76 protein-coding genes and 5 riboswitches are annotated in these 85,271 nt (G+C 51.6%); of the genes, 49 read left to right on the top strand and 27 right to left on the bottom strand.

What is annotated here, in order from left to right:
- Positions 1-282 precede the first annotated feature (282 nt).
- From tsaE to tsaD, 4 genes are read left to right on the top strand one after another with little or no spacing between them, the layout of a single operon-like run.
- Positions 283-735, top strand: coding sequence for a tRNA (adenosine(37)-N6)-threonylcarbamoyltransferase complex ATPase subunit type 1 TsaE (tsaE, locus tag AC6CHQ_RS11715; RefSeq protein WP_251239966.1), 453 nt, complete (start codon positions 283-285; stop codon positions 733-735).
- On the top strand, positions 732-1,436 hold the full coding sequence (gene tsaB, locus AC6CHQ_RS11710; RefSeq protein WP_251239965.1) for a tRNA (adenosine(37)-N6)-threonylcarbamoyltransferase complex dimerization subunit type 1 TsaB: 705 nt from the start codon (positions 732-734) through the stop codon (positions 1,434-1,436). Before tsaE ends, tsaB begins: the two co-directional genes overlap by 4 nt.
- A complete protein-coding gene (rimI, locus tag AC6CHQ_RS11705) occupies positions 1,436-1,909 on the top strand; it encodes a ribosomal protein S18-alanine N-acetyltransferase (protein WP_092056129.1) in 474 nt (157 codons plus the stop codon). Before tsaB ends, rimI begins: the two co-directional genes overlap by 1 nt.
- Complete coding sequence (tsaD, locus tag AC6CHQ_RS11700) at positions 1,902-2,930, top strand: tRNA (adenosine(37)-N6)-threonylcarbamoyltransferase complex transferase subunit TsaD (RefSeq protein ID WP_092056139.1); 1,029 nt, start codon at positions 1,902-1,904, stop codon at positions 2,928-2,930. Before rimI ends, tsaD begins: the two co-directional genes overlap by 8 nt.
- Before the next feature lie 322 nt (positions 2,931-3,252).
- Here tsaD and AC6CHQ_RS11695 read toward each other — a convergent pair whose 3' ends face one another.
- Positions 3,253-5,187, bottom strand: coding sequence for an ABC-F family ATP-binding cassette domain-containing protein (locus AC6CHQ_RS11695; protein ID WP_251239964.1), 1,935 nt, complete (start codon positions 5,185-5,187; stop codon positions 3,253-3,255).
- Positions 5,188-5,317: 130 nt separating this feature from the next.
- On the opposite strand from AC6CHQ_RS11695, the gene AC6CHQ_RS11690 reads away from it, so the two are divergent.
- From AC6CHQ_RS11690 to tatC, 3 genes are read left to right on the top strand one after another with little or no spacing between them, the layout of a single operon-like run.
- Positions 5,318-5,977 (top strand): redox-sensing transcriptional repressor Rex, encoded by a 660-nt coding sequence (locus tag AC6CHQ_RS11690; protein WP_251239963.1) that lies wholly within the window; start codon positions 5,318-5,320, stop codon positions 5,975-5,977.
- A 58-nt stretch (positions 5,978-6,035) separates the two neighbouring features.
- A complete protein-coding gene (gene tatA / locus AC6CHQ_RS11685; protein ID WP_251239962.1) occupies positions 6,036-6,245 on the top strand; it encodes a twin-arginine translocase TatA/TatE family subunit in 210 nt (69 codons plus the stop codon).
- A gap of 26 nt (positions 6,246-6,271) precedes the next feature.
- Positions 6,272-7,075, top strand: coding sequence for a twin-arginine translocase subunit TatC (tatC, locus tag AC6CHQ_RS11680; RefSeq protein ID WP_092056120.1), 804 nt, complete (start codon positions 6,272-6,274; stop codon positions 7,073-7,075).
- Between the two features lie 310 nt (positions 7,076-7,385).
- Here the strand turns inward: tatC and AC6CHQ_RS11675 are convergent, their stop codons facing one another.
- Positions 7,386-8,111, bottom strand: coding sequence for a CPBP family intramembrane glutamic endopeptidase (locus AC6CHQ_RS11675; RefSeq protein WP_092056119.1), 726 nt, complete (start codon positions 8,109-8,111; stop codon positions 7,386-7,388).
- Between the two features lie 200 nt (positions 8,112-8,311).
- On the opposite strand from AC6CHQ_RS11675, the gene groES reads away from it, so the two are divergent.
- Together groES and groL are read left to right on the top strand one after the other, a co-directional pair.
- Positions 8,312-8,596, top strand: coding sequence for a co-chaperone GroES (gene groES, locus AC6CHQ_RS11670; protein ID WP_092056117.1), 285 nt, complete (start codon positions 8,312-8,314; stop codon positions 8,594-8,596).
- Between the two features lie 59 nt (positions 8,597-8,655).
- On the top strand, positions 8,656-10,287 hold the full coding sequence (gene groL, locus AC6CHQ_RS11665) for a chaperonin GroEL (protein ID WP_092056114.1): 1,632 nt from the start codon (positions 8,656-8,658) through the stop codon (positions 10,285-10,287).
- 69 nt (positions 10,288-10,356) lie between these two features.
- Here groL and AC6CHQ_RS11660 read toward each other — a convergent pair whose 3' ends face one another.
- Positions 10,357-11,067 (bottom strand): FadR/GntR family transcriptional regulator, encoded by a 711-nt coding sequence (locus AC6CHQ_RS11660; RefSeq protein ID WP_092056113.1) that lies wholly within the window; start codon positions 11,065-11,067, stop codon positions 10,357-10,359.
- 199 nt (positions 11,068-11,266) lie between these two features.
- Here AC6CHQ_RS11660 and AC6CHQ_RS11655 point away from each other — a divergent pair, with 199 nt between their 5' ends.
- The 6 genes from AC6CHQ_RS11655 (at position 11,267) to AC6CHQ_RS11630 (ending at position 17,565) form a co-directional block, all read left to right on the top strand.
- Complete coding sequence (locus AC6CHQ_RS11655) at positions 11,267-12,016, top strand: SDR family NAD(P)-dependent oxidoreductase (RefSeq protein WP_251239961.1); 750 nt, start codon at positions 11,267-11,269, stop codon at positions 12,014-12,016.
- 12 nt (positions 12,017-12,028) lie between these two features.
- Complete coding sequence (locus tag AC6CHQ_RS11650) at positions 12,029-13,471, top strand: aldehyde dehydrogenase family protein (RefSeq protein ID WP_092056104.1); 1,443 nt, start codon at positions 12,029-12,031, stop codon at positions 13,469-13,471.
- Between the two features lie 21 nt (positions 13,472-13,492).
- On the top strand, positions 13,493-14,497 hold the full coding sequence (locus AC6CHQ_RS11645; RefSeq protein WP_251239959.1) for a bile acid:sodium symporter family protein: 1,005 nt from the start codon (positions 13,493-13,495) through the stop codon (positions 14,495-14,497).
- Positions 14,498-14,501: 4 nt separating this feature from the next.
- On the top strand, positions 14,502-15,590 hold the full coding sequence (locus tag AC6CHQ_RS11640; protein ID WP_251239958.1) for a tartrate dehydrogenase: 1,089 nt from the start codon (positions 14,502-14,504) through the stop codon (positions 15,588-15,590).
- 176 nt (positions 15,591-15,766) lie between these two features.
- Positions 15,767-16,927, top strand: a complete 1,161-nt coding sequence (locus AC6CHQ_RS11635) for a pyridoxal-phosphate-dependent aminotransferase family protein (RefSeq protein ID WP_498081598.1) — start codon at positions 15,767-15,769, stop codon at positions 16,925-16,927.
- Between the two features lie 383 nt (positions 16,928-17,310).
- Positions 17,311-17,565 carry an SRPBCC domain-containing protein gene (locus tag AC6CHQ_RS11630; RefSeq protein WP_432803573.1) on the top strand — a complete coding sequence of 85 codons (255 nt, stop codon included), beginning with the start codon at positions 17,311-17,313 and terminating at the stop codon, positions 17,563-17,565.
- Between the two features lie 235 nt (positions 17,566-17,800).
- On the opposite strand, the gene AC6CHQ_RS11625 is transcribed toward AC6CHQ_RS11630, so the two are convergent.
- Positions 17,801-18,556: a SurA N-terminal domain-containing protein gene (locus tag AC6CHQ_RS11625; protein ID WP_251239956.1), complete on the bottom strand. Its 756-nt coding sequence runs from the start codon at positions 18,554-18,556 to the stop codon at positions 17,801-17,803.
- A gap of 165 nt (positions 18,557-18,721) precedes the next feature.
- On the opposite strand from AC6CHQ_RS11625, the gene AC6CHQ_RS11620 reads away from it, so the two are divergent.
- On the top strand, positions 18,722-19,210 hold the full coding sequence (locus AC6CHQ_RS11620) for a peptide-methionine (S)-S-oxide reductase (RefSeq protein ID WP_251239955.1): 489 nt from the start codon (positions 18,722-18,724) through the stop codon (positions 19,208-19,210).
- Between the two features lie 156 nt (positions 19,211-19,366).
- The gene (locus AC6CHQ_RS11615; RefSeq protein ID WP_251239954.1) at positions 19,367-19,789 is read left to right on the top strand and encodes an organic hydroperoxide resistance protein; all 423 of its coding nucleotides are present in this window, start codon (positions 19,367-19,369) and stop codon (positions 19,787-19,789) included.
- 67 nt (positions 19,790-19,856) lie between these two features.
- Here the strand turns inward: AC6CHQ_RS11615 and AC6CHQ_RS11610 are convergent, their stop codons facing one another.
- Positions 19,857-20,573, bottom strand: coding sequence for a dihydropteridine reductase (locus AC6CHQ_RS11610; RefSeq protein ID WP_251239953.1), 717 nt, complete (start codon positions 20,571-20,573; stop codon positions 19,857-19,859).
- 120 nt (positions 20,574-20,693) lie between these two features.
- Positions 20,694-21,185, bottom strand: coding sequence for a hypothetical protein (locus AC6CHQ_RS11605; protein WP_251239952.1), 492 nt, complete (start codon positions 21,183-21,185; stop codon positions 20,694-20,696).
- A 207-nt stretch (positions 21,186-21,392) separates the two neighbouring features.
- Here AC6CHQ_RS11605 and AC6CHQ_RS11600 point away from each other — a divergent pair, with 207 nt between their 5' ends.
- Entirely contained in the window at positions 21,393-22,445 is a 1,053-nt protein-coding gene (locus AC6CHQ_RS11600; RefSeq protein ID WP_424237802.1) for a YkvI family membrane protein, read from the top strand.
- 50 nt (positions 22,446-22,495) lie between these two features.
- Here AC6CHQ_RS11600 and AC6CHQ_RS11595 read toward each other — a convergent pair whose 3' ends face one another.
- Positions 22,496-22,873: a DUF2871 family protein gene (locus AC6CHQ_RS11595; RefSeq protein ID WP_251239950.1), complete on the bottom strand. Its 378-nt coding sequence runs from the start codon at positions 22,871-22,873 to the stop codon at positions 22,496-22,498.
- Positions 22,874-23,075: 202 nt separating this feature from the next.
- Between AC6CHQ_RS11595 and AC6CHQ_RS11590 the strand changes: the two genes are divergently transcribed.
- Entirely contained in the window at positions 23,076-23,768 is a 693-nt protein-coding gene (locus AC6CHQ_RS11590) for an SDR family oxidoreductase (RefSeq protein WP_251239949.1), read from the top strand.
- A gap of 315 nt (positions 23,769-24,083) precedes the next feature.
- On the opposite strand, the gene AC6CHQ_RS11585 is transcribed toward AC6CHQ_RS11590, so the two are convergent.
- Both AC6CHQ_RS11585 and AC6CHQ_RS11580 read right to left on the bottom strand, forming a co-directional pair.
- Positions 24,084-24,800 carry a 3-ketoacyl-ACP reductase gene (locus tag AC6CHQ_RS11585; RefSeq protein ID WP_251239948.1) on the bottom strand — a complete coding sequence of 239 codons (717 nt, stop codon included), beginning with the start codon at positions 24,798-24,800 and terminating at the stop codon, positions 24,084-24,086.
- Between the two features lie 88 nt (positions 24,801-24,888).
- Positions 24,889-25,512: a LysE family translocator gene (locus AC6CHQ_RS11580; RefSeq protein WP_251239947.1), complete on the bottom strand. Its 624-nt coding sequence runs from the start codon at positions 25,510-25,512 to the stop codon at positions 24,889-24,891.
- Positions 25,513-25,668: 156 nt separating this feature from the next.
- On the opposite strand from AC6CHQ_RS11580, the gene AC6CHQ_RS11575 reads away from it, so the two are divergent.
- The 3 genes from AC6CHQ_RS11575 (at position 25,669) to AC6CHQ_RS11565 (ending at position 29,037) form a co-directional block, all read left to right on the top strand.
- Positions 25,669-27,108: an aldehyde dehydrogenase family protein gene (locus tag AC6CHQ_RS11575; RefSeq protein WP_498081597.1), complete on the top strand. Its 1,440-nt coding sequence runs from the start codon at positions 25,669-25,671 to the stop codon at positions 27,106-27,108.
- A gap of 108 nt (positions 27,109-27,216) precedes the next feature.
- Complete coding sequence (locus AC6CHQ_RS11570; protein WP_251239945.1) at positions 27,217-28,419, top strand: NAD(P)-dependent alcohol dehydrogenase; 1,203 nt, start codon at positions 27,217-27,219, stop codon at positions 28,417-28,419.
- Between the two features lie 162 nt (positions 28,420-28,581).
- Positions 28,582-29,037: a cupin domain-containing protein gene (locus AC6CHQ_RS11565; RefSeq protein ID WP_285859052.1), complete on the top strand. Its 456-nt coding sequence runs from the start codon at positions 28,582-28,584 to the stop codon at positions 29,035-29,037.
- 81 nt (positions 29,038-29,118) lie between these two features.
- On the opposite strand, the gene AC6CHQ_RS11560 is transcribed toward AC6CHQ_RS11565, so the two are convergent.
- Positions 29,119-30,153, bottom strand: coding sequence for a multicopper oxidase domain-containing protein (locus AC6CHQ_RS11560; protein ID WP_251239944.1), 1,035 nt, complete (start codon positions 30,151-30,153; stop codon positions 29,119-29,121).
- A gap of 583 nt (positions 30,154-30,736) precedes the next feature.
- Here AC6CHQ_RS11560 and ahpC point away from each other — a divergent pair.
- The 11 genes from ahpC (at position 30,737) to gltS (ending at position 46,324) form a co-directional block, all read left to right on the top strand.
- Positions 30,737-31,306 carry an alkyl hydroperoxide reductase subunit C gene (gene ahpC / locus AC6CHQ_RS11555; RefSeq protein ID WP_092056068.1) on the top strand — a complete coding sequence of 190 codons (570 nt, stop codon included), beginning with the start codon at positions 30,737-30,739 and terminating at the stop codon, positions 31,304-31,306.
- Between the two features lie 11 nt (positions 31,307-31,317).
- On the top strand, positions 31,318-32,868 hold the full coding sequence (gene ahpF, locus AC6CHQ_RS11550; RefSeq protein ID WP_092056065.1) for an alkyl hydroperoxide reductase subunit F: 1,551 nt from the start codon (positions 31,318-31,320) through the stop codon (positions 32,866-32,868).
- 301 nt (positions 32,869-33,169) lie between these two features.
- Entirely contained in the window at positions 33,170-35,623 is a 2,454-nt protein-coding gene (locus tag AC6CHQ_RS11545) for a DUF2339 domain-containing protein (protein WP_498081596.1), read from the top strand.
- 298 nt (positions 35,624-35,921) lie between these two features.
- Positions 35,922-36,623, top strand: a complete 702-nt coding sequence (locus AC6CHQ_RS11540; RefSeq protein WP_498081595.1) for an SDR family oxidoreductase — start codon at positions 35,922-35,924, stop codon at positions 36,621-36,623.
- A 138-nt stretch (positions 36,624-36,761) separates the two neighbouring features.
- Positions 36,762-37,277, top strand: a complete 516-nt coding sequence (locus tag AC6CHQ_RS11535; protein ID WP_251239941.1) for a hypothetical protein — start codon at positions 36,762-36,764, stop codon at positions 37,275-37,277.
- 23 nt (positions 37,278-37,300) lie between these two features.
- Entirely contained in the window at positions 37,301-38,281 is a 981-nt protein-coding gene (locus AC6CHQ_RS11530; protein ID WP_424237797.1) for an MBL fold metallo-hydrolase, read from the top strand.
- A gap of 295 nt (positions 38,282-38,576) precedes the next feature.
- Entirely contained in the window at positions 38,577-40,229 is a 1,653-nt protein-coding gene (locus AC6CHQ_RS11525) for a catalase (RefSeq protein WP_092055095.1), read from the top strand.
- Between the two features lie 171 nt (positions 40,230-40,400).
- Positions 40,401-40,505: riboswitch (SAM riboswitch) on the top strand.
- A 164-nt stretch (positions 40,506-40,669) separates the two neighbouring features.
- Positions 40,670-42,046, top strand: coding sequence for an LLM class flavin-dependent oxidoreductase (locus AC6CHQ_RS11520; RefSeq protein WP_424237796.1), 1,377 nt, complete (start codon positions 40,670-40,672; stop codon positions 42,044-42,046).
- Positions 42,047-42,067: 21 nt separating this feature from the next.
- On the top strand, positions 42,068-43,570 hold the full coding sequence (locus AC6CHQ_RS11515) for a sodium:solute symporter family protein (protein ID WP_498081594.1): 1,503 nt from the start codon (positions 42,068-42,070) through the stop codon (positions 43,568-43,570).
- Between the two features lie 209 nt (positions 43,571-43,779).
- Positions 43,780-43,884: riboswitch (SAM riboswitch) on the top strand.
- 133 nt (positions 43,885-44,017) lie between these two features.
- The gene (locus tag AC6CHQ_RS11510) at positions 44,018-44,686 is read left to right on the top strand and encodes a carboxymuconolactone decarboxylase family protein (RefSeq protein WP_251239937.1); all 669 of its coding nucleotides are present in this window, start codon (positions 44,018-44,020) and stop codon (positions 44,684-44,686) included.
- 450 nt (positions 44,687-45,136) lie between these two features.
- Positions 45,137-46,324 (top strand): sodium/glutamate symporter, encoded by a 1,188-nt coding sequence (gene gltS / locus AC6CHQ_RS11505; protein ID WP_251239936.1) that lies wholly within the window; start codon positions 45,137-45,139, stop codon positions 46,322-46,324.
- Positions 46,325-46,389: 65 nt separating this feature from the next.
- On the opposite strand, the gene AC6CHQ_RS11500 is transcribed toward gltS, so the two are convergent.
- Positions 46,390-47,457 carry an LLM class flavin-dependent oxidoreductase gene (locus tag AC6CHQ_RS11500; protein ID WP_498081593.1) on the bottom strand — a complete coding sequence of 356 codons (1,068 nt, stop codon included), beginning with the start codon at positions 47,455-47,457 and terminating at the stop codon, positions 46,390-46,392.
- A gap of 283 nt (positions 47,458-47,740) precedes the next feature.
- On the opposite strand from AC6CHQ_RS11500, the gene AC6CHQ_RS11495 reads away from it, so the two are divergent.
- On the top strand, positions 47,741-48,364 hold the full coding sequence (locus AC6CHQ_RS11495; RefSeq protein ID WP_498081592.1) for a hypothetical protein: 624 nt from the start codon (positions 47,741-47,743) through the stop codon (positions 48,362-48,364).
- Between the two features lie 2 nt (positions 48,365-48,366).
- Here AC6CHQ_RS11495 and AC6CHQ_RS11490 read toward each other — a convergent pair whose 3' ends face one another.
- The 5 genes from AC6CHQ_RS11490 to AC6CHQ_RS11470 all read right to left on the bottom strand — a co-directional run bounded on the left by AC6CHQ_RS11490 (position 48,367) and on the right by AC6CHQ_RS11470 (position 54,779).
- Entirely contained in the window at positions 48,367-50,295 is a 1,929-nt protein-coding gene (locus AC6CHQ_RS11490) for a GTP-binding protein (RefSeq protein ID WP_251239932.1), read from the bottom strand.
- 52 nt (positions 50,296-50,347) lie between these two features.
- On the bottom strand, positions 50,348-51,427 hold the full coding sequence (locus tag AC6CHQ_RS11485; protein WP_251239931.1) for a DUF871 domain-containing protein: 1,080 nt from the start codon (positions 51,425-51,427) through the stop codon (positions 50,348-50,350).
- 92 nt (positions 51,428-51,519) lie between these two features.
- The gene (locus AC6CHQ_RS11480; RefSeq protein WP_498081591.1) at positions 51,520-52,884 is read right to left on the bottom strand and encodes a PTS transporter subunit EIIC; all 1,365 of its coding nucleotides are present in this window, start codon (positions 52,882-52,884) and stop codon (positions 51,520-51,522) included.
- 15 nt (positions 52,885-52,899) lie between these two features.
- Positions 52,900-53,787 carry an N-acetylmuramic acid 6-phosphate etherase gene (gene murQ, locus AC6CHQ_RS11475; protein WP_251239929.1) on the bottom strand — a complete coding sequence of 296 codons (888 nt, stop codon included), beginning with the start codon at positions 53,785-53,787 and terminating at the stop codon, positions 52,900-52,902.
- Positions 53,788-53,930: 143 nt separating this feature from the next.
- Positions 53,931-54,779 carry a MurR/RpiR family transcriptional regulator gene (locus tag AC6CHQ_RS11470; protein WP_251239928.1) on the bottom strand — a complete coding sequence of 283 codons (849 nt, stop codon included), beginning with the start codon at positions 54,777-54,779 and terminating at the stop codon, positions 53,931-53,933.
- A gap of 252 nt (positions 54,780-55,031) precedes the next feature.
- Between AC6CHQ_RS11470 and AC6CHQ_RS11465 the strand changes: the two genes are divergently transcribed.
- From AC6CHQ_RS11465 to AC6CHQ_RS11455, 3 genes are all read left to right on the top strand, one after another.
- Entirely contained in the window at positions 55,032-55,709 is a 678-nt protein-coding gene (locus tag AC6CHQ_RS11465) for an RluA family pseudouridine synthase (protein WP_498081590.1), read from the top strand.
- 108 nt (positions 55,710-55,817) lie between these two features.
- Positions 55,818-56,993 (top strand): multidrug efflux MFS transporter NorA, encoded by a 1,176-nt coding sequence (norA, locus tag AC6CHQ_RS11460; RefSeq protein WP_251239969.1) that lies wholly within the window; start codon positions 55,818-55,820, stop codon positions 56,991-56,993.
- Positions 56,994-57,115: 122 nt separating this feature from the next.
- Entirely contained in the window at positions 57,116-58,369 is a 1,254-nt protein-coding gene (locus AC6CHQ_RS11455; RefSeq protein WP_251239926.1) for a dicarboxylate/amino acid:cation symporter, read from the top strand.
- A 50-nt stretch (positions 58,370-58,419) separates the two neighbouring features.
- Here AC6CHQ_RS11455 and AC6CHQ_RS11450 read toward each other — a convergent pair whose 3' ends face one another.
- Together AC6CHQ_RS11450 and AC6CHQ_RS11445 are read right to left on the bottom strand one after the other, a co-directional pair.
- The gene (locus AC6CHQ_RS11450; RefSeq protein WP_498081599.1) at positions 58,420-59,463 is read right to left on the bottom strand and encodes a S1C family serine protease; all 1,044 of its coding nucleotides are present in this window, start codon (positions 59,461-59,463) and stop codon (positions 58,420-58,422) included.
- Positions 59,464-59,590: 127 nt separating this feature from the next.
- Positions 59,591-59,824, bottom strand: coding sequence for a hypothetical protein (locus tag AC6CHQ_RS11445; protein WP_251239925.1), 234 nt, complete (start codon positions 59,822-59,824; stop codon positions 59,591-59,593).
- 131 nt (positions 59,825-59,955) lie between these two features.
- Between AC6CHQ_RS11445 and AC6CHQ_RS11440 the strand changes: the two genes are divergently transcribed.
- A complete protein-coding gene (locus AC6CHQ_RS11440; RefSeq protein ID WP_251239924.1) occupies positions 59,956-60,468 on the top strand; it encodes a DinB family protein in 513 nt (170 codons plus the stop codon).
- 39 nt (positions 60,469-60,507) lie between these two features.
- Here AC6CHQ_RS11440 and AC6CHQ_RS11435 read toward each other — a convergent pair whose 3' ends face one another.
- From AC6CHQ_RS11435 to AC6CHQ_RS11410, 6 genes are all read right to left on the bottom strand, one after another.
- Complete coding sequence (locus AC6CHQ_RS11435; protein WP_251239923.1) at positions 60,508-62,553, bottom strand: catalase; 2,046 nt, start codon at positions 62,551-62,553, stop codon at positions 60,508-60,510.
- Positions 62,554-62,660: 107 nt separating this feature from the next.
- Positions 62,661-63,836 (bottom strand): acyl-CoA dehydrogenase family protein, encoded by a 1,176-nt coding sequence (locus AC6CHQ_RS11430; protein WP_498081589.1) that lies wholly within the window; start codon positions 63,834-63,836, stop codon positions 62,661-62,663.
- A gap of 198 nt (positions 63,837-64,034) precedes the next feature.
- Entirely contained in the window at positions 64,035-65,489 is a 1,455-nt protein-coding gene (locus AC6CHQ_RS11425) for an MFS transporter (RefSeq protein WP_251239921.1), read from the bottom strand.
- 76 nt (positions 65,490-65,565) lie between these two features.
- Positions 65,566-65,677: riboswitch (SAM riboswitch) on the bottom strand.
- Positions 65,678-65,716: 39 nt separating this feature from the next.
- Entirely contained in the window at positions 65,717-66,847 is a 1,131-nt protein-coding gene (locus tag AC6CHQ_RS11420) for a 5-methyltetrahydropteroyltriglutamate--homocysteine S-methyltransferase (RefSeq protein ID WP_498081588.1), read from the bottom strand.
- A 51-nt stretch (positions 66,848-66,898) separates the two neighbouring features.
- Positions 66,899-68,032, bottom strand: a complete 1,134-nt coding sequence (locus AC6CHQ_RS11415; RefSeq protein ID WP_498081587.1) for a 5-methyltetrahydropteroyltriglutamate--homocysteine S-methyltransferase — start codon at positions 68,030-68,032, stop codon at positions 66,899-66,901.
- A 27-nt stretch (positions 68,033-68,059) separates the two neighbouring features.
- Entirely contained in the window at positions 68,060-69,187 is a 1,128-nt protein-coding gene (locus AC6CHQ_RS11410) for a methionine biosynthesis PLP-dependent protein (RefSeq protein ID WP_498081586.1), read from the bottom strand.
- 91 nt (positions 69,188-69,278) lie between these two features.
- Positions 69,279-69,384, bottom strand: a riboswitch (SAM riboswitch).
- A 215-nt stretch (positions 69,385-69,599) separates the two neighbouring features.
- Between AC6CHQ_RS11410 and AC6CHQ_RS11405 the strand changes: the two genes are divergently transcribed.
- From AC6CHQ_RS11405 to AC6CHQ_RS11360, 10 genes are all read left to right on the top strand, one after another.
- Positions 69,600-70,166 carry an NADPH-dependent FMN reductase gene (locus AC6CHQ_RS11405; protein ID WP_424237783.1) on the top strand — a complete coding sequence of 189 codons (567 nt, stop codon included), beginning with the start codon at positions 69,600-69,602 and terminating at the stop codon, positions 70,164-70,166.
- 110 nt (positions 70,167-70,276) lie between these two features.
- A complete protein-coding gene (locus tag AC6CHQ_RS11400; protein ID WP_424237782.1) occupies positions 70,277-70,456 on the top strand; it encodes a hypothetical protein in 180 nt (59 codons plus the stop codon).
- 204 nt (positions 70,457-70,660) lie between these two features.
- Entirely contained in the window at positions 70,661-71,359 is a 699-nt protein-coding gene (locus AC6CHQ_RS11395) for a hypothetical protein (RefSeq protein ID WP_251239915.1), read from the top strand.
- A gap of 178 nt (positions 71,360-71,537) precedes the next feature.
- Positions 71,538-73,019 (top strand): nicotinate phosphoribosyltransferase, encoded by a 1,482-nt coding sequence (locus tag AC6CHQ_RS11390; RefSeq protein WP_092055046.1) that lies wholly within the window; start codon positions 71,538-71,540, stop codon positions 73,017-73,019.
- A gap of 30 nt (positions 73,020-73,049) precedes the next feature.
- Positions 73,050-73,877, top strand: a complete 828-nt coding sequence (gene nadE, locus AC6CHQ_RS11385) for an NAD(+) synthase (protein ID WP_251239913.1) — start codon at positions 73,050-73,052, stop codon at positions 73,875-73,877.
- A 339-nt stretch (positions 73,878-74,216) separates the two neighbouring features.
- Positions 74,217-75,116, top strand: coding sequence for an AAA family ATPase (locus tag AC6CHQ_RS11380; protein ID WP_251239967.1), 900 nt, complete (start codon positions 74,217-74,219; stop codon positions 75,114-75,116).
- Positions 75,113-76,309, top strand: a complete 1,197-nt coding sequence (locus tag AC6CHQ_RS11375; RefSeq protein ID WP_498081585.1) for a DUF58 domain-containing protein — start codon at positions 75,113-75,115, stop codon at positions 76,307-76,309. The genes AC6CHQ_RS11380 and AC6CHQ_RS11375 overlap by 4 nt, the downstream gene beginning before the upstream one ends.
- Positions 76,309-78,486, top strand: a complete 2,178-nt coding sequence (locus AC6CHQ_RS11370; RefSeq protein WP_251239911.1) for a DUF4129 domain-containing transglutaminase family protein — start codon at positions 76,309-76,311, stop codon at positions 78,484-78,486. The genes AC6CHQ_RS11375 and AC6CHQ_RS11370 overlap by 1 nt, the downstream gene beginning before the upstream one ends.
- A gap of 34 nt (positions 78,487-78,520) precedes the next feature.
- A riboswitch (purine riboswitch) is annotated at positions 78,521-78,622 on the top strand.
- A gap of 104 nt (positions 78,623-78,726) precedes the next feature.
- A complete protein-coding gene (gene guaA / locus AC6CHQ_RS11365) occupies positions 78,727-80,280 on the top strand; it encodes a glutamine-hydrolyzing GMP synthase (RefSeq protein WP_498081584.1) in 1,554 nt (517 codons plus the stop codon).
- Between the two features lie 519 nt (positions 80,281-80,799).
- On the top strand, positions 80,800-81,327 hold the full coding sequence (locus AC6CHQ_RS11360) for a GrpB family protein (protein ID WP_251239909.1): 528 nt from the start codon (positions 80,800-80,802) through the stop codon (positions 81,325-81,327).
- A gap of 179 nt (positions 81,328-81,506) precedes the next feature.
- Here AC6CHQ_RS11360 and AC6CHQ_RS11355 read toward each other — a convergent pair whose 3' ends face one another.
- Positions 81,507-82,424: a class I SAM-dependent methyltransferase gene (locus AC6CHQ_RS11355; protein WP_251239908.1), complete on the bottom strand. Its 918-nt coding sequence runs from the start codon at positions 82,422-82,424 to the stop codon at positions 81,507-81,509.
- A gap of 282 nt (positions 82,425-82,706) precedes the next feature.
- On the opposite strand from AC6CHQ_RS11355, the gene AC6CHQ_RS11350 reads away from it, so the two are divergent.
- Entirely contained in the window at positions 82,707-83,063 is a 357-nt protein-coding gene (locus tag AC6CHQ_RS11350) for a cupin domain-containing protein (protein ID WP_251239907.1), read from the top strand.
- 451 nt (positions 83,064-83,514) lie between these two features.
- Here AC6CHQ_RS11350 and AC6CHQ_RS11345 read toward each other — a convergent pair whose 3' ends face one another.
- Positions 83,515-84,540 (bottom strand): sensor histidine kinase, encoded by a 1,026-nt coding sequence (locus tag AC6CHQ_RS11345; RefSeq protein WP_095312434.1) that lies wholly within the window; start codon positions 84,538-84,540, stop codon positions 83,515-83,517.
- Positions 84,537-85,208 carry a response regulator transcription factor gene (locus AC6CHQ_RS11340; RefSeq protein ID WP_095239542.1) on the bottom strand — a complete coding sequence of 224 codons (672 nt, stop codon included), beginning with the start codon at positions 85,206-85,208 and terminating at the stop codon, positions 84,537-84,539. The genes AC6CHQ_RS11345 and AC6CHQ_RS11340 overlap by 4 nt, the downstream gene beginning before the upstream one ends.
- Positions 85,209-85,271: the final 63 nt, after the last annotated feature.

Below are 85,271 nucleotides of genomic sequence, written 5' to 3'. Positions count from 1 at the left end.
AATTGTCATTTAAGAGGGATTCCAGGCGGCATTTCATGGAACAGGTGACTGACGGGCATTTCAGTGAGTTCGTCACTTTCAATGGGCGATTCGTCACTTTCAATGGGTGATTCGTCACTTTCAAACGACGGATCGTCACTTTCATGAAAGGCACGTGCCTTCTCCGGCCTTAATGTAATGAATCCCTTCCTTGCTGTCCTGGCTTTGCAAAACACTACAATTTGCCGGCTTTATCCTTTAAACTTGGGAAAGCAAAGGCTATAGAAGATGGAGTGACAAAGCATGAATGAAACAATCGATGTCCAGTCACCGGAAGAGACCGCACGGCTGGCCGAAAAACTTGCTTCTTTGCTTGAAGGCGGAGAGGTGATCACGCTGGAGGGAGACCTCGGAGCCGGAAAGACAACATTCACCCAGGCGCTTGCAAAAGGGCTCGGCGTCCGTCGTACTGTCAGCAGTCCGACATTCACGATCCTGAAACAATATGAAGGCCGTCTGCCGCTTAACCACCTCGATGTGTACCGGCTTGCAGACAGCGAAGAGGATCTCGGCTGGGAAGAGCTGTTTTATGGAGACGCCGTGAGCGTCGTGGAATGGGCACAATATATAGAAGAAGAATTGCCAAAAGAGCGGCTGGACATCGAGATCCGCCGTCTTGGCGGTGACGGCCGCCGTTTCACGCTGAAACCTGCCGGAAGCCGATACGAATCGATGACGAAGGAGTTAATGCGATGATCTGGCTCGGACTGGACACGGCGAATGCGCCGCTGTCGGCAGCACTGGTAAAAGACGGGGAGCTGCTTGTTGAACTAAATTCCGCGATGGGGCTGAACCACTCTGCTGGTGCCATGCCGGCAGTTGAGGAGCTGTTCAAAAGAGCCGGCATCCGTCCGGCCGAGCTTGACGCGATTGCCGTTTCGGAAGGACCGGGTTCTTACACTGGCGTCCGTATCGGTGTGACGATTGCCAAAACGCTCGCGTGGACGCTGGACAAGCCGCTGACAGGCGTATCCAGCCTCCGGGTGCTCGCCTCGAACATCTTCACCTACGGAGTCACCATCTGCCCACTGATTGATGCCAGAAGGGGCAACGTTTATGCAGGGCTTTACCGAAGGGGAGAGGATGGAAAGCTGGAATGCCTCATGGAAGATCGTCATATGGGACTTTCCGATCTTCTGGTGCAATTAAAGCAACAACGCAATCCTGTTGTTTTTGTCGGTGAAGGCGCCCGGAAGCATGAAGAACTTCTAAAAGAGATGCTTGGGGAACTTGGCCGGCGCGCACACTTCACCCAGGATCTGCCGAGGGCGTCTCTCCTCATCACTGAAGCGATGCAGGCGGAAACTTCGGCTGTCCACTCATTCGTACCTGAATACCGCAGGATCACCGAAGCGGAAGCCAATTGGCAAAAGGCGAACGGGAAGGAAGCGGAGTAATGAATAAAGAAGCGACCCCCTCAATTACCTTCCGCACCATGAACATTGGTGATGTGCCTGCAGTTCACCGGGTGGAGACGGATGCATTCACTTCCCCGTGGACGATGGGCGCGCTTGAGCAGGAGATGCTCGCGAATGAATATGCCTACTATCTGGTGGCAGAGGACCCGGAGAAGATCATCGGGTACTGCGGTGCATGGCTCGTTCTGGACGAGTGCCATATTACGAACGTTGCGGTGCTGTCGGCTTACCGGGGCCATGGAATCGGCGAGGCACTCATGCGCCAGATGATGCAGCGCACCGCAAGAAAAGGCGCACGCACGATGACGCTTGAGGCAAGGCTCTCGAATGAACCTGCTCTTGGGCTTTACCGCAAGCTGGGATTTAAAGAAGGCGGCATCCGCCGCGGTTACTATACCGACAACGGCGAAGATGCCCTTGTCATGTGGACGGAGCTGAATGAAGATGAATGACATCCATATTCTTGGCATCGAGACGAGTTGCGACGAAACAGCGGCATCGGTCGTGAAAAACGGCTGCGAGATCCTGTCCAATGTCGTCGCCTCACAAATCGATAATCAGAAGAAGTTCGGAGGCGTGGTGCCGGAAGTGGCTTCCCGGCTGCATGTCGAGCAGATCACGCTCGTCATCGAGGAAGCGCTGGAACAGGCAGGCCTCAGCCCGGATGCTCTGGATGCAGTGGCCGTGACGGAAGGTCCCGGTCTTGTAGGAGCGCTGCTGATCGGTGTCAACGCAGCCAAAGCTTTTGCTTTTGCAAACGGGTTGCCGATCATCGGTGTCCATCATATCGCCGGGCATGTCTATGCCAACCGGCTGGACAGCGGGATGGAGTTCCCTCTCGTCGCGCTCATCATTTCCGGAGGCCATACCGAGCTTGTCTACATGGAGCAGGACGGTTCCTTCGAACTGATCGGTGAAACGAGGGATGATGCTGCGGGTGAGGCATACGACAAAGTGGCACGCGTGCTGGGCCTGCCGTACCCCGGAGGCCCCCATATCGACCGCCTTGCCCATGAGTCGGAGGGCGCGGTCGAGTTTCCGCGGGCACGCCTTGAAGAAGGGTCGTTCGACTTCAGCTTCAGCGGACTGAAATCCGCGGTTATCAACCATGTCCACAATGTCCGGCAAAAGGGACAGGAGATCGACACGGCCAGTGTGGCCGCCGGATTCCAGGAAAGTGTCATCGATGTAGTCGTTGAAAAGACGGTCCGGGCGGCAAAAGAAAAGGGCGTCCGACAGGTGATCGCAGCGGGCGGGGTCTCGGCAAACAAGGGCTTACGCGCTGCACTCGGCAAAGCAATGGAAAGGGAAGGCATCCGATTTTCAGTGCCTCCGCTTAATCTGTGCACCGACAATGCCGCAATGATCGCAGCGGCCGGCACCTCCATGTTCAAGGCCGGTGTCCGCAGCGACATGGCGCTGAACGGACGTCCAGGTATGGAATTGCAATCGTGGGCGAAAAAAAGCATATAGAAAAAGAAGAATCCGGCCGACCGGATTCTTCTTTTTTCGCCAAGGTCCGACTCGTTCTGTCAAGAGGGAACATCTGTACTTATGCACATTTGTTGATAACGTGTTGATAAGTGGTTGATTTCTCAAGGACTTATCCCCTTGTTTTCAGGAGACAGTGTGTAAAACTTTGGTTTTGACTGTGGACAAAGTGGATAACTCTGTGAATATCCCGGAATACGGGGATTCCTGCTGTGAATAAATCTGTGGAAATAAGGAGCAGTTTGTTGAAAATAATAAACTGCCGCTGATCATTCAGCGGCAGTACCTGTCATCTTTTTCAACTTCATGCTTTCTCAAGTTCTGTCTGCAGTTCCATCCATCGTTCCATGCACGCTTCATGCCGGGCGGATGTTTCATCATGCTGCTCCTGGATTTCCTGGAGCTTTACATGGTCGTCTGCGTGTTCCGGGAGGTTCAGTTCTTCTTCGAGGCGACGGAGGTCAGTCTCGAGCACAGCCATCTCTTCTTCTGCTTCAGCAAGTGCGCGGCGAATGCGCCGCTCTTCGCGCTGGGTCTCCTTGTCGAGCGGTGCATTGGCTGTTTTAGGCGCGGCAGGGCGGCCTGCCTGCTGTTCTGCCGCCAGCTCCGCCATGATCTCTTCCTGTTCCCGCTTTTTCTCGACATAGTAGTCATAGTCGCCGAGAAATTCTTCGGCCCCGTCCGGGGAAAGCTCGATCACTTTTGTCGCGATGCGGTTGATGAAATACCGGTCGTGGGAGACGAAGAGGAGCGTGCCGGGAAAATCGAGAAGGGCATTTTCAAGCACTTCTTTGCTATCCAGGTCCAGGTGGTTCGTCGGTTCATCGAGGACGAGCGTGTTCGACTTTTCAAGGACCAGCTTGGCCAGTGCCAGACGCGCTTTTTCTCCTCCGGAAAGCGTGTTGACAGGTTTTGTCACGTCGTCTCCTGTAAAGAGGAACCGTCCCAGCAGCGTACGGATATCCTTTTCGTTCATCGTCGGCCATTCGTTCCAGATTTCTTCAAGGACGGTACCGTTCCCGGTGAGTTCGGCCTGTTCCTGATCGTAGAAGCCGAATTCGACATTGGTTCCGAGATTGATCGAGCCCTCCGCTTTCGGCAGACGGCCGGTCAGCGTCTTCAGGAGTGTCGACTTGCCGACACCGTTCGGGCCGATGAAAGCAATCCGGTCTTCGCGGTATACACGGAAATCCAGCCCGCTGGATACGGGGGCGGCGCCATAGCCGATTCCAAGGTCACGCACCGCCATGACATCGTTGCCGCTTTTCCTGCCGATGCCGAACGTGAACGCGGCTGATTTTTCGTTACCGTCAGGCGCTTCCATCCAGTCTGTTTTCTCAAGCACTTTCCTGCGGCTTTGAGCCATCTTCGTCGTCGAAGCCCGGGCGATGTTTTTCTGGATGAACACTTCGAGTTTTGCCTTTTCGTCCATTTGCTTTTCGTACATTTTCCGGTCCCGCTCATAGTTTTTCGCCTTCTGGTCGAGATAGGCGCTGTAGTTTCCGGTGTACTTTGTCACTTTCCGGCGTGAGACTTCATAGACGATTGTCACGACCTGGTCGAGGAAGTAGCGGTCATGGGAGACGATCAGGATGGCCCCCTCGTAGCCCTGCAGATACTTCTCCAGCCAGCTGAGTGTCTCGATGTCCAGATGGTTTGTCGGCTCATCCAGGATCAGGAGGCCCGGTTTGGACAGCAGGAGCCGAGCGAGCGCCAGGCGCGTACGCTGGCCCCCGGACAGGACGCGTACCGGCTTGCCGTAGTCTTCCGGATAAAACCGCATGCCGTGAAGGACGGAGCGGGTTTCGGATTCATACTGGTAACCGCCGGCCTCGGCAAAACGGTGCTGGAGCGAGTCGTAGGCGTCCATCACTTTCTTGTATTCAGCCTCATTGCCGTATACGGATGGGTCGGCCATGCGCTGTTCCAGCTGACGGAGTTCCTTCTCCATCGCGAACAGCGGTTCGAAGACGGTCATCATCTCTTCCCAGATCGTACGGTCTGTATCAAGGCCCGTATGTTGGTCAAGATAGCCGATCCGCACGTCTTTAGGGACGATGATGTCACCTTCATCCCGGCCCATCTCGCCGGTGATAATCTTGAGGAGCGTCGATTTTCCGGCGCCGTTGCGGCCGACGAGGGCCACCCGGTCACGATGCTGCACTTCCAGTTTGACGCCTGAGAGGATTTCCTCCCCGGCAAATGATTTCGTCACGTTGTTCACTTGAAGGACGATCATGATTCCCACCCCTATTCTTCTACAGTTTAATGGTAAAGGCGGGGCGGCGCAACGGCGCGACTTTACAGGAATGGCGGGCTCATGTAAGATGATAACGGCTCACGCACGGACGGTTTTGATGGAGGCTATTATGAAAGAAGAAACACAACGTGTTCCGCAGGCGACGTCAAAGCGTCTCCCGCTTTATTACCGCTTTATCCAGAAGCTTGCCAATGAGGGAAAGGAGCGGGTCTCTTCCCAGGAGCTGAGCGAGACGATGAAAATCGACTCCGCGACGATCCGGAGGGACTTCTCCTATTTCGGCGCGCTCGGAAAGAAAGGCTATGGCTATGATGTACGCCGGCTTCTTGAATTTTTCCGCAAGACGCTCGACCAGGACGAAGCGGTCAATCTCGCGCTTGTCGGGGTTGGGAGTCTCGGCAACGCGTTTCTAAAATATAATTTTGAGAAAAACCACAATACCCGCATCGTTGTCGCATTCGATACCAATGCGAGCGAAGAAGGCACGATGTCGAACGGAATTCCGATCTTTCCGCCGGAGCGGCTGGAAGAAAAGCTTCCGGATTTCGGTGTGCAGATGGCCGTCCTCACAGTTCCTGCACGCGCGGCACAGGACATGGCCGACCGTTTGGCGGCTCTCGGCGTCAAGGGCATTCTGAACTTCGCACCGGTCCGGCTGAACGTGCCAGAAGGTGTACGCGTCCATTCGATTGACCTATCCGTCGAGATGCAGGCACTGATTTATGCCATTCGCAATGACGAAAAGAATTCACAAACACCCCGCCGATAAAATGGAGTTTCCTCATTTTTTGGTGTAGAATTAATGTATTAACAAGGGAGGTGCCGTCATGTCACCAGGTCCAATGAGTCTGATCATCATCGCCATCGTCGCACTCATCATCTTCGGGCCAAAGAAGCTTCCTGAATTCGGCAAAGCAGTCGGTTCATCGCTGCGCGAATTCAAGAACGCGACAAAAGGCCTTGTGGACGACGACGACGACAGCACGAAAAAAGCTGCCGAGCAGAAAGACGCTGTCGAACAGAAAGACGCCAAGTGATGGCGCCCCGTTAGGACGTTATCGTTATGAATGATAAGCAACTTTCGATTATTGAGCATATAGAAGAATTGAGAAAACGGCTGATGATCATCGTCGTTTTCTTCATTTTTGCCGTAGCGGCAGGATTCTTCCTGGCCCCTCCGGTCATCCAGTTTCTGCAGAACAGCGATGAGGCCGAACAGTTCACACTGAACGCCTTTAACGTGGCCGACCCGATGATCATTTATCTGAAAGTCATCGTGTTCGTCGGAGTGGTACTGATCTCGCCCGTCATCCTTTACCAGCTTTGGGCATTTATCGCCCCTGGGCTGTCGGAGACGGAGCGGCGGGTGACACTCAGTTATATCCCGTTCGCCTTTGTACTGTTCCTGGCCGGAATCAGCTTTTCATATTTCGTTCTTTTCCCGTATGTCATTTCATTTATGACAAGTCTGTCGGATACATTGGACATCCAGCAGACGATCGGGATCAACGAATACTTCAACTTCCTGTTCCAGATCACAGTGCCGTTCGGGATCATCTTCCAGTTGCCGGTCGTGCTGCTGTTTTTATCACGTCTCGGCATTCTGAATCCGGCGACACTCGTGAAGTTCCGGAAGTACAGTTATTTCGTGCTGTTTGTGATTGCAGCATTTATCACACCGCCCGACCTGTTCTCGCACCTCTTCACAACGTTGCCGCTCATCGTCCTGTATGAAGTCAGCGTCGGCATCTCGCGAGTGGGCTATCGGAAGTATCTGAAAGGCGAGGAAAAGCGCCTGGAAGAAGAACGGGAAGCGGAACGTGAACGCATCCTTCGGGAACAGCAAGAACGCCTCAATGCGGATTGACCGCATGAGGCGTTTTTTTGTTTTGGAAAGCTTAGGGGGATTTCGATTGGGAATATGACCGGAAGAAATAGCGGAAAATTGCTGGCATTCAGCCCCTGTCCGAATCTTCCGCATAACAAGCGGGGCTGTCCGAAAAGTCGGATTCAGCACATGAGATAGCAAACGGCACGGACGCCGGGAGACACCTGCGGGAAAAGCCGGGCTGTCGAGACCCGCTTCACGCGGGGCTCGGCGCCGGCCCGTGGTAAGCGACCAGAGTCCGTGCCGTTTGCTGTTTTTATTAATGACTTATTGGACAACCCCTTAATGATTATTGCATATTCGAAATGCGTTCCATCTGATCGATGAACTCCTGGATCTTATCCATATTCAGCTGGACAGCCATGACAAATCCGTTCAGCAACATATGTGCGATGATCGATGTGATCAGCCGCTTTGTCACATGGTAGAGGAACGCGAAGATAAAGCCGGATGCTGCATACAGCAGGATATGGGTGAAGTCCATATGCACGGCCGCAAACACAAGTGAGCTGACCGCCGCGGCGACAAAGAAGTTCGTCCGATCGACAAGCCCGCCGAAGATGATCCGGCGGAAGATGAACTCTTCCAGGATCGGTGCGAACAGCACGACCGCGATGATGGCGACCGGCGCCATATCGGCCACGGATACGAGCGCCGCCGTATTATCAGACCCCGGTTCGATGCCCAGCTGCTGCTCAATATAACCGGCAGCCCCCTGGCCGAACAGCACCATGAAGAATCCTGCGATTCCGAGGACGATGGCTGCCAAGACGGGGGAGCGTTTGCCTTTCGGTGTCTTGAAGTACTGCTTGTCCTTACTTGAGAGATACAGTGCCGCAAAGGTGGTGATGCCGAATGCAATGAACATCCACCAGCCGGAAGCGGCAAGATAGGCCTCCTGAGGGGTCCGGCCGTCTGATACGAACGGCATCACGATTGGCAATCCGACGATTGCGGACAGTTGGGCAATGATATAGATGATGAAAATCCAGAGGGAAGTGTTTGATTTTTTCACATGAAGATTCCTTTCCTGAAGCGTAAGCCTTCTCCCTCGATTGTAGAGGGAATGAAGCCAAAGTTCAAAGCGGAAACTTTTCGGCTTTCTGCTTGCAAAATGGAAGGGGATTCATTATGATAATAACTGTGTTAGCACTCCCTAACGATGAGTGCTAACAAACGACAAATAACGACATCAGATTGAGGAGGGTGTTTCACGTGTTGAAACCACTGGGCGATCGAATCATCATCGAATTGATCGAAGCTGAAGAAACGACTTCGAGCGGAATTGTACTTCCGGACTCCGCGAAAGAAAAGCCTCAGGAAGGCAAAGTCATCGCAGTCGGCACCGGCCGTTATCTCGATAACGGTACGAAAGTCGAACTCGAAGTAAAAGAAGGCGACCGGATCATCTTCTCAAAATATGCCGGCACTGAAGTGAAATATGGCGGGGAAGAATACCTGATTCTCCGTGAAAACGACGTACTGGCCATCCTCGGCTGATTGCCGGGCTTGATGACACTCTTTAATAAACAAGAACGATTTCAGGAGGGACTTATCTGATGGCAAAGGAAATCAAATTCAACGAAGATGCGCGCAGCCTGATGCTCAAAGGCGTCGACAAGCTGGCTGACGCAGTGAAAGTTACACTCGGGCCTAAAGGCCGCAACGTAGTACTCGAAAAGAAATTCGGCTCGCCGCTCATCACAAACGACGGCGTGACGATTGCTAAAGAGATCGAACTCGAAGATCCGTATGAAAACATGGGCGCGAAGCTCGTCTCTGAAGTTGCTTCAAAGACAAACGACATCGCAGGTGACGGTACGACAACAGCTACGGTTCTTGCTCAGGCAATGATCCGTGAAGGCCTCAAGAACGTTACAGCTGGTGCAAACCCTGTCGGCATCCGCAAGGGTATCGAAAAAGCGGTTGAGTCGGCTGTCGTGGAACTGAAGAACATTTCCACTGAGATCGAAGGCAAGGAATCGATCGCACAGGTTGCAGCGATTTCTTCCGGTGACGATGAAGTCGGCGAACTGATTGCAGAAGCGATGGAGCGTGTCGGCAACGACGGCGTCATCACAATCGAAGAGTCCAAAGGCTTCTCGACGGAACTCGATGTCGTGGAAGGAATGCAGTTTGACCGCGGTTATGCGTCCCCTTACATGATCTCTGATTCCGACAAGATGGAAGCGGTTCTTGAGAACCCGTACATCCTGATCACGGACAAGAAAATCTCCAACATCCAGGAAGTCCTGCCTGTGCTTGAGCAGGTTGTCCAGCAGGGCAAGCCGCTCCTCATCATTTCAGAAGACGTGGAAGGCGAAGCACTTGCGACACTCGTCGTCAACAAGCTGCGCGGCACGTTCAACGCAGTTGCAGTCAAGGCACCTGGCTTCGGCGACCGCCGCAAGGCCATGCTTGAAGACATCGCGATCCTCACAGGCGGCCAGGTGATCACAGAAGACCTCGGCCTCGACCTGAAGTCGGCTGACGTAACACAACTCGGCCGCGCTGCGAAAGTCGTCGTCACAAAAGACAACACGACTGTCGTCGAAGGTGCAGGGGACGCATCGGACATCGAAGCACGCGTCAACCAGATCCGTGCACAGCTCGAAGAGACGACTTCCGAGTTCGACAAGGAAAAGCTCCAGGAGCGCCTTGCGAAACTCGCAGGCGGCGTAGCCGTCATCAAGGTCGGCGCAGCTACGGAAACCGAGCTGAAAGAGCGCAAGCTCCGCATCGAAGACGCCCTGAACGCGACACGCGCAGCGGTCGAAGAAGGCATCGTCTCCGGCGGCGGTACGGCACTCGTCAACGTCTACAACAAAGTGGCTGAGCTCCAGGAAGGCGCTGAAGGCGACGTGGCAACAGGCGTCAAGATCGTCCTCCGCGCGCTTGAAGAGCCGGTCCGCCAGATTGCGAACAACGCAGGCCTCGAAGGCTCCATCGTCGTTGACCGCCTGAAGCGCGAAGAAGTCGGAACAGGCTTCAACGCTGCAGACGGCACATGGGTCAACATGACCGAAGCCGGCATCGTCGACCCGACGAAGGTGACGCGTTCCGCACTCCAGAACGCAGCATCCGTCGCAGCACTCTTCCTTACAACGGAAGCAGTCGTGGCAGACATCCCGGAACCTGCAGCAGCAGGCGGCGGCATGCCTGACATGGGCGGCATGGGCGGCATGATGTAAGCTCGCTCTATTAGAAAAGGTCTCTCATCAGTTTTTGATGAGAGGCCTTTTTTTCATTGATAATAGGGGTTAATCATTTCCTTTTAATTCTTCCAGCCACGTCCGGTTATTGAAAATCATCTTGTTGATCTGCTCTTCATTGACGACTGCGTCTTTTCGAAGGAGGAGATCAAGGTAGGCACGATGCGTCTGAAGCGTCCACTTAATCGCATCGGCTTGTTTGGATTGGATCATTTTGGGCTTATATAATTCATAGATGGTTTTCCCGATTTCAATAACGAAATCATTTTCCGTTGCTTCAAGCACGGCATAATGGAACTCCAAGTCGATGTCGGCAAGCTCCTCTGAGCTTAAATCCGGTTTCATGCGCCAGACCTGACCTTGGTAGACTTCTTCAATCTTTTTTATTTTTTCGGCTGACCCGTTTGTTCGGATCATATTGATCAACAGGATTTCAAAATGCTGCCTGAATTCAATTAGTTTTTCCGTTCGGTTGCTATGCATGATTAAACTGAAAATCAGCGGGTTCAACGAAAAATGAGAAGGGTTGTTGGTGATAAACATGCCCTCTCCGCGCCTGATCTGGATCACTCCGATGGATTCCAGAATTTTAATCGCTTCACGTACCGGTGTTCTGCTGACCCCCAGCTGCTCAACCAATTCGGTTTCTGTAGGCAGCTTATCCCCATTCTTTAAAGTGCCGTCCAACAGTTTATCTTTGATCATGGCAACAATTTCTGCTGATTTTTTTCTCGATGATCTTAATTTCTCAAATTGCATCAGAAAGTCCCCCAATTAAGTAGTTCCATTCAAGTATAGACGATAGCACTATTTATTTTGACTAGTTGAATGATTTAATATTTACAAAGTTTTAGCAAGATGTTACGATTCAGCTTAATACATACTATGTATGATGTACTACTTTATTTTATATTTTATTGTCAAAATCTTTGTTCTTTTATTATGGGAGGGTATTAATTTGAGTCAACTTACCTCAAAAGTGATTGCAGTTACCGGAGCGGGCGGAGGAATGGGACAGCAGGTGGTTAAGGATTTGCTCAGAAATGGTGCCACTGTCGTGGGATTGGATATCAACACTGAAGCTTTATCTTCAATAGAAGATGAAAATCTCCGAACGAAAAACATCGACCTATTGGATGAAGCGAGTATCGTCAATGTATTTAAAGAGATCTATGGAGAATTTGAGCGTCTGGATGGTCTGGTGAATATTGCCGGAATTGCGCAGGCAGCCAAATCCATTACAAGCGTTGAAGTCTCCGAGTGGCATAAGCTCATGGATATCAATGCTACAGCTGTTTTTCTGACGAGCAGAGAGGCTGTCAGATACATGAAGGAAAAAAATCACGGTTCGATTGTCAATGTAGGGTCTGTTTCCGTGACAAGGCCACGCCCGGGGCTGCAAAGTTATGTAGCGTCCAAAGGTGCGGTCGAAGCATTTACGAAAGCACTCGCTCTTGAAACAGCTCCATTTAATATCAGGGCGAACGTCGTCCACCCCGGTCCGGCGGATACGACCATGCTGGGTAAGTTCTCGGCACAGGAAAATGAAAAAATCGAAATGAATAAAGGTGTTTTCGCGAAGAGTGTTCCACTCGGCAGATTGATCGAGCCAAGTGATATCAGCCCTACGGTCACGCATTTGTTAACAGATGGTGCCCAGATGATTACAGGCTCCGTTATTCATGTGGACGGCGGAAGAAGCATTTAAGGAGCGATAAATATGAAGAAAATCAAGATGTTGATTAATGGAGAATGGACAGGCAATGAGGCTGACAATTGGATCGATATTATCAACCCTGCAGCAGGAGAGGTATCAGCCCAAATTGTAAGAGGAGATCAGTCACATGCGGATATGGCGGTGACCGCTGCAAAAAATGCATTGGAAAGCCAGGAGTGGAAGGCCTTCAAGCCTTACGTTCGAGGTCAATTCCTGACAGAAACAGCAAGACACATCAGGGAACATGCACAAGAATTGGCAGCACTGGAATCCGAAGATACAGGAAAGCCGATCAAGCAGGCGGAAGCGGATATAGAGGCCGCAGCACGTTACTTCGAATTTTATGGAGGCATAGCGGACAAGGTGTTCGGCGATACGATTCCGATTGAGGAAGACCTCCTTAACATGACAGTGATTGAACCGATCGGTGTAACCCTGCACATTGTTCCGTGGAATTATCCGATACAGATTACTTCCCGGAGTGTGGCGGCAGCGATTGCGACCGGTAATGTGGTCATCGTAAAGAGCTCGGAAGATACGCCGCTCACGACCCACTTCTTGGCAGAGTGGTTCCACGAAAAACTGCCGAGAGGTGTCTTCCAGCATGTGACAGGATACGGTCATGAGATTGGTGCCGCACTAAGTTCGCACCCAGGAGTCAATCAGATTACGTTTACCGGTTCGGTACCGACAGGAATCTCTGTGATGAAGTCAGCGGCAGAAAATGTCGTGCCGGTTACATTGGAGCTGGGCGGAAAGTCGCCGAACGTCGTATTCAAGGATGCTGACCTGAAGCGGGCAGTCCCGGCGATTGTCAATTCCATTGTCCAAAATGCCGGACAGACCTGTTCCGCGGGATCCCGATTGTTGGTAGAGGAGAGCATTGCCGATGAATTACTGGGCCTGCTTCAGGATGCATTCAAGAAACTGACTGTAGGACCGCCAGAAAACGGAGCGGATGTTGGTCCGATTATCAATAAAAAGCAATTTGAACGGATCTCTTCGATTCTGGAACAGGTAAAGAAAGAAGCGAATGTTCTCATTGGCGGGGAAGCGGCACAGGTAGAAGGGTACGAGAATGGATACTACATCCAGCCGACCATTGTGGAGACTGCCGATCACGATGCTTTCTTCGTCCAGGAAGAAATCTTTGGGCCGGTCCTGAGCGTCGTCCGTTTCCGTGATATTCATGAAGCAATTGAACTGGCCAATGCAACAGAGTATGGGTTGGTCGCCGGCGTATGGACAAAGGATATTGATGTTGCGAATTATGTGGGCTCGCGGATCAAGAGCGGGCAAGTATTCATCAACAGTTACGGAGCTGCAGGAGGCGTGCAGATGCCATTTGGCGGCTACAAGAAAAGCGGAATCGGCAGGGAGAAAAGTCATCTGGCAGTCCAGAATTATGTTCAAATTAAAAATATCGCAACCAAAATCCAGCTATAAGTTCGGCAACGGAGGATCTGAATGGAGATATTAGGTAGAATCAGCAGTTGGGCCGGAAAATACTTTGCATTGATCATTGTTGTTTTTTCAATTATTGCTTTTATGATGCCTGATACTTTTATTGGGTTCGGATCATACGTCACGATTTTGCTTGGCGTCGTGATGTTCGGGATGGGCCTGACTCTCAAGGCAGCTGATTTTAAACTTGTCCTCACCAAGCCAATCCCGGTCTTAATCGGATTGGGCGCACAGTTTATCATTATGCCGACAGCCGCATTCTTGATTGCGTATCTGTTAAAACTTCCGGCAGAAATAGCGGCAGGACTGGTTTTATTGGGAAGTGTTCCCGGCGGCACCGCATCGAATGTCATGGTGTACCTGGCAAAAGGGAATGTGCCGCTTTCGATCACGATGACAAGTGTTTCCACCTTGCTGGCACCTGTCATGACCCCATTGCTTCTGCTTATTTTTGCCGGTGAATGGATGCCGATTGATCCGGTGTCGATGTTTATGTCGATCTTCCAGGTAATCATCATTCCTATTTTGCTTGGGCTATTGGTGAATAAATACCTGCCACGTGTAACTGAAAAAGGTGTAACGCTATTGCCGTTAATATCAATTGTGGCAATTACGATAATTGTGATGGCCGTCGTCGCCGGAAATAGAGACAACATTGCTACTGCAGGTGTTCTTGTCTTTGTCTCTGTCATGCTTCATAACGCATTCGGCTTGTTGCTGGGCTATTATGCAGCGAAGTTGTTCAAGTTGCCTGTCCAGGATCAGCGCGCAGTTTCTATTGAGACAGGCATGCAGAATTCCGGACTCGGTGTTGCTTTAGCTTCCGTGCACTTTACACCCTTGGTGGCACTGCCGAGTGCATTTGCATCGGCGTGGCAGCTGATCACCGGAACTGTTCTTGCCTCCAGGTGGGGAAAGAAAAACGCCCGAAGTGATGAGGGTCAAGACATTGAAGGACAGCAAATCGACTCAAGAGAAGATAAACTATCAAGCGCTAGCAGGGGGTAAATAAATGAGAACTTATTCTGTTGCGGTCATTCCAGGAGATGGAATAGGACCGGAAGTGATTCGGGAATCATTGAAAGTGATGAAAACCGTTGAAGAAATCCATGGCGGAATCCGCTTTACTTTTGACGAGTTTGATTGGAACTGCGCGTATTATTTGAAGCATGGACGAATGATGCCCGAAAATGGCCTGGAGATTCTGAAAGACTATGATGTGATTTTATTTGGAGCGGTTGGAGACCCTTCTGTTCCGGACCATATCTCAGTATGGGAACTGATCCTGCCAATCAGACGGGAGTTCCAGCAATACGTCAACCTGCGTCCAATCAAGTTGCTGCGCGGGCTGGAAAGTCATTTGCGTTATAAAAACCATGAGGACCTGGACTTTATTGTTGTCCGTGAAAACACGGAAGGCGAATACTCAAGCATGGGCGGGCGGATGCACAGCAATACCCCTCACGAAATGGCGGTACAGAACAATGTCATTACCCGGTTCGGCAGTGAGCGGATTCTACATTATGCCTATAAGCTGGCAGAACAACGGTCAAAGCAACGGCTCACTGTTGCAACGAAATCAAATGCGATCAATCACACGATGACGTTTTGGGATGAGATTGTAAAAGAAGTAGGAGCCGATTACCCGCAAATTGATACGGAACTTTATCATATTGATGCATTGGCTGCTTACTTTATCTTAAAACCTGAAACGTTCGACGTTGTTGTAGGCGGCAATCTGTTCGGTGATATTTTGACTGATCTGGGAGCGGCCATGGTAGGCGGCCTGGGTCTGGCTCCATCAGGAAACATCAACCCGGAGAAAAATTATCCATCGATGTTTGAGGCCATTCATGGGTCTGCCCCGGATATTGCAGGAAAAGGCATTGCCAATCCGATCGCCCAGATTTGGAGCGTCAGTCTGATGATGGATCACCTGGGGCATCCGGAACTTGGCAAACTCATTCTGGACGGTATCGAAGAAGTTGTAGCCGAAGGGGAAGTACGGACACCTGATCTGGGAGGAAACGCGGGAACCGAAAGCATGGGGGACGCGATTGTTTCGAAAATCAAAGAGTTGGCTAAAAAAACGGTTCAATAAAACGATAAAGGCTTCCCATAAGTTTAGTAAACTTGTGGGAAGCTTTTTTGGTGGGCGGTTTTTTAAATCATTTGAACCTGAAAAGTCGCAATCCATCTGTTTTTTACTTTTTAGATTAGGATTATGCTAGGGTTAAAGGGTGAAAAGTGAAGCTATTCTAAAAAGGAGAGAAAAACATGTATCCAAACATACTGAGACATCCCGGACCTACACCAATACCTAAGAAAGTAGAACTGGCAATGGCACAAAACATGATCAGCCATCGTTCAGAGGAATTTGTGAAGCTTTACCGGGAAACGACAGAACGCGTAAAGCCGGTTTTCGGAACAAAGCAGGATATTCTGCTTTTGCCTTCAGGCGGGACAGCAGCAATGGAAGCCGCTGTGGTCAATATTGCTTCTCAGGGTGATGAAGTGGTTGTCGTCACGGTTGGCGCTTTTGGCGATTACTTCGTTTCAATTTGTGAAAAGTATGGACTAAACGTACATAAGCTTCAAAAAGAGTGGGGGGACGCCTGTACGAAAGAAGAGTTGGCTGACTTTTTAAAGCCGTTATCCGATATTAAGGCAGTCTTTGCTACGTACAATGAAACGTCAACAGGAGTGTTGAATCCTGTCGGGCAATTAGGAGAAGCAGTACGCGAACATTCGGATGCTCTCTTTATCGTCGATGGTGTAAGCGCAATCGGAGGGGCCCCTGCTGAAATGGACGAATGGGGCATCGATATTTTAGTGACCGGTTCACAAAAAGCGATGATGCTTCCGCCAGGGCTTGCTCTTTTGTCATTGAGCGACAAAGCCTGGAAAGTGATCGAGTCGAATGATGCTTCGGCGTATTATTTAAGTCTTTTAAGTTACCGGGAGTGGAATGAAAAAGGGATGACCCCGAATACTCCTGCAGTCTCTCTTATTATGGGGCTTTCAGCTGTATGCGATCTGATTGAAGATGAAGGCGGATTCTCGAAAACCGTTGAGCGACATGAAGTGATGAAAAATATGGTTAGAAAATCGATGAATGCACTGTCAATCGATTTATTGACAGCTGATAATAATGCATCACCGACCATCACGGCAATCCGTAATCCTGAGGGTCTTGATCTCGCAAGCTACTTAGGGCATTTAAAGAAAAAGTATCACCTCGATTTTGCCGGAGGTCTTGGTCCTCTTCAAGGGAAAATCTTCAGATTTGGGCATATGGGGTATTGTTTCCCAAGTGACATCCTCGAAGCCGTATCACTGATGGAAGCCGGCTTACAAGACTTTTCATACCAATTTGAGCCTGGGGCCGGAGTGAAAGCAGCACAAGAGGTTTATTTGTCTTCGTTAAGAAAGTCATAAGTGCTGGCGAACCACCTCAGCTAAAGCTGGGGTGGTTTCAGACTGTAGACAACGTGAGGGGATGACTTCTTTGTCTATAGTTTTTTCTTTTATGAAAATCCTCCGGATTTCCACTGCGGACCCTCGCTTACCGCGGGCGTTGCCTTAGCCTCCTCGAGCTACGCTCTGTGGGGTCTTCGGCTAACGCTTTTCCCGCAGGTGTCTCGGGCCCTCCGCTTCAATCCTTCAAATCCATTGAGTCTAAACTTGGTCAAGAAGCTTGAGAAGGCGATCGACTCTTCGTTCATTTATTACCTTAAAGTAATAGGCTTTCTTCTCTGTCTTGCCGGAGACAATCGCTATAATTTAGAATAGGACAACATGTATCATGGAGGTGGGATCTGATGTTCAACATAACAAAAATGAAAATTGATAAACCGGTAAGTGAAGTGTTTGAAGCCTTTGTCGACCCTTCAAGAATAGGAGGCTTTTGGTTCTCTTCAAGTTCTGAACGGTGGGAGGAAGGAAAAGTCATCACACTCAGATATGACGAATATGAAGCACAAGGTGAAATCTATATAACGAAAATTGATCTAAATAAGAAAATCGTATTTCACTGGGTGCAAATGAAGAAGGAAATAAGGTCACGATCATCCTGAATGAACAGGGTGCTTCCAAAAGCATCATTGAAATCTCAGAAGAAGGCTTTAATGAAAATGATGAAAATATCATAAGTGTGATGTTGGATAACAAAGAGGGTTGGGTCTACATGTTGACTTGCCTGAAGGGGTATTTGGAGTATGGCGTGAATTTGCGGGCTTCATTGATTCATTAAACATCAATATAAAAGAGGTCAACCAGTCGGAAATGGTTGACCTCTTAATGAGTAGAGTCTTATATTTTGATATCGATTTTTGCATTTTCCTTCAGCTTTTCAACCTGCTGAGCGAGTTGTTCCTGCTGTTTTTGCTGTTGAAGGGACTGCTCGATTTGTGGCTTCATTTCTTCTAGCTTAGGAACTTCCTGATCGGCACTTTTTCCTTGTTCCGTGAACTGATCATAGGCTGTCTGGATTTCTTCGTCGGTGACTTCGCCTGCCGGCAATTCTTTCTCAACATACTGCTGAAGCTGGATGTCTTCGGCTATTTGAGTTTCAAGTGTTTTCATATCCATGCCCGATTGTTCCAGAGCTGCATCGAATTCTTTTTCAGTTTTAAATTGGCCTTTTACTTCGTCCAGTTTCTTATTGATATCTGACTCCGAAGCCTGATAGCCTTTTTGATCTGCCTCTTGCAGAAGAAGCGTCTGACCGACCAGGCTGTCAATGGTCTGAGTTTTTATTTGCTCTGCCGCTTCTTTAGAAGTGGGATCTTGTCCCATTTGCTGCATTTGTCCCTGCAAAGCTGCGATCGTGTTATTATATTGGCTTCCGAGAATTTCCTGATCGTTCACTACGGCAACGGTTTCCTTTTCATCGACATGCTGTTCTTCTAACTTCTTTTGCATGTCCTCCATTTGTTTCTGCTGATCGGTTTCTGCTGTTGCTGCTTTATTTTCCTGATCGGCTTCTTTGGTTTCTTCATTTCCTCCGCATGCCGCTAAAACAACAGCCAAAAAGCTGGTCATTAATATAGACATCATTTTCTTCATGAATAACGATCCCCTTCCTCAGACAAAAAGTCTATCCTGGCATTATAAAGCATCGTTTAATGGAAAAGGACGTTATGAGCGATACTTAATTAAAATGTAAAAGGATTGAAACTCCCCATAATATCTGTAATCATCTGTATCACAGCAGTTAAGGGGGAGAGTCATATGGAAATCGTGTATTTCGCAGGCGGTTGTTTGTGGGGAGTACAGGCTTTTATCAAAACTTTACCCGGGGTTACGTTTACAGAAGCGGGAAGGGCCAATGGAACAACGGACACACTGGATGGCGACTATGACGGCTATGCCGAATGTGTCAAAACAGGATTTGATCCGGCAGTTGTATCCATCAGGGAATTAATGGGGTATTTCTTCGAAATCATTGATCCGTACAGTTTGAACAAACAAGGACAGGATGTCGGTGAGAAATACAGAACAGGCATCTACAGCGAAACGGAACAACATCTGGAAGAAGCGAGGGTATTCCTTACTGAAAGAGATGATTGTGAACGCATCGTTGTGGAAGTATTGCCCCTGACAAACTATGTGAGAAGCGCTGATGAACATCAGGACAGGCTGGCCAGATGTCCGGACGATTATTGTCATATCCCCATAGAGATCTTAAATAAATACAAAGGCCTCTCAACCATTCGCTGAAGGGTGGAAGGCCTTTTCTGTGTTTTTCGCAACAGACGGCATGAAGGAATGATCGACTGCACATAAGAATTCGTTTCCCGTACTGAAGGAGCGGGTAGTTAAAAGTCATGCAGGAAGTAAAATGCATGGAAACTATCAAAGGAACGGGGTTATTTGATGTCTGCATTATATACAGCTAGTGCTACAGCGGTGGGCGGAAGACACGGACGGGTGGTTTCGTCCGATAACGTATTGGATCTGGATCTGAAAACACCGAAAGAACTCGGGGGCGAGGGCGGTCATGGCACAAACCCGGAACAGTTATTTGCTGCAGGATATTCAGCCTGCTTTGACTCCGCCTTAAATGTGGTCATCCGCACCAAAAAGCTGAAAGAGGTCACTTCTACTGCTGTAACGGCAGATGTGTCGATTCATAAAAATGAAGACAAAGGATTCAAGCTATCGGTCGTGCTGAAAGTGGAAGTGGAAGGTGTGGACAAAGCCACAGCCGAGGAGCTCGTGGAAGCAGCCCACCAGGTGTGCCCATATTCCAATGCAACAAGAGGGAATATCGAAGTCACTTTAGAAGTTGTAGAATAAATGAACAGATGACAAAGAGGGCCTCTCAACCATTCGCTGAATGATGAGAGGCCCGTTCTTTATTCGTTTAAACCGACAATTCAGCCGGGAAAAACAGAGCGCGTCCTTTTTCCCGCTTATCCAGCATGATCTGTTCCGGCTTAATTCCTTGGGCATTCAGGACTTCGATGTTCTGCGAAATGAACTCGTCACTGCCGACAATGTAGAAAATCCCGTCATGGTCGGAAGCCAGCTTGCTCGCTTCTTCGTAGTAGTCTTCGCGGCGGCTGACGAACTGTGCCGTGAAGTTTTTGTCAGGAGCGGATTCAAAGACATCCGTGAATAGAAAGTTTTTCGATGTATCGATGTTGAGGGAATGGATTTGGTTGACGTTGTCCGCCCGATCCAGGTAATCAAGCACCAGCGGCCTGAAAGTGGCCAGACCGACACCAGCCGAAAGCAGGTAAATGTTTTTGTTTTCCCGTTTAAGCGGTACGTTGGAATGCGTCTTAAACAGGGCCACTTCATCACCGGCTTTGAGATTTCTCAGAATCGATTTGTACTCGGAGCAAAGTTCGCGGATACGTGTCGTAATTCCGATCGTTCCTTCGCTTGGCAAAGTCGAGATGGACATATGGCGAACGAGGCCTTTGTTCGGTTTTTCACCGGCATTGAATCCTTTAAGGGCGAGGTGGGTGTGGGAGCCTTCTTCCCATGTAAAGCCTTCCGGGCAGTCAAGCATATAAGTTTTGACTTCAGGTGTTTCATCGATGATCTGATTGATCTTTGTCCAGTATATTTTCACGGTCTTATCCCCTTTAATCGTAATCAATATGCTGCTTCTATTATATAACAAATGATAATGTTTCTCAATTATTTGCACCTTCAAGAACCCCTTAGTACCGAAGCAGAGGGGTTCTTCCAATTATGTGTTTAGACACAGGACAACGACCCGGTATGGAGAGGTCTGAGCTGGAATGCTCCGAGTTGTAGGGCCATACTCTACAATCAGGTCCCGGTTTCCCGGATATCTCGAGAAGAGTTGACCGTTCTGTAAAATAATATGGGTATAAGGGGACAGATTCAGCTTCAACTCACCATCGCTGCTCACCAGCTGGTTGTCAAAATGATCCACTTTAATGAACTGATCAGGCTGATCCTTGACCATCACGAGCGCATGATATTGAGGAGGATAGATTAAAATGGCAGGTAAATCCCCATCATAATAACCTGTTAAACGGTCCCCCACATGGATGATTTCATGATCTGTGAAGTATGTGGAGGGGGTCACCACGAAATTCACGATGGATCCCAATTCATTTTCAAGCGTAAATAATTGGCTGCACCCTTGGCTGTAGCCGGGACTAAAATCACTGATCGCTGTGACCGTTCCATGAAACGAATAAAAATTAGTCATCCAATACCTCCAAGTCAATGGCAAGAGAACATCCGGCCGGCTGTTCAAATGATATGCAACCAGGCTCAAGGATGACCATGGCTGATAAGGAACGGTCAGATTAAGAAATTCGGACTATTTGAATGTTGGTGTAAATTGTTACACTTAAGATAGGAAATCCGCAGCGCGGAAGTGACATAAAACATCTAGATAAATGGGGATTTCACCATGTTAAGGATTTTAAAAATCGCCGGTGCTTTTGTCGGTGTTATCGTGGGTGCGGGTTTTGCATCCGGACAAGAAGTACTGCAATACTTCACCAGCTTCGGGCTTGATGGAATCTTTGGAGCTGTTTTGGCAACAGCGCTTTTTGCCTACCTCGGAATGGTCTTGGCGAATATCGGGAGCCGGCTAAAGGCAACATCCCATAAAAAAGCCATCTATGAAATCAGCGGGCGTTACCTTGGCATCATCGTGGACGCCATCATCATCTTCACCCTGTTCGGAGTCGGAGTGGTGATGATTGCGGGAGCGGGCTCTACGGTCAATCAGCAATTCGGCCTGCCTGTATTTGCCGGCAGCCTGATCATGGCCATTCTCGTTACGCTGGCCATGATGCTCAAAGTGGATAAAGTGATCGGAGTGATCGCTAGTATCACGCCGTTTCTCCTGATTTTCATCGGCATCATATCGGTATATAGCCTTGCCACGATGGACACTTCGTTTGCCGACCTTAACCCGATTGCGGAAAGCCAGGAAAAGTCGTTTCCGAACTGGTTCATCTCTGCAGTCAACTATGTGTCCTTTAACATTGCGGTAGGGGCGGGGATGGCACTCTTAACAGGCGGGTCTGAAAAAAATCCTCGTATTGCAGGCATTGGCGGTCTGCTTGGAGGACTCGCGATCGGGATCATGATTGTCGTTTCCCATCTGGCAATCTTCGCCCAGATCGATACAGTGGCGTCCTATGATCTTCCGTTATTGAAAATAGTGGAGGGCATCTCACCGATCCTGGCAGTCTTTATGGCTGTCGTCCTGTTCGGGATGATCTTCAACACAGCGCTTGGCATGTTCTACGGGTTTGTCGCCAGATTTTTCGAGATGGAGACGAAAAAAGCCCGTACAGCGACAGTCATCACTCTCGCCATCGGGTTTATCTTAAGCTTCGTCGGCTTTACGACTTTGGTGTCCAAGTTTTATTCCCTGATCGGCTACTTGGGACTGTTCCTGATCTTCGCTCTTATCTATGCACCGTTCAAGCTGAAGCGGGAAGGGAAGTAGTAGTCCATACAAAAGAACCTCCTCAATGCTGAGGAGGTTCTTTTGACTGTTTACGCCTGCCGTTTTGGCGTATTGAGAAGAACATTGAATCCGAAGCAGAAAATTCCGATCAGTGTTGCCAGGCCGCCAAATGTGGCAATCGGGAAAAAGATTGGATGGGCGCCTTGGATGGCAAGGGCAATTGCGATCATCATCACCGGCAAGCCGATGTTATGGAGCCAGAAGTGGCTCTTGGCAAGAACATTCGTTTCAAGGTTCGGATAGAGGTGATAGATGATGCCGACAAGTGCAAGTGACATCCAGCCCAATAAGTTAACATGAACATGGACCGACGTCAGGTCGAACAGATGGGTGAATGACATATAAAGTCCGATGGAAATGCCGATCATAAAGTAGACAACTGAGATTCTCAGGAAGGTCCTACCCACTGATAACCTCCTTTCCCGCAGACTTTTTGTGGACAAGGAGACGCTAGCTCCGTCTTTTGTCTTAATCCACTTTATGTGAATCTGAGACGAAATATGTCGCATTCCGGCTGAGTGCATCGGGATGCCTCCTCATTTGACGGATTAATTCCACCCCTTCTAGTAGAATAGAGAGGGAAGAAACACACTAAAGGACGTGAATCATATGAATGAATCGGTTGTGGTAATCACAGGTGCCGGGAGCGGACTCGGGGCATCTCTTGCCAAGAAGTATTCGGATGCCGGAAGCCATGTGTGCCTGCTTGGCCGTACAAGAGCAAAGCTGGAGCGGACGGCTGGTGATTTAACAGGCAACTATACAATCCATGAAGTGGACGTATCTTCAAAAAAAGAGGTCGACCGGGTATTCCGTGACATCGCAGAAACCTGCGGCCCTGTCGATATGCTGATCAACAATGCCGGTATTGGCGTTTTCGACCTTGCGGAGAACCTGGATGAATCGGCTGTCCATCAGATGATCGATATCAATCTGAAAGGGACGATCTTCTGTTCCCAGGCGGTTTTGCCGGAGATGAAAAATAGGGATCGGGGCATGATCGCCAATATCGTATCGACTGCCGGCCTTGACGGGAAAGTGACTGAATCCGTTTATTCTGCGAGCAAGTTCGGTGTGCGTGGCTTTACGGAAAGCCTTCATCTGGAATTGGCCGAAAGCCGCGTACGGATTTTTGCAGCCTATATGGGCGGGATGAAATCGGAGTTTTGGGATGGCATCTATACTCAGGAGCAAATTGCAAACCTGATGGAACCTGATGATGTCGCAGACATCATCATCGGGAATATCAAGGCCCGCAGGAATCTGAATGTGAAGGAAGTCGTAATCAAGAACAGTCTCTAGGGCTGGATGAAACAAGAGTCTGTCCTCCTTCCAATGGGCAAGTATAAGACCCCCTCACAACTGTTCTCAGTTGTCGAGGGGGTCTTGCTGTTGTTGGATTTTTGATGCCAATTCCTGCAACTATGGTACGAATAAGAGAGAATTGTGTAAAAAGTAGATTGAATCGTTTGAATATTTGTTCACGCGTGATAATCTGAAAACAGCGATGTCCGGCGACCGGTCATCAGCACACCAATTAGGGGGCGTTCGTTTGAAAGCAGTTACGGAAGCAGTCAACAGTACCGTTTGATGAGAGAGTCCAGCTGCATTTCGGTTTTATGGGTTTGTCGACCAGAGGCCGGCGTGTTTCAGGACGACACGAGGATGCAGTTTCAGCTGGGCCACCATCAGTTCTGCCAGATCTTCAGGCTGCATGACTTTCTCCGGATTGCCGTCGGTCAGGTTCAACTCGACCGCCATGTCCGTGGCGACCGTGCTCGGTGTAAGAGTCGTCACACGGATGTTTTTCTTGCGGACTTCGAGCATCAGTGACTCGCTCATGCCGATGACTGCTGCTTTGGAAGCAGAATAGGCGCCCGTTACCGGCGCGCCTTTCTGGCCGGCGGTGGAGGAGATGTTGATGATGTCGCCGGTGTTCCGCTCCAGCATTTCAGGGAGCACGGCGCGTGTGGTGTAGTAGACGCCTTTCACGTTGACGTCGATGATCTTGGTCCATTCCTCGGGGGTCAGGTCCATGAAGCCGCCGAACTTCGAAATGCCGGCGTTGTTGACGAGGATATCGATCGGGCCGAGTTCACCCCGGATCGATTCGACTGCAGCTGTAACGGATTCAAGGTCCGAAATGTCTGCCGCGGCAATTGCGACCTTTACATCGTATGCTTTCAATTCTTCAGCCACATTCTGAAGGTTTTCCGATGTGCGGCCGACCAGGCCGATATGGATGCCTTCCTTTGCGAAAGCAATGGCAGTTGCACGGCCGATTCCGCGACCGGCACCGGTGATCAGTGCCACTTTACCTGAGATGGTTTGCATAGGTGTTGCTCCTCTCCAAATGTGATGAGAACAAATTAAAGTGTACGATACCGAGCTTTTGTGTGGTTAGTTAAATGCCTGTCGGCCGTCATTTCTCGCCAAACGCCAGCCGTAGCCCAATTAGCGTGAACAGGCCGCCCTGAATGAGGTTCAACCTTCTTGAAAGCGATGGATTCCTGCGGATCAGCACACCGACTTTGCCGGCAAAAAGGCTGATCAGTGAAAAGATGACAAACGCCTGAATCAGGAATACAAGGCCGAGTATCAGCATCTGCAGCTGGATATTGCCTGTCCCGTTTGTGATGAACTGGGGCAGCAGAGCCAGGAAGAACAGGGAGACTTTTGGATTCAGCAGGTTCATGATCAGCCCTTTTTTGTACAGCGAGCGGTAATCCAGTGCCGTACCGCTTTCAAGAGTCAGGGCTGTGTCCTTTGCTTTAAATGACTGATAGGCCAGGTACAGCAAGTAAGCGGCTCCCGCGTACTTCACGACAGAAAAGGCGAAGGCGGACTGATAGATCAAAGCAGACAGGCCGATCACGGCTGCCGCGATATGTACGAGCAGGCCCGTGCAAAGACCAAGCGTTGTCCAGATGCCTGCCAGTTTCCCGCCGGCGATGCTCTGGGCCAAGGTGAACAGGTTATCTGGCCCCGGCATGATGGTCAGTACAACTGCGGCACCCAGAAATGGAAGAATTAATACCAGGTCCATTGCATTTCCTCCGTTTCTTACAAGCTTAGTCTCTTACTCAATCCTATGGTATATAACGACATTTTGAGTTTATAGGTTGGATGACAACAATTCTACAATATGATTTGTGGACAAGCACCAAATGATTATTAATTGAAATGGGAAGGGGAATGGAATATGCGTACAAACTTAAAGCATTTTATTAATGGGGAATGGGTGGACTCAACCGGTTCAGAAACGATTGATGTCCTCAACCCGGCAACTGAAGAAGTGATCGGGCAAATCAGTAACGGAACAACAGAAGATCTGGACAAAGCAGTCGCGGCAGCCCGTGCAGCATTCCCGGCATTTTCGAGAACAACAAAAGAAGAACGCATCGACCTGCTGAACCGGATTGCAGATGAATATGAGAAGCGGAAAGACGATATTGTTGAAGTGATCACCGAAGAATTGGGCGCACCTCTTTCGATCAGTGAAAAAGTCCATTACACGCTGGGCCTGGCGCACTATCGCCAGGCAGCAAAAGAGCTGGAAACCTTTGAGTTCACCGAGACGCGCGGCGGTAAGGTGATCCGCAAAGAGGCGATTGGTGTATCCGGCCTGATCACACCCTGGAATTTCCCGACAAACCAGGCTTCTACCAAGATCGCCAGTGCTCTTGCGGCAGGATCGGCCGTCGTTTTGAAGCCGTCTGAACTTACACCGTTTGCGGCCATCATTCTGGCTGAGATCTTCCAGGCGGCAGGTGTTCCAAAAGGTGTATTCAATCTTGTAAACGGTAACGGGGAAGTTGTCGGTAATGGCATCAGTTCACACCCTGATATCGACTTTGTATCCTTTACGGGATCCGGGCCGGTCGGCCAGAAGATCACCGAGAATGCTGCGAAACATATTAAGAAGGTCGCACTGGAATTAGGCGGAAAATCCCCGATGGTCATCCTTGATGACTATGACACGAAGAAAGCAGCGAAAATTGCCGTTTCCGCCCTTGTGCTGAATTCCGGCCAAGTCTGCTCCGCAGCCACAAGGACGCTTGTCCCGAAATCGAAGCTCGACGAATTCACCGAAGCAGTAAAAGAGGTATTGCCGAACTTCCCGGTTGGCGACCCGCAAAACGAAACCAGCTTTATGGGTCCGCTCGTGTCCGAGAAACAGTATAACCGGGTCCAGGGTTATATTGAGAAAGGCCTGGAAGAAGGCGCGACTCTTGTGGTCGGAGGGACCGGAAAACCGGAAGGGCTTGATCAGGGCTACTATGTAAAGCCGACCGTGTTTACGAACGTGAAAAACGATATGGTGATCGCCCAGGAAGAGATTTTCGGGCCGGTGATGTCGATCATCACTTATGACGATCTGGACGAAGCAATCGAAATCGCGAACGATACGGTTTATGGATTGGCCGGATATGTGGTCGGTGAAGACGAAGAGAAGGTGGAGAAAGTCGCCTCATCCATCCGTGCCGGCCTGATCACCGTTAACGATGCCCCATTTGATTTCTCTGCTTCATTCGGCGGATATAAACAATCCGGAATCGGCCGCGAATGGGGAGTCTTCGGTATCGAGGAATACCTGGAGATCAAGTCTGTAGTCGGTGTCCGGGTAGGAGTTCCTTCCTAACAATATCTAAGGGCTGCCACTGTAGTGGGTAACTGCTGTGGCAGGCTCTTTTTGTGCTTGTTGCACGGCCAGATCAAACAAATAGTTTTTGGGAATGGGGGAGTTTCTGTGGAAACAAAAACAGCAGTAATCAACAATCCAACCGGTGATGGTCAATTTGAGTCATTGAACGTGGAAACCAAGGTGGCAATAATCAATGATCCAAGCGGTGATTATGAATTTGAGATCATCAATTTGGGGGAACTGCATCCTGATGAAGTCGTGGTAAAGGTGGTGGCGAGCGGAATCTGCCAATCTGATGAGGGGGTAAGAGATGGCAGTATGGCTCCGTTGCCGGCGGTCCTGGGCCATGAAGGAGCAGGGATTATCGAGAAAGTCGGAAGTGGCGTGAAAGGATTTAAAGTGGGCGATCAGGTTGTCATGTCATTCGGTTATTGTACGGTATGCGAAAGCTGCCGAACCGGACAGCCATCCACTTGTGATCATTATAGTGAGCTGAATATCACCGGCGGAGAGCATCAGGACGGCACTCACCGATTCTACAAAAAGGACGGAACACCTGTAAGCAATTTTCTTAACCAAGGGTCATTTTCCACTTATACAATCACAAGCGAGGCAAGCCTGATAAAAGTAGATCCGAATGCTGATCTGCGTAAACTGGCGCCGCTCGGCTGCGGACTGATGACTGGTTTTGGTACGGTGACGAGTGCGATGAAGCCGGAGACAGGAAGTTCCATTGCCGTTTTTGGAACAGGTGCCGTAGGGCTCGGAGCAATGATGACCGCCAAGATTGAAGGCTGCTCCACAATCATTGCTGTCGATATTGTTGATTCCCGTTTGGAATTGGCCCGGGAACTTGGTGCGACACACACCATCAACAGCAAAACTGAAAACCTGCAGGAACGCATTGCGGAGATTACCAATGGAAAAGGTGTGAACTATTCGGTTGATACCACAGGGGTCTCACAGGTCATGCTCGCGTCGGTACAGGCTTTATCAAAGAATGGCGTGGCTGTCCCGCTTGCTGTAACCAAAAACAACATAGATTTTAACCCATTATTGGAATTGGTGCTGGGCACCCGAAAACTGCTTGGGGTGAATCTTGGGAACGTCGTGCCCCAACTGGCTGTTCCAAAGCTTGTTGAATACTACAATCAAGGCAAATTTCCGTTTGACAAGCTGATCAAATATTATAGGTTCGAGGATATCAACAAGGCGGCTTCGGATGCTGTAAACGGAATTACCATTAAACCGGTTATGATCATTGATGAGGAATACCGGAAAGACGATCCCGTTGAATATGTTGGTTGAAGATATCTGCAATACTGATTTTCATTAAAAAGCCGGTCCGGAAGTTATTTTTCCGGACCGGATTTCCGTTTGGTTTTTGGGCATGAGGAAAAGTTATTCCAATCGATGGCAATCCAAACATTAGTATTGGTCTGTTTCAGTTGATGTAAAGAAGTGAATACTATGGGTGTAGAAGTAGACAAGGAGGAGAAGCGGATGACCATCGATTTCAAAGACCATGGAAACGAACCGTATGTATTCAATATCGAAGACGCGACGATGAAAAATGAGAATTTCCGTACGACGATCTGGACAGGGGAAAAGCTCCAGGTGACTCTGATGACGATACCGCCTGGCGACGATATCGGATTGGAAGTCCACAAGGGGATCGATCAGTTCCTCCGCGTCGAGAGCGGCAAGGGGCTCTGCCAGATGGGACCTTCAGAGGATAACCTGAACTTCGAGAAGGAAGTCAATGCGGAAGATGTCATCCTTGTTCCGGCTGATACCTGGCATAATGTGAGGACCCTTGGAGAAGAGCCGCTGAAGATTTATTCCATTTATGCAGGTCCTGACCACAAGCCCGGCACTGTTCACAAAACACATGAAGACGCGGAAAATGACCCCGATGAGCAATAAAGGAAAAGCGCCAACATTGAAAGTCGGCACGCTTAAAGCGGCAGTGTCCTTTTGGGACAGCAGCCGCTTTTTAGTTTGAAGTTATTCGGTCACTTCGATGTAGCCGACAGCCCCCATCGTTGCATGGTCAAATTGATGGGTGACCATCGAGTAGGTGCCTGCCTCGGTCACAGTAAACTCAACAACTGCACCGCCGCTTGCCGGCAGCATGACAGTCTGCATGCCGTCCAGAACATTTTTCGGGTTGCCGTCCAGATAGACTGTATCAAAAAGTGTACCGGTTACATGGAAGGAACTGATTTCATTCGGCCCGACATTGTTAAGATAAAACCTGATCTTTTCACCGACTTTTGCCTGCAGCGGCGAGTCTTTTAGGCTGTAGGTGGTTCCGTTCGTGTTGATGTCGCCTTCGTTCAGGGCTTTGGCGGAGAAGACCACCTGGTTCGGCTCTCCAAAAGTCATGTCATCCAAGTCGTTGTAGTTGTACCATTCGTTCTGGATGATGACGAATTCCCGGTCTACCTCCTGATCTGTCGGATAACCGTCCTTGGGCTTCACGATGATCGTCCCGTGCATCCCGTTGGCGATATGGGACAGGACAGGAGGGGTGCCGCAATGATACATGAAAACTCCCGGGTTGTTCGCCGGATAAGTGAACGTTCCTTCTTCATTGGGCAGGACGTCGGTGAACTTTTCCGAAGGAGCGGCGTGCACAGCGTGGAAGTCCATGCTGTGCGGTACTGCCGGATCCATGTTCTTCAGGGTGAAATTGATAACGTCGCCTTCGTTGACCACGACGACCGGCCCCGGTGCTTCGCCGTTGAAATTCCAGGTTTTGTACATCAGACCTTTATCGATTTCAATGTCGGTCACCTGGGCCGTCATTTCCACGTGAACTTCGCTTGGTCCGGTACGTTCTACCCGGAGCGGAATCGGTTCTTGATTTACTTGGGCATGGGGCGCAAAAACGTCAGTTCCTTTAATCGTTTCAACCGTTGCCTGGCTATTTTCGGATGCGGCTTCTGTGTTTTTTCCTTCGGCAAGATCGGACTGTGCACAGGCACTGAGCAACAACAGGGCGGCCAAACTGATAGGAAATAGCTTTTTCAGGTTCATGTTTGACACCTCTTTGGTTGTTTAGGGAAGCTGACAACTTAAGCGCCGCTCCTTCAACTCCTCCTTTCTGATGGTGATCACCGATTTATATATAGGAAGAAGATCTGGTTAAGTTATTGGCTTCCGTTTATGTTACATCTTGATTATACAATCTGTATCATAGAAATGGAGACGCCTGTATCTATCTATTTTAAACTGACAACTCTTTTAGGTCTTTGTGTGAACATTCTCTTTTAAACATTCTTGATTCCAAATATTGTTTTATAATGAAGAGGTATGCTGATCTTCTGTTGAAAAAATATTGTGTATATTGAGAATATTAAGCGGTTAAATCACACTTCAGAGATGATAATTGCCGCACACGCGAGAGGCAAGAATTCCTGTATTTAAAGAATACCCCGGTGATCCCCGACATTTCGAACAATTCGTGTCAATCTGAACAACGGCCGCTTATCGGTTGACTATAGGCGAGATTCATATAATAATGAGTATGTGATTAGAATTATTATAGTTAAGTAGATAGAGATGGTTTTCCGCCACTGTCGAACAACTATAAAATACATACAAACAGGAGGAATTTTTAATGTCTCTTATCGGTAAAACAATCGAACCATTCAAAGCGAACGCGTACAACGCAGGCACAGGCGAATTCATCGAGGTGACTGACGAAAGCATGAAAGGCAAATGGGGCATCGTCTGCTTCTACCCAGCCGACTTCACATTCGTCTGCCCGACTGAGCTCAGCGACCTGCAGAAAGAATACGCGACACTGAAAGACCTCGGCGTAGAAGTTTACTCTGTGTCGACAGACACTCACTTCACGCACAAGGCATGGCACGACCACTCCGAAGCGATCAGCACACTGGAATATGTCATGATCGGTGACCCTTCCCAGAAAATCACACGCAGCTTCGACGTTCTCGACGAAGAAGAGGGCCTTGCACAGCGCGGCACATTCATCATCGACCCGGATGGTGTTGTACAGGCAGCTGAAATCAACGCTGACGGCATCGGCCGTGACGCAAGCACGCTCGTGAACAAGATCAAAGCGGCTCAGTACGTCCGCAACAACCCAGGCGAAGTCTGCCCTGCAAAATGGCAGGAAGGCGAAGAAACATTGAAGCCAAGCCTTGACCTCGTAGGCAAAATTTAAGGAGAGATCACATGGCACTCGATGCACAGATCAAGCAGCAACTTGCACAGTATCTCGAACTGATGGAGGGCGATGTTGTCCTTAAGGTCAGTGCGGGATCTGATAAAGCATCCCAGGAAATGACGGCTCTGACCGATGAACTGGCAGCCATGTCGTCCCGCATCAAAGTGGAACAGGCTGAGCTGGAAAGAACGCCAAGCTTCAGTGTGAGCCGCCCGGGCGAAGAAACCGGCATCGTCTTTGCCGGCACGCCGCTCGGCCACGAATTCACTTCTCTCGTCCTTGCACTTCTTCAGGTAAGCGGACGTGCACCGAAAGTGGATGAGAAAGTGATCAAGCAAGTGAAGAACATCAAAGATGAACTTCATTTTGTTTCCTACATCAGCCTGACTTGCCAGAACTGCCCTGAAGTGGTGCAGGCACTCAACACGATGAGTGTCCTGAACCCGAACATCACACACTCGATGGTTGACGGTGCGGTGTTCAAGGAAGAAGTTGAAAGCAAGAACATCATGGCTGTACCGACCGTTTACCTGAACGGCGAGCCGTTCACGAACGGACGCAAGACAATCGAAGAAATCCTCGCAGAACTCGGAAGCACCGCAGACGCTTCCGAATTCGAAGACAAAGAGCCGTTTGACGTTCTCGTTGTCGGCGGGGGCCCGGCTGGCGCGAGCGCGGCAATTTATGCCGCGCGCAAGGGAATTCGTACAGGAGTTGTCGCCGAGCGTTTCGGCGGACAGATTCTGGATACGGCAGCGATCGAAAACTTCATCAGCGTAAAGCACACTGAAGGGCCGAAGCTCGCAGCGAGCCTCGAAGAGCACGTTAAAGAGTACAACGTAGACGTGATGAACCTTCAGCGCGCGAAGCGCCTTGAGAAAAAGGACTTTGTCGAGATCGAGCTGGAAAACGGCGCGGTACTCAAGAGCAAGTCTGTGATCATCGCGACAGGCGCCCGCTGGCGCAACATCGGTGTCCCGGGCGAAGCGGAATTCCGCAACAAGGGCGTGGCTTACTGCCCGCACTGTGACGGTCCGCTGTTTGCAGGCAAGGACGTTGCGGTTGTCGGCGGCGGCAACTCCGGTATCGAGGCGGCGATCGATCTCGCGGGCATCACGAACCATGTGACGGTCCTCGAATTCGGTTCCGAGCTGAAGGCAGATTCCGTTCTTCAGGAGCGCCTGTACAGCTTGCCGAACGTTACTGTTGTGAAAAACGCCCAGACGACGGAAATCACCGGTACTGACAAAGTAAACGGCATTTCTTATATCGACCGTGAATCCGGCGAGGAAAAGCATGTTGAACTGTCGGGCGTCTTCGTCCAGATCGGCCTCGTGCCGAACACGGACTGGCTCGGCGACTCGGTGGAACGCAATAAGTTCGGCGAAATCGTGGTCGACAAGCGCGGCGCGACGAATGTGCCTGGCGTGTTCGCAGCGGGAGACTGCTCGGACAGCGCGTATAAGCAGATCATCATCTCGATGGGTGCGGGTGCGACGGCATCGTTGAGCGCATTCGACTATCTGGTCCGCAGCCAGGTTGAAACAGTAAACGCATAATCACTGGGAGCAGGTTCATTGTGAACCTGCTCTTTTTTTGTCTGCAGAAACGGTTGTTACCTGTATTCTCGTTGTCTCTGCCTGTACTCTCAGGGACGTTGCTTGTACATTCGTTATCTCTACTTGTACCTCGTGATCGTCGCCTGTACTCTCGCTGACCGCATTGCACCCTGTTCTTCGATTTCCCCCTACCGGAGCGGCAGGAAATTCGATAGAGTGAGAGAAGATGGCCGGCGGTGAAACCATTTCACTGCCGATGCGTATTAGTTAGAACACCACAGTTGAAAAGGGGGTGTCCCTCGTGAGTGAAGAAATGAAAGAGCTGCTGAAGCGCCTCGCCGCTATGGAAGAGGAGATGCGGGCGATGCGGCAGGATCTCATATCGCTGAAATCCGGGGAGAAACGGGTAGAACAGCCGGACCGCCATGAACCGGGAGAACCTGAGACGATGGAGCCGGAAGAACTGTCCGCTCCTAAACCGGAGAATGTGCCGGAAAGTCCGTCTGAGCCGGATTTCCTACGAGAGAAATCAGCCCTGTCAGAGGAGCCATCGTCGGAGGATGAACAGGCGGTCATGGAATCCGAAGAGCAGCGTGAGGAAACCGGTGAAGCCCGGACGCCGTCCCTGTCTGAAATGATGGCGAGTATTGGGCTGGGCGGTCCAAAAGAATCAGGAGAGGAACCGCCGGAGCCTAAGCAAAAAGAAGAAGAACGGGAACTGCCCGAAGAGGCCGGCCAGCCCGGAATGGCGGAACCGGATGGAACGCCGGATGACCAGAGAAGCATGCAGCCGCCCGGCTCATATGGCTGGCTGCGCCAGCCCGGCGAAGAAAAGCGGGTACAGCCAGGGAAAAAAGATACTCCTCCTCCGGCTCCGAAGCCGGTTTTCAAGGAACAGAAACCGTTCGACTTCGAGCAGCAGTTTGCGGTCTGGTTGCCGAGGGTGTTCATGGTCATCCTGCTGCTTGGCGTACTGTGGGGTCTTAAGGTCAGCTTTGACATGGGTTGGATCACCGAAGGGGTCAGGGTGGTTCTCGGCTACCTCGGATCCGTCCTGCTCGGGTATCTGGGCTACCGGTCCGTCCGGAATGCCCGGCGCGGATTCGGCCTTACACTCTGGGGCGGGACGATCGTCCTCGGGATCCTGACGACGTTTGCTGCAAATCAGCTTTACGGCTATCTGCCGCTTGTCCCGGCATTTTTGATCGGCATTGCCTATATTGCCGCGGGTATCTATGCATCGGTACGGACAAAGTCGGAGACGCTCACCGTGTTTACGGCGATTGCAGGCTTCCTTCTGCCGTTCCTTCTGGAAGGGGAAGGGGCGTCCGCGCTCATGTTCTGCGCGTATGTCCTGATTTTGTTCCTGTCGCTGTTCTACGTGTCGATCAGAAGCCGTCACCGCGTGACGTTCTATGCGCTGTTCCTTCTGTTTAACGTGACACTGTTCCTGTATCTTGTGCTGGACGGAATACGGGGCGGGCATGAGAATCTCATTGCGGCTACCGCACTTATCCAGCATCTGGCGCTTCTTTTCTTTTACCTGAAAGGCAGTATTCCGAGATTCATCTTCACGGAAGTGCTGCTGTATGTGAACTTCGTGTTCGGCATCATGTGGATCCAACTGTTCGACGAGCCTACACTGCAGGCCGCATACGGTGTGCTGGCAGTTCTGTATGCTGCACTGGCTGTGTATGCCTCCATGTTGAAAGATCCGCCTCTGCAGGACATCTTGTCGACGTTGGCAGTGGCGGCAACCGCCGCCTTCATCCTCAGCTTCCGCATGGATGAGCCGGCGATGAAGCTGATGCTGCTGTTCGTTGTCGGAGCGGCCGGCATTTGGGCCGGGCTCCGTTCGGGTGCGATGCGGACGCTTGCCGTGTCGGGCGGGCTTTATGCACTTGGTGCATTGTCCACGGTGTCGTTTGGCTGGTTCCAAGAGATTTTCTCCGCAGAACACGCCGTATGGCTCATGTTCATCGGCACACTTGCGCTTGTCTATGCTGCGTTTTATCAATACCGGCCCGCATGGATCAAGACTTCACAGGTCGATGCCGCGCTGATTGCCGGTCAGATTGTTGTCCTGATCTACCTGTTCCGTCTGTCTGGTGTTCTCCTTCGGGATGTGGATCTGCCAATAGGACCGGAGTGGCATCTGAGGATTGGCCTCATCGGCCTCTTGGCATTCGGCAGCTTCTTCCTTCAACGGTCGGCTCATGGCCGGTATGTGGCCGAAGCCGGGGTGATTGAGTTTCTTGTACTCGGTGCCGTCCTCATGTTTATGCCGATGACCGGCTGGCGGGGCGGCGGCTACTGGCTCAGCTTCGTGGTCAGCCTGCTGTTCGCGGCCGGGATGACTTACCTGTTCGTAAAAGTGATACGGGGACAGCTTGCCTCAAAATTCCGGATGGGTGTTCCGGTGATTGCGTTCCTGCTTCAGTTCTACTATTTCTTCCTGTTGAACAAGTTGCTCTTCTCGGGCGTCAGAGAGTTTGGCTGGCAACAAGAGACGGTTCTTTTCGTCCACACCTTCCTTCTTTTCCTGTTCGCGTTCGTGTCAATCACGGCCGGCAGGAAGATGGGCTGGAAAGCGGTGCGGAACGCCGGCTTCATTATTCTCGTTGTCAGCTTCCTGAAGCTGTTCATCATCGACCTGGCCTCGGTCTCTGTCGTCATCCGCGCGATTCTCTTTACAGCGGTCGGTGCAGCCGGCCTCATCTATTCGAGGACGCTGCAGAAAGAAGACGGGGAATAAGGGAAAGCCTCAGCTTCCGGTTAACGCCGGAAGCTTTTTTTATTTTCAGAAGTGGTTTCGTCATTCACTCCTATAATCTCGTCATTCGACCGCCCGGTTTCGTCATTCAACAGGATAATCTCGTCATTCGACCGTCTCGCCTGGGCGAATGACGGAATTAAGGCCACGAATGACGAAATTGGAGCCCGGAATGACGAAATCAGGGCCATGAATGACGAAACCGGCCAAATCTCAATTTCCTTCCCCTGTCTAATAACAGCGTCCCCGGGTATAGGATGGAAGAACAGGAGGCGGTAGAATGGAAAACCTGCAAGGCAAAACAGCGATCGTGACAGGCGCGAGCAGTGGCATCGGAAAGGCCATAGCCCGGCGGCTCGCCAAAGAGGGGATGAATGTAGTCCTTGCGGCAAGGAGCACAGAAAAGCTGACGGACGTGGAAGAGGTGATCAACAGCAGCGGGAGCGGCGAGGCCATCGCAGTACCGACCGACATGGCGGACAAGACGAGTGTCGGAGAACTTGTCCGAAAGGCGCAAGAGGCATACGGTTCCGTCGATATCCTTGTCAACAATGCCGGGCAGATGCTCGCCGGAACGGTGCGCTCGGGAAAGACAGAGGAATGGGACAGCATGATCGATGTGAACATCAAGGGTGTGCTATATGGCGCAAACGCAGTTTTGCCGGGAATGATCAGCCGGGGAGCCGGCCACATTCTGAACATCGACTCCGTCTCGGGCCACGAAGTGACCAAGACAAGCACCGTCTATAGTGCGACGAAGTTCGCCGTACGGGCGGTTTCGATGGGTCTTGAGAAGGAACTGGCCCGCACCGGTGTCCGTGTGACCAATATTTCACCGGGGATGGTCGACACTCCGCTGATGGGCTCTAGAAGCGTCGACAGAAAAATTCTTGATCCGGAAAACATTGCGGATGCCATCGTCTACGCCCTCACCCAACCTGCCCATGTCAATGTAAACGAAATCACGATCAGGCCGGTCTGACCAGTATATCCGGTACCCGTATGGCTCTCTTTAAGCTGATGCCAAGCGGGTCCTTTCTTTTCATAGAAAAGAAGGTTCAGAATTATTGAACTGTTGGAAGACTTTACGTAAGATTGATGATAAAAGGAGGCGGCCTGAATGTCAGACCCTACAATTTTTGAAAACCTCAAGGTCGCGTTTGAAAATCACCTATATAACTTGGACAACCTGGAAAAAAGGATTCTGATTACGGGTCGTTCTGATGTTATGAATCTGGCCGATCTGTCCCGCACGCTCATCATCCGTTTTGTGCGTACTGATCGTCCGGATATCCCAGTCGAAGTGGAGCTGTCGGCATCCGCCAGGGACCTGGCAGGCGAGATACTGGAAGTTTCGGGAGAAGAGCCCGGTGTGACACTAAGTGTCCGGTTCTATAAACCGATCACGGACGCCGCTAAACAGTGCGAAAGCATCGGAGCCTTGCTTGCGGATCTGTGGGAGCGTGACATCCGGCTTACGCAGACTCTGAGCTTCGACTATCCCAAGGGGGATGCGGGATGGACGAACCGGGTGGAGGCTGTGTTCAATACCCGCCTGGATGAGGATCACATGGGGGCCATCGGCGGATTTGCCGAATCGGTGATCGAGGCGGCGGGAAGGATCGCCGCTATTTAGTGAGAGGGGAAGGAAGTGGGGATATGGCAGAAGCCATCAGACAACAGACATATACCATTTATCCGGTTATTCAGCCGGCGGACTATCCGACGCTGAAGACCATCAATTTCTTCCTTATCCGAAGGGAAGACGGGCTTGTCCTGATTGATGCGGGTGTGGATACAGATGACTGCATGGACAGGCTTCGGGACACTCTAAAACAGGCGGGCGCAGAAATCGGTGACCTGGATGCCATTCTCCTGACGCACCACCATGAGGACCATGCCGGGCTCGTGCCGAGAATCCTTGAGGAAAAAGATATCCCGGTCTATGCGCATCGTGACGCGGTTCCGAGGCTGAGGCTCGATAAGGAGTTCCTTGAAATGCGCCTTGCTTTTTTCCGGCGGCTCTACCGTGAGATGGGCGGCGGTGAGATGGGGACAGGGCGCTTCGCCCGTCTTGAGCAAACGATACGGGAAGCTCCGAAGTATGCACTTAAGGCTGAAATCGTTGAAATCGGAGAAGGGGATCGTGTTTTCGGTTTTGAGGTGATTGAGACGCCGGGCCACTCTCCTGACAGCATCACATTCCTGGATGCGGAGGGCCGGGCGGCATTTACGGGGGATGTGCTGATTGACGGCTCTTCCGTCAATGCCATCATCGACCCGGCAGCGAACGGAAGCCGGCTCCCGTCGGTCAGCCAGCAGCGCCGTTCTCTCGAAAGACTGGCCCGGCTGGATGCCGATGTCCTTTATACAGGACATCACGGTTCTATCCGCAATCACAGGGAACTTGTACGGGACCGCATTTCCAGAATGGATAAGAAGTGTGAGAAGCTGATCAGTCTCATCGGAAGCGGCATCTCGGTCCCTGCGCAAATCACAGAAGCCTATTACGGCAAGCTGTACAACACACAGTTCCCGCTTGTCATGTCTGAGATTATCGGACATCTCGACTATCTCGAAGAACAGGGGAAAGTGGAGAAGGCGATGGAAGACGGAGTGTGGCACTATCATCCTGCTTGACAAATATGGAAAAATCACTCTCATTTAGATTGGATGATTCTCATTCTTGAATTCGAGATTGAACTTCATTAATAAATATGAGATGAGATGAATAAGACTGTCCTCATAGGGGAAAATAAAAAATTGATACTCAAATCATTTGCAAGTCGGCTGCGGCTTGATTATACTTGATTTGAAGTTGTTTAGAATAATTCTATTTAGAAAGTGATTCTAAACAAACCAGCCCTTCCTACTTTAAAAACATTCTGAAAACAGGTAGTATAAGGGTATAGACGATCTCAAGGAGGTTTTCATGTTGGCGGAAGACAAAAAGATGAATGGTTCAAACGAGCAGGTCGATCGCGAGGCGCTGACGACTCGCCAGGGACATCCCGTAATCGACAACCAGAACATCAAAACACTCGGCAACCGCGGTCCTGCGATGATGGAGAACTATCACTTCATCGAGAAGATGTCGCACTTTGACCGGGAAGAGGTACCGGAGCGTGTCGTGCACGCACGCGGTACGGGTGCATTCGGTTACTTTGAGACATACGGCAAAGTCGGTGACGAGCCGGCCGAGAAGTACACACGCGCAAAGGTATTCCAGGATGCCGGCAAGAAGACACCGGTACTTGTCCGCTTCTCCACGGTTGCCGGATCGAAGGATGCTCCTGAAACTGACCGTGACCCGCGCGGCTTCGCGGTGAAGTTCTACACAGAAGACGGCAACTGGGACCTTGTCGGTAACAACCTGAAAATCTTCTTTATCCGTGACGCGATGAAATTCCCTGACATGATCCACGCCTTCAAGGCGGACCCTGCGTCGAACGTTCCGGACCCGCGCCGCATGTTCGACTTCGTCTCCCGTTCGCCTGAAGCGACACATATGATCACATTCCTGTTCTCCCCATGGGGCCGTCCTGCAACCTACCGCCACATGCAGGGATCGGGCGTCAACACATACAAGTGGGTCAACGACAAGGGCGAAGCGGTCCTCGTCAAATACCACTGGGAGCCGAAACAGGGCATCCGCAACCTGACGACAAAAGACGCAATGGAGATCCAGGGCAAGAACGTCGCCCACATGACTCAGGATCTCTACGAAGCGATCGAGCGCGGCGAGTATCCGGAGTGGGAACTCTATGTCCAGATCATGGAGGACGGCTATCATCCGGAACTCGATTTCGATCCGCTGGATGATACGAAACTGTGGCCGGAGGATAAGTTCCCTTGGCTGCCGGTCGGCAAGATGGTCCTCAATGAGAACCCGACGGACTTCCATTCACAGATTGAGCAGGCGGCATTCGGTACGGGAGTGCTCGTCGACGGAATGGACTTTTCCGACGACAAGATGCTCCAAGGCCGGACATTCTCCTACTCCGATACACAGCGTTACCGTGTCGGCGCGAACTACCTCCAACTACCGGTCAACGCGCCAAAAGCGAAAGTCCGCACGAACCAGCACCGCGGCCAGATGAGCATGCGCACACCGGAAGAAGCAGGAGGCAATCCGCACATCAACTACGAGCCGTCCATGGTCGGCGGCCTGCAGGAAGCGGACAAATCCGAGCGCACGCCTCACAACCCTGAATACAGCGGCAAGGTCATGAGTGAGCAGATCGACCGTCCGAACAACTACGGACAGGCCGGCGAAACTTACCGCGCATTCGAAGAGTGGGAGCGCGAAGAACTCATCTCCAACCTGTCTGATGTGCTATCGATCTGTGACAAGCGCATCCAGGATGCAATGGTCCATCACTTCACACAGGCTGATGAAGACTATGGCCGCCGCGTGAAGGAAGGCATCGAGGCGAAGATGAAGGAAATTGAAGCAAAAGGCGATGATGACCGCCTTCCTGGCCAGGAAGCAGGCGTCAAGTCGAAATACGGCGAAGGCGGCACAAACGCCCAAAACGAAGCTGTTGACGAAGCCGTTGAAAAAGGCCGCGAAACAGACGGTTACTAATTACTAAAACTCCGGTCATCATAGGCTGTCCAACTTCTGATGACTCTTGATGGGAACGATGCATGCCACGTCGCATGCATCGTTCTTTTTTACCATTTTGAGTATTCAGTGTTGACTGACTTATTCAATATCTATATCATGGAGTCAACCTTACTAACTGAATAGAAGTTTTCCTTATCTAGAGACGGGGGAGGAATCTGGTCCTACGATCCCGCAGCAACCGTTACGATGTAACAAGGTGCTCATTCCAGCAAGCGTATGCTTGAAAGATGAGGGTGGAATAGATGAATTTGCCTCTTCCCCCTCCGGGAAGAGGTTTTTTTGCTTGTCCGGGATGTGCTTTGGGGCTTGCGGTATGAGAGCTAAGGCAACCCGACAACCATTATTCCGACTTTTTATATGGAGATAGTTAGTTAAGGACCTGAAAGGGGAGACGATTCATGGGGAAGAAAAAGCAGATTCATTTAAATGGTTTTGTACAAAATTCACCGTCACCGCACTCGACCGGCCTTTGGAAGCATGAAAAAGACGAAGGGATTAACCATAACGGGCTGGATTTCTGGACAGAAACCGCAAAAGTATTGGAGCGGGGGAAATTCGATGCTGTCTTTATCGCGGATGTGCTTGGAACCTATTCGGTTTATGGCAGCAGCCATGAAGCGGCCGTCCGCCATGCTGTACAGTTGCCTGCGCACGACCCGTTATTGATCATCTCCGCCATGGCACAGGTGACAGAACATATCGGATTTGCACCGACTGTCTCTACGACTTATGCCCAGCCTTATGCATTGGCGCGCCAGCTCTCGACATTGGATCATGTGACAGAAGGCCGGCTCGGATGGAATGTAGTCACTTCCTATCTGGAAAGTGAAGCGGTCAATCTCGGGTTGTCCGGACGACTCCCGAAAAGTCAGCGCTACGACCGTGCGGACGAATTCCTCGAAGTGGTGTATAAGCTTTGGGAACACAGCTGGGAAGACGACGCAGTAGTTTATGACAAAGAAGGGGATACATTTGCAGACCCGTCAAAAGTCCATCCAATCCGGCACCATGGGGAATTCTTTGATGTTCCGGGTATCCATTTGACCGAGCCGTCTCCTCAGCGGACACCGGTTCTGTTCCAGGCAGGGGCCTCACCGCGGGGACGCGATTTTGCGGCCAAGCATGCGGAAGCAGTATTCACAAAGGGCCATTCCCTGCAGGCGCAGCAGGCCTATTCCGCTGATTTGCGTAAACGCGCCGCTGCACACGGCAGAAGTCCCGAAGACATCCGGATCTTCCCGATGATCCTTCCGATTGTAGGCTCCACGGAGGAAGAGGCGCTCTCCAAATACGAGGACCTGAAAAATCATGTGAGCTATGAAGGGACAGCGGCACTTCTTTCCGGCCATACAGGAATCGATTTCTCGAAATATGATCCCGATCAGTACATCGAGGACATCGAAACGGATGCCGTGCAGGGAAATCTGGACATGTATACGAAAGACCCGAACAAGAAATGGACTTTGCGGGAAGCCGTGCTCAACCATGGACTTGGCAACGGGACAGCGAAATTCATTGGGACCCCAGAGCAGATAGCGGACCATATCGAGGAATGGGCAACAGTAGGTGATGTGGACGGCTTCAATATCGCACAAAGTTATTCACTCGAGACATTCCGTGAGTTTGTGGATCATGTCGTTCCGGAGCTGCAGAAGCGGGGAATCTACCGGACTGAATATGAGGGAAAGACATTGCGGGAAAACCTATTCGGCACAGGCTCTGCGCGTCTGCCTGAAAGCCACCCGGCAAAACAACTTTCGTCATTGGTGAAGTAAAACGGAAAAGAAGGGAATGCCATGAACACTGTCACACTATTTACCTGGATCGGGTTTGCCGCTTTTCTGGCAATCATGCTCGTTCTTGGCTATATCGGCACAAAGAAAACAAAGAACATCCGGGACTTCGCAATAGGCGGGGGACGCCTGGGGCCCGTTGTGCTGGGTCTCTCTTTCGCTGCCACTTACCTCAGCGCTGCGACTTTCCTCGGTTATCCGGGCTGGTCACATGAGTGGGGGCTCACGAATCTCTGGCTCATGCTTGCGATGATTGGAGGGGGAGCTATAGGAGTTCTGATGGTCGCGAAGAAAATCCGTAAACTGAATGAAGAGCAGAAGTCTCTCTCATTGCCGGATTGGCTTGGGGACTATTATAATAGCGACCTTTTGCGTGTGGGAACCGGCCTCATTCTGCTTTTTAACATCTTTTATATTGCCGCCCAGTTTGTAGCCGGAGCAAGGATTTTTGAGTATTTATTGGGGATGGACTATCGTACCGGCCTGATCCTCATCACCGTCATCGTGGTGGTGTATGTTTTCGGCGGCGGAGCGTTTGCGGATATCTATACAGATGCCGTTCAAGTGATTCTGATGGCGATTGCAGGAATTGTGATCTTCATATCCGGAATCGTAATCTTCTGGAGGGACGGCATCGCGGCCACATTTTCCGGGATCACCGACAACCTGGCGGCACAGGATCCCAATCTCGTGACTGTTTTTAACCCTGATTCGGCTCACTTCTATTCGATCGGTGCAGTGATCGGCGCAATCTGCATCCAGTGGGCCTTTGCGTCCGCACCTCACTTATTCAATAAAGTTTTGGGCATCAAGAGCGAAAAAGACCTGGGTAAAATGATTCTGACCTATGTCATCGTGGCTTCGCTTAGCGTATTGGTTCTCTTTGGAGGACTCTATAGCAGGGTGGCGCTGGGATCCGGGGACGTCGTTGCGGATCTGGCTTTGATGGAATATGTGGCCTGGGCATTCCCAGCTGCTGTTGTTGCATTATTCGGTGTCGTGATTCTGGCTGCGGCCATGTCAACAACGGACGGGCTGTTCGTCTCGATTTCCACTGTTTTTGCCAATGACATTTTCCTGAAATTCCTGGTCAGAAAAGGCTATGTCAGAGTCGACGAAGAAAAGGCGGAGAAAATCGCGCTTCGGATCAGCAGGCTGACCGTTCCTGTTGTGGGAATCATCGCCCTTCTGATTGTGATGAAACCGCCTGCTTACATGGGAGATATTATGTGGATCGGCATTTCCGGAGTCGCAGCCGGAACATTGGGCCCCATTTTATATGCAGTGTATGGGAGAAAGAAGGCTTCCGCCAGAGCAGCAGAGGCATCAATGATCATCGGACTCCTTGCCTACCTGATCCTCTACTTCAGCGGCATCATCCCAAGCACGATGACGGCCGGTGCAGTGGCGACCGGGATCGGTATTTTGACCATGTTTGTATTGGCAAATGTTCTGGAATCAAAACAGGAAGAAGTCCTGATTCCAGAGGCGGAACAGGGGCGCTAAGGGGGCTTGACCATGTTTGTGAATGAGATGCTGACTGTCTGGCTTTACGGATTTATCATTATTTATGCCATTGTCGGATTTGCATTGTGGAAGTGGTACTTCAGCAAATAGAGAAATTGCTGAATTCATAAATGATTGAAGATTTCATGTTGACAGACGATATGGGGTCCGATATGCTTAGGATAATCTTACTAATTGAATAGACTTTGACCTTATCAAGAGCCGGGGGAGGAAACTGGTCCGCAGATCCCGCAGCAACCGTTACGTTGTAACAAGGTGCTCACTCCAGCAAGCGCAAGCTTGAAAGATGAGGAAGGCCGCTTACATACTGCCTCTTCCTCATCGGGAAGGGGCTTTTTGGATGACTGGACTTTCTTCGGCTCTAACAAAACAATCTATTCCGACTCAACCGATAAGTAAGAAAAAGATGAAAAGGGGAGTTTTGAGATGACTGCTACAACTAAAACAGACAGCCTGTACAAAAAGGAATACTTCGGAAGAATTTTCGAACTGAAAAAATACGCGCCTGAAGCGTTTGAAACGTTCTTCAAGTTCAATGACCAGGCACTGGCCGAAGGAAAGCTGTCCGTAAAATTGAAGGAACTGATCGCCGTGGCGGTTGCCCATATCACAGGCTGCCCTTACTGCATCGATCTGCATATCGGAAATGCCAAGAAAAACGACTCCTCCAAAGAGGAAGTTGCTGAAGCGATCTTTGTCGCGACTGCACTCAAAGCCGGATCGGCACTTGCTCATGGGGTAAACGGATTGAACGCATACGACGGCAAAGGTGACGGGGAGTTTTACAAAGCGTCTTACTTTAACCGTCTGCCGGAGTTCGCAGAACTGGATGAAGAGGCATTCAAAACGTTCGTGAAGTTCGATGGTGCGGCTCTCAAGGCCGGCAAACTGAGCGTGAAGGAAAAGGAACTGATCGCTGTGGCTTCAGCACACACGACAGGATGCGCTTACTGCATCGATCTCCATACGAAAAATGCCAAGAAAGCCGGCGCCAGCCTGGAAGAGCTCTCGGAAGCAATTTTCGTGGCGGTTGCGCTCAAGGCCGGTTCTGCAATCGCGCATAGCGTGAACGCCCTCAATGCATACGACAACTAAAATAAACATCTGTTTTTTTGCAGACGATTCCGCGCCCTTTAATTAGGGATGCGGAATCGTCTCTTTTTCTTTCCGGTCTTTGAAAATATTGGCGGATTTACTTTTTGGAATAGTGCGTATTTAAGTTTTAGTGTTGTAAAAAGTCTGCAAAACTGATTATACTTTAAAACAGTGTATCACTGAAGTGAGCGATCCTCTTATGATTACGAAAGCGATTCCATGAATTTTCGGACATACAGGATAGGAATGTTTTCATGCTTGGCAAGTGTTCATCGGGTAAACAAGGGGTAAAACAAGGATACGTGCAAACGTATTCAGCCATATTTGAAAACGCTATTACCGTTGCGGTTTTCTGGACCGTTTCACGGTCCGTAGGGGGAATCCGAATCAATCGGACACGGGCCGGGTCCGGAAGCCGCGAACTATTTTTTTTTGGAAAGGTGACAGAATATGATTGAAATTAACCAGATTACCACGCTGTTCCTGGCAGTGGCCCTCTACCTGCTGGGAATGGCCCTCGTTAATCGCATCGGCATCCTTGACCGGTTCCTGATTCCGGCACCTGTTGTCGGAGGCCTGATTTTCGCCATCCTCGCCTTTATTCTCCAAACGACGGGCGTCGTTGAAATTGCATTGGATACTTCCCTGCAGTCGCTCTTCATGGTCGCATTCTTTACGACGGTTGGGCTTGGAGCCAGCATGAAACTAATTAAACTGGGCGGGAAGCTCCTGATCATCTACCTGATTTTCTGTGGAATCCTCATCTTCATGCAGAATGTCATCGGTGTCTCGCTATCCAAAGTGTTCGGCATCGATCCGCTCCTTGGAGTCATGAGCGGGGCGGTATCAATGAGCGGCGGCCACGGTGGCGCAGCTGCTTACGGGCAGACGATCCAAGAGCTTGGCATTGATTCGGCTGTCACGATCGGGATGGCAGCAGCCACGCTCGGCCTGATTTCCGGGAGCTTGTCCGGTGGGCCTGTCGCTAGATTCCTCATCAGAAAGTACGATCTGAAACCGACTGAAGGAAAAGTTGAAGCGTACGTTGAAGAGGCGGAAAAGCCTGTCACTGAACGCTCGTTCATGATTCAGATTGCGTTGATCACCCTGTCGATGGCAGGCGGAACGTACATCGGGGAAATTTTCTCGGAGGCAACCGGCTTTGTCTTGCCGGCCTATATCGGCGCGATGTTCGTTGCCGTTATCGTTCGGAACCTGGTGGACCGTACGCTCCCAGGCACGGTCAACATGAAAGAGATCAACCTCATCGGTGAAATTTCCCTGGCGATCTTCCTGTCGATGGCTCTGATGAGCATTAAGATCTGGGAAGTTGTCGGCCTGGCGCTTCCACTGGTTGGTATTATATTGGTTCAAGTAGCATTTATTATTCTATTTGCGGTCTTCGTTGTCTTCCGCTTCCTCGGCAAGGATTACGATGCTGCGGTCATGGTTTCCGGGATGCTGGGCCATGGGCTCGGGGCTACGCCGAACGCAATGGCGAATATGGGCGCGACGGTCAACAAGTATGGCCCATCCCGTACGGCGTTCCTCGTCGTACCGATCGTCGGCGGTTTTCTGCAAGACGTTATATTCGGCGCTCCGATCATCATCACGACCATCAATATGTTCGCGCCGTGATAAGAACACTATAGATAAAAGCGAAAGCCTTCCGTTCGTCAGACGAACCGGAAGGCTTTCTTTTTTTATTCTTCATCTGCTATTGTGTACTTTTTTACTGCCGGCATGATTTCTGTTGCGATCAGCTCGATGTTTTTCGCAATCTTATCAAACGGCACCCCGCCAAAATCAATTTGCGCGATAAAGCGCTGATGGCCGAAAAGTTCGTACTGATAGAGGATCTTTTCGATGATCTGCTGCGGGCTGCCGATCATGAGGGCATCTTGGTGGTCGACAGCCTGCTGGAACTGCTGCTTCGGATAGCCTCCGCCACGGATCGCCATGAAGCCGTAGTGCAGATGAGGGTAGTACTCGCGAAGTGCATCCTGGCTGGTTTCAGCCGTGTAGAACAGGCTTGTCGTGCCTATCGGGAGGCGGTTCGGGTCATGGCCGCTCCGCCGGGCGGCTTCCCGATAGGCATCGACGGATACAGTGAAGTTCATCGCCGGCCCGCCGAGTGTCGCCAGCATCATGGGGACGCCTGCATATCCGGCTTTGATCGCGCTCGCCGGAGGCCCTCCGACTGCGCGCCAGATCGGAAGCTGTCCGTCCTTTGGCTGCGGATAGATTTCCGCGTTCCTGAGGGGTGGCCGGAATTCGCCTTGCCAGCTGACGGGATCCTTCGCCGTGTTCAGCTTTAGCAAAAGGTCCAGCTTTTCTTCGAACAGCGCTTCGTAATCGTTCAGGTCATAGCCGAGTAGGTCGAACGCGCCGGTTCTGGAACCGCGGCCCGCAACGATTTCTGCCCGTCCGCCGGAAATCAGATCGATTGTTGCGAAGTCTTCAAAGGCACGTACCGGCTCCCAGACGCTCAGCACGGTCGAAGAACTGGCGATCTTAATCCGTTTTGTTGCCTGCGCAATCGCGCCGAGGATGACGGTGTGCGCCTGTGTCGTAAAGTGCCGCTGATGGCTTTCGCCGACCGAGAACACATCCAGGCCGGCTTCGTCAGCCAGTTTGGCGGCGTCAATGATTTCCCGGATGCGCTGCTCCGCGCTGATCTTCTCACCGTTGTGCGGATTCATCATATGATCACCGAGTGAATAGAGGCCAATCTCCATCCCTTTTGACCGGTCGATTTTGTAACGTTCCATGCGGGTGGCTCCTTTCCTGTTTAATGTCAGTCTACTTCCGGAATCAGGGCCGGGCAAACGGTTTGACTTGTTTAAACAGAAAGTTTGTTCATTAAAGGGAAAACCGGCAATGACTAAACTAGATTGCTTTTTTAGGAGGAGACAGACATGAAAGAATGTCAGAGGCAGCCATTTGCCAAGGACGTGCCCGGCAAGGACCGGCTGAAGCTTGCTGCAGCTGCGATGGGCGAACGCTAAACTTCATGTGACAAAGAAAAGTGAGCCTCTTGCGGCGGATGAGCGGGTGGACGAACAGCTGGTGAAGGAAATCATCTCGGTCTGGCCGGCTACTCCGAAAGCTCCGGCAGAGACGGTGGTGAAGTTCTACGGCCAGCCGAACGAGGCGACAGTCAACCGTCTGACCTGGTACTACAACGGTCCGTGGAAGCGCACCGTCGTCTTTAAAGAAGAAATTCCGCATGATTTCCCCGAGCCGCATGTCGATTGCCTGGAGCAGACGATCAACTACCATGTTCCGGCGGACAAGGTCGGCCCGATCGGCCAGCTGGAGGGCAGCCTCGTGGTCGACCGGACTAAGGGTGAGGTGTCGGTCCACTGTGATAATGAAGGGGCCAATACCCTGTCCATGATGCATGAGGTGGTTACGGGCAAGCGTACGTCTCAGGAAGCACGGAATTTCATCAAACATGAAATCGTGGAGTACGTGATGAATAGGCCTGCCCCGTACTGCGAAGCATTTCAGTTCGAGCTGCCGGAGGGCAGCAAGTGGGATACCGACAAGACAGTTGTCCAGGATAAGCTGCTTAAGGAAGCGGTAGACAAAGTGAAAAAGCTTGGACAAGTAAGCAAGCGTGAAAGCCGCCCGGCAGAAAAGTCTGCCGGGCGGCTTATTGCGGGTAAGCAATAAAACTATAAAAGGTGCATCGCCGCTTCCGCCTCATGCCAGGGGACGGTATAGCCCTTGCCCTTTGCGCAGAAGATTGAAGAAGAGGTATAGTCGGGGTCGGCATCTTTGTCATAGCCGATCCGTTCCGCCACTTCTTCAGGGTTGTGGCATTCTTCATAGCCGCCGGGACGAAGGGAAATGGAGCCTTTGCCGCTGGTAAAGGAAGAGAATTCAGCAGGATAGCCCATGAATGTGGAGACGGGTACACGTGCGCTGATGCGTACGGCGTCTCCATCAGTCTCGGGATCTCCGAACTGTCCGTGTGCTTTCTGGATGTCGTTCAGCACCCGTCCCATCAGTCCGGTCGCCACTTTGATCTTCACATCGTATACGGGCTCCAGCAAGACATTGTCCGCCTTTTCCAGACCCTGACGCAGGGCGCGGAGCGATGCTTCCCTGAAGTCCCCGCCGGATGTGTGCTCATTGTGCGCCCTTCCGGTGATCAGTGTGATCTGCAGATCGGTCAGCGGGGAGCCGGTGAGCAGGCCATGGTGCGGCTTTTCGGTCAGCACCTGGCCGACGAGGTTCTGATAGCCCGGGGCAAGCTCGTTCGGGTGGCAGTTGCTCTTGAATGTTATGCCCGCACCCCGTTCGGACGGAGCGATATCCAGATGCACTTCCGCATAATGGCGGAGCGGTTCGAAGTGTCCGTAGCCGGTGACGGCCGAGCGCACCGTTTCCTTATAGAGGATCGATGGCTCTCCAAAGGTGATGTCCACTCCGAACCGTTCCCGGATCACTTCCGTAAGCACGTCCAACTGGATCAGCCCCATGACATGCACCCGGATCTCGCTGGAATGTTCATCCCAGGTGACGGAGAGGGAAGGGTCTTCTGCATCCAGTAGCATGAAATGGGCAAGCATGTCTTTCGGGTGAATGGATTTATCAAAACGGACTGCAGTAGACAGGGAAGGGGTGAGTGAAAAGGTTGTTCGTCCTTTTTCCGCCCCTAGGGGATCTCCGGCCACGATGCCGGAAAGCCCCATGACCGCCACCAGTTCGCCGGGGCCGGCCGTGTCCCGGACGGTGTACTTGTGTCCGCTGTATTTCCGGATCTGTGTGACTTTTTGGGGTTGACCCGCGATCTGGATTTCATCCCGGACCGATAGTTGTCCGCCCGTCAGTTTCAGGAAGGTGACTCGTTGTCCGCCATCGTCATGGCGGATCTTGTATACGCGGGCTGCAAAAGGGCCTTCCGCATCAGGCAGGGTCCCGCCTGAAAGCCGGTCCAGCCATCCGAAGAATTCGATTACGCCGATGTCTTTCAGGGCTGAACCGCTTCCCGCAGGGAAAATCCGCCCTGCATCCGTCATGCGGCGCATTGCCTGAATCCACACTTCCTCATCAAAGCCTACCTCGAGATAATGCTCCAGAAGTGTTTCATCCCGTTCCGCCATCCACTCAATGACATCAGGGGTCAGCCCGTCATCCAGGAGCACCACATTTTCCGACAGGGACTTCCGGATCTCGGTCAAGGCTGTTTCCCGTTCGGCGCCTTCCCGGTCGGTCTTGTTGATGAAAATGTATGTCGGGACGCGGTGCTTCCGGAGCAGTTCCCAGACCGTTTCGGTATGGCCCTCAACGCCGTCGGCCGCGCTGACCACAAGAATCGCCGCGTCCATCACCCGGATGGCCCGTTCCATCTCCGGTGAGAAGTCGGCGTGCCCGGGGGTGTCTATCAGCGTGTATTCGGTCCCGTTATAGCGGAACACCGCCTGGTCGGCGAACACGGTGATGCCCCGGCTTTTCTCGATGGCATGGCTATCGAGAAAAGCATCCTTGTGGTCGACGCGTCCTCGGCTCCGGATGGCTTCCGTATGATAAAGCAATTGTTCGGAGAATGTTGTTTTTCCGGCATCCACATGGGCAAGGATCCCGATTGTCTTGAACATATCCATTCCTTCTTCCTGGCCGGATTATGCTCAATAGTATAGCAGAATCGGCTCAGGCCTGTGGGACGCCTTCCATGAGGATGCGGAATGCATCTCCGCCTTTGATGTGCCGGAGCACAGGCCGGTCGTCTTCAATGATCCGGCCGATGACATTCACTTTTTCGTCCTCAGGCAGATCACGTTTGGTAATCTGCAGCTCTCCTTGATAGCGTCCATACAGGGAATTGTCGATGGTCACTGAGCCGAAGGGACGCTCCGACGTATTGGCGGGTTTGACCGGTCGATCTCCGGCATTGCCGTACATGCGGGACTCCGCGGAGCGGATCACGTCACGCGCCGCATCCTGCCGGTTTGTATGGTCCGTACCGGGCAGCGCGGCCTGTGCATCGGGAAAAGCCGGCACGGCGCGGAGGAGGAAGGTGCCATTGGCATGACAGCTGAACTGTTCAAGCGAGCGTTCACTCATTGATGGATCACCGATATAGATATGGTCCACACATCCGCTATATAGAAGGTCGAGATAGGCGGAGAAGGAAGTTCGCTCCCTATGGGCTTCAAGTGTCGGAAGCCCCTTGTATAGAGGGCCGCGGCGGTCGCCGTCTCCGGGAACGAAAGCCATGACTTTCAGGCCTTCGCTCTGCAGCCAGCGGTTCCGCTCGGTGAAATCGTTCATCCCCAGACCGGTTTCGGGCCTCGGATAAAAATTATGCCACGCCTCAGCCGCAGAAAGCCGGAGGCCGCATTCCTTCAGTCTTTGGATGGTTTCCCCGGTGAGCGTACTGGCGTTCAGTGCGACCGTCATCCGGTGGGACAGGGCTGCCGTTTCTTCCTCGCTGATTCCGTAGTCGACGCGGAGACCGGTGACCCCCCAATCAAGCAGGCGGTCGGCCGTCTTGAAGGTGAGTCCGAGATGTCCGAGTGAAGCCGGGGAGATGTCCGCAGTCAGCTCCATCTCGTTAGTTGCGGCGAGCGTGCCGAGCGCCCGGAGGCGATCGGCGTATTGTCCGGGGTCGTCCTCGGGGATATGAAGAGAAGTGAAGATGCCGCGGAAACCGGCGGCCCTCATCTTCCGGATATAGGCTTCCAAGCTTTCGTCAGATGCTTGATTCAGGTAAACAGAAATCCCCAGCATGGTCAGCTTCCTTTCTTAGGTAGATGCAAATGCAGAAAAGCAGGGGAGAAGCCCGCATTGCAGCCAGCGGTTTTCTCCTCCTGCTCAGTTAATCAGAAGCCTTCGTCCATTTCCTTCTTGAATCCGAAGAAATAAGTGAAAATGAATCCGGCTGTATAGGTGACGACGAGTCCGATGAAATACAACAGGTATTTGTTCTCCGCAATCAGCGGAATCAGTGAAAGCCCGGATACTCCGATGCCGCCCGCTGCCGTATCCATGATCGCCTGATAGGCACCGCCGACGGCAGCCCCCATGCAGGCGGTAATGAACGGCCGGCCGAGCGGGAGCGTCACCCCGTACAGCAGCGGTTCCCCGATGCCGAGGAGGCCTGCCGGGAGACCGCCCTTGATGACGTTCTTCAGGCGCTGGTTCCGGGATTTGACGAAGATGGCGATTGATGCGCCGACCTGTCCGGCCCCGGCCATTGCCAGGATCGGCAGGAGGGACGTCGCGCCAACGGAGTTGATCAGTTCCATATGGATCGGTGTCAGTCCGTGGTGAAGCCCCACCATGACAAGCGGCAGGAAGAATCCGGCCAGGAGACCGCCGGCAACCGGGCCGCCGACTTCCAGTACGGCATGGATGCCGGTTGTGATCCCGTCAGACAAGACGCCCGCGACGGGCATGACCGCAACAATAGTCAGGATTCCGACCGTCAGGACTGTGAGCAGTGGAGTGACAATGATGTCGACCGCATTCGGAATGAATCTTCTATAAAAGCGTTCAAACACAACCATCAGCCAGGCTGCAAACATGGCGCCGAACAGCCCGCCGCGACCCGGAAGCAAGTTTTCGCCGAACAGAACGATATCTGCCAAGCCCGGATGAATTGTGATGATTCCGGCAATGGCCCCAAGGACCGGAGTTCCCCCGAACTCTTTCGCAGTGTTCCAGCCGACGACGATTGCCAGGTAGCCGAAGATGCTTCCTCCGAGGAGAGTAAGGATCTGAATCCATGTCTCCGTTTCATCCACTCCGGCGTTTTTGGCAAATCCGGCGATTCCGTTGATGATTCCGGAAGCAACAAGACCAGGAATGAGCGGGATGAAGATGCTTCCGATCTTCCTCAGCAGATTTTTGACAGGTGTGTTGTTTTTCTTCTTGAGCTCGGACTTTTTCAGGCTCACGGCGTCATCTTCGTTGGCATCTACGGTTTCACCCATCCGCTTGCCGGTCATTTTTGTGATCTGGTCGGACACCTTGTTTACTGTGCCCGGGCCGACGACGATCTGAAGTGTTTCGTCCTCGATGACCCCCATGACCCCGTCCGTGTTTTTCAGTGCCTGAATATCAGCTTTGCTTTCGTCTTTCAGGTCCAGACGGACACGGGTCATACAGTGGGTGAAGGAACGGATGTTGTCCCCGCCGCCGATATGGTCCAGAATCCCCCTTGCGAGCTTTTCTTCTTTTTTCATCATTTCCCCTCCAGATTATCTCTGAGTTTCCCTGATAAACCCTTTCGCTTCTACCAAGTGCGCATTTGCTTCTTCGAGAGAGCAGCCGAGGAGCAGCATGACGATGGCCGGCTTGACCTGTTCACCGGCTTTTTCGTAGGCCTCCTCCGCCGTTTCAAAGTCCACGCCGGCTGCTTCCATGATGATGTGCTTGGCGCGTTTGACCAGCTTCTCGTTGGTGGGCTGCACGTCGACCATGAGGTTGCCGTACACTTTTCCGATCCCCGTCATCGCAATGGTGGAAATCATGTTCAGCACCAGTTTCTGGGCGGTACCGGCTTTTAGCCGCGTCGAACCGGTGATGACTTCCGGCCCGGTCACGACCTCGATGGCCACATCGGCGACGCGCCCGATCTCAGAGCCCTCGTTGTTGCTGAGGGAGACCGTCTTCGCCCCTAACTGTTTTGCCTGTTTAAGCACACCAATGACATACGGCGTTCTTCCGCTGGCGGCGATTCCGACAACGACATCGTCCGGTCCGGCAGGGAGGTCGGCGATGTCTTGCGCTCCTTGGTCCGCGTCATCTTCAGCACCTTCGATCGCGTTCATGATCGCCTGTTCACCTCCGGCGATCAGCCCCCGGACCATGCCCGGATCGACACCGAAAGTCGGCGGGCATTCGGATGCATCGAGAATGCCGAGCCGCCCGCTCGTACCGGCTCCGGCATATATCAGCCGTCCGCCTTTCTGGAACGCCTGAATCACAAGGCTGACAGCGTTTTCAATCGGATCAATCTGTTTCCGGATGGCTTCGGGAATCCCGGCATCCTCTTCAACCATGAGCAGCAGGCGTTCCCTGATCGGAAGTGTATCGATGTTCATGCTCTTCGGATTTCTTTTCTCGGTCGTGAGTTTTTCCAGCATGTCTTCACCTACTGTTATGAAATTATGTTTCATGGATTCATTCTATTAAAAAGAAATTAAATGTCAATATGAAGAATATTTTTTCTTCATTTGCCGAAAAAACTCCCGGCAGAAAGGGCCGATTGGCCTTTTCCTTGCCGGGATTATCTTCGGAGGCGGATGACTTCGTTCCGTGCCTCATGGTATTGATCGATGACGGATTCACCTGTTGCGTGGAAAACACTAAGGTAGAGGGCGTCGATGATGGTCAGCTGGGTCATCCTGGACGGGATGCTGCCGATCCTGTGGTCCTGTTCGACCACAGGTGTGCAGAGCCGGATATCCGCTTCCCTGTATAGCGGTGACTTGTCGAGGTTGGTGATAGCGATGATGGTCGCCCCTTTGGACTTAGCAAATCGCGCAAGCTCCAGCACATCTTTTGTTTTTCCGGAGTTGCTGATTGCGAAAAATACGGATCGCTTGTCCAGATACGGGATCGAGGACAGCATGAAGTGGAAATCATGGTGGCTTTGGCAGGCATAACCGAGTTTCGTGAATTTATAGTAAGCATCTGTTGCGGCTGTCGCCGAACCGCCTACTCCGTAGAACAGGAGCCGCCCTGCGTCTTTAAGGATGCCGACTGCCTTTTCGAACTCTTTGCGGTCGAGGGAGGAGGGAATGGCTTCGATGGCTGACTTATTGACTTGGGTGACCTTTTGGAACAGGTCGTACGGCTCGTCCTGCTGATGGAGGATATCGAAATCCGTCAGGTTCATGCCGGTAAGCGTCAGGTCTTTCACCAATTCCAGCTTGAACGATTTAAAACTGCCGATGCCGATCGACTTGCAAAAGCGGACGACACTGGATTCGCTCACGCCACTGTTTTTGGACAGGTCCCGGGTCGTCATGTTCGGAATCAGTTCCGGGTGCTGCAGGATGTATTCGCCGATGGCGCGTTCGGCACCCGAAAGGCTCGGGAGGCTTTGTTCGATGCGGTTAAGTAATGAACTCATGGACGGTACCTTCCTTGATTTGAGGTGGTCCGCCAGCCGCGCGGGCGGGATGGCGTGAACTGCGTCCAGTATAACAGACCGCATGGACCACGCCTCTGTTAAAATGAATTGTGAAGCGGAGAACCTTGAAAGTTCGCGTACGAATCCAAGAAGTTCGCGTGCGAAATGTGGGAGTCTCCCCGTGTTTGCGTTGAAAAAGGCTAATCCTCCTGACAAACCCCTTAAGTTCAATTAAAAAGGAGCAGACAAACAATGAATATCCCGATACTTTTTGAAGACAATCATCTCCTGGTTGTTGAGAAACCCGTTAACATACCCGTCCAGGAAGACCGGACAGGTGACAAGGACCTTCTGACGGCACTAAAAGAGATGATCAAAGACCGCGACAATAAGCCGGGCAATGTTTATCTCGGCCTCGTCCACCGGCTGGATCGTCCGGTCGGAGGTGCAATCGTATTTGCGAAAACATCGAAGGCGGCATCCCGCCTGTCCGATGCGCTCCGCCGCCGCGACATGGACCGTGAATATGTTGCAGTCGTGCGCGGTATACCCCCTGAGGAGAAGGGCCGCCTGGAGCACCATCTTCTTAAAGATAAAAAAGAGAACAAGGTCAGCGTCGTAAAACCGGGCGTGAAGGATGCAAAAAAGGCGGTCCTGAACTATGAAGTCCTCGGCAGGAAAGAGGACCTCACACTGATCTCCGTCCGGCTGGAGACCGGACGGCCCCATCAGATCCGGGTTCAGCTATCGACGATCGGCTGCCCGCTGTACGGCGATCAGAAATACGGCGCTTCCGTAAACCGCCCCGGCCAGCAGATCGCGCTTTGGGCACGGGCGCTCGCTTTCACGCATCCGGTAAAGAAGGAACCGATGTTCTTCACGAGCCATCCCCCGGATGTTGAGCCGTGGAGCCATTGGGAACTTTCCTGACTGTCACCCGTTTCGGAAATCTTAACTCTCAAAACATCAACCGCCAAAGTGGCGGAAACCGGTGATGTCCGGCTATGATAGGAGCAATCGGGTCCAAAGGGGAAAACTATCATGAAGAAAAACATCATGCTCACGACGGTGCTCATCAACTTGTTCATCGCCTTTATGGGCATTGGCTTGGTCATTCCGGTGCTTCCGGCGCTGATCAACGAATTGGGCCTGAGCGGGTCGGCTGCCGCGAACCTTGTCGCTGCATTTGCACTTACCCAGCTGATCGCATCACCGATAGCAGGTAAATGGACCGACAAATACGGGCGCAAGCGGATGATTGTAATCGGGCTCATTCTGTTCAGCTTGTCTGAACTGCTTTTCGGGCTTGCCCAATCCATCTCTCTGCTGTTTGCCTCACGGCTCCTCGGCGGCATCAGTGCGGCATTCATCATGCCGGCCGTAACGGCCTTCATCGCCGACATCACGACGATTGAAGAACGGCCGAAGGCACTCGGTTACATGTCCGCAGCCATTTCGACCGGATTTATCGTCGGTCCCGGATTCGGCGGGTTCCTGGCTGAAATCGGCACGCGCGTCCCATTCTTTGCCGCATTCGGGTTAGCTTTTATCGCTGCGGTATTTTCCATGGTGGCGCTCCGCGAACCGCAGCGGCAAAAGACGGAAGTGGAGGAAATGGTGCCAGGGACCACCGGTTTCCGAAAAATCTTTTCACCGGTGTTTTTTATTGCGTTTGTGATCATCTTTATCCTGTCATTCGGGCTGGCGGCGTTCGAGTCGCTGTTCGCGCTGTTCACAGATCATAAATATGGCTTTACTCCGAAGGACATTGCAATCATGGTTACGGGCGGGGGCGTTGTCGGCGCGGTGGCGCAGATTTTCCTGTTTGACCGGCTGAACAAATGGCTCGGCGAAATCCGGCTGATCCGGTGGTGTCTGATCGTCTCCGCGGTACTTGTTTACTGTGTGACGCTCGTGAACTCGTACTTCATGATTTTGCTCGTGACGATGACGGTATTTGTCGGTTTCGACCTGGTGCGTCCCGCGGTTACGACATACCTGTCCAAGGTGGCTGGCAATGAGCAGGGCTTTGCAGGCGGGATGAACTCGATGTTTACGAGCCTTGGAAATGTGTTCGGGCCGGTCATCGGCGGGATCCTGTTCGATATCCATCTGGATTATCCGTTCTACTTCGCCACTGCCACGCTGGCGGCGGGTGTGATCTTGTCTTATTTCTGGAAGAAGCCGAAGCTGAATGTAGCAGGCCCGTCTTGAGCGGGTCTGTTTTGTTTTAGTCAGCAAAGATTGACAATATCAGAATTTAAAGATAATACTTAAGAAAGCGCTTTCATCTTTAGTCAGCTTGGCGAATAAAGTAGAACAAGGAGGGATCAATCATGAAGCTGGCCCGGAACATCATCATTGCCCTTATTGCCGGTGTCATCGTCGGTCTTGCGCTGAATCTGTTCGCTCCAAGTATATTTGGTCCGGTAGACACGTACTTGTTCAGCCCGCTCGGCACAATCTTCCTGAATCTGATGAAGATGCTCGTCGTTCCGGTCGTGTTCGTCTCAATCGTACTCGGAACGGTTGGTATCGGGGATCCGAAGAAACTCGGCCGTATCGGCGGAAAGACACTCGGATATTTCCTTGCTACAACTGCTGTGGCGATTGTCATCGCACTTGCCCTTGCACTTGTCCTCAAACCTGGAGCTGCGGGTGACTTTGATACAGCGGGCATCAGCTATGAGGCACAGGAAGCACCGCCTATCATGGATACGCTTCTCGGCATCATTCCGACAAACCCGATTACTGCGATGGCAGAAGGCAATATGCTCCAAATCATCTTCTTTGCCGCCCTTGTCGGTTTTGGCATCGCCATGCTCGGCAAAAAGGTGGAGAGGGTCAAGGAAGTGCTCGAGCAGGCCAATGACCTGATCATGTACCTCATTACCTTTGTCATGAAATTCGCGCCATACGGGGCATTCGGCCTGATCGCATCCGCAGTCGGCAGTCAGGGGTTCGATGCCATCCGGGCGATGGGCATGTATATGGGCGTTGTCCTCGGCGCACTTCTTATCCACTCGGTCGCCGTATATGGAGGCACCGTGGCCCTGATCGGAAAGCGGAATCCGATCTGGTTCTTCAAGAACTTCTTCCCGGCACAGGTTGTGGCGTTCAGTACGGCAAGTTCCGCCGCTACGTTGCCGGTATCGATGAAGATGGCGCAGGAGCGGCTGAAGGTGCCTGAGTCGATCAGTTCCTTTACCCAATCGCTCGGAGCGACGATCAACATGGACGGCACAGCCATCATGCAGGGGGCGGCTGTCGTCTTTATCGCCCAGGCTTTCGGTATTGAATTGTCGATGGGGCAATTGCTGATCGTCGTCCTGACCGCGGTCCTGGCAAGTATCGGAACCGCTGCTGTCCCGGGGGCCGGTCTCATTATGCTGGCGATGGTCCTGACGTCCGTCGGCCTCCCAGTCGAAGGGATTGCGCTTGTCCTTGGGGTAGACCGCCTGCTCGACATGGTGAGGACCGCCGTCAACATTACCGGGGACGCAGCTTGTGCAGTCGTCGTCTCACAATCGGAAGGGGTTCTCGGCGACCCGGATATGGAAGGTGTACCGGCTGAAAGCGAGACGGTTTAATCTGAATTCAAAAAGACTGGAGCAGCCTTTCAGGGCCGTTCCAGTCTTTTTTATTCATTCTCAAGGCGTTGCCTGTACAGCTCGTCCACCGGAACGAACAGGCCGACCGTGCCTTCTTCTTCATGATTCAGTGTGGCAAATACGATGCCCACAACGAGGCCGTCCTTATCCAGGACAGGGCTGCCGCTGTTGCCGCGGTACACGGGTGCTTCCATCATGATGACGGGCTGGTCAAGGCCGTTCACACGGATCGGGCCGATTACGTTACCTTTGTTTGCCACGCCCCGGAAGCTGAGCGGGTTGCCGATGAAAGTGACCGGGTCCCCTTCATCCAGCATGTAGGAATCCGCCAGCTCAAGAAAAGGAAGGCCGGATTCGTCTTCAGCTTCGAGTACGGCCATGTCGGATTCCGGATAAGATTCCGTCACATCGGCCATGAACCGCCGGTCATCGGACAGGACGACCGATACGCGGTCGTACCCTTCGATCACGTGATGGTTCGTTAGGATAATCCCGTCTTCCGATAGGATGAAGCCGGTACCGGAGCCGTCAGGCGTGACGACGGAGACGACCGATTCTTTCTGCGCCTGAACGGTCTCCTGTTCGGACAGCTGTGAGGAGGTGCGCAGGAAGTCGATCGCCGAAAGCGGGAACAGTTCCAGGACGAACGCAAACGTACTGACCACCATCATGAGCGAAATGATCCAGATCATCGCCTTCGTGCCAAATGATGGACCGCGGCGCGGTGGTTCCTCCGTCCGTTCCTTTAGCCATGCTTCCCGCTGGGCCTCGAGGACGAGCCGGCGGATCTCCTCGTCTTCCGGATCTTCCGGTTCTTCTGAGTCGGGCTGTCGGTCAGCCGGCTCATCATAGACGTAAAAGTCGTCCTCGCCGAACTCCTCTTCATCGAGGACATCGCCTTCCGCGATGGCGTCCCAGACTACCCATTCGTCGGGTTCCCAGATGTCTTCTCCATCATCGGAATCTTCGTATTCTTGTCCTTCGTCGTAGACCCTGTCCCGTGCCTCATCTTCTCCGGAGAGGCGGGGGTCTTTCTTTTCTTCCGGCTCCTGTTCACTGCGCCGGCCATCCATTCGGTCCAATCCGTCCACACCCTCGTCTTTCGGTTAGCCCCATTATACAGGAGGGAGGGGGTATTTGCTGAGCGTCCGAAACTGCCCGTAATGAAAAAAGACGGCTGCATGATGCAGCCGCCTGTCGTCAGGACAGGAAACTTAAAGCTCTCAGCAGTCGCAGCAGAGCGCTCACGATCACGGCCAGTGCCAAAATGACGACCAGCACAACTACGATGATCAGGAGTACTGTCCAGATGCCTGTTACCGCGGGGAGAGCCAGAAGGAACGGCACGAGGAAGAACAGCCCGAGCAGAACCACACCAGCCACCACACCCGCCAGGTATACCCAAACGTTTGAGCATGGGGATTTCGTTGTCATGATTTTCACCTCCTCATCAACCACAGTCTATTCCGGCAAGATGCCGGCATCGGGGCGATTGAAGGAGGAGAGGAGGGGCGCGGCGAATGAATTTGTGAGACTGGAATCTGATTGGGGAGGAGGAATGGGAGATGGGGCCTGATAGAGAAACAGAGACAATCATTCGGCAATTCGGGGCATATTCAGACTGGCTGTGTGAGCTGAAATCTGTGGATCCGCATGTCTTGAAGAAACCGCTGGCGGAAGGGAAGTGGTCGGCAAGTGAAATCATCGCCCATATATTGAAGTGGGATGAGCATTTGTCCGACCGGGTGATTCCTGCGGTGCTTGAGGGGGAAGGGATGGTGTTTCCCAAATTCGGCCCTTTCAACGACAGAGCTGCAGCATACGCGGAAAAAGTCACTCCGGGCAGGCTGATCACGGAAGCAGAGGCTGCACGGAATCAGCTTGTTTCCCGTCTGCTTGGACTGCCGGAAGCAGTGCTTGCCAGGCCTGCAACATCAAACGGGGACACCCATTGTCCGCATACGGGCTCGCCTTATACGCTGATCTATATCATTGGAGACTTTATCTATCACGACCATCATCATCGGCAGCAGATTGATGACTATCTTGGCGATGCACAAAAACACCCCATCCGCTGATTCAGGCGGGCGGGGTGTCATGCTTAATATGGGTGCTTATCAAACCATGACCCTTTCCCAGAAACGGTGGGCAGCAACGGCCTTCACAAATTCTTCCGTGAATGCTGCAATGTCCGTTCCTGAAATGACTCCCGGTTTTCCTTCAAAATCATTGACCTTCAGCCAAGCGATTCCTTCACCGGTGGCGCCGATCGGCTTGTAGTGGGAAAATGCCTCATCGATAAAGTAGGCGGCATCCTTATTGAACTTCTTGTTTTGGCGGCTTCCCCTGATCATATAGACCGCATCGAACATCACTGACTTCGCTGTCAGGAAAGTGTGTTGTGCTTTGAGCTGCACACCATTGGAGCCCCGCACCGGCCCGATAGTTTCACTGATGATTTCCGGCATAAGGCCTTCAGCACTGAGTCTATCCAATACATCGTTCACTTCCGGCCCGTTGAATCCGTCCGTCAGGATCACGGCGACTTTGCGGGTTTCGGCTGTTTTCGGCGTGTTTTCCTGGCTGAGGGCAGGGGAGGACTTGGTGACGCCCGAACCGCCCCCCTCAGGAGGAGTCGCCCCGATGTTCACTGCGAATGCCGTCGCCAATTCCACGCTAACATTGGCGAACATATCAACGACCTGCTGCTTGACCGACTCGCTTTTCACTTTCCCCAGTTCGAAACTGAACGCCTCGATGATATGCGCTTTCTCATGGTTGGTCATGCTGTTCCAGAAAAGCGTGGCCTGAGAAAAGTGGTCTTCGAAGCTCTCGCTGCGGGCCCGGACTTTGCGGCCTTCCACTTTTTCCTGATAGGTTGCATAGCCGCCTTTTTCAGGCGGAACAGGCGTGGGGGTGTTGCCGGCCAGGGAATTCCGGTGATAGCTCACTTTCCCGAGATTGATGGTCTGGCGGTGGTAGCCTTCCCGCTGGTTGTTATGGAAGGGTACAACCGGACGGTTAATCGGGATCTCATGGAAGTTCGGACCGCCCAGCCGGATCAGTTGAGTATCGGTATAAGAAAAAAGGCGCCCCTGCAGCAACGGATCGTTGGTGAAGTCGATTCCGGGCACGACATTGCCCACGTGGAATGCAACCTGTTCCGTTTCGGCAAAGAAATTGTCCACATTCCGGTTCAGGGTCATCTTACCGATGAGGGTGACCGGAATGTCTTCTTCCGGCCAGATCTTGGTGGAATCCAGGATGTCGAAACCGAGACTGAATTCGTCCTCTTCGGCAAGGATCTGCACGCCCAGTTCATATTCCGGATAAAAACCTTGTTCAATCGCATTCCAGATATCGTTGCGGTGAAAGTCGGGATCGATGCCCATCAGTTTATGGGCTTCATCCCACACGAGGGAATGGGTTCCGAGTGCAGGCTTCCAGTGGAATTTCACAAAGTGTGCTTTTCCCTCATCATTGACCATGCGGAACGTATGAACGCCAAACCCTTCCATCATCCGGAAGCTTCTCGGAATGGCCCGGTCAGACATGATCCACATAATCATATGAGCGGTTTCCTGGTTATTGGCGACAAAGTCCCAAAACGTATCATGGGCTGTGGAGGCTTGCGGGATATCATTGTCAGGCTCAGGCTTGAAGGCATGGACAACATCCGGAAATTTGATGGCATCCTGTATGAAGAAAACAGGGATGTTATTGGCAACCAGATCGTAGTTGCCTTCCTCCGTATAAAATTTTGTCGCAAACCCTCTGGCATCGCGGGCAGTGTCCGCGGATCCGCGTGATCCGTTTACGGTGGAAAACCGGACAAATACGGGCGTCTTCTTGGACGTATCCTGCAGGAATTTCGCGCTAGTATACTGCTTCATGTTTTTGTAGAGCTGAAATTCTCCGTGAACGGCAAATCCTCGTGCATGAACCACCCGTTCCGGAATCCGCTCGTGGTCAAAGTGCGTCAGTTTTTCCCGGAAATGAAAATCCTCCATGAGGGTCGGCCCCCGGACACCTGCTTTCAGGGAGAATTCATCTTCCGACATTTTCAGTCCCTGATTGGTCGTGAGTGCCTTTCCTTTGTCATCAACCCGGAAAGATTCCAATTGCTCGTCTTTGCTGTTTTTCTCATGATCACGCTGATCCATAGAAAAATCCCTCCTCATCGTTAAAAGATATGTGACGCCTACGGGATTTATTGAAAATCCTCATGTGTATCTTTTTATGAGAGGAAGGAATGGATTGATTCCCAGATTCAGTTTTTTGGCGAAGGCTCATCGAGACGCTGACCCAGCGCCTGGTCTGCGAGTGCTCGGACTGCCATATCATCCGCCGGAGGGTTATGGAGGCCGGCGCGGACATTCCGGTAGTAGCGCTGGAGCGGATTGTTCCTCTGCAGGCTTTTCGCGCCCGCAACCCGCATCGCCTTATCGACAATCAAGATGGCGGCGTTCGTGACGGTCGTCTTGGCGACCGTGACCTCATGTCCAAGAGAAGGCCGGCGAGCCGGATCGTCGTGCGCATCGGCCACGCTATACAGCACATGGCGCGCCTGGGACAGTTCCAAGTCGATCTCGCCAATCAGCTGGCGGACGTTCGGCAGCTGGCTGATCGGGCCCCTGATGCTGTTGGGAGCGTGCCTCCCGGCAAAGTCCACAGCATAGTCCCTTGCGGCCTGGGCGATGCCGAGGTAGGCGGCCGGCATATGCAGAAGCCAGCCGTCAAAAGATGGCCCGCCCGGTTTTCGTACGGGCAGTTCGACGAGTGCACCTTCGTCCACGCGGACTTGTTCGAGGACGAGGTCGTGGCTGCCGGTGCCGCGCATGGAGACGACATCCCATGTTTCATCGATCGACAGTCCATCCAGATCCCGGTGGAGGAGGAAAAAGCCGACCTGTTCCTTGTCTTCCACCCAGGCGGAAGTGAGAAAATAGGTGAGGGCGGGGGAGCCGGTCGTGAACGACTTCCGGCCGCTGATCACGTAGGAATCCCCGTCGCGTACCGCAATCGTTCCGGGCTTCCCGCCCCGGGAAGGGCTGCCGGTTGCCGCCTCGCTTACCGCACGGTTGACGAGTGCGCCATCCTGCAGTTCTTTTGCGAAGAACTCCAGCATCTCCGGATTCCAGCTCCGCTGTTCGAAAATGCCCCCGGGAACGCCGAGGTTCCAGCCGACCGAGAGTGCAAGATTTTCATCGAAGCGGGCGATTGTTTCCTGATAGAGGACCATATCATGCACACCCGCTCCGGCGCCTCCGAATTCCTCAGGGACGGCCAGTGCCGTATAGCCTGACTCGGCCAGCTTCTGGATTTGCTCAGCAGGATACGTTCCGGCTTCATCGCGTTCTTGTGCGTCCTTGGCAAACTCCCTGCCAAGTTCGGTCAGTTTGCTGACCCACTTTCTTTGTTGTTCTGTCCTGATGAATAACTCCATCGTTCGCCCTCCTGTTGAATACCGATAATACTTAAAGTGTACAGGACTAGTCGGGGATGGGTGAAATAAAACCTCCGGGCGCCGGAAGAATCCGGTGTCCGAAGGTAATCTGAATGCGGGTCTATACCATCATAATGCGGGTCTATTCCATCATACGACTTAAGGTCCGGGGAAGCTTTCGTCTCCGGACGCCTTTGGTCAGGCCGCCGACGGGACGGCTTTCCGGCTCTTGGCCGTCACCGCAATGGCACACAGGAAAGCGGCTGCCATCAGGGTGCCGTCCAATAGAAGCGGGACGCCCCAGTTCCCCGAAGCATCCCGGAGAGCTCCGGATACAACAGGCGAAAGGATCGCGCCGATTTCGGCAACCAGGTTCAGCATGCCGAACATGGAGCCGCGCTGTGCTTCCGGTGCATGTTCCGATGCAAGCGCGTGGGCCACGGGCTGGAGAGCAAAGAAGAAGAGCCCTGAAGTGAACAGCAGCAGGGATAGGACAACCGGGTTGCTGTAACCGGCCATCACATATCCGGCGAAGGCAAACGTCAGGACTGCGACAATGCCGGTCTGAACCGCAAGCACATTCCGGCGGCCATTCGGACGGGATGCTGCCCGGTCCGAAATCATGCCCCCAAGCGGGAAACCGATGATTCCGGCCAGTCCGTTAAACGATGCAATCAGCGCAGCGGTGACGAGGGCGTTACCGCCGAAGTCCCTGACAATCGATACTGCCCAGAACCCGTAGAACCAGAGGTGCCACATGACCGGGATAAAGAACACGTACATGAGGAGAAGGTTCCGGTTTTTCAGGATCGGTCCGATTTCTTCCTTTCTTCGCCGGTAGACGTACACAATCAGGATCGGACAGAGTGCGGTCAAAAGAACGGCGATGCCGACATCGGAGACCCCGAAATTGGTGGCAAGCAGGTAAATGCCCATCACGATTGCCAGGAAAATAGCGCTATAGCCGAATAGAGGGGGGAGCGCTTTGCGGTATTCCGCCTTGACGGCTGGTGAGTGAGGATCCAGGTTGGCGGGAAGCTGCTTCGGTTTAAGGTAAATCGAGATCAGCACTGCTGATAAAAGCGTGATGCCCCCGAGGACGAAAAACGGGACCCGCCATGCATGTTCGCCAAAATGAGGTTCCGCCCAGCTGAGCAGAAGCGGGACCCCGAGTGTCGCAACGGTCAATCCGACCGAGACCCCGGTGAGCGCAACTCCCATTCCCAGCCCGATTTTGTTTGGCGGGGAGTGGAAGGAGATGTAGGAACGGTCATTGGAATAAAAGACGCCTTCCCCAAGTCCGAGCAGCACACGCAGGAGGATGAAGGTGATGAGCCCGCCCGCGATGCCTGTGAGTAGCGTCGCAATGCCGGCCCAGAAAATACTCAGGACGATGATGGCGCGGTAGCCGAATCGGTCACCGAGATATCCGCCGGGGAACTGCATCAGCATGAATCCCGCAAAGAACAGGCTGCCGATCAGGCCGCCGATCGCATGGGGATTGTCCACGCCGGCAAAAAAGGCGACCTCATGCTCGATCATGTAGGTGATGAGCGGGCCGGTGGCCGTCCGGTCGATATACGAAACGAACCATCCGAGAAACAGCATGGTCCAGATGGTATGGTACTGCTTCCAGTTTCCAGATTTGATCATGTCGGTCACTCCGTCCATTTTGGGTTGGAGCAAATGGCAAAAGCCCCGCAAAGCGCGGGGCTCCTCATTCCCATCGCTCTCATGTTCAGGCGAAATCACGCCTCCGGAATTGGCACCTTGCCGGAGTGGTTTCTCCGCGCGGTTGCCGGGCTTCAACGGGCCGGTCCCTCAGCCGCTCTTCATAAGAGTGTCATCTATTGGTGATGATGCCTATGTTCGGCAAACGATCAGTTGTTGTCTTTGCCCCAGACATCTTCTGCGATTTTCACGACGTGGCGGATCTTCGCCCATTGTTCGTCTTCCGTCAGGTTATTGCCTTCTTCTGTAGAGGCAAATCCGCATTGCGGGCTGAGTGCCAGCTGTTCAAGCGGCAGATATTCGGAAGCTTCCCGGATTCGGGCCTTCACCGCTTCTTCGTTTTCCAGTTCAGGATGCTTCGAGGTGACCAGTCCAAGAACAACAGTGAGATCCGGGCGATTGACATGGCGAAGCGGTTCGAATCCTCCGGAACGCTCATCGTCAAACTCGAGGAACAGACCATCGACATCCAGGCCTCCAAAGATGATCTTGCCCGCATCCTCGTAGCTTCCGCTAGTGAAGAAGGTCGAACGGAAGTTGCCGCGGCAGATATGCATTGTTACCAGCAGGTCGTCCGGGCGATCCGCGATGGCCCCATTGATGGCATCGGCGAACTGATGGATCAGCTGATCAGGATCGGAACCTTCTTTACGGAGCTTGTCGCGTTCTTCTTCCGTGAAGAAAGATGTCCAGGCGGTGTCATCGATCTGCAAGTAGCGGCATCCGGCATCGTACAGGTCGCGGATCAGCGCGTGGTATGCCGGGATCACGTCACGGTAGAAATCTTCTTTCTTATCATAGAAATCCGTTTCCAGCGCTGCACGGCCAAAAACAAGGTTCGGGCTAGGGATTGTAAACTTCACGGTTGTATCATCACCGGCAATTTCCTTCAGTTTCTTGAAGTGGTCGATGAACGGATGGTAGCCGCTGTAGCCGATTTTCCCCGTGACTTTGATGCCGACGGGCCGCACCTCAACGCCTGTGAACTTGCGCGTGCCGTTTTCTCCTTCACGGAACTCAATGCCGTCAAGCCCCGCAAGAAAGTCAAGGTGCCACCAGCTTCGGCGGAATTCCCCGTCCGTGACGCCGCGGAGCCCGTTCGTCTTCTGGGCTTCGACGAGCCGGCGGATCTCTTCGTCTTCGACACGCGTCAGCTCATCTCGGGAAATCTCTCCCTGCTGGAACTTGACGCGGGCCTCCTTCAGAGCCTCGGGGCGTAGAAAGCTGCCGACGTGATCAGCGCGAAATGGTGCACGTGTTTTATTAACGGATGTAGTCATCATGATTCCTTCTTTCTGTGGTTGATAGTCTGTGATTCAGGGAAGCGATGTTCAGGCCTCAGGACCCCATACGTCCTTGGCGATCTTGGCAACATGCCGGACCTTCGCCCATTGCTCTTCCTCGGTGAGGATGTTTCCTTCCTCGGTAGATGCAAACCCGCACTGCGGGCTGAGTGCGAGCTGGCTGAGCGGCACATAAGTGGCCGCCTCGCGGATTCTTGCTTTGATCTGTTCTTCATCTTCAAGCTCAGGGAACTTCGAAGTGACGAGGCCGAGTACGATGGTCAGGTCAGGACGGTTAACGAAGCGGAGTGGTTCAAAACCTCCGGAGCGCTCGTCATCGAACTCGAGAAAGAGGCCATCGACGTTCAGTTTGCTGAAGATCACTTCGGACGCGCCTTCGTAGCTACCGCTTGAAGCATAGGAAGAGCGGAAATTGCCTCGGCAGATGTGCATCGTCACCAGCAGGTCATCCGGCCGGCCATCGATGGCTCCATTGATCGCCTCTGCAAACTTGTGGACAAGCTGATCCGGGTCGGAACCGAAGGCGCGTGCAAGCGCCCGGCTTTCTTCGGAGAAGAACAGCGACCATGCCGTGTCATCCAGCTGAAGGTAGCGGCATCCGGCATCATACAAGTCTTTGATGAATGCGCGGTAAGCCGGAATGAGGTCTTTGTAGAAGTCCTCGCCGTTCTGATAAAGGCCGGTTTCGATTCCGCTATGGAAAAAGAGCATGTTCGGGCTCGGGATCGTATACTTCACTTTGACGCCTTCGCCTGCGATTTCCTGGAGCTTACGGAAGTGGTCCAGGAATGGATGAGTTCCGGAATAGCCGATCTTGCCGGTCACCTTATAGCCGTGGGCTTTCGTTTTGACTCCGTTGAACGGGATGCCTTCGCCGGTTTCAGTGTACTCGATGCCGTCCAGGCCAAGAAGGAAGTCCATATGCCACCATGTCCGGCGGAATTCTCCGTCTGTAACGGCAGTCAGGCCGTTTTCAAGCTGCGCTTTGACGAGCTTTTTGATTTCTTCATCTTCCACAAGAACCAGTTCCTCGCGGGTGATCGAGCCTTCCTTGAACTGTTCACGGACATTTTTCAGGCGTTCTGGTCGGAGAAAGCTGCCGACATGGTCGGCTTTGAATGGGGTGCGGACGGTTTTCGTTTCTGGAAGGTTGGCAGTCATAGAGATTCCTCTTTTCATTAGTTTTTGTCAGGCAGATGGCTGTCCGGTTTTTGCAAGGGCGACCCTAAAGGCCTGCTTCAGGTCATCAATGAGATCTTCTGCGTCCTCGATGCCGATCGACAACCGTAGGAGGCTGTTATCGATACCGCGTCGCGTCCGCTCTTCAAGCGGGATATCCGCGTGGGTCTGTGTGGATGGGTAAGTGATAAAGCTTTCGACGCCTCCCAGGCTTTCGGCGAAGGCGATCAGCTGCAGTTCCTCCAGAAGTGGGGCGACGATGGCAGGATCTGCGGTACGGAACGATAGCATCCCCCCACGGCCCGGATAAAGGACCTGCGACACCGCGGGTTCCGACGTAAGATAGGCGGCAATCTCTTTTGCATTCAGTTCATGCTGCTTCATACGGAGAGGAAGGGTTTTCAGCCCCCGGATGACGAGCCATGAGTCGAACGGCGAAAGAACCGCTCCTTCCGCGTTATGCTGGGCGGCCAGCTGTGTGCAAAGGGCTTCACTTTTTGCGACGACGAGTCCCGCCAGTACATCATTGTGTCCACCAATGTACTTGGTCGCGCTATGGATGACGATGTCCGCCCCCAGTGTAATCGGCTTCTGGAGAATCGGCGTGTAGAACGTGTTGTCGACAATCAGCAGGAGACCATGCTGTTTCGCGATTTTGGCGTACACTTCAATATCGATTTCCTGCATCAGCGGATTTGTAGGGGATTCGATGAACAGCGCCTTCGTCGTATCCGTGATGGCACGCTTCACTTCATCGGGATCGCTGAATGTCAGGTAATCGACCGGAATGCCGTATTGCTTCCGGTATTGTTCCAGAAGGCGGTACGTTCCCCCGTATAGGTCCTCCGGCGCGAGAATGCCATCGCCCGGGCGGAATAGGGACAGGACAAGCCGGATGGCGGCCATGCCGGAGCTGCAGGCAAATGCCGCGTCTCCCGCTTCCAGTTCTGCAAAGCCTTCTTCGAGAAGGGCGCGGGTCGGATTCTTTGTGCGGGAGTAATCGAAGCCGGTCGATTGTCCGAGGCCGGGGTGCTCATAGGCGGTGGACAGGTGTATCGGAGGGTTCACCGCTCCCGTCCGGGGATCCGTCCGGTTACCCAGTTGGGCGAGGAGAGTGGCGGTCTTTTTTCTAGTCATTAGGCAGGCACCCTTTCGTTGATAGATGGGAGGGAATAAGAAAAGAGCCCTCCAAATAAGAAGAGGGCTCTGTATTTGTATACAGATGGTCTTCTTATCTTCCGGATCTTTCTGGATCCGCTGGAAGTAGCACCTTTGCCTTAAGGCAGGTTGCTGAGACATCAAAGGGCCAGTCCCTCCGTCTCTCTGGATAAGAATTGCTGATTCAATTGTTTGAAAAATGATTAGACTCACTGTATCACCGTTTAGGGCGGCCCGCAAGCCTTTTTTTTAAAATGAAGATTGAAAGAGTTTCCAGGTGTCCCGGTGAGCAAGAAGAGGGATGAAACATGTCGAATCGTGTAACATAACTGTGGATAAGCCGGAGACTACATTTCCGGCAATACAGTTATGCTGAAGGAGTGTTTCATCCATGACCATCAAAGTCAAAGCAATCATCGGGAGCACCAGCTCCACATCCTATAACCTGAAAGTCGTCGAAGCCATGCGCAGCCGCTACGCGGACCGTCTGGAAATCACGCCGCTCTTCATCAATGCTCTTGAGCCGTATGCAACCGATATTGAAAACAATCCGTCGGAAGATGTCTTGGACTTTAAGAAAGACGTGGCTGATTCCGACGCGGTCCTCTTTGCCGTACCGGAATACAACTTCTCCATCCCAGGCCAGCTGAAAAATGCCATCGACTGGATGAGCCGTGTCGATCTCGTTCTGAACAACAAACCGACATTCATCGTCGGCGCGTCGATGGGCGCGCTCGGCTCCGTCCGTGCCCAGCAGCATCTGCGTGAGATTCTGTCGAACCCGAACCTCGCTCCGGCAATCCTGCCGCAGAACGAAGTGTATATCGGCTCCGTCCACGAGAAAATCGACGAAGCAGGCAACCTTACTGACGAAGGGACCCTCGCGTTCCTCGACATCGTCGTGGACAACTTCATCAAGTTCTACGAGAAGGAAAAGGCAGCAGCAGCTGTCAACTGATCGTAACCGCCCATCCGGCATTGCCGGATGGGCTTTTTGATGGTGTTGATTGCGTGCATGCGCTTGCGGGTAAACTCCATAAAAGAGAGAAAAGAAAAGGAGAGATTGCCATGAACGATAAAAAGGATCGCGCAGGTAAGGCGAGCGAGCAGGCGCTCGGGCCGGACGACAAAAACGATTTCACCGGCATGCCGGACAAACAGAGTCCTGATTTCGAACCGGACCAAAGCCCGGAGGGGCAGGTCGAGCAGGCTGAACAAAGCACAAAGCGGGACAAGGGAGGGGAATAAACCCATTCCGGATCCCGAAATAGGGGGTAAACTCCCATAGGCCGCACGGGCGATTGACGCCGTGCGGCTTTTTGAATGCGCAAAACGGGCGATAACACCGCAGGGCGCCGGTAGATTCGCCCGAGCTGATGCTTGGCCCCCGAATACATTGGTAGAGCAAGGTGAAAAGACCTTGTGAGAAAAAAAGTGGAGGAGGTGAGAAAAATGAACCAAACAGAAATGCAAAACATCCTTAAGCAGGAAATGCCGAATGTCCTTCGCGGCCTTGATGCGGAAATCGCTGAAGCGAAGAATGCCGGAGACGTACAAAGCTTGAACAACCTTCAAGGGCTTCGGGCACAAATGACCCAGACGAATGGTTTCAACTTCAACCGTCTGGTCTTTGACTTTGCGACGCTCGAATTGCCGGCGAATTCTGTCAACACTGACCAAATTCCACCGTTTAAGCTGTTGAGGAACGATCCGTACCTGATCTGCTGCGGAGATTCGGTGGCCGGTGAGGCGCCTATGGCGGACGCAACATCAGTTTACGACCCTTGCGGATGCGGAGGTCTGGTGTTGATTGGTCCGCGCACGGTGGCCGGTTATATCAACTGGTACCTGAAAATCTGTCTGGACACGACTTTCGGGTTCTTCTGGGAGTCTTGCCCGGCTGATAATGAACTGCCGTTCACTGCGACCGGAACAACGTGCGTCATCCAAGAACTCTGTGAGGGCGGTTACGGCACAGACCTTTGTCCGACAGACTTCTGCGGTACAATTTCGTTCGCTATCCGCTGCAAAGGCTGTCCGATTGCAGAGGCGCTTGGACTTGCGGACAATAAGATTGTAGTCACGTACCTGATCGTCCACATTCTGCCAGATTGCGAAGACCCTTATGTCCCTGTTAATGGTGCACAGTAACATTGCTGATGCATGAGAGGAGCCTTCCCGAAAGCGGGGGCTCCTTTTTTGTATTAACAATCGACAGCGTCTCCCGGTAACCGTCACAACCCGCCCTTGATTGCTACCGGGTGTGGCAGGGTATATTCATGTTAATGTATAGTTAGTGTAAATTCTGAACTTGGAAGAAGGGATTCTTGTGTCGACGAATTATGCAGACGACAGTCTGATGCTCCATACAGACCTTTATCAGATCAACATGGCCGAGACGTACTGGGCGGATGGCGTCCATGAGCGGCGCGCGGTGTTCGATCTGTATTTCCGAAAGCTGCCGTTCGGCAACGGCTATGCGGTGTTTGCCGGGCTCGAGCGGGTATTGGAATACTTGAAGGGATTCCGCTTCTCGGAAAGCGATCTGGCTTATCTCCGTGACAATGCCGGCTACAAGGATGATTTCCTGTCGTATCTGGCCGATCTGCGGTTTACCGGGGATGTCTACTCGATGGTCGAGGGGGAGCTCGTCTTCGGCAACGAGCCGATCATCCGTGTTGAGGCGCCGCTGATCCAGGCCCAGCTGATCGAGACTGCGCTTCTCAATATCGTGAACTATCAGACGCTGATCGCGACGAAGGCCAGCCGAATCAAGCAGGTCGTGAAAAATGATGTCGTCATGGAGTTCGGCTCGCGCCGTGCCCAGGAGATGGACGCGGCAATCTGGGGTGCACGTGCCGCGGTGATCGGCGGGGTTGAGGCAACGAGCAATGTCCGGGCGGGCAAACTGTTCGGCATTCCTGTCGCCGGTACGCATGCCCACTCGATGGTGCAGGCGTACGAGAGCGAGTATGATGCATTCCACGCTTATGCGCGCCGTCACAAGGATTGCGTGTTCCTCGTTGATACGTACGACACGCTTAAGATCGGGGTCCCGACGGCCATCCGCGTGGCAAAAGAGCTCGGTGACAAGATCAACTTTATCGGTATCCGTCTCGACAGCGGCGACATCGCCTACCTGTCGAAGGAGTCCCGCCGCATGCTGGACGAGGCCGGATTCAAGGATGCGAAAATCATCGTCTCGAACGACCTCGATGAGTACACCATCATGAACCTGCAGCTCCAGGGGGCGAAGGTGGATCAGTGGGGGATCGGCACGAAGCTGATCACCGCCTATGACCAGCCTGCGCTCGGAGCAGTGTACAAGCTTGTCGCGATCGAAAACGAAGAAGGCGTCCTGGAAGACCGCATCAAGATTTCTTCCACTGCCGAAAAGGTGACGACGCCGGGCCTCAAGAAAGTCTACCGGATCATCGACCGTGAAAACGGCAAGGCGGAGGGCGATTACATCACGATGTGGGACGAGAAGCCGGAAGAGGAGTCCCGCCTCAAGATGTTCCACCCGGTCCATACGTTCATCTCGAAATTCGTAACGAATTTTGAAGCGGTGAATCTGCACCAGGAGGTTGTCCGTGAAGGGCATATTGTCTATGACCTCCCGGAACTGCCGCAAATCACAGAGTTCGCCCACGGACAGCTTAACCTGCTTTGGGACGAGTACAAGCGCTCGCTCAATCCGGAGGAGTATCCGGTCGACCTAAGCCAGAAGTGCTGGGACAATAAAATGCGAAATATCCATGAGGTCCAGGACCGCATCCATGAGTTTGAGACAGACGGAGCGGAAAACTGACCCCTGTCTGAAAAGAAGGAGGAAGTGATTATGACACTGCAGGAAGAGATTATCCGGGAACTGAAAGTGAAGCCGGAAATCGATCCGCGCGAAGAAATCCGCGTGTCGGTCGATTTCATGAAGGACTATGCCCGCGCCCATCCGTTCCTGGAAGGGTTCGTGCTCGGCATCTCGGGCGGTCAGGATTCTACCCTCGCAGGGAAGCTGGCCCAGATGGCGGTGGACGAGCTGAATGAGGAGGAAAGCACGGATCGGTACAAGTTCCATGCGGTCCGTCTCCCGTACGGCAAGCAGTTCGACGAGAAAGACGTCGATGATGCGATGGCATTCATTTCGCCGTCCGAGTCTTATGAGGTCAACATCAAGCCGGCAGTCGATGCCAGCGCGGCGGCCTTGGCCGGAGCGGGCGTGCCCCTGACCGATTACGTAAAGGGCAACGAGAAAGCGCGCGAGCGGATGAAGGCCCAGTTCGCCATTGCCGCGATGAAGAAGTCGGTCGTCATCGGCACTGACCACGGGGCGGAGGCGATCACCGGCTTTTATACGAAGTTCGGCGACGGCGCAGCTGACATCGTGCCGCTTTTCCGGCTGAACAAGCGCCAGGGACGGGCCATGCTCAAGGAGCTCGGCTGTCCGGAGCATCTTTACAATAAGGTTCCGACCGCCGATCTTGAAGAGGACCGTCCGGCCATTCCTGATGAGGTCGCCCTTGGCCTGACGTACGATGACATCGACAATTACCTGGAAGGCAAGAAAAATTCTCCGGAAGCACAGGAGAAACTCGAAGCCTATTACATGAACTCCCGCCACAAGCGCCATCTGCCGATCACGGTATACGATGACTTCTGGAGAAACTGAATCTTGAGAGGAACCCGCCGGGCTGATGCCGGCGGGTTTTTGATTGTAGAAAGACTACCTCTCAACAGAGCGGTTTCGTCATTCGGGCTCTCAATCTCGTCATTCGCAATCATTGCCGCCCGCTAATACACACCATTCGTCCCGGGCAGACCAAACATTTCAATGAATCCACCAGTCAAACGCCCCCTCAGATTGACCCATGCCCTGCCTTCCTCTAAACTGAAATCAGTATAAATAATTTCCAGTAGACCGGCCGGGAAACCGGATAGAGACAGGGGGAACCCGATAGTGGAAGAACACGGAAAGCTGCTTAAAGTCATTGAAAATATCGAAGAAGTGATGATCGGAAAACGTGATGTGGCAGAGCTGAGCGTGGTCGCTCTTCTTGCCGGCGGGCACGTGCTGCTCGAGGACGTCCCCGGCGTCGGGAAAACGATGATGGTGCGGGCGTTGGCGCGATCGGTCGGGGCCGAATTTAAGCGCATTCAGTTTACCCCGGATCTGCTGCCGTCTGATGTGATCGGCGTCTCGATCTACAGCCCGAAAGAGATGGAGTTTCAGTTCCGTCCCGGCCCGATCATGGGGAACATTGTTCTGGCCGATGAAATCAACCGGACGTCCCCGAAAACACAATCTGCCCTTTTGGAAGGGATGGAAGAAGCTTCCGTTACGGTCGACGGCCGTACGCTTGCGCTCCCGGACCCGTTCTTTGTCATGGCGACACAGAACCCGGTCGAGCATGAAGGCACTTATCCGCTTCCGGAGGCGCAACTTGACCGCTTCCTCCTGAAGGTGAAGATGGGTTATCCGGTCCGCGAGGATGAAGTGGAAGTGCTTCGCCGCGCGGAAAAGCAGCCGCCGATTGACCGGATCCAGCCTGTCATTACACTGGATGAGTTGAGGGATATCCGTATCCGTGCAGCAGAAGTTTCGGTGGATGACACTGTGAAGGGCTATATCGTCGATCTGGCCGAAAGCACGCGGAAAAGCCCTGACATCCGTCTTGGTGTCAGTCCGAGGGGATCGATTGCGCTGATGCGGGCTGCTCGCGCACTCGCTTTCCTGGAGGGCCGCGATTATGTACTGCCGGATGATGTCCAGCATCTCGCCCCGTATGTGTTCAGTCACCGGATGATTCTACAGCCGGAAGTGCGCTATGAGGGAATTGATGCAGAGGAATTGGTGGAACGCATCGTCACGAGAACAAAGGTCCCTGTCCGGAGAGCAGGCACACGATGAAGCGGTTTCTCCGCAAGGCGGGACCGATGCTCCGCCTCATCGGAATCCTCGCCGTTCTGGCCGGGGTGTTTGCCTATGCACAGTTCCAGGGGGGCGTCGTCAGCTGGACGGTGTTTTATATGGTGTTGCCGTTTGGCCTGTACGGTATTTTCCTTTACTTTTATCCGCTGCGGGCAATTACTGCGGAGAGGGAAGTCGGGCGACGGGAGATTCCTTACGGGAGCCCGCTCAGGTCAACTGTCCGCTTCGGCCGGCGATTCATGTTTCCGCTTCTTTATGTGACTGTGAAAGAGATTCCGGGAAGCGCGGCACAGCTACCGATGCCGACCACTCTTTTTCTTTGGGGATTCCGCAGGAAAAAGGATTGGTCCTATGAGACCGGTCCGCTGATGCGCGGGGAACATGTGCTGGAAGGAATCGAGATCGAAGCATCCGACTTTTTCGGCTGGATGAGGAAACGTCATTTCATCCCGCTGCGCCAGACCATCACCGTGCTTCCGAAGGTGACCGACATGCGGGAAGTTCCTTCCGCTGCCTCCGAAGAGCGGGGCAGCGCGGCGGCATCATTCGCTTCCGTGAAAGAGTCGTCCGTCGCCACGGGGATCCGGGATTATCAGCCGGGGGATCGGCTTTCCCGGATCCACTGGCCGGCTTTTGCGCGGACTGGAGAGCTCCATTCGAAGGAACTGGAGGACCGCAGGGCGCAGGACCTTCTGCTCGTCCTGGACGGTTCGCCGTCTCCGCAATTCGAGGAGCAGGTCGGTTTCGCGGCGTCCATACTGAAAAAGGCGGTCGAATCCCGCTCGGCTTCCGGGTTCCTGAGCCTCGGGGAAGCGGGCGCGGCGATTCCCCGGGTGGAAGGGCCGGACAGTCTCAGGGCAGCGATGCTGCATCTGGCGCGGTTCAGGCCTTCTCCCTCCGGAGGGCATCTGCCGCCGGCGGACAGCCGCGCGCTCGCGGCGGCCCGTACGATGACGGTCATTACAGGTCCGCTTACGGAAAAATGGGTGGCCGCGTTTCTCCGGGAAGCCCGGCAGGCGTCCGGCGGTATCCTCTTTTCTGTTCTCGGGAAGGACGAGCACCCGGGCCGCGTGGGCATGGAAGCCGCACGTGCAGCCATTGCCGCCGGATTTGATGTCCGGTTTGTCACGGAACGGGACTTTGCGGATCCGGAAAGGGGAGGTGCGCGCTGATGAACCAGAAAGCGGTTGACCGGATTTTCCTCGGCCTCATTTATGTTCTGGTGGTTCTCCTCGTCAGGGAGTGGCTTCTCCCGATCATCGAACTGACCGGGGCGGGCCACCTGGCACTCTTTGTTATCTTCGTCGGTCTTTGTTTTGCCTTCCCGCTTTTCGGTGCACCCTGGTGGCTCTCCGGGCCTGTGAAGCTGATCTATGCAGTCTGGTTTATCGCCCATGCGCATATGGACGGACCTGCGACGCCTGTTACGTCGGTGTCATTTGTCCTGGGTGACCTTCTGCAGAATGCCGGGCTCCTCGTCACGGGCGAGCTTGGCCGCATTACCGATCCGTTCCGGACAGTGCTGTTTCTCGCACTGCTGTGGATGGCGTCTTACCTGATCCAGTATTGGATCAACGTGAAGATGTCTGTCCTTATTTTCTACGGGATGACGGTGATCTTCATCACGATCCTGGATACGTTCAGTCCGTACAGCGCAGATGCGGCAATTCTCCGCGTCCTCGTGATCGGCTTCCTGCTGCTCGGGCTCACGTTCCTCGCGAAGCTTGCGGATGGGCAGGGTAAGCGGCCTGGCCTGCCGGCATTCCTGGTGATGACGATTCCGCTGCTCGTGCTGGTCACGGCGGCCGGCGCTGTGAGCCAGTTTCTTCCGAAGTCCGATCCCGCCTGGCCGGACCCGGTGCCGTTCATCAAGTCGTTCGCCGAAGGGGCGGGCGACGGTCTTGGCCGTGATGCCGGGAAGATTGGCTACGGCGAGGACGATTCAATGCTCGGCGGCCCGTTTATCGGAGACGACACAGTCGTTTTCGAGGCAACGGCCGACCGGGGCCAATACTGGAAGGTCGAGACGAAAGACACGTACACGTCGAGAGGATGGATCCATTCCTCGGAGGAGCAGGAACTGCTTCCGGTAGGCGGAAGCCGGCCGATCGACGAGCCGCTCCTTGCCGGGACAACCCGCGGCGAAGATACGGCGGCTGTTTCGATGCAGCTTGATTTTGAATTCATCGTCAGGCCTTACGGGGCGATTGCGCCTTCCGGACCTGAAGGGACCGAGTTTCTCCAGGAAGCGGGTACGGGGAAGGTCGTCCCGTTCATAAACAATGAACCCGCCGTACTGGATGCTTACAGCGTTACTTATGATGAGCCGGCATACAGCATGACCGCTCTCCGGGCCACGGTTCCGGATACGCTGCCGCAGGGAGTGCTCACACAATACCTGCAGCTTCCCGACGGTCTGCCCCAGCGCGTGCACGACCTGGCACTTGAAATCACGGGCAGGGAAGAGACGCTCTACGGTAAGGCCCGTGCGGTCGAGCAGTACTTCAGGCAGAATGGCTTTGTCTATGACCAGGCCAACGTCGCATCCCCGGGAACCGGCGAGGATTTCACCGACCACTTCCTGTTCGAGACGAAGCGCGGCTACTGTGACCATTTCTCGACGTCGATGGTCGTCCTTCTCCGCTCGGCCGGTGTGCCGGCCCGCTGGGTCAAGGGCTTCAACGAAGGCGAGGAGATCGGTCGCAGTGATGCCGGCCGGCAGTTTGAAGTGACGAACAACAATGCCCACTCCTGGGTTGAGGCGTACATGCCGGGTGTCGGCTGGATGCCGTTTGAGCCGACGATCGGCTTCGACGGCGCAGGCGGCATCGATTATGATCTGGACCTGGAGGAAATGACGGAAGAAGAAACACAGGAGATGGAACAGTCCGCCCAGCCGGAAGAAGCCGAAGAGGAAGAAACGCCGGCAGCAGCCAAAGGGGACGGCTTCTGGAAATCCCTCGGGGACCGGATCGCGGAAAACAGCCGCGTGATCTATATCGCGCTTGCCGTTCTCGCGGCGGCTGTACTTGCCGCTTTCCTCCTCAGGGACAAATGGCTTCCGAGAGTGATGGTGGCGCGCTTCAGGAAACGTGCGCTCGACCGCGGTGAATTCGAGCGGTCATATGCCCGGCTGCTCAAAAGACTGCGGAGCTACGGCCTTCCGAAAGAGGACGGCAAGACGCTTTCCGCCTATGCCCGGGAAGTCGATGCCCACTTTGGCGGCGATGACATGAAGCGGCTGACCGAGGCGTACGAAGCGGTCCTTTATGGCGGCAGGGACGCCGTCGGTGAGGAGAGGGCAATCAGGGAAAGTTGGGAAAATTTAATCAACAGGACCATCAGTTGATTTTCGGGGCGGCAAGGGGTAAACTGACTAAAAATCGGATAGACCGGGTCGCCCTCATATAAGTCCGGAAATATGGTCCGGATGTCTCTACCAGGCCGCCGTAAATGGCCTGTCTATGAAGGCGGATGCTATACGTGCGTGCACGGGGCATCCGCTTTTTGGATGGAGATGAGAACGCGCGGAAGCTTTTTCTGCGCGTTTTTATTTTGACCCGGTCCGACAGGAAAAGGTGGAATAAACTTGTCTGCAGAATCCCTCTTGCTGGAACAGGAAAAGATCGTCGTCCTCGATTTCGGCAGCCAGTACAACCAGCTCATTACCCGCCGCATCCGTGAGTTCGGCGTCTACTCCGAACTTCACCCGCACACCGTCACCGCAGAAGACATCAAAGGGATGAACGCTGCCGGCATCATCTTCTCCGGCGGCCCGAACTCGGTCTACGGTGAAACGGCATTTACCGTCGATCCGGCCATCTTCGACCTCGGGATCCCGGTCCTCGGCATCTGCTACGGTATGCAGCTCATGGCCCATCACTTCGGCGGCAACGTCGAAAGGTCATCCCGCCGCGAGTACGGCAAAGCGGAAATGAACGTCAAAGAAGGCGCAGCTCTTTTCGAGGACCAGCCATCCGACCAGATTGTCTGGATGAGCCACGGAGACCATGTTACGGCAGTTCCTGAAAACTTCACGACAGTGGCGACAAGCCCGAGCTGCGTAATTGCGGCAATGGAAGACCCGTCCCGCGGCATGTACGCGGTCCAGTACCACCCGGAAGTCCGTCATTCCGTCAACGGCAATGACCTGCTCCGCCACTTCGTGTTCGGTATCTGCAAGGCGGAAGGCGGCTGGACGATCGGCAACTTCATTGAGCTTGAAATCGAAAAAATCCGCCAGGAAGTCGGCGACAAGCAGGTCCTCTGCGCGCTGAGCGGCGGGGTGGACTCCTCTGTCGTCGCGGCCCTTATCCACCGTGCGATCGGCGACCAGCTGACATGCATGTTCGTGGACCACGGCCTGCTGCGTAAGGGCGAGGCGGACAGCGTCATGGAGACGTTCGTCGGCAAGTTCGACATGAAAGTGATCAAAATTGATGCACAAGAGCGTTTCCTCTCGAAGCTCGCCGGCGTATCGGATCCTGAGAAAAAGCGGAAGATCATCGGCAACGAGTTCATCTATGTGTTTGACGAGGAAGCCGCCAAGCTGACAGACATGGACTTCCTGGCGCAGGGCACTCTCTACACCGACATCATCGAGTCTGGCACCGCGACCGCCCAGACAATCAAGTCCCACCACAACGTCGGCGGCCTGCCGGAAGACATGACATTCAAGCTCATCGAACCGCTGAACACGCTCTTCAAGGACGAAGTGCGTGCACTCGGCTCGGAACTCGGCCTTCCGGATGAAATCGTCTGGCGCCAGCCGTTCCCTGGACCGGGCCTCGGCATCCGTGTCCTTGGCGAAATCACGGAAGAAAAGCTTGAAATCGTTCGCGAATCCGACTTTATCCTTCGCGAGGAAATCGCGAAAGCCGGACTCGAGCGCGACATCTGGCAGTACTTCACCGTGCTTCCGGACATCCGCAGCGTCGGCGTCATGGGCGACGAGCGCACGTACGACTACGCAATCGGCATCCGCGCCGTCACATCAATTGACGGAATGACGTCCGACTGGGCGCGCATCCCTTGGGACGTGCTCGAGAAGATCAGCACGCGCCTCGTGAACGAAGTGGACCACATCAACCGCGTCCTCTACGATGTCACGAGCAAGCCGCCTGCAACGATTGAGTGGGAATAAGAATACAACTTAACTTGAAGAGGGAACACCGATTTAAAAGGATTTAACCTTGTTAAAAATAGACAAAAACCATATAAAATAATATAGTTCCCTACCAAAAACCCTACCAAGAAAAAATTTTGGTAGGGAATTTTGTTTTTTCATTGAATTTTGGTAGGGAACATTTTTCTGTGGATAACTCGGTTATATTATAATAAAAAGTTGGAACACAATGTAATAAAACGTGTATATGATAGTATAGGGATTTGATATTTTATTGAATTTTGATAGGGATTATTTTTGGGTTTTTGAATAAAATCGGTCAAGATTAAAATGAGGCTCTACAACCTTTTAAATAAGTTTTAAATAATTTGCATTCAGATTATCAGATTATTATGTAGAATTAATTTTTGTATGTTAAAATAGGGATTAAGAGATTGATATAAAATACTTTTTATACCACAAACGGGCCAGATTGTTGAAGTTAGGATGTTAGCATTGAGGTTTAACAATTGTTAATAAACTCTAGGGGGAGACACTTTGCGATTGGGATTGAAAAATGATGAGGTCAGATTAGAAAGCTATACATCTGAATGGGAAAACGAGTTCATTAAAGTTAAAGAAGAGCTAAGAGAACACACAAGTTTTGATGAAGAACGAATTGAACACATTGGTAGTACTGCAATCAAAGGAATGTCGGCAAAGCCCATAATAGACATAATTGTGGGTGTTGATGATTTACAAAAAGTTGATAAACCCTTATTAAAAAGTTTTAGTAAGGCAGGTTTCCTTAGATTGAAAGTAGAGAGACCTGGAGAAATTGTGCTTGCTAAATTTATTGATGATACTTACAAAGAAAAGACGCATTTTATACATTTAGTCGAATACCAAAAAGAGTTATGGAACAACCTCATCTTTTTTAGAGATTATTTAAACACCAATGAAGATGCAAAAACACAATATCTCGATATTAAATTGGGGTATCTGAAAGATTCGACGAAAGGAATAAAGGAATATACAGACTTCAAAGAGGAGTTTGTTAAAGGAATCTTTGCCAAGAGAAACTGATGTGATTTCCGTTAACGGGCGCGATTGTTTAACTTTGATGTTCGATTAACGGACCAGATTGCGGAATGACCGATAGTAAGTAAAATTATATAAACGTTGGATAACTAACCGATAAAAAGTAAATAAAACCTCTCAATCATAAGGAAGATTGAGAGGTGAGTTGGTTATTAACCAAAACATCATTTTTTTACAGCGTGGATATAATGAATCGTTTCGAATGCTGACAAATAATCTGAACGATCACCAAAGAATTGATTATTAATATCATTAGGTGATAAATGTTCATAAATGAGTAAACCTGCGTTTTCTAACATTTTTTCTATTTCATCATAAATAAAACATGATTTCATTGCCTCTCCACTAGCTGAAGCCATTTGAACCATATTTTGAACTCGGTCATACATTCCTTTCTCTTCAAAAAGTTTGTCATCTGCATAATCAAAAACTATAGAACTTCCGGATGGAACTTGGGTAAATAATTCATTAATTAGACGGGCATTTTCCTCTTTTGTTAAATAATAAGAAACACCTAATAGACTAAAGAAGGTTTTTTTATCAGGAATAAATCCTTCTTCGACAAGATTTTGAACAGCAAATTTTTTCGTGAAATCCATTGAAACAAAATGTAGATTGTCTGGAATTAGATAATTAGCATTAGCTACCCTTTTCTTTTTAAAGTCTTGTGTGGCTGGATAATCAATTTCGAATATATCTAAGTTATCGTGTAATTCTGGATGTCTGAAACAAAAGGTATCTAATCCAGCTCCTAGAATGACATACTGTTTAACGCCTAACGCTATTTCATGAAACAATACATTTTCACAATAAGCAGCACGTGCTAAAGTAGTTGGAGAGAGTTGGACTTGTGTAATCCATTTTAAAATTTCGTCTGGATGGTCCTGATATTTCTTTGCAATTTCTTGATTAAAGAATTGGATTCCTTTAATCATATTCTCACGAATATCTGCAAATTCTTTTTGGGAAATTAAATCTTTTGCAATAAAATCATCAAAAATTTTGGGTGTGTCATATTTACTGTGATACGCACGACCAAATGCTGATATTAAGGAAGTTAAACTTGCTTCATTATTCTTCATAAATTAATCCTCCCGTAAAACAAAAATAAGATTCCCCTGGCCAGGAGAACCTTATTATACACAAAATAATTTTAATTGTAAATTATAGCATAAATAAATTTTTTTGTCAATAATAAATGCTTATTTTATAAAAAATCTCTTTATTTCAGTTATAATAACGGCGTTAAATAGGTGAATCAAATAACGTAACAATCGGGCGCAAGAAATGAATAGCAGAAAGACATTTATCTTAAGGCTCTCTCGAATAAGTTTTATATTTATATTGGAATTTGGAGGTACATTATGGAGTTTTATCAATTCAATAAAGATAAAGGAAAAAAGATTTCAAAATTTAATTCAGATTTTATTATGTCTCGTATAATTCAAACGGAAAAGGAAACTCATATTGGATGTATGTACTTAGGTAAAAACGGTATTATTGGGTACCATCAAGCAGTGGTACCTCAACTTTTTTTAATTATGAGTGGTGAGGGGTACGTACGAAGTGAAAAAGAAGAATATTTAAAAGTACAGACTGGAGATGCGGTATTTTGGGATAAAGATGAATGGCATGAAACCAAAACAAATGATGGACTAACCGCTATAGTCATTGAAGGTGAGAAATTAAGTCCTTCTTCATACATGCCTTTAAAGGAATAGAAGATGTTAAACAAACGGGCGCGATTGTGGAGGATTACAGCTAGAAAATGATCGAACTTTTTTAAAAAAATGTATAGTACTTCACAAAGAAAGAATCCGTTTTGATCAATCTTAATTCAAAACGGAATTTTTTAATTGTTATTTATAGAACCAATATGTAGTTTTTGAATTAGATTGAATTAATTGATTTCTGAAATGTTCTAATTTTTTTCAGCAATTTCATTACTTACCCCGAATTTAACCCTTATTAATGATACTCCTTCTTTAATAGTATGTATTTTGTATCTTTGTAACATAAAGGTTGGAACACAAAAATGTAGTGCAAAATTATTGGCTTTCCATTCTTGATACTCTAAAAAAAGAGTATTAACGATAAACATTATTCTACTTGAACACCTTTAATTTGATACTATTTTCCGATTACCCAATTTCTTTAACCCCACCATTATACTTATAGATGATAATAATTTCTGATTTTTGGAAAGTGGATGATGACCTTCGTATATTTCCCATCTTCTGAATGAATGGAAAGGTCATGGCCTAATTTAAGAGCCATCTCTTTTGCAAGGTAGAGACCTAAACCGGTAGATTTGGCATGACTTCTCCCAATAAATCCTGTAAATCCTTTTTCAAATACGCGGCTGATATCCTCTGGCTTAATTCCAATGCCTGTATCTTGAATCTGTAGCCGCTTTTCTTTTCGATCTTCCTCAAATTGTACGGAGATTTCACCGCCTTCACCTGTATATTTTAAAGAATTTGAAAAAACTTGATCGATAATAAAACCAAGCCATTTACTGTCGGTATGGACAACCTGTTCAATATTGTCCATATGAAAACGAATTTGCTTGTTAATAAAAGATTTAGCATATTTCTTTACACTGTTTTTAGCGACTTGATCCAACACTACCTCGGAAATAAAATAATCTTTGGAAAAAGAATCGATGCGAGAATAATAAAGAGCCTGCTCTACGTAATTTTCTATTCTATCCAACTCATCTTCAAACTTGTCCACAAGGTATTCAACAGTTCTTCCATTACTGTTTTCCATAAGCAAGCGACCTGCCGCAATCGGAACCTTGACTTCATGAATCCAAGATGTAATAAAGTCTTGATGATCCATTTTTTCGTTATACAACTTTTGTAATTGATCGCCATGCACACTATTTACTTTTTTTAATAACTCAAGATATAACAGTTGTTCATCGTTTCGCGGTTTAGGCAGAGTTGCGAGAAATTCTTCATGATTACTTTCAACCAAATCATTTAATTCCCGATAAAATTCTCTATTGTAATAGTATTCGATGATTACGTATATAGCTACAATAAAAAAGATAACCATATTGGTATATACGATATTACTTACAGCGTTTCTGGAATCTGTGCTCACAATCATCATCAAAGAAACAAAGAACATAATGATCATGTTTAATATAAAGAAATTCCGTTTATCTTTTAAGTAATGAAAGAAATTCATTGAATTATATAACCTTGTCCTTTCTTAGTTGTAATAAAGTGTTCTTTTCCAAGTTCAACAAGTTTTTTACGCAGGCGAGCAATATTAACCGTCAATGTATTTTCGTCCACGAAATTTTCATTCTTCCAAAGGCTACGCATCATTTTCGTACGACTGACGATGATTCCTTTATTTTTCATAAGAATTTTTAAAATAAGAAATTCTGTTTTCGTGAGTTCCGATTTTCGATCTCCATGTAAGACCTCTCCGTTTTCAAGATTTAATATAATTCCATCATGTTCCATTGTCTGAGACTGTGTTTCCATATAGGAATACGTTCTGCGAAGGAGTGCATTAATTTTTGCAATCAATACATCCATATGGAAAGGTTTTTGAATATAATCATCTCCTCCCATGTTCATCGACATCACTATATCCATTGGTGTATCACGGGAAGAGAGAAAGATCATAGGGACCTTTGAAATTTCTCTGATTTTATTACACCAGTAAAATCCGTCAAACGATGGCAAATTGATATCCATGATGACTAGGTGAGGATCATGATTAAGAAATACCTGCATGATTTGGTCAAAGTCTTCGATCTTAACGGTTTCAAAACCCCACTTTTCTAATGTTTCCCCTACCATATCACGAATGGTCAAATCATCTTCCACAATCATGATTTTCATTCCTTTTCCCTCCAAACAATCATCCTTCTGTAACATCATATTAATTGAATATCGACCAACATA

Source organism: Bhargavaea sp. GQ12, assembly GCF_059758705.1.
Note: the sequence above shows the minus strand (reverse complement) of the source record. Positions and strands in the feature narration are given on the sequence as shown.

Coding starts and splice junctions, on each gene's coding strand:
- tsaE (WP_251239966.1), top strand. CDS start 283: ATGAATGAAACAATCGATGTCCAGTCACCGGAAGAGACCGCACGGCTG.
- tsaB (WP_251239965.1), top strand. CDS start 732: ATGATCTGGCTCGGACTGGACACGGCGAATGCGCCGCTGTCGGCAGCA.
- rimI (WP_092056129.1), top strand. CDS start 1,436: ATGAATAAAGAAGCGACCCCCTCAATTACCTTCCGCACCATGAACATT.
- tsaD (WP_092056139.1), top strand. CDS start 1,902: ATGAATGACATCCATATTCTTGGCATCGAGACGAGTTGCGACGAAACA.
- AC6CHQ_RS11695 (WP_251239964.1), bottom strand. CDS start 5,187: ATGATCGTCCTTCAAGTGAACAACGTGACGAAATCATTTGCCGGGGAG.
- AC6CHQ_RS11690 (WP_251239963.1), top strand. CDS start 5,318: ATGAAAGAAGAAACACAACGTGTTCCGCAGGCGACGTCAAAGCGTCTC.
- tatA (WP_251239962.1), top strand. CDS start 6,036: ATGTCACCAGGTCCAATGAGTCTGATCATCATCGCCATCGTCGCACTC.
- tatC (WP_092056120.1), top strand. CDS start 6,272: ATGAATGATAAGCAACTTTCGATTATTGAGCATATAGAAGAATTGAGA.
- groL (WP_092056114.1), top strand. CDS start 8,656: ATGGCAAAGGAAATCAAATTCAACGAAGATGCGCGCAGCCTGATGCTC.
- AC6CHQ_RS11660 (WP_092056113.1), bottom strand. CDS start 11,067: ATGCAATTTGAGAAATTAAGATCATCGAGAAAAAAATCAGCAGAAATT.
- AC6CHQ_RS11650 (WP_092056104.1), top strand. CDS start 12,029: ATGAAGAAAATCAAGATGTTGATTAATGGAGAATGGACAGGCAATGAG.
- AC6CHQ_RS11645 (WP_251239959.1), top strand. CDS start 13,493: ATGGAGATATTAGGTAGAATCAGCAGTTGGGCCGGAAAATACTTTGCA.
- AC6CHQ_RS11640 (WP_251239958.1), top strand. CDS start 14,502: ATGAGAACTTATTCTGTTGCGGTCATTCCAGGAGATGGAATAGGACCG.
- AC6CHQ_RS11635 (WP_498081598.1), top strand. CDS start 15,767: ATGTATCCAAACATACTGAGACATCCCGGACCTACACCAATACCTAAG.
- AC6CHQ_RS11630 (WP_432803573.1), top strand. CDS start 17,311: ATGTTCAACATAACAAAAATGAAAATTGATAAACCGGTAAGTGAAGTG.
- AC6CHQ_RS11625 (WP_251239956.1), bottom strand. CDS start 18,556: ATGAAGAAAATGATGTCTATATTAATGACCAGCTTTTTGGCTGTTGTT.
- AC6CHQ_RS11620 (WP_251239955.1), top strand. CDS start 18,722: ATGGAAATCGTGTATTTCGCAGGCGGTTGTTTGTGGGGAGTACAGGCT.
- AC6CHQ_RS11615 (WP_251239954.1), top strand. CDS start 19,367: ATGTCTGCATTATATACAGCTAGTGCTACAGCGGTGGGCGGAAGACAC.
- AC6CHQ_RS11605 (WP_251239952.1), bottom strand. CDS start 21,185: ATGACTAATTTTTATTCGTTTCATGGAACGGTCACAGCGATCAGTGAT.
- AC6CHQ_RS11600 (WP_424237802.1), top strand. CDS start 21,393: ATGTTAAGGATTTTAAAAATCGCCGGTGCTTTTGTCGGTGTTATCGTG.
- AC6CHQ_RS11590 (WP_251239949.1), top strand. CDS start 23,076: ATGAATGAATCGGTTGTGGTAATCACAGGTGCCGGGAGCGGACTCGGG.
- AC6CHQ_RS11585 (WP_251239948.1), bottom strand. CDS start 24,800: ATGCAAACCATCTCAGGTAAAGTGGCACTGATCACCGGTGCCGGTCGC.
- AC6CHQ_RS11580 (WP_251239947.1), bottom strand. CDS start 25,512: ATGGACCTGGTATTAATTCTTCCATTTCTGGGTGCCGCAGTTGTACTG.
- AC6CHQ_RS11575 (WP_498081597.1), top strand. CDS start 25,669: ATGCGTACAAACTTAAAGCATTTTATTAATGGGGAATGGGTGGACTCA.
- AC6CHQ_RS11565 (WP_285859052.1), top strand. CDS start 28,582: ATGGGTGTAGAAGTAGACAAGGAGGAGAAGCGGATGACCATCGATTTC.
- AC6CHQ_RS11560 (WP_251239944.1), bottom strand. CDS start 30,153: ATGAACCTGAAAAAGCTATTTCCTATCAGTTTGGCCGCCCTGTTGTTG.
- ahpC (WP_092056068.1), top strand. CDS start 30,737: ATGTCTCTTATCGGTAAAACAATCGAACCATTCAAAGCGAACGCGTAC.
- ahpF (WP_092056065.1), top strand. CDS start 31,318: ATGGCACTCGATGCACAGATCAAGCAGCAACTTGCACAGTATCTCGAA.
- AC6CHQ_RS11540 (WP_498081595.1), top strand. CDS start 35,922: ATGGAAAACCTGCAAGGCAAAACAGCGATCGTGACAGGCGCGAGCAGT.
- AC6CHQ_RS11535 (WP_251239941.1), top strand. CDS start 36,762: ATGTCAGACCCTACAATTTTTGAAAACCTCAAGGTCGCGTTTGAAAAT.
- AC6CHQ_RS11530 (WP_424237797.1), top strand. CDS start 37,301: ATGGCAGAAGCCATCAGACAACAGACATATACCATTTATCCGGTTATT.
- AC6CHQ_RS11520 (WP_424237796.1), top strand. CDS start 40,670: ATGGGGAAGAAAAAGCAGATTCATTTAAATGGTTTTGTACAAAATTCA.
- AC6CHQ_RS11515 (WP_498081594.1), top strand. CDS start 42,068: ATGAACACTGTCACACTATTTACCTGGATCGGGTTTGCCGCTTTTCTG.
- AC6CHQ_RS11510 (WP_251239937.1), top strand. CDS start 44,018: ATGACTGCTACAACTAAAACAGACAGCCTGTACAAAAAGGAATACTTC.
- gltS (WP_251239936.1), top strand. CDS start 45,137: ATGATTGAAATTAACCAGATTACCACGCTGTTCCTGGCAGTGGCCCTC.
- AC6CHQ_RS11500 (WP_498081593.1), bottom strand. CDS start 47,457: ATGGAACGTTACAAAATCGACCGGTCAAAAGGGATGGAGATTGGCCTC.
- AC6CHQ_RS11490 (WP_251239932.1), bottom strand. CDS start 50,295: ATGTTCAAGACAATCGGGATCCTTGCCCATGTGGATGCCGGAAAAACA.
- AC6CHQ_RS11485 (WP_251239931.1), bottom strand. CDS start 51,427: ATGCTGGGGATTTCTGTTTACCTGAATCAAGCATCTGACGAAAGCTTG.
- AC6CHQ_RS11480 (WP_498081591.1), bottom strand. CDS start 52,884: ATGAAAAAAGAAGAAAAGCTCGCAAGGGGGATTCTGGACCATATCGGC.
- murQ (WP_251239929.1), bottom strand. CDS start 53,787: ATGCTGGAAAAACTCACGACCGAGAAAAGAAATCCGAAGAGCATGAAC.
- AC6CHQ_RS11470 (WP_251239928.1), bottom strand. CDS start 54,779: ATGAGTTCATTACTTAACCGCATCGAACAAAGCCTCCCGAGCCTTTCG.
- AC6CHQ_RS11465 (WP_498081590.1), top strand. CDS start 55,032: ATGAATATCCCGATACTTTTTGAAGACAATCATCTCCTGGTTGTTGAG.
- AC6CHQ_RS11455 (WP_251239926.1), top strand. CDS start 57,116: ATGAAGCTGGCCCGGAACATCATCATTGCCCTTATTGCCGGTGTCATC.
- AC6CHQ_RS11450 (WP_498081599.1), bottom strand. CDS start 59,463: ATGGATGGCCGGCGCAGTGAACAGGAGCCGGAAGAAAAGAAAGACCCC.
- AC6CHQ_RS11445 (WP_251239925.1), bottom strand. CDS start 59,824: ATGACAACGAAATCCCCATGCTCAAACGTTTGGGTATACCTGGCGGGT.
- AC6CHQ_RS11440 (WP_251239924.1), top strand. CDS start 59,956: ATGGGGCCTGATAGAGAAACAGAGACAATCATTCGGCAATTCGGGGCA.
- AC6CHQ_RS11435 (WP_251239923.1), bottom strand. CDS start 62,553: ATGGATCAGCGTGATCATGAGAAAAACAGCAAAGACGAGCAATTGGAA.
- AC6CHQ_RS11430 (WP_498081589.1), bottom strand. CDS start 63,836: ATGGAGTTATTCATCAGGACAGAACAACAAAGAAAGTGGGTCAGCAAA.
- AC6CHQ_RS11425 (WP_251239921.1), bottom strand. CDS start 65,489: ATGATCAAATCTGGAAACTGGAAGCAGTACCATACCATCTGGACCATG.
- AC6CHQ_RS11420 (WP_498081588.1), bottom strand. CDS start 66,847: ATGACTACATCCGTTAATAAAACACGTGCACCATTTCGCGCTGATCAC.
- AC6CHQ_RS11415 (WP_498081587.1), bottom strand. CDS start 68,032: ATGACTGCCAACCTTCCAGAAACGAAAACCGTCCGCACCCCATTCAAA.
- AC6CHQ_RS11410 (WP_498081586.1), bottom strand. CDS start 69,187: ATGACTAGAAAAAAGACCGCCACTCTCCTCGCCCAACTGGGTAACCGG.
- AC6CHQ_RS11405 (WP_424237783.1), top strand. CDS start 69,600: ATGACCATCAAAGTCAAAGCAATCATCGGGAGCACCAGCTCCACATCC.
- AC6CHQ_RS11400 (WP_424237782.1), top strand. CDS start 70,277: ATGAACGATAAAAAGGATCGCGCAGGTAAGGCGAGCGAGCAGGCGCTC.
- AC6CHQ_RS11395 (WP_251239915.1), top strand. CDS start 70,661: ATGAACCAAACAGAAATGCAAAACATCCTTAAGCAGGAAATGCCGAAT.
- nadE (WP_251239913.1), top strand. CDS start 73,050: ATGACACTGCAGGAAGAGATTATCCGGGAACTGAAAGTGAAGCCGGAA.
- AC6CHQ_RS11380 (WP_251239967.1), top strand. CDS start 74,217: ATGATCGGAAAACGTGATGTGGCAGAGCTGAGCGTGGTCGCTCTTCTT.
- AC6CHQ_RS11375 (WP_498081585.1), top strand. CDS start 75,113: ATGAAGCGGTTTCTCCGCAAGGCGGGACCGATGCTCCGCCTCATCGGA.
- AC6CHQ_RS11370 (WP_251239911.1), top strand. CDS start 76,309: ATGAACCAGAAAGCGGTTGACCGGATTTTCCTCGGCCTCATTTATGTT.
- AC6CHQ_RS11355 (WP_251239908.1), bottom strand. CDS start 82,424: ATGAAGAATAATGAAGCAAGTTTAACTTCCTTAATATCAGCATTTGGT.
- AC6CHQ_RS11350 (WP_251239907.1), top strand. CDS start 82,707: ATGGAGTTTTATCAATTCAATAAAGATAAAGGAAAAAAGATTTCAAAA.
- AC6CHQ_RS11345 (WP_095312434.1), bottom strand. CDS start 84,540: ATGAATTTCTTTCATTACTTAAAAGATAAACGGAATTTCTTTATATTA.
- AC6CHQ_RS11340 (WP_095239542.1), bottom strand. CDS start 85,208: ATGAAAATCATGATTGTGGAAGATGATTTGACCATTCGTGATATGGTA.